This window comes from Microbacterium sp. NPDC089696, from assembly GCF_044749125.1.
Lineage (GTDB): Bacteria > Actinomycetota > Actinomycetes > Actinomycetales > Microbacteriaceae > Microbacterium.
The window spans coordinates 1,122,983-1,234,415 of the sequence record NZ_JBIVHF010000002.1 but is presented as its reverse complement, the minus strand read 5'-3'; the positions used below and the strand labels follow the sequence as shown (position 1 = coordinate 1,234,415).

At 70.8% G+C, this 111,433-nt stretch carries 105 protein-coding genes and 1 rRNA gene (1 of these 106 only partly in view); 56 read left to right on the top strand and 50 right to left on the bottom strand.

Features of this window, described 5'->3' with window-relative positions; translation table 11 throughout:
- Positions 1 to 87, top strand: a 5S ribosomal RNA gene (gene rrf / locus ACIPY8_RS16285); the annotation flags it as partial.
- A gap of 92 nt (positions 88 to 179) precedes the next feature.
- On the opposite strand, the gene ACIPY8_RS16280 is transcribed toward rrf, so the two are convergent.
- The 5 genes from ACIPY8_RS16280 to ACIPY8_RS16260 all read right to left on the bottom strand — a co-directional run bounded on the left by ACIPY8_RS16280 (position 180) and on the right by ACIPY8_RS16260 (position 4,489).
- A complete protein-coding gene (locus tag ACIPY8_RS16280; protein ID WP_400820312.1) occupies positions 180 to 1,121 on the bottom strand; it encodes a sensor histidine kinase in 942 nt (313 codons plus the stop codon).
- Complete coding sequence (locus ACIPY8_RS16275) at positions 1,118 to 1,837, bottom strand: response regulator transcription factor (RefSeq protein ID WP_400820310.1); 720 nt, start codon at positions 1,835 to 1,837, stop codon at positions 1,118 to 1,120. The genes ACIPY8_RS16280 and ACIPY8_RS16275 overlap by 4 nt, the downstream gene beginning before the upstream one ends.
- Positions 1,838 to 1,839: 2 nt before the next feature.
- On the bottom strand, positions 1,840 to 2,379 hold the full coding sequence (locus tag ACIPY8_RS16270; protein ID WP_400820308.1) for a DUF3060 domain-containing protein: 540 nt from the start codon (positions 2,377 to 2,379) through the stop codon (positions 1,840 to 1,842).
- A 45-nt stretch (positions 2,380 to 2,424) separates the two neighbouring features.
- Positions 2,425 to 3,633: an OmpA family protein gene (locus ACIPY8_RS16265; RefSeq protein ID WP_400820306.1), complete on the bottom strand. Its 1,209-nt coding sequence runs from the start codon at positions 3,631 to 3,633 to the stop codon at positions 2,425 to 2,427.
- 76 nt (positions 3,634 to 3,709) lie between these two features.
- Positions 3,710 to 4,489 carry an IclR family transcriptional regulator gene (locus tag ACIPY8_RS16260; protein ID WP_400820303.1) on the bottom strand — a complete coding sequence of 260 codons (780 nt, stop codon included), beginning with the start codon at positions 4,487 to 4,489 and terminating at the stop codon, positions 3,710 to 3,712.
- A gap of 58 nt (positions 4,490 to 4,547) precedes the next feature.
- Here ACIPY8_RS16260 and hutH point away from each other — a divergent pair, with 58 nt between their 5' ends.
- Genes hutH through hutI form a run of 3 tightly spaced genes read left to right on the top strand, consistent with a single transcriptional unit; the run spans position 4,548 to position 8,936 of the window.
- Positions 4,548 to 6,089: a histidine ammonia-lyase gene (gene hutH / locus ACIPY8_RS16255; protein WP_400820300.1), complete on the top strand. Its 1,542-nt coding sequence runs from the start codon at positions 4,548 to 4,550 to the stop codon at positions 6,087 to 6,089.
- A complete protein-coding gene (gene hutU / locus ACIPY8_RS16250; protein WP_400820298.1) occupies positions 6,082 to 7,758 on the top strand; it encodes a urocanate hydratase in 1,677 nt (558 codons plus the stop codon). The genes hutH and hutU overlap by 8 nt, the downstream gene beginning before the upstream one ends.
- 20 nt (positions 7,759 to 7,778) lie before the next feature.
- On the top strand, positions 7,779 to 8,936 hold the full coding sequence (gene hutI, locus ACIPY8_RS16245; RefSeq protein WP_400820296.1) for an imidazolonepropionase: 1,158 nt from the start codon (positions 7,779 to 7,781) through the stop codon (positions 8,934 to 8,936).
- Between the two features lie 94 nt (positions 8,937 to 9,030).
- Here hutI and ACIPY8_RS16240 read toward each other — a convergent pair whose 3' ends face one another.
- From ACIPY8_RS16240 to ACIPY8_RS16225, 4 genes are read right to left on the bottom strand one after another with little or no spacing between them, the layout of a single operon-like run.
- The gene (locus ACIPY8_RS16240) at positions 9,031 to 10,899 is read right to left on the bottom strand and encodes a glycogen debranching N-terminal domain-containing protein (RefSeq protein WP_400820294.1); all 1,869 of its coding nucleotides are present in this window, start codon (positions 10,897 to 10,899) and stop codon (positions 9,031 to 9,033) included.
- Positions 10,896 to 11,735, bottom strand: a complete 840-nt coding sequence (locus ACIPY8_RS16235; protein WP_050722103.1) for a carbohydrate ABC transporter permease — start codon at positions 11,733 to 11,735, stop codon at positions 10,896 to 10,898. The genes ACIPY8_RS16240 and ACIPY8_RS16235 overlap by 4 nt, the downstream gene beginning before the upstream one ends.
- Entirely contained in the window at positions 11,732 to 12,829 is a 1,098-nt protein-coding gene (locus ACIPY8_RS16230) for a carbohydrate ABC transporter permease (RefSeq protein WP_400820291.1), read from the bottom strand. Before ACIPY8_RS16230 ends, ACIPY8_RS16235 begins: the two co-directional genes overlap by 4 nt.
- A gap of 2 nt (positions 12,830 to 12,831) precedes the next feature.
- A complete protein-coding gene (locus ACIPY8_RS16225) occupies positions 12,832 to 14,085 on the bottom strand; it encodes an extracellular solute-binding protein (RefSeq protein ID WP_400820289.1) in 1,254 nt (417 codons plus the stop codon).
- Positions 14,086 to 14,223: 138 nt separating this feature from the next.
- Between ACIPY8_RS16225 and ACIPY8_RS16220 the strand changes: the two genes are divergently transcribed.
- Together ACIPY8_RS16220 and ACIPY8_RS16215 are read left to right on the top strand one after the other, a co-directional pair.
- On the top strand, positions 14,224 to 15,228 hold the full coding sequence (locus ACIPY8_RS16220; RefSeq protein WP_400820287.1) for a LacI family DNA-binding transcriptional regulator: 1,005 nt from the start codon (positions 14,224 to 14,226) through the stop codon (positions 15,226 to 15,228).
- A gap of 130 nt (positions 15,229 to 15,358) precedes the next feature.
- Positions 15,359 to 16,768: an FAD-dependent oxidoreductase gene (locus tag ACIPY8_RS16215; protein WP_400820284.1), complete on the top strand. Its 1,410-nt coding sequence runs from the start codon at positions 15,359 to 15,361 to the stop codon at positions 16,766 to 16,768.
- A gap of 21 nt (positions 16,769 to 16,789) precedes the next feature.
- Here the strand turns inward: ACIPY8_RS16215 and ACIPY8_RS16210 are convergent, their stop codons facing one another.
- Positions 16,790 to 17,434, bottom strand: a complete 645-nt coding sequence (locus ACIPY8_RS16210; RefSeq protein WP_400820282.1) for a Pr6Pr family membrane protein — start codon at positions 17,432 to 17,434, stop codon at positions 16,790 to 16,792.
- A 169-nt stretch (positions 17,435 to 17,603) separates the two neighbouring features.
- On the opposite strand from ACIPY8_RS16210, the gene ACIPY8_RS16205 reads away from it, so the two are divergent.
- The 11 genes from ACIPY8_RS16205 to ACIPY8_RS16155 all read left to right on the top strand — a co-directional run bounded on the left by ACIPY8_RS16205 (position 17,604) and on the right by ACIPY8_RS16155 (position 29,031).
- Entirely contained in the window at positions 17,604 to 18,266 is a 663-nt protein-coding gene (locus ACIPY8_RS16205; protein ID WP_400820280.1) for a GntR family transcriptional regulator, read from the top strand.
- 127 nt (positions 18,267 to 18,393) lie between these two features.
- Positions 18,394 to 19,362, top strand: coding sequence for a tripartite tricarboxylate transporter substrate binding protein (locus ACIPY8_RS16200; protein ID WP_400820277.1), 969 nt, complete (start codon positions 18,394 to 18,396; stop codon positions 19,360 to 19,362).
- A gap of 89 nt (positions 19,363 to 19,451) precedes the next feature.
- On the top strand, positions 19,452 to 20,015 hold the full coding sequence (locus tag ACIPY8_RS16195; protein WP_400820275.1) for a tripartite tricarboxylate transporter TctB family protein: 564 nt from the start codon (positions 19,452 to 19,454) through the stop codon (positions 20,013 to 20,015).
- Positions 20,012 to 21,667, top strand: a complete 1,656-nt coding sequence (locus ACIPY8_RS16190; RefSeq protein ID WP_400820272.1) for a tripartite tricarboxylate transporter permease — start codon at positions 20,012 to 20,014, stop codon at positions 21,665 to 21,667. The genes ACIPY8_RS16195 and ACIPY8_RS16190 overlap by 4 nt, the downstream gene beginning before the upstream one ends.
- On the top strand, positions 21,664 to 22,533 hold the full coding sequence (locus tag ACIPY8_RS16185; RefSeq protein WP_400820270.1) for a dihydrodipicolinate synthase family protein: 870 nt from the start codon (positions 21,664 to 21,666) through the stop codon (positions 22,531 to 22,533). Before ACIPY8_RS16190 ends, ACIPY8_RS16185 begins: the two co-directional genes overlap by 4 nt.
- A 205-nt stretch (positions 22,534 to 22,738) precedes the next feature.
- Positions 22,739 to 24,061, top strand: coding sequence for an ABC transporter substrate-binding protein (locus tag ACIPY8_RS16180; protein WP_400820267.1), 1,323 nt, complete (start codon positions 22,739 to 22,741; stop codon positions 24,059 to 24,061).
- Between the two features lie 79 nt (positions 24,062 to 24,140).
- The gene (locus tag ACIPY8_RS16175; RefSeq protein WP_400820264.1) at positions 24,141 to 25,031 is read left to right on the top strand and encodes a carbohydrate ABC transporter permease; all 891 of its coding nucleotides are present in this window, start codon (positions 24,141 to 24,143) and stop codon (positions 25,029 to 25,031) included.
- Complete coding sequence (locus ACIPY8_RS16170; RefSeq protein ID WP_400820261.1) at positions 25,028 to 25,909, top strand: carbohydrate ABC transporter permease; 882 nt, start codon at positions 25,028 to 25,030, stop codon at positions 25,907 to 25,909. The genes ACIPY8_RS16175 and ACIPY8_RS16170 overlap by 4 nt, the downstream gene beginning before the upstream one ends.
- Positions 25,906 to 27,411, top strand: a complete 1,506-nt coding sequence (locus ACIPY8_RS16165) for an L-fuculokinase (protein WP_400820258.1) — start codon at positions 25,906 to 25,908, stop codon at positions 27,409 to 27,411. Before ACIPY8_RS16170 ends, ACIPY8_RS16165 begins: the two co-directional genes overlap by 4 nt.
- Positions 27,408 to 28,064, top strand: coding sequence for a class II aldolase/adducin family protein (locus tag ACIPY8_RS16160; RefSeq protein WP_400820256.1), 657 nt, complete (start codon positions 27,408 to 27,410; stop codon positions 28,062 to 28,064). The genes ACIPY8_RS16165 and ACIPY8_RS16160 overlap by 4 nt, the downstream gene beginning before the upstream one ends.
- A gap of 4 nt (positions 28,065 to 28,068) precedes the next feature.
- Positions 28,069 to 29,031 (top strand): ketose-bisphosphate aldolase, encoded by a 963-nt coding sequence (locus ACIPY8_RS16155; RefSeq protein ID WP_400820254.1) that lies wholly within the window; start codon positions 28,069 to 28,071, stop codon positions 29,029 to 29,031.
- Between the two features lie 6 nt (positions 29,032 to 29,037).
- On the opposite strand, the gene ACIPY8_RS16150 is transcribed toward ACIPY8_RS16155, so the two are convergent.
- On the bottom strand, positions 29,038 to 29,835 hold the full coding sequence (locus ACIPY8_RS16150; RefSeq protein ID WP_400820252.1) for a DeoR/GlpR family DNA-binding transcription regulator: 798 nt from the start codon (positions 29,833 to 29,835) through the stop codon (positions 29,038 to 29,040).
- 127 nt (positions 29,836 to 29,962) lie between these two features.
- Here ACIPY8_RS16150 and ACIPY8_RS16145 point away from each other — a divergent pair, with 127 nt between their 5' ends.
- The 5 genes from ACIPY8_RS16145 (at position 29,963) to ACIPY8_RS16125 (ending at position 35,847) form a co-directional block, all read left to right on the top strand.
- A complete protein-coding gene (locus tag ACIPY8_RS16145; RefSeq protein WP_400820249.1) occupies positions 29,963 to 30,403 on the top strand; it encodes a DoxX family protein in 441 nt (146 codons plus the stop codon).
- 115 nt (positions 30,404 to 30,518) lie between these two features.
- Positions 30,519 to 31,505, top strand: coding sequence for a LacI family DNA-binding transcriptional regulator (locus ACIPY8_RS16140; protein WP_400820247.1), 987 nt, complete (start codon positions 30,519 to 30,521; stop codon positions 31,503 to 31,505).
- 124 nt (positions 31,506 to 31,629) lie between these two features.
- Positions 31,630 to 33,147 (top strand): FGGY-family carbohydrate kinase, encoded by a 1,518-nt coding sequence (locus ACIPY8_RS16135; protein ID WP_400820244.1) that lies wholly within the window; start codon positions 31,630 to 31,632, stop codon positions 33,145 to 33,147.
- Entirely contained in the window at positions 33,144 to 34,775 is a 1,632-nt protein-coding gene (locus ACIPY8_RS16130) for a fucose isomerase (RefSeq protein ID WP_400820242.1), read from the top strand. Before ACIPY8_RS16135 ends, ACIPY8_RS16130 begins: the two co-directional genes overlap by 4 nt.
- A 145-nt stretch (positions 34,776 to 34,920) precedes the next feature.
- Positions 34,921 to 35,847 carry an endo-beta-N-acetylglucosaminidase H gene (locus ACIPY8_RS16125; protein WP_400820240.1) on the top strand — a complete coding sequence of 309 codons (927 nt, stop codon included), beginning with the start codon at positions 34,921 to 34,923 and terminating at the stop codon, positions 35,845 to 35,847.
- Positions 35,848 to 35,892: 45 nt separating this feature from the next.
- On the opposite strand, the gene ACIPY8_RS16120 is transcribed toward ACIPY8_RS16125, so the two are convergent.
- Genes ACIPY8_RS16120 through ACIPY8_RS16105 form a run of 4 tightly spaced genes read right to left on the bottom strand, consistent with a single transcriptional unit; the run spans position 35,893 to position 42,273 of the window.
- Positions 35,893 to 39,114 (bottom strand): GH92 family glycosyl hydrolase, encoded by a 3,222-nt coding sequence (locus ACIPY8_RS16120; protein ID WP_400820238.1) that lies wholly within the window; start codon positions 39,112 to 39,114, stop codon positions 35,893 to 35,895.
- Complete coding sequence (locus ACIPY8_RS16115; RefSeq protein ID WP_400820235.1) at positions 39,111 to 40,043, bottom strand: carbohydrate ABC transporter permease; 933 nt, start codon at positions 40,041 to 40,043, stop codon at positions 39,111 to 39,113. The genes ACIPY8_RS16120 and ACIPY8_RS16115 overlap by 4 nt, the downstream gene beginning before the upstream one ends.
- Positions 40,040 to 40,966 carry a carbohydrate ABC transporter permease gene (locus tag ACIPY8_RS16110; protein ID WP_400820232.1) on the bottom strand — a complete coding sequence of 309 codons (927 nt, stop codon included), beginning with the start codon at positions 40,964 to 40,966 and terminating at the stop codon, positions 40,040 to 40,042. The genes ACIPY8_RS16115 and ACIPY8_RS16110 overlap by 4 nt, the downstream gene beginning before the upstream one ends.
- Before the next feature lie 2 nt (positions 40,967 to 40,968).
- A complete protein-coding gene (locus ACIPY8_RS16105; RefSeq protein WP_400820229.1) occupies positions 40,969 to 42,273 on the bottom strand; it encodes an ABC transporter substrate-binding protein in 1,305 nt (434 codons plus the stop codon).
- 212 nt (positions 42,274 to 42,485) lie between these two features.
- Between ACIPY8_RS16105 and ACIPY8_RS16100 the strand changes: the two genes are divergently transcribed.
- Entirely contained in the window at positions 42,486 to 43,796 is a 1,311-nt protein-coding gene (locus ACIPY8_RS16100; RefSeq protein ID WP_400820226.1) for a glycosyl hydrolase, read from the top strand.
- A gap of 29 nt (positions 43,797 to 43,825) precedes the next feature.
- On the opposite strand, the gene ACIPY8_RS16095 is transcribed toward ACIPY8_RS16100, so the two are convergent.
- Entirely contained in the window at positions 43,826 to 44,857 is a 1,032-nt protein-coding gene (locus ACIPY8_RS16095) for a LacI family DNA-binding transcriptional regulator (protein WP_400820224.1), read from the bottom strand.
- Between the two features lie 157 nt (positions 44,858 to 45,014).
- Here ACIPY8_RS16095 and ACIPY8_RS16090 point away from each other — a divergent pair, with 157 nt between their 5' ends.
- Entirely contained in the window at positions 45,015 to 48,008 is a 2,994-nt protein-coding gene (locus ACIPY8_RS16090; RefSeq protein WP_400820222.1) for an alpha-mannosidase, read from the top strand.
- Positions 48,009 to 48,046: 38 nt separating this feature from the next.
- Here the strand turns inward: ACIPY8_RS16090 and ACIPY8_RS16085 are convergent, their stop codons facing one another.
- Positions 48,047 to 49,390: a DUF2252 domain-containing protein gene (locus ACIPY8_RS16085; RefSeq protein ID WP_400820220.1), complete on the bottom strand. Its 1,344-nt coding sequence runs from the start codon at positions 49,388 to 49,390 to the stop codon at positions 48,047 to 48,049.
- Positions 49,391 to 49,455: 65 nt separating this feature from the next.
- Between ACIPY8_RS16085 and ACIPY8_RS16080 the strand changes: the two genes are divergently transcribed.
- Positions 49,456 to 49,866 carry an MmcQ/YjbR family DNA-binding protein gene (locus ACIPY8_RS16080; RefSeq protein ID WP_400820217.1) on the top strand — a complete coding sequence of 137 codons (411 nt, stop codon included), beginning with the start codon at positions 49,456 to 49,458 and terminating at the stop codon, positions 49,864 to 49,866.
- A gap of 13 nt (positions 49,867 to 49,879) precedes the next feature.
- Here ACIPY8_RS16080 and ACIPY8_RS16075 read toward each other — a convergent pair whose 3' ends face one another.
- From ACIPY8_RS16075 to ACIPY8_RS16065, 3 genes are all read right to left on the bottom strand, one after another.
- Positions 49,880 to 50,365 (bottom strand): hypothetical protein, encoded by a 486-nt coding sequence (locus ACIPY8_RS16075; RefSeq protein ID WP_400820214.1) that lies wholly within the window; start codon positions 50,363 to 50,365, stop codon positions 49,880 to 49,882.
- A 133-nt stretch (positions 50,366 to 50,498) separates the two neighbouring features.
- Positions 50,499 to 50,630, bottom strand: coding sequence for a MarR family transcriptional regulator (locus tag ACIPY8_RS16070; protein WP_400820379.1), 132 nt, complete (start codon positions 50,628 to 50,630; stop codon positions 50,499 to 50,501).
- A gap of 9 nt (positions 50,631 to 50,639) precedes the next feature.
- Positions 50,640 to 51,230 (bottom strand): hypothetical protein, encoded by a 591-nt coding sequence (locus ACIPY8_RS16065; protein WP_400820212.1) that lies wholly within the window; start codon positions 51,228 to 51,230, stop codon positions 50,640 to 50,642.
- A gap of 146 nt (positions 51,231 to 51,376) precedes the next feature.
- Between ACIPY8_RS16065 and ACIPY8_RS16060 the strand changes: the two genes are divergently transcribed.
- Positions 51,377 to 52,612: a glycosyltransferase gene (locus ACIPY8_RS16060; RefSeq protein ID WP_400820210.1), complete on the top strand. Its 1,236-nt coding sequence runs from the start codon at positions 51,377 to 51,379 to the stop codon at positions 52,610 to 52,612.
- A gap of 9 nt (positions 52,613 to 52,621) precedes the next feature.
- Positions 52,622 to 53,833 carry a glycosyltransferase gene (locus tag ACIPY8_RS16055; RefSeq protein WP_400820208.1) on the top strand — a complete coding sequence of 404 codons (1,212 nt, stop codon included), beginning with the start codon at positions 52,622 to 52,624 and terminating at the stop codon, positions 53,831 to 53,833.
- 19 nt (positions 53,834 to 53,852) lie between these two features.
- On the opposite strand, the gene ACIPY8_RS16050 is transcribed toward ACIPY8_RS16055, so the two are convergent.
- From ACIPY8_RS16050 to ACIPY8_RS16040, 3 genes are all read right to left on the bottom strand, one after another.
- Complete coding sequence (locus tag ACIPY8_RS16050) at positions 53,853 to 54,323, bottom strand: hypothetical protein (RefSeq protein ID WP_400820205.1); 471 nt, start codon at positions 54,321 to 54,323, stop codon at positions 53,853 to 53,855.
- A 14-nt stretch (positions 54,324 to 54,337) separates the two neighbouring features.
- Positions 54,338 to 54,934 carry a hypothetical protein gene (locus ACIPY8_RS16045; RefSeq protein ID WP_400820203.1) on the bottom strand — a complete coding sequence of 199 codons (597 nt, stop codon included), beginning with the start codon at positions 54,932 to 54,934 and terminating at the stop codon, positions 54,338 to 54,340.
- A 92-nt stretch (positions 54,935 to 55,026) separates the two neighbouring features.
- Positions 55,027 to 55,188: a hypothetical protein gene (locus ACIPY8_RS16040; RefSeq protein ID WP_400820201.1), complete on the bottom strand. Its 162-nt coding sequence runs from the start codon at positions 55,186 to 55,188 to the stop codon at positions 55,027 to 55,029.
- A gap of 90 nt (positions 55,189 to 55,278) precedes the next feature.
- On the opposite strand from ACIPY8_RS16040, the gene ACIPY8_RS16035 reads away from it, so the two are divergent.
- Positions 55,279 to 56,271: a GlxA family transcriptional regulator gene (locus tag ACIPY8_RS16035; protein ID WP_400820199.1), complete on the top strand. Its 993-nt coding sequence runs from the start codon at positions 55,279 to 55,281 to the stop codon at positions 56,269 to 56,271.
- Positions 56,272 to 56,290: 19 nt separating this feature from the next.
- Here ACIPY8_RS16035 and ACIPY8_RS16030 read toward each other — a convergent pair whose 3' ends face one another.
- A complete protein-coding gene (locus ACIPY8_RS16030; RefSeq protein WP_400820197.1) occupies positions 56,291 to 56,989 on the bottom strand; it encodes an NRDE family protein in 699 nt (232 codons plus the stop codon).
- A gap of 96 nt (positions 56,990 to 57,085) precedes the next feature.
- On the opposite strand from ACIPY8_RS16030, the gene coaBC reads away from it, so the two are divergent.
- Both coaBC and ACIPY8_RS16020 read left to right on the top strand, forming a co-directional pair.
- Positions 57,086 to 58,300, top strand: a complete 1,215-nt coding sequence (gene coaBC, locus ACIPY8_RS16025; protein ID WP_400820194.1) for a bifunctional phosphopantothenoylcysteine decarboxylase/phosphopantothenate--cysteine ligase CoaBC — start codon at positions 57,086 to 57,088, stop codon at positions 58,298 to 58,300.
- 72 nt (positions 58,301 to 58,372) lie between these two features.
- On the top strand, positions 58,373 to 60,550 hold the full coding sequence (locus ACIPY8_RS16020; RefSeq protein WP_400820191.1) for an ATP-dependent Clp protease ATP-binding subunit: 2,178 nt from the start codon (positions 58,373 to 58,375) through the stop codon (positions 60,548 to 60,550).
- 135 nt (positions 60,551 to 60,685) lie between these two features.
- On the opposite strand, the gene ACIPY8_RS16015 is transcribed toward ACIPY8_RS16020, so the two are convergent.
- The 3 genes from ACIPY8_RS16015 to ACIPY8_RS16005 all read right to left on the bottom strand — a co-directional run bounded on the left by ACIPY8_RS16015 (position 60,686) and on the right by ACIPY8_RS16005 (position 63,977).
- Positions 60,686 to 62,200 (bottom strand): amino acid permease, encoded by a 1,515-nt coding sequence (locus ACIPY8_RS16015; RefSeq protein ID WP_400820188.1) that lies wholly within the window; start codon positions 62,198 to 62,200, stop codon positions 60,686 to 60,688.
- Between the two features lie 158 nt (positions 62,201 to 62,358).
- Positions 62,359 to 62,946 carry a nitroreductase family protein gene (locus tag ACIPY8_RS16010; protein WP_400820185.1) on the bottom strand — a complete coding sequence of 196 codons (588 nt, stop codon included), beginning with the start codon at positions 62,944 to 62,946 and terminating at the stop codon, positions 62,359 to 62,361.
- Positions 62,947 to 63,068: 122 nt separating this feature from the next.
- A complete protein-coding gene (locus ACIPY8_RS16005) occupies positions 63,069 to 63,977 on the bottom strand; it encodes a LysR family transcriptional regulator (RefSeq protein WP_400820182.1) in 909 nt (302 codons plus the stop codon).
- A 146-nt stretch (positions 63,978 to 64,123) separates the two neighbouring features.
- Between ACIPY8_RS16005 and ACIPY8_RS16000 the strand changes: the two genes are divergently transcribed.
- On the top strand, positions 64,124 to 67,594 hold the full coding sequence (locus tag ACIPY8_RS16000) for a bifunctional proline dehydrogenase/L-glutamate gamma-semialdehyde dehydrogenase (protein ID WP_400820180.1): 3,471 nt from the start codon (positions 64,124 to 64,126) through the stop codon (positions 67,592 to 67,594).
- A gap of 112 nt (positions 67,595 to 67,706) precedes the next feature.
- On the opposite strand, the gene ACIPY8_RS15995 is transcribed toward ACIPY8_RS16000, so the two are convergent.
- From ACIPY8_RS15995 to ACIPY8_RS15970, 6 genes are all read right to left on the bottom strand, one after another.
- On the bottom strand, positions 67,707 to 68,816 hold the full coding sequence (locus tag ACIPY8_RS15995; RefSeq protein ID WP_400820178.1) for an ABC transporter permease: 1,110 nt from the start codon (positions 68,814 to 68,816) through the stop codon (positions 67,707 to 67,709).
- A complete protein-coding gene (locus ACIPY8_RS15990) occupies positions 68,813 to 69,706 on the bottom strand; it encodes an ABC transporter ATP-binding protein (protein ID WP_400820176.1) in 894 nt (297 codons plus the stop codon). Before ACIPY8_RS15990 ends, ACIPY8_RS15995 begins: the two co-directional genes overlap by 4 nt.
- 118 nt (positions 69,707 to 69,824) lie before the next feature.
- Complete coding sequence (locus ACIPY8_RS15985; protein ID WP_400820173.1) at positions 69,825 to 70,970, bottom strand: hypothetical protein; 1,146 nt, start codon at positions 70,968 to 70,970, stop codon at positions 69,825 to 69,827.
- Positions 70,967 to 72,160 (bottom strand): benzoate/H(+) symporter BenE family transporter, encoded by a 1,194-nt coding sequence (locus ACIPY8_RS15980; RefSeq protein WP_400820171.1) that lies wholly within the window; start codon positions 72,158 to 72,160, stop codon positions 70,967 to 70,969. Before ACIPY8_RS15980 ends, ACIPY8_RS15985 begins: the two co-directional genes overlap by 4 nt.
- Positions 72,161 to 72,197: 37 nt before the next feature.
- Positions 72,198 to 72,875, bottom strand: coding sequence for a response regulator (locus tag ACIPY8_RS15975; RefSeq protein ID WP_400820168.1), 678 nt, complete (start codon positions 72,873 to 72,875; stop codon positions 72,198 to 72,200).
- Positions 72,872 to 74,167, bottom strand: coding sequence for a sensor histidine kinase (locus ACIPY8_RS15970; protein ID WP_400820165.1), 1,296 nt, complete (start codon positions 74,165 to 74,167; stop codon positions 72,872 to 72,874). The genes ACIPY8_RS15975 and ACIPY8_RS15970 overlap by 4 nt, the downstream gene beginning before the upstream one ends.
- 166 nt (positions 74,168 to 74,333) lie before the next feature.
- Between ACIPY8_RS15970 and ACIPY8_RS15965 the strand changes: the two genes are divergently transcribed.
- The 4 genes from ACIPY8_RS15965 to ACIPY8_RS15950 all read left to right on the top strand — a co-directional run bounded on the left by ACIPY8_RS15965 (position 74,334) and on the right by ACIPY8_RS15950 (position 78,067).
- Positions 74,334 to 74,771, top strand: coding sequence for a VOC family protein (locus ACIPY8_RS15965; protein ID WP_400820163.1), 438 nt, complete (start codon positions 74,334 to 74,336; stop codon positions 74,769 to 74,771).
- A complete protein-coding gene (locus ACIPY8_RS15960; RefSeq protein ID WP_400820160.1) occupies positions 74,771 to 75,463 on the top strand; it encodes a winged helix-turn-helix transcriptional regulator in 693 nt (230 codons plus the stop codon). The genes ACIPY8_RS15965 and ACIPY8_RS15960 overlap by 1 nt, the downstream gene beginning before the upstream one ends.
- A gap of 30 nt (positions 75,464 to 75,493) precedes the next feature.
- A complete protein-coding gene (locus tag ACIPY8_RS15955) occupies positions 75,494 to 76,120 on the top strand; it encodes a dihydrofolate reductase family protein (protein WP_400820158.1) in 627 nt (208 codons plus the stop codon).
- 189 nt (positions 76,121 to 76,309) lie between these two features.
- Positions 76,310 to 78,067 (top strand): carboxypeptidase regulatory-like domain-containing protein, encoded by a 1,758-nt coding sequence (locus ACIPY8_RS15950; RefSeq protein ID WP_400820155.1) that lies wholly within the window; start codon positions 76,310 to 76,312, stop codon positions 78,065 to 78,067.
- Positions 78,068 to 78,137: 70 nt separating this feature from the next.
- Here ACIPY8_RS15950 and ACIPY8_RS15945 read toward each other — a convergent pair whose 3' ends face one another.
- Both ACIPY8_RS15945 and ACIPY8_RS15940 read right to left on the bottom strand, forming a co-directional pair.
- Positions 78,138 to 78,947 (bottom strand): Cof-type HAD-IIB family hydrolase, encoded by an 810-nt coding sequence (locus tag ACIPY8_RS15945; protein WP_400820153.1) that lies wholly within the window; start codon positions 78,945 to 78,947, stop codon positions 78,138 to 78,140.
- 20 nt (positions 78,948 to 78,967) lie between these two features.
- Positions 78,968 to 79,828 (bottom strand): exodeoxyribonuclease III, encoded by an 861-nt coding sequence (locus ACIPY8_RS15940; protein WP_400820150.1) that lies wholly within the window; start codon positions 79,826 to 79,828, stop codon positions 78,968 to 78,970.
- An 85-nt stretch (positions 79,829 to 79,913) separates the two neighbouring features.
- Here ACIPY8_RS15940 and pyrE point away from each other — a divergent pair, with 85 nt between their 5' ends.
- The gene (gene pyrE, locus ACIPY8_RS15935) at positions 79,914 to 80,474 is read left to right on the top strand and encodes an orotate phosphoribosyltransferase (protein ID WP_400820147.1); all 561 of its coding nucleotides are present in this window, start codon (positions 79,914 to 79,916) and stop codon (positions 80,472 to 80,474) included.
- The gene (locus ACIPY8_RS15930) at positions 80,471 to 81,373 is read left to right on the top strand and encodes an ROK family protein (protein WP_400820145.1); all 903 of its coding nucleotides are present in this window, start codon (positions 80,471 to 80,473) and stop codon (positions 81,371 to 81,373) included. The genes pyrE and ACIPY8_RS15930 overlap by 4 nt, the downstream gene beginning before the upstream one ends.
- A 44-nt stretch (positions 81,374 to 81,417) precedes the next feature.
- Here ACIPY8_RS15930 and ACIPY8_RS15925 read toward each other — a convergent pair whose 3' ends face one another.
- Positions 81,418 to 81,747 carry a hypothetical protein gene (locus ACIPY8_RS15925; RefSeq protein ID WP_400820144.1) on the bottom strand — a complete coding sequence of 110 codons (330 nt, stop codon included), beginning with the start codon at positions 81,745 to 81,747 and terminating at the stop codon, positions 81,418 to 81,420.
- A gap of 208 nt (positions 81,748 to 81,955) precedes the next feature.
- Here ACIPY8_RS15925 and ACIPY8_RS15920 point away from each other — a divergent pair, with 208 nt between their 5' ends.
- Positions 81,956 to 83,122 (top strand): anhydro-N-acetylmuramic acid kinase, encoded by a 1,167-nt coding sequence (locus ACIPY8_RS15920; RefSeq protein ID WP_400820142.1) that lies wholly within the window; start codon positions 81,956 to 81,958, stop codon positions 83,120 to 83,122.
- A 61-nt stretch (positions 83,123 to 83,183) separates the two neighbouring features.
- Here ACIPY8_RS15920 and ACIPY8_RS15915 read toward each other — a convergent pair whose 3' ends face one another.
- From ACIPY8_RS15915 to ACIPY8_RS15890, 6 genes are read right to left on the bottom strand one after another with little or no spacing between them, the layout of a single operon-like run.
- Entirely contained in the window at positions 83,184 to 83,351 is a 168-nt protein-coding gene (locus tag ACIPY8_RS15915) for a hypothetical protein (RefSeq protein ID WP_400820141.1), read from the bottom strand.
- Entirely contained in the window at positions 83,348 to 83,917 is a 570-nt protein-coding gene (locus ACIPY8_RS15910) for a YdeI family protein (RefSeq protein WP_400820138.1), read from the bottom strand. The genes ACIPY8_RS15915 and ACIPY8_RS15910 overlap by 4 nt, the downstream gene beginning before the upstream one ends.
- A gap of 14 nt (positions 83,918 to 83,931) precedes the next feature.
- Entirely contained in the window at positions 83,932 to 84,741 is an 810-nt protein-coding gene (locus tag ACIPY8_RS15905; protein WP_400820136.1) for an HAD-IIA family hydrolase, read from the bottom strand.
- A 42-nt stretch (positions 84,742 to 84,783) separates the two neighbouring features.
- Positions 84,784 to 85,416 carry a metal-dependent transcriptional regulator gene (locus tag ACIPY8_RS15900; RefSeq protein WP_400820133.1) on the bottom strand — a complete coding sequence of 211 codons (633 nt, stop codon included), beginning with the start codon at positions 85,414 to 85,416 and terminating at the stop codon, positions 84,784 to 84,786.
- 32 nt (positions 85,417 to 85,448) lie between these two features.
- Positions 85,449 to 85,748 (bottom strand): hypothetical protein, encoded by a 300-nt coding sequence (locus ACIPY8_RS15895; protein ID WP_400820131.1) that lies wholly within the window; start codon positions 85,746 to 85,748, stop codon positions 85,449 to 85,451.
- Positions 85,749 to 85,803: 55 nt separating this feature from the next.
- A complete protein-coding gene (locus ACIPY8_RS15890; RefSeq protein ID WP_400820128.1) occupies positions 85,804 to 87,084 on the bottom strand; it encodes an Nramp family divalent metal transporter in 1,281 nt (426 codons plus the stop codon).
- Between the two features lie 69 nt (positions 87,085 to 87,153).
- Between ACIPY8_RS15890 and ACIPY8_RS15885 the strand changes: the two genes are divergently transcribed.
- Positions 87,154 to 87,840, top strand: a complete 687-nt coding sequence (locus ACIPY8_RS15885) for a TrmH family RNA methyltransferase (RefSeq protein ID WP_400820126.1) — start codon at positions 87,154 to 87,156, stop codon at positions 87,838 to 87,840.
- A 20-nt stretch (positions 87,841 to 87,860) separates the two neighbouring features.
- On the opposite strand, the gene ACIPY8_RS15880 is transcribed toward ACIPY8_RS15885, so the two are convergent.
- Both ACIPY8_RS15880 and ACIPY8_RS15875 read right to left on the bottom strand, forming a co-directional pair.
- On the bottom strand, positions 87,861 to 88,160 hold the full coding sequence (locus ACIPY8_RS15880; RefSeq protein WP_400820123.1) for a hypothetical protein: 300 nt from the start codon (positions 88,158 to 88,160) through the stop codon (positions 87,861 to 87,863).
- A 142-nt stretch (positions 88,161 to 88,302) separates the two neighbouring features.
- Complete coding sequence (locus ACIPY8_RS15875; RefSeq protein ID WP_400820120.1) at positions 88,303 to 89,622, bottom strand: MATE family efflux transporter; 1,320 nt, start codon at positions 89,620 to 89,622, stop codon at positions 88,303 to 88,305.
- A gap of 94 nt (positions 89,623 to 89,716) precedes the next feature.
- Between ACIPY8_RS15875 and ACIPY8_RS15870 the strand changes: the two genes are divergently transcribed.
- From ACIPY8_RS15870 to ACIPY8_RS15855, 4 genes are all read left to right on the top strand, one after another.
- Entirely contained in the window at positions 89,717 to 90,286 is a 570-nt protein-coding gene (locus ACIPY8_RS15870; RefSeq protein ID WP_400820118.1) for a DUF1992 domain-containing protein, read from the top strand.
- 73 nt (positions 90,287 to 90,359) lie between these two features.
- Positions 90,360 to 92,324, top strand: coding sequence for a M13 family metallopeptidase (locus ACIPY8_RS15865; RefSeq protein WP_400820116.1), 1,965 nt, complete (start codon positions 90,360 to 90,362; stop codon positions 92,322 to 92,324).
- A gap of 211 nt (positions 92,325 to 92,535) precedes the next feature.
- On the top strand, positions 92,536 to 93,426 hold the full coding sequence (locus ACIPY8_RS15860; RefSeq protein WP_400820377.1) for a serine hydrolase: 891 nt from the start codon (positions 92,536 to 92,538) through the stop codon (positions 93,424 to 93,426).
- Positions 93,427 to 93,445: 19 nt separating this feature from the next.
- Positions 93,446 to 93,841 carry a hypothetical protein gene (locus ACIPY8_RS15855; RefSeq protein WP_400820114.1) on the top strand — a complete coding sequence of 132 codons (396 nt, stop codon included), beginning with the start codon at positions 93,446 to 93,448 and terminating at the stop codon, positions 93,839 to 93,841.
- Between the two features lie 10 nt (positions 93,842 to 93,851).
- Here the strand turns inward: ACIPY8_RS15855 and ACIPY8_RS15850 are convergent, their stop codons facing one another.
- A complete protein-coding gene (locus tag ACIPY8_RS15850; RefSeq protein WP_400820111.1) occupies positions 93,852 to 95,294 on the bottom strand; it encodes an MFS transporter in 1,443 nt (480 codons plus the stop codon).
- A 91-nt stretch (positions 95,295 to 95,385) separates the two neighbouring features.
- Between ACIPY8_RS15850 and ACIPY8_RS15845 the strand changes: the two genes are divergently transcribed.
- Positions 95,386 to 96,711, top strand: coding sequence for an alpha-hydroxy-acid oxidizing protein (locus ACIPY8_RS15845; protein ID WP_400820108.1), 1,326 nt, complete (start codon positions 95,386 to 95,388; stop codon positions 96,709 to 96,711).
- Between the two features lie 8 nt (positions 96,712 to 96,719).
- Here ACIPY8_RS15845 and ACIPY8_RS15840 read toward each other — a convergent pair whose 3' ends face one another.
- Entirely contained in the window at positions 96,720 to 98,189 is a 1,470-nt protein-coding gene (locus ACIPY8_RS15840; RefSeq protein ID WP_400820105.1) for a peptide MFS transporter, read from the bottom strand.
- A 124-nt stretch (positions 98,190 to 98,313) separates the two neighbouring features.
- Here ACIPY8_RS15840 and ACIPY8_RS15835 point away from each other — a divergent pair, with 124 nt between their 5' ends.
- Together ACIPY8_RS15835 and ACIPY8_RS15830 are read left to right on the top strand one after the other, a co-directional pair.
- Positions 98,314 to 99,006 (top strand): GNAT family N-acetyltransferase, encoded by a 693-nt coding sequence (locus ACIPY8_RS15835; protein ID WP_400820103.1) that lies wholly within the window; start codon positions 98,314 to 98,316, stop codon positions 99,004 to 99,006.
- A gap of 77 nt (positions 99,007 to 99,083) precedes the next feature.
- Positions 99,084 to 100,469 (top strand): glycine--tRNA ligase, encoded by a 1,386-nt coding sequence (locus ACIPY8_RS15830; RefSeq protein WP_400820100.1) that lies wholly within the window; start codon positions 99,084 to 99,086, stop codon positions 100,467 to 100,469.
- On the opposite strand, the gene ACIPY8_RS15825 is transcribed toward ACIPY8_RS15830, so the two are convergent.
- Positions 100,456 to 101,427 (bottom strand): helix-turn-helix transcriptional regulator, encoded by a 972-nt coding sequence (locus ACIPY8_RS15825; RefSeq protein ID WP_400820097.1) that lies wholly within the window; start codon positions 101,425 to 101,427, stop codon positions 100,456 to 100,458. The two genes, ACIPY8_RS15830 and ACIPY8_RS15825, sit on opposite strands and share 14 nt — an antisense overlap.
- A 68-nt stretch (positions 101,428 to 101,495) precedes the next feature.
- Between ACIPY8_RS15825 and ACIPY8_RS15820 the strand changes: the two genes are divergently transcribed.
- Complete coding sequence (locus ACIPY8_RS15820; protein ID WP_400820094.1) at positions 101,496 to 102,641, top strand: epoxide hydrolase family protein; 1,146 nt, start codon at positions 101,496 to 101,498, stop codon at positions 102,639 to 102,641.
- A 109-nt stretch (positions 102,642 to 102,750) separates the two neighbouring features.
- Entirely contained in the window at positions 102,751 to 103,233 is a 483-nt protein-coding gene (locus tag ACIPY8_RS15815; RefSeq protein ID WP_400820092.1) for a hypothetical protein, read from the top strand.
- Between the two features lie 24 nt (positions 103,234 to 103,257).
- Here the strand turns inward: ACIPY8_RS15815 and ACIPY8_RS15810 are convergent, their stop codons facing one another.
- The 3 genes from ACIPY8_RS15810 to ACIPY8_RS15800 form a co-directional block, all read right to left on the bottom strand.
- Positions 103,258 to 103,683 carry a DUF1801 domain-containing protein gene (locus tag ACIPY8_RS15810; RefSeq protein ID WP_400820089.1) on the bottom strand — a complete coding sequence of 142 codons (426 nt, stop codon included), beginning with the start codon at positions 103,681 to 103,683 and terminating at the stop codon, positions 103,258 to 103,260.
- On the bottom strand, positions 103,680 to 104,255 hold the full coding sequence (locus ACIPY8_RS15805; protein ID WP_400820086.1) for an HhH-GPD-type base excision DNA repair protein: 576 nt from the start codon (positions 104,253 to 104,255) through the stop codon (positions 103,680 to 103,682). Before ACIPY8_RS15805 ends, ACIPY8_RS15810 begins: the two co-directional genes overlap by 4 nt.
- A 76-nt stretch (positions 104,256 to 104,331) precedes the next feature.
- Positions 104,332 to 105,636, bottom strand: coding sequence for a glutamyl-tRNA reductase (locus ACIPY8_RS15800; protein WP_400820084.1), 1,305 nt, complete (start codon positions 105,634 to 105,636; stop codon positions 104,332 to 104,334).
- Between the two features lie 62 nt (positions 105,637 to 105,698).
- Here ACIPY8_RS15800 and hemE point away from each other — a divergent pair, with 62 nt between their 5' ends.
- From hemE to ACIPY8_RS15760, 8 genes are all read left to right on the top strand, one after another.
- The gene (gene hemE / locus ACIPY8_RS15795) at positions 105,699 to 106,718 is read left to right on the top strand and encodes a uroporphyrinogen decarboxylase (protein ID WP_400820082.1); all 1,020 of its coding nucleotides are present in this window, start codon (positions 105,699 to 105,701) and stop codon (positions 106,716 to 106,718) included.
- The gene (gene hemG / locus ACIPY8_RS15790; protein WP_400820080.1) at positions 106,715 to 108,262 is read left to right on the top strand and encodes a protoporphyrinogen oxidase; all 1,548 of its coding nucleotides are present in this window, start codon (positions 106,715 to 106,717) and stop codon (positions 108,260 to 108,262) included. The genes hemE and hemG overlap by 4 nt, the downstream gene beginning before the upstream one ends.
- Positions 108,263 to 108,442: 180 nt before the next feature.
- Positions 108,443 to 108,874, top strand: a complete 432-nt coding sequence (locus tag ACIPY8_RS15785) for a hypothetical protein (protein WP_400820077.1) — start codon at positions 108,443 to 108,445, stop codon at positions 108,872 to 108,874.
- A 2-nt stretch (positions 108,875 to 108,876) separates the two neighbouring features.
- A complete protein-coding gene (locus ACIPY8_RS15780; protein WP_400820074.1) occupies positions 108,877 to 109,284 on the top strand; it encodes a phage holin family protein in 408 nt (135 codons plus the stop codon).
- Entirely contained in the window at positions 109,271 to 109,618 is a 348-nt protein-coding gene (locus ACIPY8_RS15775) for a hypothetical protein (RefSeq protein ID WP_400820071.1), read from the top strand. Before ACIPY8_RS15780 ends, ACIPY8_RS15775 begins: the two co-directional genes overlap by 14 nt.
- 87 nt (positions 109,619 to 109,705) lie before the next feature.
- A complete protein-coding gene (gene hemQ, locus ACIPY8_RS15770; RefSeq protein ID WP_400820069.1) occupies positions 109,706 to 110,383 on the top strand; it encodes a hydrogen peroxide-dependent heme synthase in 678 nt (225 codons plus the stop codon).
- Positions 110,384 to 110,390: 7 nt separating this feature from the next.
- Positions 110,391 to 111,404 carry a hydroxymethylbilane synthase gene (hemC, locus tag ACIPY8_RS15765; protein WP_400820067.1) on the top strand — a complete coding sequence of 338 codons (1,014 nt, stop codon included), beginning with the start codon at positions 110,391 to 110,393 and terminating at the stop codon, positions 111,402 to 111,404.
- A protein-coding gene (locus ACIPY8_RS15760; RefSeq protein ID WP_400820065.1) for a uroporphyrinogen-III synthase crosses the window boundary here: on the top strand, positions 111,401 to 111,433 show its 5' portion. It continues 759 nt past the right edge of the window; only the first 33 of its 792 coding nucleotides appear in the window; the start codon lies at positions 111,401 to 111,403; its stop codon lies beyond the right edge, outside the window. The genes hemC and ACIPY8_RS15760 overlap by 4 nt, the downstream gene beginning before the upstream one ends.

The window sequence follows — 111,433 nt, the reverse complement described above, 5'->3', positions numbered from 1 at the left end:
GGTCACATTCCGAACCCGGAAGCTAAGCCTCACAGCGCCGATGGTACTGCAGGGGGGACCCTGTGGGAGAGTAGGACACCGCCGGACTCCTTTTAGTCAGAAGAGCCACCCAGAGCTGGGTGGCTCTTCTGCGTTAACGTGCGAGCCGCATGTCGGGCCTCCGCGCGTGCGATCCGTGCTCAGCGCCGGATGGGCAGCCGCAGCGTGACGACCGTTCCCGATCCCTCGACCGAACGGATCGACACGTCGCCGTCGTGCCGTCGCATGACGGTGGCGACGAGCGTCAGGCCGATGCCCGACCCGCTCACGTCGCGAGCGTTCTGGGCCCGGGCGAGCTCGTCGAACACCGAGGGAAGCTCGCCGGCGGGGACCCCTCGTCCGGCGTCGGCGACCTCGATCACGGCCCGTCCGTCCTGTTCGCGCAGGCGGACCTCGATCGGGCCCTGCGACGAGTACTTGGCCGCGTTGCCCAGGACGTTGTCGATCGCGAGAGACAGCAGGTCGAGATCCACGGCGAGCGGCGGCACCGGCCAGGGTATGCGCGTCACCGACAGCACGGTGCGCGCTCGCGCCTGGGGGTCCTGGTGACCGAGGGCGTCGATCGCCTCGGCGAGCACATCCTCGAGGACGACGGCCTCGGTCTCGAGCGGCCGGGTCTCGAGCTCCGCCAGCTTGCGGAGATCCCGCACGAGGGAGCTCAGCTTCGTCGCCTGCGCGTCCACCGTGCGCCACGACGCGTCCCCGCCATCGGCGGAGGCCGCTCCCTGCGCGGCCGCGGCCGTCGCGCGTATGGCGGTGATCGGATTCTTGAGCTCGTGATCCAGGCGCGCGAGGAAGCGCTGATGGGTGGCGCGTTCGTGCTGCGCGGCCCCGGCGGCGGCGGCGTCGGAGGCTGCGGCCGCTCGCCGGCGCAGAGCAGCCGTACGACCTCGCCACAGCAGCACCGCGAGGGGGATGGCCGACAGTACGACCCCGCCGATCGCGATCCCGGCCGGCAGGGCCAGCTCCACGGCGAGCAGACGCTGATCGCCGGCCAGCAGCATCCCCCCGGCGATGACCGCGCACGCGCCCACCGGGACGGCGGCCAGGATGCCGAGCGCGCGGTCTCCGCCGCGAGTCATCCCGCCACCACCGAGGCCGTGAACTGGTAGCCCATCGTCGGGGCTGTCTCGATGAACCGGGTGTCCCCGGCACCGTCGCCGAGCACGCGGCGCAGCTCCGCGATGCGATGGTCGACCGCTCGACTCGTGGTCGCGAAGTCGAATCCCCACAGCGTCGAGAGCAGTCGCTCGCGGGAGTGCACCTCGTGCGGATGCAGCATCAGGTATTCGAGGAGCATGAGCGCCTTCGGCGTCAACGCGACCTCGGTCTCTCCGCGCCACACGCGTCTGGCGCTGCGGTCCAGCACGAGATCCAGCGCGCGGAGCCGGGTGGCGGACCGCAGCGCCCCGGCGCCCTGTGCGGTCCGTCGCAGCACGGCGCGGATGCGCGAGATGAGCTCGTGCGGGTCGAAGGGCTTGTTCAGATAGTCGTCCGCGCCCTCGTCGAGCGCGGCGCTGCGCTCCCAGGACTCGCCGACCTGCGTGAGGAGGATGATCGGGAGCGACAGCTGTCGTGCTCGTACGCGCCGCACGAACTCGCGTCCGTCCACGTGCGGCATCAGCACGTCGCACACCACGATGTCCGGCACCTCGAGCTCGACTGCGGCGAGGCCCGCGCGTCCGTCCTCGGCGATTCGGACGGCGAAGCCGCTGCGCTCGAGGAAGGGACCCAGGGCGCCGGTGATGGCCTCGTCGTCGTCGACGAGCAGGATGCGGGGTCGTGGCGTGTCGTGCATCGTCACCCTCTCCGCAGCGTGTTGGCGGCACCCGTGTCGTCGACGCTCGGAGTGGCCCCGGACCAGAGGATCGCGCTCGCGCTCCCGGTCACCGTGATGGTCGCGACGTTCAGCACGTACACCGTCGTCCCGCTCCCGGACAGCGTCAGATCGCGGACGTCGTCCGCGATCACGACGGCGGCGTCGGCCTGGACGTCGAGCGTGTCGCAGGCGCCCTCGATCCGGATGATCTCCCCGTCGGCGGTCACGGCGCCGCTCGGGCACGTCGCCGTGGTCGACGCGGCAGCGGTCAGGCGGTCGCGTTCGGCCCGGCCCTCGGCGCTCAGCCCTTCCGTGCCCGGAGCGTCGGACGCGGCGGACGACGTGCTCTTCGGCGTGGGCTCGGTGCGCTCGACCTCGAACGAGGACGCCGTCGGCTCCGGGGTGGGCGGGGCCGCGGACTCAGGTGCCCCCGGGTCGACGATCGAGACCGTGCATCCGCACAGCGTCGTCGTGAGCAGCACGGCGGTCAGCAGAGCGGAGGTCGCGGTCGAGCGGCGCATGGACCCATCCTCTCGTGTCGGGGCTCTCGGGGCGGTCGCGTGACGTCACAGCGTCGCGGGGATGAAGATCTCCACGCGGCGGTTCAGCTGGCGCCCCGCGGGATTGTCGGCCCCGTCGATCTCGTTCGCGGCGACCGGGCGGCTCTCGCCGAAGCCCTCGGCGGTGAGCGCGGTCGTCACGCCGCGGTCCTCGACGCCGGCGACCACGGACTGCGCGCGGTCCTCGGACAGCGTCTGGTTCTCGGAATCCGAGCCGATCGCGTCGGTGTGGCCGCTGACCTGCGCGGAGGAGATGCCGAGGCGGGTGAACACCTGGGCCACGGCGTCGAGCGTGGTGGCGGCGTCGGGACGGATGTCGCTCTTGTCGAAGTCGAACAGGACGCCGTCCGAGAACGTGAGCGTCGTGCCGCACGAGGCGACCGGCGCGAGCGCTCCGAGCGGCGGGAAGACGCCGAGCGTGGGGACCTTCGGCAGCGGATCGGCGTCGACGGTCTCGCCGTCGACGAGCGCGGTGCCGTCGCCCCAGTTCTGGATAGTGACGTCGCCGTCGCTGTAGTCGCCGGATCCGTCGCCGAAGTTCTGGATCGTGACGGTGCCGTCGCTGTAGGTGCCGGATCCGTCGCCGAAGTTCTGGATCGTCACCGACCCGCGGGAGTAGTTGCCGGAGCCGTCGCCGAACACCTGCACGGTGGTCGTCGCGTCGCTGTAGTTGCCGGATCCGTCGCCGAAGTTCTGGATGGTCACGGTGCCGTCGGAGTAGGTGCCGGAGCCGTCGCCGAAGTTCTGGATCGCGACGCCGTTGATGGTCGAGGCGCCCGAGCCGTCGCCGAAGTTCTGCACGGTGCCGTCCGGTCCCGTGAACGACCCCGACCCGTCGCCGTACAGATAGGCGGTGCCAGCGCCCGACACGACGCTGCCGCCCGCGTCGCATTGCGCGGGAGCGGCCACGACGCCCGGGATGTCGGCCAGAGCCTCGTTCACCTCGATCGTGAACGCCGACGCCGACGTGTCGAGCAGCGACAGGTCGGGCAGCACGAAGAGCGGGACGGGCGGGAACTGCCCCACGTCGTAACCGGCGACGGTCGCGACGGACGGTTCCGCGGATGTCGAAGGCGTCGGCGACGGCGTCGACGCACTGACCGCCGGTTCCGGTGCGCAACCGGCGAGCATCGCTGCGGCCGTGCAGGCGAGCGCGGTTCCGGCGGCGAGAGTGCGGCCGAGGCGACGGGCGGACGGTGCGGAGGTCGAGGTCATGGAACGAGCGTATCCAGGCGATGTCGCCGTGGCGTCGCGGGGATGTCGCAGTCCTGAGACAACCGCCCGGGGGCGCTCACCGACGCAGTCGCGACTCGAGCACCGCGGCCGTGTCGCGCACGGCACCGGCGAGCTCCGCCTCGTCGAGGTCGTCGTCGGCCCAGGTGACCGCGACGGCGGCGACGGGCCATCCTGTGTGGTCCCGCACCGCGGCGCCGACACTGCGCAGGCCGTCGGCGACCTCGCTGTCCTCGGTCGCGTGGCCGCGGGCACGGGCGACGCGCAGCACCTCGCGCAGTTCCCTCGGTGTACGCGGTCCCACGCCCGTGCGATCGGGGAACGCCGAGGCGCTCGGGTACAGGGCACGCACCTGCTCGCGGGGGAGGGCTGCGAGCATCGCGCGGCCGGACGCCGTGAGGTGCGCCGGCAGCCGCACGCCGACGTCCGTCACGAGTGCGGGACGACGGGGCGCCCGCTCCTCGACGATGTACAGCACGTCGCCGCCGCTCATCACGGCGAGGTGCGCGCTCTCGCCCAGCCGGTCGGACAGCGCCGCGACGAGGGGTCTCCCGAGCCGGGCGAGAGGCTGCTGCCGCGCATACCCGCCTGCGAGCTCGAAGGCCGAGGTGCCGAGACCCCAGCGCCGGTCCTCGCGCAGATGCAGCACGAACCCGTGCGCGGCGAGGGTCGTGAGGAGGTGGTAGACGGTCGACCGGGGCAGGTCGAGATCACGGGCGATCGCCGAAGCCGCGACCGGGGCAGGTCGTCCGGCGAGGTAGCGGAGCATCCGGAGGGTGTTGTCCGCGGCGGGGACCTGCGCGGGGGACACCGCGGACTCCGCACTGTCTGGTATCACAGACACAGGATGCCACGATCCGGTGTCGCCCGCGAGCGTGCGGGTGTGGAATCGGAGCATGAGCACTTCGTCCCCCGTCGTCGTCGGCGCCGCGCCCCTCTCGATCGCCGACGTCGTGTCCGTCGCCCGCCACGCCGCGCCCGTCATCGTCAGCTCCGAGGCGCTCGAGCGCGTCGCCGAGACCCGCCGCGTGATCGACGGCCTCGCCGCGGACCCGAACCCGCACTATGGCGTCTCGACCGGATTCGGTGCGCTCGCCACGACGTTCATCGCCCCCGACCGGCGTCTGCAGCTGCAGGCCAGCCTGATCCGCTCGCACGCCGCCGGCACGGGAGCCGAGGTCGAGCGCGAGGTCGTCCGCGGCCTCCAGCTGCTCCGTCTGCAGACCCTCGCCTCCGGGCGCACCGGCGTGCGCCCGGTCGTGGTCGAGACCTATGCCGCCCTGCTGAACGCCGGGATCACCCCGATCGTGCGCGAGTACGGCTCGCTCGGCTGCTCCGGCGACCTCGCTCCTCTCGCGCACATCGCGCTCGCGGCCATGGGCGAGGGCGACGTCCGCTCCGCCGACGGCGAGCTCGTCCCGGCATCCGACGCCCTCACGGACGCCGGGATCGAGCCGGTCACGCTCGTCGAGAAGGAGGGTCTCGCGCTCATCAACGGCACCGACGGGATGCTCGCGACCCTCGCGCTCGCCCTCCACGACCTCGAATCGCTTCTGCTCGCGGCCGACATGGCCGCCGCGATGTCGATCGAATCGCAGATGGGGACGGATGCCGTGTTCGCGGCCGACCTCATGGCGTTGCGCCCGCAGCTCGGCCAGGGCGAGTCCGCCGGGAACCTCCGCGCGTTCCTCCGGGACTCGCCGATCGTGCACAGCCACAAGGGACCGGAGGACGGCCGGGTGCAGGACGCGTACTCGCTGCGCTGCTCGCCGCAGGTGCACGGCACCGCCCGTGACACCCTGGCGCACGCGACGCTCATCGCCGGGCGGGAGCTCGCCAGCGTGATCGACAACCCCGTCATCACGGTCGACGGACGCATCGAGTCGAACGGCAACTTCCACGGGGCACCCGTCGCCGCCGTCCTGGACTTCCTCGCGATCTCCGTCGCCGACGTCGCCTCCGTCTCGGAGCGCCGCACGGACCGCGCGCTCGACCCCGCGCGCAACCACGGTCTGCCGCCGTTCCTCGCCGATGAGGTGGGCGTCGACTCGGGACTGATGATCGCGCAGTACGCCTCGGCGGGCATCGTGTCCGAGCTCAAGCGCCTCGCCGTCCCGGCATCCGTCGACTCCATCCCCTCCTCGGCCATGCAGGAGGACCATGTGTCGATGGGGTGGGCGGCGGCCCGCAAGCTGCGCCGGGCGATCGACGGGCTCGGTCGCGTCCTCGCGATCGAGATCCTCACCGGCGCCCGCGCGCTCGACCTGCGGGCGCCCCTGCAGGCGGGCCCGGCGACCGGCGCGGTCCGCGACCTCGTCCGCACCGTCGCCGCCGGCCCCGGACCCGACCGCTACCTCTCCCCCGACATGGAGGCCGTGACCGCGCTGGTGCAGTCCGGCGCCGTCACCCGCATCGCCAAGGAGCACGCGCATGACTGAGACGACCACCACCCCTGACGCCGTGGGCCCGCGCACCGTCCGCGCCCCGCGCGGCGCTCAGCGCACCGCCAAGAGCTGGGGCGCGGAAGCCGCCAAGCGGATGCTGATGAACAACCTCGACCCCGAGGTCGCCGAGCACCCGGAGGACCTCGTCGTCTACGGAGGCACCGGCCGCGCAGCCCGCAGCTGGGCGGCGTACGACGCGATCGTCCGCACGCTCGACGAGCTCGAACCCGACGAGACGCTGCTCGTGCAGTCGGGCAAGCCGGTCGGCGTGTTCCGCACGCACGAGTGGGCGCCGCGCGTGCTGATCGCGAACTCGAACCTCGTGGGCGACTGGGCCAACTGGCCCGAGTTCCGTCGCCTCGAGGAGCTCGGCCTCATCATGTACGGCCAGATGACGGCCGGGTCGTGGATCTACATCGGCACGCAGGGCATCCTGCAGGGCACGTACGAGACCTTCGCCGCCGTGGCCCGCTCGCTCGGCCGCGAGTCTCTCGCCGGCACGCTGACCCTCACGGGCGGCGCCGGCGGCATGGGCGGCGCCCAGCCCCTCGCCGTGACCATGAACGAGGGCGCCGTGCTCATCGTCGACGTCGACGAGAGCCGCCTCGCCCGCCGCGTCGACCACGGCTACCTCGACGTGTACTACACCGATCTCGACGAGGCCGTGGCGCGCGCGATCGCCGCCAAGGAGTCCGGGGAGGCCCTGTCGGTCGGCGTCGTCGGCAATGCGGCCGAGGTGTTCCCCGAGCTGCGGCGCCGCGGCGTGCCGATCGACATCGTGACCGACCAGACGAGCGCGCACGACCCGCTCGCGTACCTGCCGATCGGCATCGCGGTCGCGGACTGGAAGGCCGAGGCGGAGCGCGACCCGGAGGAGTTCACGCGCCGATCCCGGGAGTCGATGGCCGCGCACGTCGCCGCGATGGTCGCGTTCCAGGATGCCGGTGCCGCGGTGTTCGACTACGGCAACTCGATCCGCGCCGAGGCGCAGCTGGGCGGCTTCGACCGGGCGTTCGCCTTCCCCGGCTTCGTGCCGGCGTACATCCGTCCGCAGTTCGAGGAGGGGCGCGGGCCGTTCCGCTGGGCCGCGCTCTCGGGTGACCCCGAGGACATCCGCAGGACCGACCGTGCGATCGCCGAGCTCTTCCCCGAGGACGCGGCGCTGCACCGTTGGCTCGAGAAGGCGGGGGAGAAGGTGCACTTCGAAGGCCTCCCCGCCCGCATCTGCTGGCTGGGCTACAAGGAGCGCCACCTCGCCGGACTGAAGTTCAACGAGATGGTGGCCTCGGGCGAGCTGTCGGCGCCGATCGTGATCGGACGCGACCACCTCGACTCCGGGTCCGTGGCCTCGCCGTACCGCGAGACCGAGGGCATGAAGGACGGATCCGACGCGATCGCCGACTGGCCGCTGCTGAACGCCCTGCTCAACACGGCCTCCGGCGCGTCCTGGGTGTCGCTGCACCACGGCGGGGGCGTCGGCATCGGGCGCTCGATCCACGCGGGACAGGTCACGGTCGCCGACGGCTCCGCGCTCGCCGCCGAGAAGCTCGAGCGCGTGCTGACGAACGACCCCGGCACCGGTGTCATGCGTCACGTCGACGCCGGATACGAGCACGCCCGGGACATCGCCCGCGAGCGCGGCCTGACAGTGCCGATGCTGTGACCGGTGCCGATGCTGTGCGCATGCTGCTGACGAACATCGGCGAGCTGACGACCAACGTCGCCTCGCCGCTCGACCCGTGCGGCACCCTGCACGACGCGGCCGTGCTGGTCGAGGGCGGGCGGATCGCGTGGGTCGGGCCGGCTGCGGATGCCCCGACCGCCGGCGAGGTCGTGGACGCCGGGGGCCGAGCCGTCATCCCCGGCTTCGTCGACAGCCACAGCCACCTGGTGTTCGGCGGCGATCGTGCGGCGGAGTTCGAGGCGCGCATGGCCGGGCAGAAGTACGCCGCCGGCGGCATCCGCTCGACCGTGGCCGCGACGCGAGCCGCGAGCGACGAGGAGCTCCGCGCCCGCCTGCGCGGCTTCGTCGACGAACTGCTCGCGCAGGGGACGACCACGGTCGAGATCAAGAGCGGCTACGGGCTCTCGGTCGCCGACGAGGAGCGGCTCGTGCGCCTGGCCGCCGAGGTCACGCCCGAGGTCACGTTCCTCGGCGCGCACGTCGTACCGGCCGAGTACGCCGACGACCCCGAGGCCTACGTCGACCTGGTGTGCGGGGAGATGCTCGACGCGTGCGCGCCGCACTCCCGCTGGATCGACGCGTTCTGCGAGACCGGGGCGTTCACGGTCGCGCAGTCGCGGCGGATCCTCGAGGCGGGCATCGCCGCCGGACTCGTGCCGCGCCTGCACGCGAGCCAGCTCGGACCGGGCGAGGGTGTGCGGCTCGCGGTCGAGCTCGGGGCGGCCTCGGTCGACCACGGCACGTATCTGACGGATGCCGACGTCGCGGCGCTCGCCGGCTCCGACACCGTGCTCACGCTGCTGCCCGGGGTCGAGTTCTCGACGCGGCAGCCGTACCCCGATGCGCGGCGGCTCATCGACGCCGGGGTCACGGTGGCCCTCGCGTGCGACACCAATCCGGGGTCGAGCTTCACCTCGTCGATGGCGTTCTGCATCGCGGTCGCCGTGCGCGACATGGGGATGACCCCGGCCGAGGCGCTGTGGGCGGCGACCGCGGGCGGCGCGAGGGCGCTGCGCCGTGACGACGTCGGCGTCATCGCCCCCGGTGCTCGCGCCGACCTCGTGCTGCTGACGGCACCGACGCGCATCCACCTCGCCTACCGGCCGGGTGTTCCGCTCGTCGATCGCGTGTGGAAGGACGGGGTCGCCGTCCGCTGACGACGACCCCGGCATCCGTTCCCGTCGCATTTCGTGCCGTCCGCCGAGGCGGAAAGCGACACGAACTGCGACCGGAACCCGGATGCCGGATGCGTCAGCGCAGCGCCTCGGCGGTCACGACAGCGGCCGCAGCGGACCACGCCTGCGGACGGCACGCCGCCGGATACGGCACGGGGGCGCCGCCCGGGATGCGCGGCTCGCCGGAGTGCAGCTCGGGCACGCGGTACTCGAAGCCCGCCGCGAGGTCGAGGAGCTGCTCCGCGATGTCTCGTGCCGGCTCGGTGAGGCCGGCGCGCAGCATCCCGTGCACCGCGATCGCGGTGTCGTGCGCCCAGACGCTGCCACCGTGATAGCTCAGCGGCCAGTAGCCGGCCGCGCCGGTCGACATCGTGCGGATGCCGTAGCCGCTCGACATCGTGTCGCCCGTCAGGAGCGTGGCGCAGGCCTGCTCCTCGTCGGCGTCGAGCAGGCCCGTGCCGATGAGGTGGCCGATGTTGCTCGTGAGGGTGTCGACCGGGGCGCCGTGCGCGTCCAGCGCGATCGCCGGGTAGCGGCCCTCCTCGGTCGTGACCCAGTACGCCCTGCGGAAACGCGTGCGGAGGTCGTCGGCCCACGTGCGGAGGTCGTCGCCCCCGTCCTCGCCGAGCTCGTCGAGCAGCGCTGCGCCGCGCACCGCGGCCTCGTAGGCGTAACCCTGGACCTCGCTCAGCGCGATCGGTCCGTCGGCGAGGCGTCCGTCGCGCCACTGGATCGAGTCGCCGGAGTCCTTCCAGCCCTGATTGGCGAGCCCGTGCCCGGTCTCGTCGCGGTAGTCGATGAACCCGCTGCCCGAGGCGTCGCCGTGCACGACCATCCAGTCGAGGGCGGCGCGCAGCGCGGGGAGGAGGTCGCGCAGCTCCTCGGGCGACAGCCCGGCGTCGCGAGCGTCGGCGAGCAGGCACACCCACAGCGGGGTCGCATCGACCGTGCCGTAGTACAGCGGAGGGAGCAGCACGCCCTCTCCGGGCAGGGACAGCTCGCCGCTGCGCAGCTCGTGCGCGATCTTGCCCGGAGCCTGCGCGGTGGCCGGGTCGACCACGGTTCCCTGCAGCCGAGCGAGCACGCGGAGCGTCGAGGTCGCCATCGACGGATCGGCCGCCAGGGCGAGGCGCGCGGCCCAGATCGAGTCTCGGCCGAAGAGCGTGAAGAACCACGGGGCGCCCGCGGCGTAGAACGCGTCGTCCGGGTGCTCGGGAAGGGCGAGGCGGAGGGCCGCGAGGTCGGCGGCGGCGCGGTCGAGCCAGCGCGCGGCCCGGGGGTCGTCGCCGGACTCGACGTGCTGCGTCGCCGACGAGGGCTCGGGCGAGGTCACGACGAGCGTCGGGTCGTCGAGGTCCACGGACCAGCCGAGCTCGACCGCACCGCGAGGCGGGACGGTGATCCGCCACACGAGCACGATCGCGGCACCGTCGACAGCCGTCTCCGCATCCGGCGCGGAGAGCGCGAACGAGGCGTCGCCCGCCCGGCACTCGCGCCCGTCCCACGACCACTCGACGTCGGCATCCCTCCCCGCCTTCACGAGCTGCATGGGCGCGAAGTCCGGCCGGAGGCGCACCTCGATCTCGACCGGTGTCTCGGTCTCGAGGTGCGAGGACACCCGGATGCCCTCCGCGAAGCGTCCCGCGGTGACGGTGCGCTCGCGGTCGAGGCGGATCTTCGGATCGGCACCCGCGTCGTCGATCCCCCGCAGCAGGTCGGTGAACACGACGCGCTCGGGCGTCGGCGACGAGCATCCGATCGACTCCACAGCCGTGCCGCGCACCGTCAGGTCGATCGCGGCGATGTGGCGGACGTCGCCGTGGTAGATGCCGTGGATCGGGGCGGTGCCCATGCGGCCGTCGCGCGCCGACCACACCTGGGTCGGCGCGTCGAGCACGATCACCGCCTGGTCGAGCAGGGGCTGGAGGTGGGGGCGGTCGGTCATTCCTTGACGGCTCCTTCGGTGGAATTCATGATGCGGCGCTGGAAGACGAAGAACATCACGGCGACGGGGATCGTCATGATGAGCGCGGCGGCCAGCTTGAGGGGGTACTGAGTGCCCTGGCTGAGCTGTCCGCTCGCGAGGGACGCGACGCCCTTCGTGAGGGTCGTCAGGGCGGGGTCGTTGGTCGACACGATGAAGTGGCTCAGCTCGTTCCACGACCCCTGGAACGACAGGATCACGATCGTGATGAGCGCGGGCGTCGCCATCGGCAGCACGACCGACCAGAACATCCGGAACGTGCCGGCGCCGTCGATGCGGGCCTGCTCCTCGACCGAGACGGGGATCGACTCGAAGAAGTTCTTCATGATGAAGACCCCGGCGGCGTCGACGAGCAGCGGCAGGATCATGCCCGCGTACGAGTTGAAGATGCCGAGCTGGTTGATCACGAGGAACTTGGGGATCAGCAGCACGACGGTCGGCACCGACATCACCGCGACGAGCGCCGCGAACACGACGCCGCGGCCCCGGAAGCGCAACCGCGCGAGCGCGTACCCCGCGAGCGAGTTGAAGAACACCCGGCCTGCCGTGACGAAGATCGTGACGATCGCGCTGTTGACGAACCACGACGGGAAGTCGGAGTTCGCGAACAGGCGCTCGTAGGCCGCGAACGTCCACGAGTCCGGCAGCAGACCGAGGCCGGAGGCCGCGGCATCCTCATCGGTCTTGAAGCTCGTGAACACCTGGATGAGGAACGGGTAGATGTAGATGAGCGCGAGCACGATCAGCACCGCGTACAGGACGATCTGCCAGGTGAGCTGCTTGGAGGAGAGTCTCATGAGACGCCTCCCTTCGACGTGACCTCATAGGCGCGGATGCGTCGGCGCGACACGGGCCTGTCGCGCAGCACCCAGCGCTGCAGCAGCGTGAACACGACGATGATCACGAACAGGATGAACGCGATCGCGGCACCCTGGCCCCACTCCTGATCCGTGAACGCGGTCTTGTACGACTGGTAGGCGGGCGTCAGCGTGGTCTTGCTCGGCGCGCCGCGCGTGCCCGTGTAGATCTGGTCGAACACCTGCCAGCAGCCGATGAGTCCGAGCGTGAGCACCGTGAACAGCGTCGGACGCAGCTGCGGGAGCGTGACGCGCCAGAAGCGCTGCCAGCCGTTCGCGCCGTCCATCATGGCGGCCTCGTCGACGTCGGCGCCGAGGTTCTGGAGTCCGGCGAGGAAGATCAGCATGAACGTGCCCGAGGTCGTGAACACGGCCATCAGGACGTAGGCGCTCATCGCGATCGACGGCCCCGCGAGCCACTCCCACCAGGAGATGCCGAGCATGCCGCCGCCGGTGAGGGCTGCCGGCCCCGCATCGACGCCGAACGCGCCGAGCAGCAGGTGCAGCACACCGCGAGGATCGTTGAACCAGTTCGGGCCCTCGATGCCGAACCAGGAGAGCAGGCTGTTGACGGCGCCGCTCGCCGAGAACAGGAAGAGCCACAGCACGGTGATCGCGACCGAGCTCGTGACGGAGGGGAAGTAGTAGGCCGTGCGGAAGAAGCCGCGGCCGCGCAGCACGGCCCGGTTCACGAGCACGGCGAGGAACAGTGCGAGCGCGGTCTGCAGCGGCACGACGAGCAGGACGTACCAGGCGTTGTTGCGCAGGGCCGTGCCGAAGTCCTTCGTGGCGAGGCCGCCGTCGGCGAGCACGGCGGAGTAGTTCTCCGTGCCCACGAAGGAGACGGAGGGGGAGAGGGGGCTGCCGCGCCCCGCCCAGTCGGACATGCTGACCCACAGGGCCATGAGCACGGGGACCAGGAGGAAGACGCCGAGGATGATGATCACCGGGGCGGTGAAGAGCCATCCGGCTGCGGCCTCGCCGCGGCGGAGCCCGGAGGCCCCTCCGCGGCGAGGCGTGGCCTGCGTCGTCATGGTTACTCGACGATCGCGTCGAGGTTCGACTGCACGGTGCCGAGGATCTGCGCGGGGTCACCCGTCTTCAGCGACTCCAGCTGGGCGTTGAAGTCGGCGACCACGTCGGCGGCGCCGTCCTGGTTCGGCGGGAACTGCGCGTACTCGGCTCCCGCGAGGAACGGGGCGAGCGTCGGGTTGTCGGCGGTCCACTGGTCGGCGGCCGAGGCGATCGACGGCATCGGTCCGAAGGCCTTCGAGAACGCGAGCTGGCTGTCGGCGCTCGTGAGGTGCTCGACGAGGTCGAGCGCGGCCTGCTGATTGGGGCTGTCGGCCGCCATGCCCCAGCAGTTCGTGAACTGCAGGGTGCCCGGACCGCTCGGTCCCTCGGGCAGCTCGGCGACGGTGTAGTCGACGGAGCTGAAGTCGTTCTCCATGGCGCCGGTGATCCAGTTGCCCTCGATCACCATCGCGGCCAGGCCCTTGCCGAGCGCCTCGCCGCCCCATCCGGCGCCGACGTCCTTGGCGTACGCGAAGGTGCCGTCGTTCAGATGCGTCTTGACGTAGTCCAGGGCGTCGACGTTGGCCTGGTCGTCGGCGATCGCGGCGCCGTCGTCGACGAGACCGCCGCCGGCCTGCGCCATGAACGTGCCGATGCGCTGGTACTCCGCGCCGAACGCGAGGCCGACGTGCTCGGGCGTGGTGAGCTTCTGCGCCACGGTCGCGAGGTCGTCCCAGGTGGTCGGCAGGTCGGCGTCGGTGAGTCCGGCGTCCGCCCACATCTGGCTGTTGATCACGAGCGCGAGCGTCGAGAAGTCCTTGGGTGCGCAGTAGAACGTGCCGTCGAGCGTGAAGTTCTCGACGAGGGAGGGGTAGAAGTCGTCCTTGTTCGCGAGCTCATCGCCGTAGGCCTGGAGCGAGCCGTTCTTCGCGAAGCCCGCCATCTGCTCGGGTGCGAGGTAGAAGAGGTCCGCGGGCTTGCCGGCCGCGAAGCCCTGCGAGAGCTCCTGGGCGAGGTCGCTCGCGACCTGCACGCTGACCTTCGTGCCGGACTCCTCCGACCAGGCGTCGACCGCGGACTGCACGGCGGCGGTCTCGGCGTCTCCCGAGGAGCCGATGAGGATCGTGAGTGCGTCGTCGGAGGAGGTGAGCCCCTCGGAGCCGTCGCCGCTGTCGCCGCCCGAGAAGCCGGAGCCGCCGCATCCGGTGAGCACCAGCGTGCTCGTGAGCAGTACCGCTCCGGTGCCGAGGAGGGCGCGTGTGGTGTGCCGTGTCATGGTCTCTCTCCTTTGATGAGTCATTCGCGAGTGGGTGCGATCGTCGTTCCGGGTGCAATTTGAACGATCAAACTCTGCGTGGAATAGGCTAGGTGCGGTCACGCGGGCATGTCAAGCCCGCACGGAGCGAGGAGAGCGATGGCGAAGGCGCCCACGGTCGAAGACGTCGCCGCGCACGCGGGCGTCTCCCGGCAGACGGTGTCGAACGTGCTCAACACCCCCGACATCGTCCGCCCCGAGACGCGCGAACGCGTGCTCGCCGCGATCGATGCGCTCGGGTACCGGCGGCACGCGGCCGCTCGGCGCCTGCGCCTGCGACGGAGCTCGACCATCGGCATCCGCCTCGACCCCTACCTCGGCGGTGTCTCGGGCGTCGTGCTCGACCGCTTCGTGCACGCGATCACCGAGCGGGCCAGCGAGCGGGGCATGCGGATGCTCGTCTACGCGGCGCGCTCGCCGCAGGAGGAGCTGGGCCGCCTCACCGAGCTCTGGGAGGGGTCGGAGATCGACGCCGCCATCCTCACCGCCACCGAGCGCGACGACCCCCGCGTCGGGCGGCTGGACGCCGTCGGTCTGCCGTTCATCTCCTTCGGCCGCCCGTGGGGCGACGACGACATCGCCGATCCGACGCACCTGTGGGTCGACGTCGACGGCGCCGCGGGCACACGAGCGGCGACCGCGCACGCTCTCGGCTTCGGCGAGACCGTGGCGTTCCTCGGCTGGCCGAGCGGATCGGGCACCGGAGACGACCGGGAACGCGGCTGGCGCGAGGCGGTCGCGGAGACCGGCGCGCGGGGTGCGCGACTCGTCGCCGAGGAGTCCGTGGCCGGCGCGCGCGAGGCCGTGACGCGTGCGCTCGCCGACGGCGCCCGCGTCGACGCGCTCGTCTGTGCGAGCGACTCCCTCGCGGTCGGTGCCCTGCTGGCCCTCGCCGATGCCCGACTGTCCGTGCCCGTGATCGGCTTCGACAACACGCCCACGGCCGAGGCCCTGGGGTTCTCGAGCGTCGAGCAACGCCCGGAGGACGTGGCCCAGGCGATCCTCGAACTGCTCATGGGCCCGACCGGCGACGTCGTCGCGCCGCGCCGCCTCGAGCCCGGGTCCGCGCACGCGCTCATCACCCCGGAGCTCGTGATCCGCTGACCGTCGCCCGGCCTCGGATGTTCGCGTCGCAGTTCGTGCCGTCGGTTCCGGCGAGAAGCGACACGAAGTGCGACCGGAGACGCCGGGGCATCCCCCCATCTGCGCGCGGTATCGTTGCGACACGATGAGGATGACGCGTCGCACCCTGCTGATCGGCGCCGGAGCCGGCGTCCTGGGAGTCCTGCTGGCCTCCTGCACGCCCGAGCCGGCGCCGTCGCCCACGCCCACACGGACTCCGACCCCGCGTCCCACGAGCGGTGCGATCACCCCCGCCGCGTTCGCCCGCAGCGCGTGGACGACCGACCCGTTCTCGCTCGGCGCCGCGAGCTACACGCCCGTCGGCACGCAGCAGAGCGCCCGCGACGCGCTCGCCGAGTCCGTCGAGGACCGCCTGTTCCTCGCCGGAGAGGCCACCGACGCGGAGGCGCCGGGCACGATCGACGCCGCACTGCGCTCGGGTGAACGTGCAGCGCAGGACGTGCTCAGGGTCGCCGGGTCGGGGGAGCGCATCGCCGTGATCGGCGCGGGCCTCGCCGGCGCGGCCGCGGCGTCTCGGCTCGTGGGCGCCGGTGCCGAGGTCATGGTGTTCGAGGCGCGCGACCGTGTCGGCGGTCGAGTGCAGTCCGTGGTCGATGACAAGGCCTGGCCCGTGCCGGCACAGCTCGGCGGATGGCTGCTCGCCGAGGCGGACACCGAGATGCTCGCGCAGCTGACGAGCCTCGACATCCGATCCGCCGTCGTCTCGACGCCGCTGTGGCGCTCGGCGGAGGGCGACGTCGACCCCGTCTCCGCGGACCCCGTGCAGGCGGCGATCAACGCCGGGCAGCAGAAGCCCGCGGACGAGTCGCTCGCCGACGCGCTCGCCGACGCGGGAGTCGACCTCGAGGAGCCCGGCATCGCCGCGCTGCTCGCGGCCGTGTCGTCGACGTCGGGCTCCGACACGGACGAGGCGTCGACGTGGTTCCCGCCGCTCCTGCCTGCGGCCGAGCGCATCGCTCCGCTCGGCGACCTCGGCCCGGTGTTCGACGAGCTGCTCGACGGCGCGAAGGTCAGCCTGTCGTCGCCGGTGTCGCGAGTCGCCTACGACGACGCGGGCGTGAGCCTGGGAGTCGCGACCGGCGAGTCGCTCTCCTTCGACCGTGTGATCATCACGGTGCCCCTCGGCGTGCTCCAGAGCGAGGGGCTGCAGTTCGCGCCGGCCCTGCCCTTCTCGCACCGCGGTGCGATCGCCGAGCTCGGCATGGGGCGCATCGAGACCGTGTGGATGCGGTTCGAGGAGTCGCCGTTCGCGGTGGCGGCCGACCCGTCCGGGGACGCCGCCTCGGCGACGCCGGACCCGTCGGCGACGCCGAGCATCTGGCACGTGGTCGGCGGCGACGCCCTGATCCGTACGTGGATCGACCTCTCCGCGGCGACGGGCGAGAGCATCGTCGTGGGGATCGTCGGCGGCGAGGACGCGCAGACGTTCGCCGAGCTCGACGATGACGAGGTGCTGGAGGCCGCGATCGGCTCCCTCGCGCCCTTCCTCGCGACGCCCTGATCCGGGTCCGCGCCTCCGCCGTCAGACGGGCGGGCGCTCGTGGCCGCGCCGCCGCATCCGGCTGACGAGCACGATGACCGACGCGACGGCCGCGAAGATCGCGAGCGCGATCGCGCTGGTCACGAGGAACTCCGGCGGTCCGGAGACCTGTCGGGGATCGAGGAAGTAGTACGGATACCAGCCGACGAGGGGACCGCGCCACAGCGTCACGCCTCCCCAGGCCAGCGGGAACGCGAGCGCGCTCGGCACGACCCACCACGGCACGCCGCGGTGCCCGGGGGTGAGGACCCACGCGAGGGCGGTGCACGCGGGGAGGTAGAAGTGCAGCACCTGATCCGACCACGGGACGTCGACGCGGATGCCGCGCAGCCCCGCCTGCCACACGATGAGCGCGAACGCGAGGCCGGCCGTGATGGTCCACGTGAGGACGAGCGCGAGTGCGACCGTGAACCAGCGGGGATCGGCGGCCCGCGCGAACGCCAGGACCGCCCCGATCACGAGCACGACCACGAGCGCGCAGTTGGACTGCACCGTGAGGTACGCGAAGAAGTTCTCGCCGGCGATCGTCTGGGAGCTGAGGCCCCAGAACAGGCGGTGCACGAGGGCGACGACGCACACGGTCGCCGCGGCCAGGCGCAGTGCGCCGAAGACCGCTCGCGCCCTCACCGTCGTCTCGCATCCTTCCCCGGCGCTCGGGTCGCGCCATGCCGGCGCTCGGGTCGCGCCATCCGGCGAGTCTACGGAAGGCGTCTGAGGGCGCGGGCCGGATCGCCGCTGTCGCCGCGCGTGTCGACACGCTCCTGTGTATCCTGTCAACAGTTAACAGGAGGTCATCGTGACACAGACCGTCCAGCGCGGGGAGTCCCTCGGCGCGCAGGTGGCCCGAGTGCTGCGGCAGCGCATCGTGCGGGGCGAGCTCGCCGCCGGGTCCCGCATCACGGAGGAGGCCCTCGCCGAGGAGTTCTCGGTGAGCCGCGGTCCGATCCGCGACGCGCTCGTGCAGCTCAGCTTCGAGAAGCTCGTCGAGGTCCAGCGCCCGCGCGGCGTCTCCATCGTGGGCCTCGCGCCGGACGACGTCGACCAGCTCTACAGCCTGCGCGGCGCCCTCGAGCAGCTCGCCCTGGCCCGCGCCATGCGTGTCGACGACGATGAGCGCTGGGCGCCGATGGCCGCGGCGGTCGAGCGCATGGCGACGGCGGCGGACACCGGGGATCATGCGGCGTTCGTCACGGCGGACCTCGAGTTCCACTCGCAGATCTACGTGCTCGCGGACCACGCACGTCTCGAGGGAGCCTGGCACCAGTACCTGCCGACGTTCGCGGCGCTGCTGGAGGTCACCATCAACCACGACGAGGATCTGCACGAGTCCTCCGACGATCACGTGACCCTCATGAAGGTCATGCGCGAGGGGACGCCGGAGCAGGCGGCCGAGGTGCTGGCCGCGCATCTCGACGGCGCCAGGGCGCGGATGCTCAGCGAGATCTCCGGCCGCGCGTAGCGACGCGCCGTCGTCGGCATCCCGCGATGTGATCGCACCGTGACGCGTCAAGTGTTGACTGTTAACAGTCAACACTGCTACCGTCGGGATCGTCGACAACACGGTCGACCCACGTAGAGGAGCAAAGATGCCCCGCTTGCGCATCACCCGGGCGGCCGCCGCGATCGCCGCCGTCGCCGCCACCGCTCTCGTCCTGTCCGCCTGCACCAAGGTCGAGGAAGGAGAGGACGCCGCCTCGGCGTTCCCCGAGAACGACATCCGCCTCATCATCCAGGCCAACCCGGGCGGCGGATCCGACCTGTCGTCGCGCGCCCTCGCGACCGAGCTCGAGAGCATCCTCGGCGTCAGCGTGATCCCCGAGAACATGCCCGGCGCGGCCGGCGCCCTCGCCATGGAGTACGTCGGAGCGCAGGATGCCGACGGCTACGTGATCGGGTTCGCGCCGGTCGAGATCGCGATGCTCAACACCACGCAGAGCGCGAACGTGCTGCCCGAGGACTTCGACCTGCTCGGCCAGATCATGCTCGCGCCCGGCGTCATCACGGTCGGCGCGAACAGCGGCATCGAGTCGCTCGAGGACCTCGTCGCCCAGGCGAAGTCCGCCGCGGTGACGGTCGCCAACTCCGGGGCCGGCTCGATCTGGGAGGCCGCCACGATCGGCCTCGGCGACGCGACCGACGCGACCTTCACCCCCGTGCCGTACGACGGCGGAGCCACCGCGGTCGCCGCCGCCGCGTCCGGAGAGACGGTCGCCGCGGTCTCGGGCCTCGGCGAAGCCCTCGCGCAGGGCGAGGCCGTGCGCATCCTCGCGGTCATGAACGACGAGCGTCACCCCGACGCGGAGGACGTGCCGACCGTGGAGGAAGCGATCGGCGAAGACGTGCAGTTCGGCGGCTGGGGCGGGATCTACGCCCCGAAGGGCCTCCCCGACGACGTCAAGACGACCCTCGAGGCCGCCGTCAAGGAGGCCGTCGAGTCCGACACGTACACGCAGTTCCAGAAGGATGCCGGGAACCTCGTCGTGTACCGCGACTCCGCCGCGTGGACCGAGTTCGTCGACGAGCAGTTCACGCTGTTCAAGGACCTCCTGGGCTGAGAAGACTGGCGCCGCGGGATCGGCTCGACACCGGTCCCGCGGCGCCGCCCTCTTCTCCGCTCACGTTCTCCGAGCACGGAAGGACCATCATGACGAGCTCCTCCTCGGACGCCTCCGCACCCGACGCCGTCGCCACCGCGGACGCCGCCGCCGACGAGTACCAGGGCGCGCCCGCATCCCGCACGCTCGAGATCGTCTTCGGCGTCGTCGCACTCGCGTTCTCGGCGGGGTACCTCGTCCTCACCACGCAGATCCCGCTGCGGCGCGAGGCTGCTCCCGGCCAGATCGACGCGCGCTTCTGGCCCCTCGTGATCGCCGTCACGGCGGTCGTCATCTCGCTCGCGATCCTGGCCATCGCGCTGACGCGGCCGGCTCCCGGTCGCGAGGACCTCGAGCGCATCCAGCCCGGCGGTCACGTCCGTGTCATCGCCACGCTCGCGATCTCCGGCGCGTTCATCGCCCTGTGGTCGCTCGGCTCGGTCATCCTGTTCGGCTACCGCATCGAGGTCTTCCCGGTCGCGGCCGCGCTGCTGATGGCCGCCCTCATGCTCCTCTACGGCCACCGCCGCTGGCTGAGCCTCGTCATCTACTCCGCCTCCGTCACGGCGTTCGTGTACGTCGTGTTCGGGATGCTCCTGAGGATCCCCCTGTGAACGCGCTCATGGAGGGGCTGAACTCGCTCCTCGACATCTCGATCCTGCTGTACATGCTCGTCGGGCTCGTGCTCGGCTTCATGGTCGGCGCCTTCCCCGGCATCACCGCGACCATGGCGGTCGCCCTCGCCGCGGGCTTCACCATGACCCTCGAACCCGTGCAGGGACTCGCGGTACTGCTGACGATCTACGTCGCGGCGAACTTCGGCGACCGGGTGCCGTCGATCCTCATCAACACCCCGGGCACGCCCGCCTCGATCGCCACCACGCTCGACGGCTATCCCATGGCCAAACAGGGCAGAGCGGGACTCGCGCTCACGATCTCCGCGATCGTCTCGGCCGTCGGCATCCTGGCCTCGCTCGTGCTGTTCTCGGTCGCGGCCGTGCCGATCGCGAGCTTCGCGCGGGACTACTTCAAATCGCCCGAGCTGTTCGCGCTCGTCGTGTTCGGCATCTCGATCATGATCGGCATCTCGTCGAAGTCGATGCTCAAGGGCATCCTCGCCGGGCTTTTCGGCCTCATGCTCGGCACGGTCGGCACCTATGCCGCGACCGCCGACCAGCGGTTCACGTTCGGAGTGCTCGAACTCGTCGAGGGCGTCAACTTCATCGCCGTCATCATCGGCCTGTTCGGCATCGCCGAGCTGTTCGACCAGCTCCTCACGCACCGGAAGTCGAACGTGCGCCCCATCTCGAGCCTCGGCCGCTGGTGGCCGAACCGCGCGGAGCTGCGCCAGAGCGGCCGTGCCACCGCGGTGGGCGGAGCAGTCGGACTCGGCGTCGGGCTCATCCCCGCAGCAGGCGGCGACATCGCCGGACTCATCGGATGGGAGCGGGCGCGCAAGGCGTCGAAGCATCCCGAGATGTTCGGCAAGGGATCGATCGAGGGCGTCGCCGCCTCCGACACGGCCTCCAGTGCGACGCTCGGCGGATCCCTCACCACGACCATGGCGCTCGGCATCCCGGGCGACTCGGTCATGGCCGTCATGATCGGCTCGATGATCATCTGGGGCATCACGCCCGGACCGACTCTGTTCACGAACCGCCCCGATCTCGTGGTGTCGATCGTGGGCATCATGCTCGTGGCGACCGTGCTCTCGCTCGCGCTCAGCCTCGTGCGCATGAAGGGCATGGTCAAGCTCCTCGACGTCCCGCAGCCGTACCTGTGGAGCGGCATCCTGATCTTCTGCATCATCGGCACCTATGCGACGTCGAACAGCCTGTCGACCGTCGTCACGATGCTCGTGTTCGGTGTGATCGGCGTCATGCTCAAGCGGATGCAGGTGCCCGCCGGCCCCGTGGTGCTCGGCCTTCTGCTGGGGCCGCTCGCGGAGGAGAACCTCGCCCGCACGCTCGCGATCCTCCCGACCCGGCCGTTCTTCGAGGTCGTGAGCCCGATCGCGCTCGTGCTGCTCGCCCTCGCCGTGCTGTCGATCGTGATGCCGGCGATCAGGGCGGCGCGTCGGCCGCGGGGCGAGCGCGCCTCGCTCGAGGACTCGATCCTCGACGAGGAGAGCCGCGAGCAGATCGAGCGCGCGCACGACGAGCTCGCCGCGAATCCCGACCTGCTCACCTCCACCGTTCGCAACGTCGACACATCCCCCCGTGCGCTCCGCAAGGCGCGCAAGAACTCCAAGGAGACCGAGAAGTGACCCGCTACGACATCCTCACCGCCATCCCCACCGCGTTCCACCGCGACGGCAGCCTCGACCTCGAGGCGTCTCGGGCGATCTTCCGGTTCGTGGGGGAGTCCGGCAACGAGGGGGCGTTCGTGCTCGGCACGACGGGGGAGTTCCCGGCGGTCGACGTCGAGGAGTTCACGGCGCTCGTGCGCACCGCGCTCGAGGAGCTCGCCGACCGCATGCGCGTGATCGTTCACGTCGGGCGACCGAGCACCTTCGAGGCCCTCCGCCTCGTGGAGATCGCGAAGGGTCTCGGCGCGACCGAGTTCGCCGCACTGACGCCGTACTACCTGAAGTCGTCGGACGACGCGATCTTCGAGTACTTCGAGCGGGTGTCGGATGCCGTCGGCGACGGGCGCCTGTACGTGTACATCTACCCCGCACGCAGCGGCAATCCCGTGTCGGTCGACCTCCTCGTGCGGCTCGCGCAGCTGCCGAACGTCGTGGGGGCCAAGGTCAGCGAGCTGAGCCTCGACGACATCGCGGCGTATCGTGCGGCCGTGCCCGCGGACTTCGACCTGTACACGGGCGCCGACCGCGACCTCATCGCGGCCGTGAGTGCCGGAGCGCAGGGCGTCGTCTCCGGGGTCTCCTCGGTGACACCGAAGCCGTTCCGCGCACTCGCCGACGCCGGGCGCTCGGGAGACGCCGCCGCGATCGAGGCCGCGCAGGAGGCGGTCGACGACGTCGTGTCGCTCATCGGCGGCGACATGGCGCGCATGAAGGAGGCGTACCGCGTGCTCGACGTGGCGGACGCGCACTGCCGCATGGCGATCGCCGAGCCGACGGATGCCGAGCGCTCCGCCGTCGCGCAGGTCGTGGCCATGCACCGCTGATGTCGGAAGTGCCGTGATCCCAAGGATTCGCGGATCGGTGCTCTCACCGCTTGCGAAAACGAAAGACGCGTGATGGGAAAACACAAGAACGGAAAGACATTCACCAACTTTCATTGATTTCCTGGTCCTCAATACGCAAATAAACCTAAACTGACGTCGTTCGGCGCACGCCGATAACTTCTACGACGATGTAAGGGGTTTGCGAATGAAGCTCAGAAAGAGCCTGGCCGTCGCCGTCGCCGGCGCAGCAGCCGTGGGACTGACCGCCTGTGCCGGTGGGGCCGCACCCACCCAGACCGGCGGCGGGGGATCCGCCGACACCGTGACGTTCCGCTCGTGGAGCCCGATCGAGCAGACCACGCGTCAGATGATCGAGGCCTTCGAGGCCGAGAACGAGGGGTCGTCGATCGATGCGACGATCTTCAACTACCCGGAGTACCTCGTCGACCTGCAGAGCCGCGCGAGCTCGAACACGATGCCCGACATCGTGGGCCTCCAGCCCGGTGCGCTGACGCAGCAGTACCGCGACAACCTCATGCCGCTGCAGGACTGCGCCGCCGAGACCTGGGGCGACGACTGGCAGGACAAGTTCTACCCGATCGGCATCGAGCAGTCCCGCATGGGAAACCCCGACGGCGACGAGAACTTCTACTCCCTGCCGATCCTCACGCAGACCGTGAACCTCTGGGCGAACTCGAACATCTTCGACGACGCCGGCCTCGAGGTCCCGAAGACCTGGGACGACCTCGTGAGCGTCACGAAGGACCTCTCCGGCGGCGACGCCGCGCCGTTCCTCCTCCCCGCCAAGGACTCCTGGCTGCGCAACGTCGTCTTCCTGCAGATCGCCAACAACGTCTCGCCCGGCACGGTGTACGAGGCCGAGGCCGGATCCATCCCGTGGACCGACCCGGCGATCGTCGAGGCGTTCTCGTACTGGAGCAAGCTCTTCACCGAGGGCGTCGCCCAGGACGGCGCGATCGGCCTCGACGCCTATCCTTCGGCCGTGAACCAGTTCGAAGCCGGCAACGCGGCCATGATCCCGCTCGGCGCCTGGTGGATCCAGCAGTCCGACCCGACCAAGTCCGACATCCCGCCGCTCTCGGAGGGCATGTCCGGATACGAGCCGTTCCTGTTCCCGACGATCCCCGGAGGGGCTGCCGAGTCGCAGTTCGTCGGCGGCATCGACGTGAGCCTCGGCATCTCGAAGAACACCGCGAACCCCGAGCTCGCCTGCAAGGTGCTCACCGACTTCATCGCCGGCTCCGGCGCGCAGAAGCTCGTCAACACCATGAACGACGTGCCCGCCGTGACCGGCCTCTCGCCCGAGGAGTTCACGAGCCAGAAGCAGGAGGACATCTGGAACCTCTTCGTGGACGAGTGGCTGCCGAAGGTGCAGTACTCGCGCTACTTCGAGTCGCCCAAGCTCGACCAGGCCGTGGCCGACGCCCTCGCGGCGATCGCGACGGGGGACTCCACGCCCGAAGAGGCGGCCGCATCCGTGCAGGCCGTGCAGGACTCGCTGAACTGACCGACCCCGTCGTCACGGATCCGGAGCGCCCCTCGCCCCGGATCCGTGACGGCGCCCACCCGCCTCGAGGGGAGCGCGCGTGAAGATACTGACCCGCGAGCGTCTGGTCGGCCTGGCCTTCCTGGCTCCGACCCTGATCCTGTTCGCCGTCTTCGTCGTCTATCCGATCGTCTACAACGTGCAGGCCAGCACGCTGGACTGGGACGGCGTCAACGCCGGCAGCTTCGTCGGAGCCGGAAACTACGGCGAGCTGTTCCAGGACCCGACGTTCCTGATCACGCTGCGGAACTCGGCGTTCTGGATCGTGCTGACGATCATCCCGCAGGCGCTCATCGGCTTCCTGCTCGCGGTCGCGCTGAACCAGGGCCTCCGCGGCAGCACCCTGTACCGGGCGATCTTCTTCATCCCGGCCATCCTGTCGCCGGTCGTGGTCGGCATCGTGTGGCAGCGCATCCTCGATCCCTTCAACGGCGTGCTCACGAGCCTCGGCAAGGCCACGGGCCTCGAGTTCCTCGGCGGCGACTACCTCACCGATCCGCAGACGGCGATCTTCGCGGTCATCTTCGTGAACGTGTGGATGTGGACCGGGTTCTCGATGCTGTTCTACCTCGCCGGCCTCCAGCTGATCGATCCGAGCCTCGTCGAGGCCGCCCGCATCGACGGCGCCAGCGGATTCCAGACCATGGTCCGCATCACCTTCCCGCTGCTGAAGACCACGACGCTGTCGCTCGTGCTGCTCGGGATCATCGGATCTCTCAAGACCTTCGAGCTCGTCTACGTGCTCACGCAGGGCGGGCCGAACCACGCCTCGGAGATGCTGCCGACCTTCGCGTTCCTCGAGGCGTTCCAGCTGCAGAACGTCGGGTACGCCTCGACCATCAGCGTCGTGCTCCTCGTGATCGCGGTCGTCAGCTCGCTGTCGATGGTGCGCGTGTTCGGAGCCGGATTCATCACGGGAGACGAGAAATGAGCGAGACCAGGACGCTGATCGTCCCCGAGACCCGTCGCCGCGCGGCCCGCAGCCACGGCGCCCCCGGCCGTCGCGTGGGCTGGCTGCACTTCGTGCTGGCCCCGCTCGCAGTGCTGTGGCTCATCCCGATCATCATGGTGGTCGGTCTCTCGCTGATGCCGCCCAACAACCCCACCACGCAGTTCTTCGGGATGTTCCCGCAGGAGTTCAGCATCCGCAACTACCTGACGATCTGGGAGCAGAACCCGATCCTGCTGCACCTGCTCAACAGCCTGCTGATCACCGTGCCGTCGGTCGTGCTCGTGTGCCTGCTCGGCTCGATGGCGGCGTTCGCGCTCGCCCGACTCCGGGTGCCGCTCAAGGCGCTGATCTTCGGGGTGCTGATCCTCGCCCTGATCCTGCCGATGTCGAGCATCGTGGTCGCGACGTTCCGCATCCTGCAGTCCATGCAGCTGTACAACAACATCGCCGGCCTCGTGCTCGTGTACACCGCCCTGGGTCTGCCGTTCGCGGTCATCATCATCCGCACCTCCTACCTCGCGATCCCGCTCGAGACCTACGAGGCCGCGCGACTCGACGGCGCGAACGCGTGGCAGATCTTCTGGCGAATCTACCTGCCGCTCGGCAAGCCCGCCCTCGCGGTCGTGGCGGTGTGGCAGACGATGATGAGCTGGAACGACTTCCTGCTCCCGCTCGTCACGCTGGGCGACAACGAGTTGAAGCCGCTGACCCTCGTGCCGCTCGCGTACCGCGGCATGTACCTCTCGCAGCCGGGAGCGCTGTTCGCGATCCTCGTGCTGATCTCGGTGCCCGTCGTGCTGCTGTTCGTCTTCATCCAGAAGTACCTGGTGAACGGGCTCTCGGGGGCGATCAAGTGAGCGTCCTCGGACTCGACCTCGGCACGAGCGGGGTGCGTGCCGTGGCCTTCGCGGTCGACGGTCGCGAGATCGGCAGCGCCTCCGTTCCGCTCGCCCTGCAGCGTCCGGCTCCCGATCGCGTCGAGCTCGATCCGATCGCGCTGATCGAGGCCGCCGAGTCGGTCGTGCGCGCCGCCGCCGCGTCCGCCGCGGATGCCGGGGATCCGGTGGCGGCGCTCGCGTTCAGCGTGCTCGGCGAGGCCGTCGTCCCGATCGACGCGACCGGCGCTCCGGTCGCGCCGGTCGCGGTGAGCATGGACGGCCGGGGCCACGAGGCCGCCGCGGACCTCGGCGCGCGGCTCGGTGCCGAGCGCTTCGCGGCGATCACGGGTCAGCCGCTGCACGGCATGTTCTCGGTGTTCAAGATCGCCGCGGGCGACGAGCGCTGGCAGGATGCCGCGGGCTACCGCTGCATGGGAGACCTCCTGGCCGAGCGCTGGACCGGCGTCGCGGGCATCGACCTGTCGCAGGCCGCGCGCACGGGACTGCTCGACGTCGCGACCGGACGGTGGAGTCCCGAGCTGCTCGAGGCGTTCGCCGACACGGCCCCGTGGATCGCGGAGCACCGGCTGCCCGTGCCGTTCGCCGGAGGACGCGCGATCGGCACGCTCACGGACTCCGCCGCGCAGCGCCTGGGGCTCCGTGGCGACGTGGTCGTCGTCGCCGGCGCCCACGACCAGGCCGCCGCGTTCCTCGGTGCGGGCGGTGCGGCCGGCATCCGCTCGGTCATCGCGTTCGGCTCGAGCGACTGCCTCACGGTCGGCACCGACGAGCGACCGTCGGGGCTCGAGTCGACGGGATTCGCGTCGTACCGGATCGACGACGATCGCTGGATCACGCTCGCCGGGACCGCCGCCGGCGGGTGGGCGCTGCAGTGGTTCGCGGGTGTCGTGGGCTCCTCGGTCGGCGAGGTCTTCGCGCGGCTCAGCGCGCATCCGCCGGCCCTGCTCCTGCTTCCCTACCTCGCGGGCAGCGGCACCCTCGACAACGACCCGCAGGCGCGCGGCGCGCTGCACGGACTCACGCTCGAGACCACCGTCCCCGAGATCGCCCGGGCCGTGGCGGAGTCGGCGGGGTTCGAGTTCCGCACGATCGTCGACGCCTTCGCCGAGCACGACGTCGCCACAGGCGCGCTGGTCGTGACGGGCTCCGGCTCCGAGAACGCCGCAGCCCTGCAGGCCAGGGCGGATGCCGCGGGGCTCGCCCTCACGCCCGTGACCCCGGACGCCTCGGTGCGCGGGGCCGCGATGTTCGCGGCATCCGCTCTCGGTGCCGACACGACGGCGCTGCTCGCCCCGACTGCGGCGTCCGTCGCCGAACCCGCCGTGGAGCACGCCGAGTGGTACGCGCGGCAGCGGCGGGCCTACCGCGATCTCTACCGCGCCACCCGCGACATCGCCGCCCATCTCGCCTCATCCGACCATCGGAACGCACCTGCCCATCAGAAGGAGAACACGCCATGACCGACACGCTGTCCCGCACGGGATTCGACATCGACGCCGCCCGGAAGGAGATCCTCGACTACTGCCTGCGGTCGATGGAGTACGGGCTGAACTTCAACACCCAGGGCAACATCAGCATCCGCGTTCCCGGCGTCGACGACCGGTTCCTGATCACTCCGACCGACCTCGAGTACGACCGGATGGCCCCCGAGGACATCGTGCTCGTGAACGGCGACAGCGAGGTGATCGACGGACGCCTCGGACCCTCCAGCGAGGTCACCGTGCACATGGCCGTCTACAAGCGCCGCCCCGACGTGAACGCGATCGTGCACTCCGAGCCCGTCTTCTCGAACGTGTGGGGCGTCGTGGGGTCGCCGATCCTCGGGACGCTCGTCAACATGGTGATCTACACCAAGGGCGACGTGCCGATCATGCCCTTCGAGCTCAGCAACAACACCGAGTTCGGCGAGCACATGTGCGACGCGATGGGCGACCTCAACGCGGTCGTCTGGGCCAACCACGGTCTGCTCACGGTGGGCCCGAACCTGCGCGATGCGTTCAAGACCAGCGTCGCCGTCGAGTCGGCGGCCAAGGTGCAGGCGTACGCCCGCGCCCTCACCGATACGCCGATCGTGCTCGAGTACGACAAGCTCGGCATCACCGAAGCGCTCTGACGACATGGCGCTGCAGACACTCCGAGAGGCTCTCGCTCAGGCCGAAGAGGGCGAATACGCGGTGGGTGCGTTCAACGTGTCGAGCCTCGACCAGGTGCTCGCCGTCCTCGCGGCGGCCGAGGCCGAGCGCTCGCCCGTGATCGTGCAGGCGATCGCGGGCATGTCGGCCTACGACGACGAGTCCGCGTGGTGGCATCGGCTGCGGGGGCTGGCCGAGGAGTACGCCGAGCGCATCCCGGTGGTGCTGCACCTCGACCACGGCCGCACCTACGACGACTGCGTGCGGGCGATCGACCACGGCTTCACGAGCGTCATGATCGATGCGAGCCGCGACATCGATGACGACGAGCCCTCCTCCTTCGACGAGAACGTGGCGCTGACCCGCCGGGTGGTCGAGCTCGCGCATCCCGCGGGCGTGAGCGTCGAGGGCGAGCTCGGCACGATCGGCGGGGCGGAGGCAGGGATCTCGGGCACGGTCGAGGAGATCGTGTTCGCCGACCCCGACCAGGCCGCCTCGTTCGTCGCCGCGACCGACGTCGACGCGCTCGCCGTCGCCGTGGGCACGAGCCACGGCTCGGTGAAGTTCACGGATGCCGAGGGCGGTCAGCGCCTGCGGCTCGAGCTCATCGCCGAGATCAAGCGCCGACTGCCCGACACGTTCCTCGTGCTGCACGGCTCCTCGTCGGTGCCGGCCGAGGCCGTGACGACCATCAACGCGCACGGCGGCTCGGTGCGGCCCTCCTACGGCATCTCGCCGGAGCAGAAGAGCGAGGGCGTCGCCGCCGGCATCCGCAAGATCAACCAGGGCACGGATTCGCACCTCGCGTGGACCGCGGCTCTGCGGGAGTTCCTCAGCGAGCGGCCGGCGGTCGTCGAGCCGAGCGAGCAGCTGCGGGCCGGGATCGGCGGGTTCCGGCAGATCGTCGCACGGCGGATGCGGGAGTTCGGGTCGTCCGGTCGCGCGTGATCGCGGTCAGGCGATGTCGACGGTCAGTCCGGCCTCGCGCAGCGCGTCCAGCTCGTCGTCGGGAGCCTCCGACCCCGTGACGAGCAGGTCGACCTGCGACAGCGGCGCCACCTGGATCATCTGGCTCTTGCCGATCTTCGAGCTGTCGGCGACCACGATGCGTCGGGCCGCGGTCTCGAGGTAGCGGCGCTTCATGGTCACCTCGGGGAGGCTGGAGTTGGTGAAGCCCGTGGGGGACACCCCGTTGCAGCCGATGATGCAGAGATCGCTGTGCACGGACCCGAGGAACATGTCGCCCAGCGGGTCGATGAGCGAGCGCTGCTTGTAGTTCACGGTGCCTCCCGTCACCACCACCGTGATGTGGTGGGGCTCCGCGACGCCGAGCTCCAGGGCGATCGTGAGCGAGTTCGTGAAAACGACCACGCCGCGGAGGTCCTCGCGCGTGCGCAGGGCACGCGCGACGGCGAGGGTGGTCGTGCCGGCGTCCAGCATGATCGCCATCTCGCTCTCGACCAGCGCGGCTGCGGCGTGCCCGATGCGGCGCTTCTCGGTCACGGCGCGTGTGAGCGCCCGTTCGTAGTCGGGGGAGTGGGCGGTCGACTTGATGCCGGAGATGGCGCCGCCGTGCACCCGCTGGATCACGTTCTCCTCGGCGAGGAGGTCGAGGTCGGTGCGCACCGTGACCTCGGAGACGCTGAGCGCCCGACTGAGCTCCTGCACGCGGGCGAATCCCTGACGCTCGATGATCGAGACGATCTGCTCTCGCCGCACCGCCGCCGGCACGGCCTGGGACCACTCTGGCATGGCCTCAGCGTAGCGGCCCGACGCCCCGGCACAGGGGATCGAAAGGTGGCTTTCCTAGCGTCGAAGGTGGGCATCAGCCCGCTCCGCGCCTGGCGCGCGGTGTCCTGCCACGAAGGAAGGCCTCCTCATGACGAACACCACCGCCCCCGCAGCCACGACCTCGTGGGGACTCCTCGTCCTCCGCGTCGTCGTCGGCGCCGTCTTCCTCGCCCACGGGGCGCAGAAGATCTTCGAGTTCACGCTCGCCGGCACGATCGGCAGCTTCGCGGGCATGGGCGTGCCCCTGCCCGAGATCGCCGCACCCGTGGTCGCCTTCGTCGAGCTGATCGGCGGTGCGATGCTCGTGCTCGGCCTGTTCACGCGCCTCGCGGGCGTGCTCCTCGCGGTCGACATGCTCGTGGCGCTCGTGCTCGTGCACCTGCCGGCCGGCCTGTGGGTCGGCGACGGCGGCTACGAGTTCGTCGCCGTGCTCGGCGCGGTCGCCCTCGCGCTCGCGTTCACCGGAGCAGGACGCTTCTCGGTGGATCGCGGCGTGCTCCGCGGCCGCGCGCCCGCCTGGCTCGCCTGAGCCGCCCCGCCCTCTGCGCGGCTGCTCCCGTGTCGTCGGACGCGGACCGGATCCCGCTGATCTGTGAAATCGGTTCCGGCGATAGGGTGGAGCATCCGGAGCAGAGGGCGGGGACATGACCACGATCTACGACGTCGCCGAACGCGCAGGGGTCTCGCCCGCCACCGTGTCGCGTGTGTTCAACGGCACGAACGTCTCGCCCGAGAAGGTCGAGGCGGTGCGTCGGGCCGCGGCCGAGCTGGAGTTCACGCCGAACAGGGCTGCTCGTGCCCTGCGGACGCAGAGCGCTGAGGTCATCGCGCTCGTGATCCCCGACATCGAGAACCCGTACTTCACGGAGATGGCCCGCGGCGTCGAGGACGTCGCGGCCGAGGCCGGATACTCGGTGGTGCTGTGCAACTCGGACTCGCAGACCACGAAGGAAGCGGCGTACCTGCGGATCGCCGTCGCGGAGCACATGTCGGGTGTGATCATCGCGACGGCCGACGAGAGCACGAGCCTCGATGCGCTGCGCGCCGCGGGGCGCCCGGTCGTCGCCGTCGACCGCGGCACCCGCTATGACATCGACGGCGTCGTCATGGCGAACCGTGCGGCCGGGGCCGCCGCCGCGGAGGATCTGCTCGCGGCCGGCTACCGTCGCATCGCCTACATCGGCGGTCCGGAGCACATCGACACCGCGGCCGAGCGCGCGGCCGGCTGGCGATCGGCGCTCGTCGCAGCGGCGCCGGAGTCCGATCCGGACGAACTGGCCCGGTTCGCGACGTTCCGCGTCGACGGCGGCCGTGCGGCGATGGAGGAGCTGCTCGCTCTGCCCGAGCCGCCGGATGCCGTGGTCGCGGGCAACAACCTCATCGGCGTCGGCGCGATCCAGGTGCTGACGGAGCACGGGCTCACGCCGCCGGCCGTCGGCGTCGCGGTGATCGGCTCGCTCCCCTTCACGACCCTCTCGCCGAGGGCTGTCACGGTGGTGCGTCTGCCGGCGCGGCACATGGGCGTCACGGCGGCGCGGATGCTGCTCGACCGGATCGGCGGCGACGATCAGCCCGCCCGCACCGAGGTGCTCCACGGCGAGGTGCTCTCGGCGAGCGCGGGCCGCGACTGAGGTCTGTCCTCGCCGAGCGCCAGCGACACCTGCGTCGATCGGGGATCGCGTCCGGCATTCTCCTTGCATTGTGAAATCGATTTCGCGTAGCCTTCGTGAGAGCGCCGCGATCAAGGAGGACGCCATGCGATGCACCCTCGGGGTGGACGTCGGGACATCGAGCACCAAGGGCGTGCTCGTCTCCGGAGACGGTGCGATACTCGCCACGGCGACGCGCGCGCACCACGTCGACCGCCCTCGCACGGGCTGGGTGGAGATGGACGCCCGCGTCTGGTGGGAGGAGTTCGTCGCGATCACGCGGGAGCTGCTCGCCGCGCAGCCGGAGGCCGAGATCGTCGCCGTCGGCGTGAGCGGCATGGGGCCGTGCGTGCTGCTCGCCGATGCGGACGACAGGCCTGTGCGCCCGGCGATCCTGTACGGCGTCGACACTCGGGCCGGCACCCAGATCGAGGCACTGACCGCCGAGCTCGGCATCGACGAGATCACGCGCGTCGGCGGGTCTGTCCTCACCTCGCAGGCCGGCGGCCCCAAGGTCGTCTGGGTGGCGGATGAGGAGCCTGAAGCGTGGGCGCACGCCCGGCGCCTGTTCATGCCGGCCTCCTGGCTGGCCCGTGCGCTCACCGGCGCGTACGTGCTCGACCACCAGTCCGCGAGCCAGATGTCGCCGCTGTACGACATCGAGGCCGAGCGCTGGCACGACCCCTTCTGGCAGCGGTACGCCGCGACGATCGAGCAGCCGACGCTGCTGTGGGCGGGCGACATCGCGGGTCACGTCACCGAGGACGCGTCCTCCACCACCGGCATCCCCGTGGGCGTCCCGGTCATCGCCGGCACCATCGACGCCTGGACCGAGGCCGTCAGTGTCGGCGCGCACGAGGTCGGCGACCTCATGCTCATGTACGGCACGACCATGTTCCTCGTCGCGACCGGTGCGGAGACTCTGCGCACGCCGTCGATGTGGACGACGGCGGGCGCCTTCGCGGGCACCCGCAACCTCGCCGGCGGGCTGTCGACGTCCGGCGCGCTGACCGCCTGGCTGAAGGACCTCACCGCCGCCGACTATCCGCAGCTGCTCGCGGAGGCGGAGGAGTCGGGGCCGGGTGCCCGCGGACTCGTGATGCTCCCGTACTTCGCGGGCGAGCGCACGCCCATCCAGGACCCTGACGCCCGAGGCGTGATCGCCGGTCTCACGCTCGAGCACACCCGCGGCGACCTGTACCGGGCGGCGCTCGAGGCGACCGCGCTCGGCGTGCGGCACAACGTCGAGACCATGCGCGCGGCCGGCGCGGACATCCGTCGCATCGTCGCGGTCGGCGGCGGCACGCAGGGGCGGCTCTGGCTGCAGATCGTCTCGGACGTCACGGGTCTCGTGCAGGAGGTACCGGCGACGACGATCGGCGCGAGCTACGGCGCGGCGTTCCTCGCGGCGGTGGCGATCGCGGACGGCGACGGCCCGCTCATCACGGACTGGAATCCCGTGACCGACGCCGTCACGCCGGACCCCGCCCTGCGCGCGACCTACGACACTCTCTTCGACCGCTACGTGCGTCTGTACGGGGCGACGACGGAGGTCGTCCACGAACTCGCCGCGGATCAGCGCGGCGCCGGCCACCCCACCACCCCTGCAACGGAGACATCATGAGCTACACCCTCCCGGCCCCGGCCTCCCGCCCGGCCTCCGCCCCGAAGACCGCGTACCTGATCGCCTCGGGCGACCTGCGCGAGTCCGCCAATACGGCCGGCTGGCCGACCCAGGTCGAGCTCGAGGCCGGCGTGACCGGGGTGCTGAACGACCTCGGCTGGACCGTCGTGCGCGCGAACGACGTCGACCCCGAGACCGGCCACGGCTTCATCTCCAGCCAGCGCATGGGCCTCGAGGTGTTCAGGAACATCCCGACGGATGCTCCGCTCATCGTCGCCGAGGCGGTGTGGCAGTACTCGCACCACGTGCTCGCCGGTCTCCGGACGCACGAGGGGCCGATCCTCACCGTCGCGAACTTCGCGGGCGACTGGCCCGGACTCGTCGGTCTCCTCGGTCTCAACGCGGGACTGACGAAGATGGACAAGCCGTACGCGACCATCTGGTCGGTCGACTTCACCGACGACTGGTTCCGCGACGGCATCCGCGAGTGGACCGAGACCGGCTCGATCACGCACGACGCCTCGCACGTGCGCGCCCTGCCCGCGCTGCCCGACAGCCCGGAGAAGGAGCTCGGAGAGGCGCTCGCCGCCGAGCTCCGTGCCGAGAAGGCCATCATCGGCGTGTTCGACGAGGGCTGCATGGGCATGTACAACGCGATCTTCGACGACGAGCTGCTGAACACGACCGGCATCTACAAGGAGCGCCTGTCGCAGTCGGCGCTCTACGCCGAGATGCTGAACGTCACGGAGGCCGAGGCCGACGCCGCCTACGACTGGCTCATCGATCACGGCATGACGTTCGTGTACGGCGAGGACGCCGCGACCGAGCTCACCCGCGACCAGGTGCAGTGGCAGCTGAAGATGTACATCGCCGCGCTCCGCATCGCCGACGACTTCGGGCTCGACGCAGTCGGCATCCAGTACCAGCAGGGCCTCAAGGACCTCGTGCCCGCGTCGGACCTCGCCGAGGGCATCCTGAACTCGACCGAGCGTCCGCCGGTGACCTCGCGCGACGGCTCGCGGGTGCTGCACGAGGGCCGCGCGTTCCCGCACTTCAACGAGGCCGACGAGGGCGTCGCGGTCGACGCGCTCGTCACCGACCGGGTGTGGAGGGCGATGGGCCTCGTGCCCGACAACACGCTGCACGACGTGCGCTGGGGCGAGGATCACGACGGCGAGTTCGTCTGGGTGTACGAGATCTCCGGGTCGGTGCCCGCCTCCCACCTCGGCGGATGGCAGAACGCCGAGGGCTGGCGCCAGGGCCACGTCTTCTTCCCGGCGGGCGGGGCCACGATCAACGGCGTCTCGAAGCCCGGCGAGGTCGTGCTGTCACGCGTCTTCATCGCCGAGGGCATCCTGCAGGCCGACGTGTTCCGCGCCTCGGTGGTCGAGCTCCCGGCCGCCGAGACGCAGCGCCGCAAGGACGCCACGAACCCGGAGTGGCCGATCGCGCACGTCGTGCTGCACGGGATCTCGCGCGACCAGTTCATGGCCCGCCACAAGGCCAACCACGCGCAGCTCGTGTACGCCCCCGACGCCGAGACCGCCGACAAGGCACTGATCGCGAAGGCCGCGATGTTCGACGGCATGGGCATCAAGGTCAACCTCGTCGGCGACGTGAACGTCTGACGGCGCGTCCTCGACGGACGCGGGGAGGGGCGGATGCTGCGGCATCCGCCCCTCTTTCGAGCGCTGCACTTAAGCGATATAGTCGTCCGCACGTCGCATCGGTGCGACGCGAGATCGACAATGACGCCGAAGGAGAAGCTCCACCATGAGTCAGCCGAACGCCCGTCTTTCCCTGTTCCGACGATCACTCGCCGCGGCCGCAGCCCTGGCTGTGACCGCGACCGGTGCGCTCGCCGCGTCGTCGGCCGCCGCCACCGAGGCAGCGCCGGACGACACGAAGCTCGCGGTCTACGTCGAGGTGAACTCGAACGATTTAGCGAACGTCGCCGACTATCGGCTCGCCGACTCCGGGAAGCCGGCCGTCGACCTCGCGATGATCTTCGCCGCGAACATCAACTACGACGGCGAGAAGGCGTACCTGCACTTCAACGAGCGGGTCACCGAGACGCTGCAGGATGCCGAGAACCAGATCCGCCCGCTGCAGGCACAGGGCACGAAGGTGCTGCTGTCGGTGCTCGGCAACCATCAGGGTGCCGGTTTCGCCAACTTCGAGAGCTACGCCGAAGCCGACGCGTTCGCCGCCCAGCTCGCCGACGCCGTGACGACCTACGGACTCGACGGCATCGACTTCGACGACGAGTGGAGCCAGTACGGGGCGAACGGCACGCCGCAGCCGAACGCGCAGTCCTTCGGGTGGGTGGCCTCCGCGCTGCGCGACCGTCTCGGACCCGACAAGCTCATCACGCTCTACGCGATCGGGCCGTCGTACACGACGACGGACTTCGGCGCCTTCGACGTCGACGCCACGCTCGACTACGCCTGGAACCCGTACTACCCGACCTACGACGCGCCCACCGTTCCCGGTCTCGATGACCGCTCGCGCATCGGCGCCGCGGCGATCGACCTCGCGAACACGAGCGCGGCCACCGCGGCGGACTTCGCGCAGCGCACGGCCGCCGACGGGTACGGCGTCTACGTCGCGTACAACCTCACGGCGACGGACCAGTCGTCGCTGATCTCCGGCATCACCGAGGCGATCAAGGGCGAGGCGACGGAGTACGCCCCGCAGTGAGTCGCGGTCGGGCCCAGTCCAGATCGAACTCAGTCCAGATCGGACTCAGTCCAGATCGAAGAGCTCGAGCTGACGCACCGTGACCTCGGCCTCCGCCCGCACGCGGAGCGCCGAGGCCACGGTGCGTGCGGCGAAGGTGAAGGGCGTCGTGCGGTCGGCGGGCAGGTCGGACTCGGCGGTGACGGCGATCTGCTCCCAGCCGGCGGTCGTCTCCGCCTCCCACACGAGTACGGTCGAGGATGCCGTGGACACGGTCGTCACCGAGACGTCGCTGACCCCGCGCGGCTCCGTGAACCGCCATCCCACCCAGTCCCCGGGCCGCAGGACGACCCCGGCGGCGCCGGCATGGTCGCCGTCGTCGACCAGGCGATCGGCGTCGCGGAGCCCGGGAGCGGTGATGGTCTCGCCGCCGAGAGAAGTGAGGTCGGGGCTCCATGGCACGGCATCCTTCGCCGCGAGCGCAGGGAGGGACTTCTCGGGGTCGTCGCCGAAGACCAGGTCGAGCTCGACATCGCCGGAGTCGACCAGCGCATCGACCGGGAGCTCGGCGGTGCGCAGCGCGACACCGTTCACGCGCGCCTCCTGCAGCATGTGCGCGCTCGCCGAGTTCCGATGCGAGCGGATGCGGAGCGTCGACCCGTCTCCGCGGTCGACGCGGACGTCGTCGAACAGCGGCGAGCCGATCCGCAGCACGCCCGACGCGAGCTCGAGCGGGTAGAGCCCGAGGGCGGCCCACAGCCACCACGCGCTCATCTCCCCGTTGTCCTCGTCGCCGGGGAAGCCCTGGCCGATGTGCGCGCCGGCGAAGAGGCGCGCGGCGAGCTCGTGCACGACCTCGCCCGCGCGCCATGGCTGGTCCGTGAACGCGTACATGAAGGGGATGTGGTGCGCGGGCTGATTGGAGATCCCGCACATGCCCGCGCGCAGGCCTCGCGCCTCGCGCTGCTCGTGGATGACCGTGCCGTACGCACCGCCGAATCGCTCGTCGGCGGTCTCGGGTTCGGCGAACAGCGCGTCGAGGTGCCGGCGCAGGCACGCCGGACCGCCGTAGAGCTCGGCCAGTCCGGCGCCGTCGTGCACGGCTCCGACCGACATGCCCCAGGCGTTGGTCTCGACGTTGTCGCCTCCCCAGGTGCGGGGGTCGAACGGCTCGGACGAGAACGAGCCGTGCTCGTCCCGACCGCGGAAGAACCCCGTCGCCGGGTCGTGCAGCGAGCGGTACGACAGGGCGCGGTTCGCGAAGTAGCGGGCGAAGGCGCGGTAGCGCGCGGCATCCGTGTCGGGTGTCTGCGGGTCGGCGGCGAGTTGCGCGGCGAATCGACCGAGACCCGCGTCGCTGACGGCGTTCTCGATGCTCCAGCTCATGCCCTCCGGCACCGCCGACGAGATGTACCCCGTGAAGCGGCCGCGGTCGATGCCCTTCCGGCCGCGGCGGGGGTCCGGTCCCGGCTCGCAGGCATTGCGCCAGCCGCTCTCGAACGCGACCCGGTGATCGAACTCGACGCCCCAGCGCGCGGCATCCGCGAAGATCTGGTCGCTCGACGTGCCCACCATGCTGTCGACGTATCCCGGAGCGCTCCAGCGCGCCATCCAGCCGCCGCGCCGGTACTGCGCGAGCTGCCCGTCGAGCAGCTGTCCCGCGAGCGTCGGATCGAGCAGGGCGAGGCCCGGCCACTCCGTGCGGTAGGTGTCCCAGTAGCCGTTGTTGACGACGAGCTCGCCGGTCACCGTCGGAGCGCTCGTGTGCGTCTCCCCGAACGGCTCGCGCTCGGCGAACACGTCGGCGAACGCGGATGCCGGCACGTCGGCCGACCCCGTCTCCTCGGCCGCCGTGTTCGGGTAGAGATGCATGCGATGCAGGGCAGCGGCGATCCGCGCCCTGTCCTCCTCGTCGGCGAGCGCGCGATACGGTGCCTCGTCCGCGCCGAGCGGCGGGATCGTGACGCGACCGAGCAGGCGGTTCCAGGATGCCGCGGCGTCGGCGCGCAGCTGCTCGTAGCCGACCTCGGCGGGGAGCTCGAGCGCGAGAGTGCGCTCGGCCTGCTCGATGGAGAGGAAGGACACGGCCACCCGCACCTCGAGGGTGCCGCGCCCGGAGACGTACCCGGCGACGCGCTCGCGTCCGGCGTCGTCGAGACGCCCTCGCTCGGCCGCGCCCCCGCACACCCGCCCCGCGAAATAGCAGCGCGGGGCGTTGCCCCAGTCCTCGGAGCCCTCGGGGATCCAACCGGTGAAGCCCTCGGCATCCATCTCGAGGCGTCCCACGTCGGTGAGCTGATCGATCACGACGCCGACTCGGACGCCGGCGTCGGCGCCCGTCACGCGGAACGCCGCGCCGTGCACGGTCGCGGTCATCTCGGCGCGTATCCGTTCGCCGTAGCCGTCGTCGAGCTCGACCGCGTACTCGTGCGGCCTCGCGCGCTCCGATCCCGCCACGATCCAGCGCCGTCGCGCCGTGCGATCCGCGGCCGGGGCGCCGGCGAACGGCATGAGCTGCAGCACCGAGCGGTCGCCGATCCACGGACTGGGCTGGTGCGAGAACTGCAGTGCTTCGAGGCGGCGACCCTGCGGATCGTCGTGGACGAACGGACGATACGGCCACCGCGCGTCGGTCGCGTCGGTCGCCGGTGTGACGAACGTGAAGCCGTGCGGACGCGCGACGGCCGGGATGGTGTTGCCGCGCGAGAACCGCGGTCCGGAGTGGGTGCCGCGCCGGGTGTCGACGCGCTCGACGGGCGGCGTGTCCGCCGGCGGTGACATCCGCTCCTCGACCAGCACCTGCACGAATCCGCCGACTCGCGGGGGCAGCCCGACCGCGCCGACGAGCGAGTCCGCGCCGAGCACGAGTTCGACGACGCCGCGCCGACCGGCGAACGGGGCGAGCGAGACGGTGTCGGCGTTCCACTGCTCGGGCATGCTCCAGCGCGCCGCGAACTGCGCCTCCGCCGTGAGCGCGACGTCGTAGCGGTCACGCACGCCGGGGATCCCACCGAGGCGGGTGCCGTCGTCGAGGCGCACGTCGGCCGACACCGCGAGCGCCGCGTGCGGGGCCAGGGTGGCCTCGGGCCCGTCGGCGTAGAAGGCCCAGTGCAATACGGTGTCCGCGGTGATCTCGACCGCGTCGAGTCCCGGCACGTCGACGCGCTGCATCCCGTCGACGGGATCGACCTCGAACGCGAACACCGGTGCCGCGAGGACGCCGGAGTGCGGGCGCGACGACGGCGGGTCCGCGGGGCCGTCCGTGCGGGTGAGCCGGACCGGCGTCACCCCTTGACCGCGCCTTCCTGCACGCCCTTGAAGAAGAAGCGCTGCGTGAACGAGAACATGATCACGATCGGCACGAGGGCGATCATGGTGCCGGCCGCGATCAGTCGCGGGTCGACCGAGAAGCTGCTGTTGAGGTACGCCATGCCGACGGTGAGCGTGTACTTCGACGGGTCGGAGAGCACGATGAGCGGCCACAGGTAGTCGTCCCAGGCGCCGATGAACGCGAAGATCGCGACCACAGAGACCATGCCCCGGATGTTCGGCCACACGATGTGCCGGATGCGCTGCCAGGTCGTCGCACCGTCGACGGTCGCGGCATCCAGCACGTCCTTGGGGATCATGCGGCACGCCGTCGCGACGAGCAGCACGTTCATGGCGCTGATCGCTCCGGGCAGGAACACGCCCCAGAGCGTGTCGGCGAGGCCGAGCGCGCGGATCGTGAGGAAGTTGCTCGTCACCGTCACCTCGCCGGGGAAGAGCAGGGTCGAGAGCAGGATCGCCATGACGATCCACTTGCCGCGGAAGCGCATGCAGCCGAGCGCATAGCCGGCGAACGTCGCGAGCACGACGTTGCTGACGACCGTTCCGACCGAGACCAGCAGCGAGTGCCAGGCGTACAGGTAGACCGGCACGACGTCGGCGACCGTGGCGTAGTTGCCCAGCGTGGGATCGCGGGGGATGAGGTTCGGCGGAAAGGAGTAGATGTTCTCCTGCGGACCCTTGAACGACGTCGACAGCTGCCAGATGAACGGGCCGATCACGAGGAACAGCACGAGGACCAGGAGCGCGTACCGGCCGATCAGGCCGCCGAGGGTGGGCTTGCTGAAGTCTCCGGACCCACGGCGACGGAAGATCCGCTCGCGGGAGGGCGGCGCGGCGTCATCGGTCGGGCGGGCATCGTCGGTGCGCGGGCGGTCGAGGATGCTCATGCGGGGGCCTTCGCCTTCTTCTCGCGATTCATGAAGGCGATCGCGGCGAGCGGGATGAGGGTGAGGAGGAACAGCGCGACGCTGATGGCCGAGGCGTAGCCGATGTTGCCGTTGAGGCCCGAGCCGACCTGACGGATCAGCATCACGAGGGACATGTCGTAGCCGCCGGGACCTCCGGTGCTCTTGGAGAGCACGTCGAGCTCGGCGAAGACCCGCATCGCGGACACCGCGATCAGCACGGAGATCAGCAGCATCGCGCCACGGACGGACGGGATCGTGACCGAGAGGAAGCGTCGGAAAGACCCGGCGCCGTCGAGCATCGCGGCCTCGTGCAGCTCCTTGCCGACGTTCCCGAGGGCGGCGAGGTAGACGACCATGTAGTAGCCCAGCCCCTTCCACACCGTGAGGAGGATGGCACAGCCCAGGAGCAGCCAGCGGTCGACGAGGAACGCGACGGGTCGATCGACGAGTCCCATGAACTCGAGCGTCTGGTTGATGATGCCGCGGCTGTCGAACAGCCAGGTCCAGATCAGCGCCACGACGACGACCGAGGCGATCACGGGGAAGTAGAAGGTGGTGCGGAAGAACGATATGCCCGGCAGCTTCTTCTGCACGAGCAGGGCGAGCAGCAGCGGCAGGATCGTCAGCAGCGGCACGCACACGACCACGTAGATGAGACAGGTGGTGAGGGCGTTCCAGAACATCTCGTCGCCGAACATGCGCTCGTAGTTCGCGCCGCCCACGAACTCGGGCGTGCGCAGCGGCTTGGCGTCGGTGAAGCTCAGGACGACGGTGTTGAGGAACGGCCAGAGCGCGAACACCAGCACCCAGATGACGGCTGGCGCGAGGAGCAGCCAGGGGGTGAACCACCTGTGCGAGGTGATCCCGCTCATCCGCCTCCGGATGCCGGTGTCCGCGGCCATGCTTACTGGTCCACCCGGTTCGCGTTCGCGTACTCGACGATCTTGTCGAGCTGCGTCTTCGGGTCGGCCTCGCCGTTGATCGCGAGGGCGATCTGCTGGGTCATGTAGGTCGCCATGTCGGACGTCCACTGGAACGGGAGCGCCTTGGCGTCCTGCATCGCGGTGAAGACCGTGTCGATCGCGGCCAGCTGCTTCGGGTCGGTGACCGAGGCGGAGATGTTGTCGACGACGGTGTCGCCTCCCGAGGTCGTGCCGGGGGCCGTGCCCACGGCGAGCGACGAGAACGCGACCTGGTTCTCCTCGTCGGTGACGAACTCGGCGAACGCGAGAGCCGCGGCCTTGTTGTCGGAGTCGGCCGAGACGTTGACGCCCTGCACGTACAGCGGCGGGATGCCGAGACGCTGCGTCGCGACGGTGTTCTGGAGCAGCGCGGGCGCATCCTTCTGCAGATCGGTGGTGAAGCCGGTGCCGCCGGTCGTGAAGGCCACCTTCTCCTGGATGTACGCCTCCGCGTTGCCGCCGTAGTCGCCCGTGAGCGCCTCGGCCGGCATCGCCCCCGCCGCGTAGGCGTCGGCGTACGCCTGCACGATCGCCGCGGCCTCGTCGGTGTTGAAGACGAACTCGCCCTTGTCGTCGATGACCTCGATGCCCGCGGACGTGAAGGTGTCGAGACCCGGGATCGACGACAGCAGCTGGACCTTGCCACCCGATTCCGACGCGACCGTCTCCGCCAGCGTCAGCAGCTCGTCGACCGTCGTGGGGAGGTTGTCCGCGGTGACGCCGTAGGGCGCGAGCTGCGCGAGGTTCCACCAGGATGCGTCGCTCGAGAGGTACCAGGGGAGTCCGTAGGTGCCCTCGACCCCGGGGTACTCGCTGTAGGACGCCCAGGCGCCGGTGTTGTAGACGTCCTTCAGGTCGGGGTCCGCCGCGTTCACGTCGAGCAGCTTGCCGGCCGCGACGAGCGGGTAGGCGATGTCCGGCGGGAGGTTGAGGACGTCGGGGAGGGTGTTCGCGTTGGCCTGGCTGAGGATCTTGTCCTGGTAGCCGTCGCCGGGCTGGTCGAGCCACTCGACCGAGACGTCGGGATGCTCCTTCTCGAACGCGTCGATGAGGTCTTCGAAGTAGGGCGTGAACTTCTCGTTCTTGAGCGACCACGTCTGGAACTGGATCGAGCCGCTCAGCTCGCCGGACGTGTCGATGGGGCCGCTGTCGCCGCCGGCCCCGCCCCCTCCTCCGGTGCAACTCGTCAGCGCCAGGACGCCGATGCTGAAGGCTGCCACGGTGGCAATGCGTGTCGGGATTCTCATCGTGCTTCTTCCTCGAGGCGGGCGATTCGGCGTGGGTCCGCTCGGCGGACTGCAACGCTTTAGCAGATGAAACCATCCGAACTCGCGCCTGTCAAGGCTCTTCGTGGCCGGCTCGGGCCGGCACGCAGGCGGCGGTAGGCGCATTGTCGCTCAAGCGTTATAGTGATCCGATCCGTCCTCGCCGGAGGACCCCGTCCGAAAGGTCCTGACCCATGACGCAGCGCGGCGCCCTCGACGCTCCCCTGAGATTCGGGGCGAACTACACGCCGTCGAAGGACTGGATGCACTCCTGGCTGGACTTCGAGCCCGACGACGTCCGCCGCGACTTCGCCGCGCTCGCGGAGCTCGGTCTCGACCACGTGCGGGTCTTCCCGCTGTGGACCGTGCTGCAGCCCAACCGCACGTTCATCCGCGACAAGGCGGTCGACGACGTCCGCGCGGTGATCGACATCGCGGCGGAGTTCGGGATGGATGCGAGCGTCGACGTGATCCAGGGGCACCTGTCGAGCTTCGACTTCGTGCCCTCCTGGCTCGGGACCTGGCACGACAAGAACATGTTCACCGATGCGCGGGCGCTGAGCGGACAGGTCGCGCTCGTCGATCGCCTCGGACGCGCGCTGCGCGACGCCCCGAACTTCCTCGGGCTGACGCTCGGCAACGAGGTCAATCAGTTCTCCGCGCACACGCACCCGTCGCCCTGGCCGGTCACGCAGGACGAGGCCGGCGGATGGATCTCGGCGCTGCTCGATGCGGCCGAGCAGGCGGCGCCGGGACTGCCGCACGTGCACAGCGAGTACGACGCGGTCTGGTACATGGACGACCACGGCTTCACGCCCGCGCACGCCTCGCGTCTCGGCGCGATGACGACGATCCACTCCTGGATCTTCAACGGCACGGCGCAGCGCTACGGTGGCCGGTCGGTGGCCTCGGACCGGCACGCCGAGTACCTGATCGAACTCTCTCGCGCGTTCGCGACCGACGCGGACCGGCCCGTCTGGCTGCAGGAGGTCGGCGCCCCGTCGAACTGCCTCGCGGAGGACGAGATGCCCGGGTTCCTCGAGGCGACCGTGCGCTCGGCCGCGCGCACCGCGAACCTCTGGGGCGTCACCTGGTGGTGCTCGCACGACGTGAGCCGCGAGCTCGGCGACTTCCCCGAGCTGGAGTACTCCCTCGGTCTGATCGACCAGAGCGGGGCTGCGAAGCCGCTCGGTCGTCGCCTGGCCGAGCTCATCCCCGAGCTCCGTCAGCGCACGGCGGCCCCCGAGCGCGACACGGCGATCGTGGTCGAGGTCGACGAGCGGGAGGTGCCCGTCAGTCGCGCGGCGCTGAGCCCCGGCGGCGCGGTGTTCCAGGCCTGGGTCGACGCGTGCGCGGCAGGACTCGACCCCGCGCTCGTCACTTCGCGCGACGCCCTGGATGCGACGGCGCTCGACGCCCGCGGCATCCGACACCTGGTCCGTCCCGATCTCTCGGCGAGCGGGGTGGGCCGCTACGGCTCGGTCAACACCGTCGTGCAGGCCTGATCCGAGCCCCGGCGCCGGGACGGATGCCGTCAGCCGGCGTGGGCGGGCGGCGCCGTGCTCTCGCGCACGGTCAGCGTCGGAGTGGGGCCCTCGACGCTGGGCAGGTTCGCACCCGCCTCGATCTGCTGCAGCAGCAGTGTCGCGGCGCGCTCTCCGAGCTCGAAGGTGTCGCGCGTCATCGCGGTGATCGAGGGATTGATGAGTCCGGCGATCACGGAGTCGTCGAACGAGGCGAGCGACACGTCGCGCGGCACCGCCCTGCCCATCTCCTGCGCGACGCGGAGCCCGGCGACGGCCATCACGTCGTTGTCGTAGACGATCGCGGTGGGGCACGTCCGGGCCGAGAGCAGTGTGCGGGTGACGGCCGAGGCGCGCGCAGGGGAGAAGTCCGTCGTGATGACCTCGCCGTCGACGCCGTCGGACGCCATGCGCTCCAGCACCTCGGCGCGCAGCCGCGTGTGCTCGAGCTCGGCCGGCCCGGCGACGTACGCGATGCGCGAGTGGCCCAGAGCGGCGAGATACGAGAAGAGGGCCTCCGCCACGGTGTCGTCGCCGATCCAGACGCGCGGCACCGCGCCCGCGGGCGACGGCTCGGACCCGATCATCACGGCGCGGGCGTCGAGCGCCAGGATGCGCTCGCCGCGGGGGTCGTCGTCGCGCGGGTCGATGAGGATCATGCCGTCGACCTGGTTGGAGGAGCGCCATTGCCGGTGCACCTCCATCTCCTCGGCGATGCCGCTGACGAGCCGGAGCTGCAGGCTCACCTTGCTCTCGGAGAGGCGTGACTCGATGCCGGCGATGAGGTCGGTGAAGAACGCTTCGGAGCCGAGGGAGCGGGCGGGGCGGGCGAGGGCGAAGCCGACCGTGTTGGCGCGTGCGCCCACGAGGGCCCGTGCGGCCGAGCTGGGCTGCCAGCCGTTCTCCTCGACGATCGCCAGGATGCGCTGCCGGGTCTCCTCGCTGACGCCGGGACGTCCATTGAGGGCGAACGAGACGGCGCCGGGGGAGACCCCGGCCATGCGCGCGATATCGGCGATCGTGACGCGTTTCGCCGGGCTCATAGTCCCTCACCTTACTTGATCGGTTTAGCCTGCCGACAAGAGCATCCGTATCGTTTCGACGAATGTGCTAGATCGCTTTAGTAAATCGGATAGCATCGTCGGACGACACCGCATCGCGGTGTCCGCCCCCTCACCGTCGAGCCCGGAGACCACCCCCATGCATGACGACACCTCCCTCACCGTCGGCCGCGTCAAGCGCGTCCTCGACGAACGGATCCGCCCCGCCGTCCACTCGGCCTCCGTGCCCCTCGAGATCGCGGTCCATGAGCTCCCCGGCGAGCCGATCGCCCCGGCCGACGGGCTCGCGCTCGAGTTCACCGCCGCGGCCGTCCCCGCCGCCTGGGGCCCTGCCTGGAGCACGACCTGGTTCCGCCTCACCGGCGCCGTCCCCGCGGACTGGGCCGGCCGCCGCGTCGAGGCCGTGATCGACCTCGGCTTCGACATCAACATGCCCGGGTTCCAGTGCGAAGCTCTCGTCTACCGGGCGGACGGCTCGCCCGTGAAGAGCGTCAACCCGCGCAACCAGTGGGTGCCGATCGCCGATGCCGCGCACGGCGACGAACCGGTCGAACTGTACCTCGAGGCCGCCGCCAACCCCGTGCTGCTCGACTACCACCCCTTCCTCCCGACGCAGCAGGGCGACATCCGCACCTCTTCGCCGGAGCCGCTCTATCGCACCCGTCGTATCGACCTCGCGGTCTTCGAACAGGATGTCTTCGACCTCGCACTCGACCTGGAAGTGCTCTTCGAGCTGCAGGCCGAACTGCCTCCGACCTCGCCCCGCCGCATGAGCATCCTCCAGGCGATGGACGATGCGCTCGACGTGCTCGACCTCCAGCGCATCGTCGAGACGGCACCGGAGGCACGAGCACGGCTCGCGGACGTGCTCGCGGCCCCCGCCGAGGCGAGCGCGCACCGGATCTCGGCCGTCGGCCACGCCCACATCGACTCCGCCTGGCTGTGGCCGGTGCGCGAGACCATCCGCAAGGTGGCGCGCACGACGTCGTCCATGACGAGCCTCATCGACGAGCAGCCCGACTTCCTGTACGGCATGTCGAGCGCGCAGCAGTACGCCTGGATCAAGGAGCACCGCCCCGAGGTCTGGGAACGCGTCGCGGCGGCGGTCGCCGCGGGCCGGTTCCTGCCGCTCGGCGGCATGTGGGTCGAGTCCGACACCGTCATGCCCACCGGTGAGTCGCTCGTGCGGCAGTTCTCCTTCGGGCAGCGCTTCTTCGAGCGCGAGTTCGGCATCCGCTCGAAGGGCGTCTGGCTGCCGGACAGCTTCGGATACTCGCCGGCGCTGCCGCAGCTGATGCGCCGCGCCGGCTTCGAGTGGTTCTTCACGCAGAAGATCTCGTGGAACCAGCAGAACGTCTTCCCCCACCACTCCTTCCTGTGGGAGGGCATCGACGGCTCGCAGGTGTTCACGCACTTCCCGTCGATGGACACCTACAACTCGCAGCTGAGCGGCATGGAGGTCGCGAAGGCCTCCCGCCAGTTCAAGGAGAACCGTGTGTCCTCGCGATCGATCGCCCCGGTCGGCTGGGGCGACGGCGGCGGCGGCACGACCCGCGAGATGACCGGCAAGGCCGCGCGACTGCAGAATCTCGAGGGCAGCGCGCGCGTCGAGTGGGAGCATCCCGATGCGTTCTTCGAGAAGGCGCGGGCCGAGATCGCGCACCCCGCGGTGTGGGTCGGCGAGCTCTACCTCGAGCTGCACCGGGGCACGCTCACGAGCCAGCACGCCACCAAGGCGCTGCACCGGTGGGCCGAGCATGCACTCGTCGAAGCGGAGCTGTGGGCGGCGACGGATGCCGTGCGCACCGGCGCCGCCTACCCGCAGGCCGAGTTCGACCGGCTGTGGGAGGCCGTGCTGCTGCACGAGTTCCACGACATCCTGCCCGGCACGTCGATCGCCTGGGTGCACCGCGAGGCCGTCGAGGTGCTCGGCGACGTGCTGTCGGATGCTCGCGACATCGCGGATGCCGCGCGTCGGTCCCTCGCGGGCGACGGCGACCGGGAGCTGCGGTTCACGCCGACGTCTGTGGGCACCGGTCGCGCTCTCGGGGCATCGTGGGTCGAGGACTCGTCGGCCACGCCGGTCGCGCTGACCGAGGAGTCCGGCGGCTGGCGTCTCGAGAACGATCTCGTCTCGGTGCTCGTCTCCGGAGACGGGCTGATCGTGTCGGCCGTCGACAAGGGCACGGGGCGCGAGGCCGTCGCCGGGGGGCGCGCCGCCAACCTCTTCCAGCTGCACCAGGACTTCCCGAACATGTGGGATGCGTGGGACATCGACCGTTACTACCGCAACAGCGTCACCGACCTCACGAAGGCCTCGTCGATCTCGGCCTCCATCGTCGAGGGCGTCGCCAGCCTCACGGTCGTGCGGGAGTTCTCGCAGTCGACGATCACGCAGACGATCGTGCTCGCGCCCGGCTCGCGCACCGTCGTGCTGCGCAACGACGTCGACTGGAACGAGACTGAGAAGCTGCTCAAGCTCGCGTTCCCGCTCGACGTGCAGGCCGCGCACACCGAGGCCGAGACGCAGTTCGGCTACCAGGCGCGTCCCACGCACACGAACACGAGCTGGGAGGCCGCGAAGTTCGAGACCTCGATGCACCGCTTCGTGCTCGTGCGGGAGGCGGACTTCGGCGTCGCGCTCGTGAACGACTCGATCTACGGCTACGACACGACGCGCGATGTCGACGGCGACGCGGTCACGACGATCGTGCGGCTGTCGCTGCTGCGCGCACCGCGCTTCCCCGATCCCGAGACGGACCACGGACACCACGCCATCGAGGTCGGCTTCGTGATCGGCGCGGATGCCGAGGTGGCGACGACGGAGGGCATCGTGTTCAACGCCCTTCCGAGCGTCGTGCGCGGGGCTCGCGAGGTCGAGCCGCTCGTGGCGGTCGAGGGGCGCGGCATCGTCGTCTCCGGCGTCAAGCTCGCGGACGACGGCTCCGGTGACGTGATCGTGCGCCTCTACGAGGCTCTCGGGCGACGAACCACGGGCACGCTCACGGTCGGGTTCGAGCACTCCGAGATCCGTGAGGTCTCGCTCATCGAGGACGCGATCGACGATGCGCGCCTCGGCGGGGAGCTGACGCTGCGTCCGTTCGAGGTGCGCACGCTCCGCATCGTGCGCTGAGTCCGCGCGGCCCGGATCTCCCGTCGAGTGCGGGGCTCTCAGTGCGCGGCGCGGAAGGCGACGTGGTCGGCGAGCGACACCTCGGCGTAGCCGCGTGCCCAGTCGAGGATCGCCGTCGCCACCGCCCGTCCTCCGCCGATGTACCCCGCGACCTCGGTGGCCGTCACCGACTGGCTGTGCGCTCGGGCGACGGTCGCCGCGCACGCCTGCGCGTAGGTCACGAACGGTCCGTCCTCGAGCTCCTCGACGTCGACGCTGCCCTTCATGTCGTGGAACTGGCGGGCGTAGAAATCGGCGACGGAGCTGCGCAGGTACCCGAGGAACGGGTCCGACAGGGCCTGCAGGATGCGCTGCATCGCCACGACCCGCGCTCCCTCGCCGTGCGCGTCGATCAGACCCTGCAGCGCCTCCGGCTGCGCGATGCGCCCGTACTCGACGAGCACGCTCTGCGACGCCTGCTTGGGCTGCATCAGGAGCGTGTTGCCGTCGCCGTCCTGGAAGAGCACGAGGAAGCATCGGGTGCCGACGCTGCCGACCCCGACCACACGGCGGGCGACGTCGCTCACGGTGTAGTGCTCGAAGAGCAGAGCGACGTCGGGGTTCACGGTGCGGCGGTACTGGCCGACGAGCTCGTGCACCTGGGCGCGCTGCTGCTCGTCGATCGGCGTGGTCGTCGGCTCCTCGGCGAGGAAGCGGCGCCGCCCCTCGGCGTCCATCTCGGTGAGCCGCCGCACTGCGCGATCGCCCGTGCGCTTCTGCGCCTGCGTGACCGCGCTGCGGATCGCCCGTCGTGACGCCTTGTCGAGCATGCCCTTCGTGGACTCGACGTCGAAGTGCGTGAAGTAGCGGGCGGTGGGGCTGAGCGCGCTCGCCCTCCGGATGCCGCGCACGTACGCGCCGGTCGCCGCGAGAGCGGCCTCGTCGATCACGGAGTCGGGACGTCCCGTCGCCTGTCCTCCGATCACGATGCTGGCGACCAGGCGCTTGACGTCCCACTCCCACGGCGCCCACGCCGCCTCGTCGAAGTCGTTGAGGTCGAACATGAGGCTGCGCTGCGCCGACGCGTAGAACCCGAAGTTCGAGACGTGGGCGTCACCGCACGAGGCGACGAGGATGCCGCTGTGCGGCGCGTCCGCGAGATCGGCGGCCATGAGGGCCGCGCTGCCGCGGTAGAACGCGAAGGGGCTGGCCGACATGCGCTCCGCGCGCAGGGGGACGAGATCGGGGATGCGCGAACGGTTCTGAGCCTCGAGGATGCCGAGCGGATCGCGCGGTGCCGTCGAGAGCGCGGCGAGAGCGCGTCGGGGTGTGCGCTTACGGGCGTCGGCGCCGGCGGACAGCAGCTCGGACGCGGTGCGGGGAGCGGCCCACACGGTGCTCATGAGAGGTGTGTCGCGATGCTCATGCGGCCATTGTGGCAGCAGCCGTGCAGGAGGACGATAGCGGGATGGCGACCATCGAGGACGTCCGCGCGATCGCGCTCGCTCTCCCCGGCGTGACCGAGCGCATCGGGGGGCATACCGGCGAGCCCGGCTGGCGGCTCCCGAACGGTCAGATCGCGTGGGTCCGCGGGCCGACCGCCACCGATCTGCGCCAGCTCGCGGCGCTGGGGGTCACCTGGCCGGACGGACCAGTGCTGGGAGTGCGGGTCGGCAGCCTGGAGGAGAAGGAGGCGCTGCTCGCCGCCGAGCCCGACACGCTGTTCAGCATCCCGCACTTCGACGGGTACGCGGGGCTGCTCGTCATCCTCGACGTCATCGACCGCGATCGGCTCGCCGAGATCATCGCGGACGCGTGGCTCGAACGGGCGCCGGTGCTCGTCGCGAAGAAGTGGCTGGACGAGCGCGGGCTGGCGTAGCGCGGGCAGGGGCTCACGAGCCGGCGGTCAGGAACGGCCGCGCGGCGGCGAGGAAGGCTCGCGGGTCGTCCGCCCACAGTCGCACGCGGTCGACCGTGTGCACGCCGCCCTTGGGGTGGACTCCGGGCAGTCGGATGGCGATCGGATGCTCGAGCTCGATCTCGATGTTCGTCTCGTCCTGCACGCGTTCCGCGTACTCTCCGTCCGAGATGCGGCGCTGCTTGGGCTCGTCCACGCGGCGGGAGATCGCGACGGACGCGATGTCGTCCCACCCGATCGGCACCTCCGAGTCGAGTCCGCTGCGCACCTGCACGCCCTCCGGTCCGACCGTGTGCGGACGCATGAGCATGGCGCACAGCAGTCCGATCATCCAGGTCACGCCCCAGATCCCGAGGATGAGCAGGGGGATCCGCACGGCGGGCCAGCGGTGCACGATCAGGTCGACGAGGGGGATCTCCACGGCGGACAGAGCGATGAAGACGATGAGGATCGTCAGCAACGGGCGGTGGTACGCGATCCCGGTGCCGCCGGTGGGAACGGCCGGTCGCTCGGCGCGACGGCCCCCGTCAGGGAGTCGTCGAGGTCGGCGTGCTCCTGCTGCATCCGCGTCATGGTCTCGACCGCCGACGGCGTCAGCTCCACGAGGACGGCCGGCGGTCGGTGGGATGCGGCGCGCGGCGCACGTGCCCGGTCTTCTCCAGGGCGTCGACGAGACCGGTGATGTTGCGGGGGGAGACCCCGCCGTCACGATCTCTCGTCTCGATCGACGCTCGTCACGCCGGGCCGAGACGCAGCACGTCCGGCGACTCGCCGCCCGTCAGCTCGTCCGCGACGCGGATGCTGCGGGCGAGATCGTCGAGCGCGCCGTCCAGCGTCCCGAAGCGCTCGCGGTCGCTGCACACGGCCGTGAGCGTGATGAGGTGCGTGCCGGTGTCCCAGGTGTACGTCGTGAACGGCGGGGAGGCCGGCGACGGCGGCATCGCGACCACGAGCTTCTCGCCGGCGCCGAGCCAGCGCGTCCGGAACGACTCCGTGTCGTCGTAGTCCATCGGCATGGATGCGCGGGCGATGCGCACCTCGGGGGTCAGTGTCTGCACGGTCGCCATCGCGACGACGAGCTCGGGGTCGGCCCTCCACGTCCACACGAGCACGCGTCCGTCGGCGCGCTTCATGAGGAGAGGCGCGGCCTGGCTCATCGCCCAGGCGCCGAACCGCGACCCCGGGCGCTCGGTCGCACCGAGCGCGGCGTTCGCCTGGCCCAGCAGCATCCGGATCGCGGCCTTGCGGTGACGGCGCCCCTTCCATCCCAGCGAGTCGGTCACGGGGAGCCACTGCTGCGGGTCGGCGTCGGAGGTGAGTCGCATGACCCCACGCTACGGGGGAATCCTGCGGGATGCGCGAGAACCCGGTGTGGCCGGGCTCCGGTACGCCTCGGCGGGGCGATCAGGGGGCTCGGGTAGAGTGGCCAGCGCCCAGATCGGGCTCCCTGGCCGCCGTACCGATAGGCAGAATGTCTTCCTCTCCCTCCGATCCGACGAGCGCTCCCGACGCCGCAACCGCCTCCCCGACCCCGGGTGAGCGCCCGCTGCGCATCCTCATCGGCTGCGACACGTTCGCCCCCGACATCAACGGCGCCGCCCGTTTCGCCGAGCGCCTCGCCGCCGGTCTCGTGCAGCGCGGCGACGACGTGCATGTGGTCGCTCCGAACGTGGCGTACCGCCGCACCCCGGCACGAACCGAGGTCATCGAAGGCGAGCCGATGACGATGCACCGCCTTCCGTCGGTGCGCTGGGCGCCGCACGACTGGCTCCGCTTCGTCTGGCCGTGGCGGTCCAAGCACTACGCGCGCACGGTGCTCGACGCCGTGCAGCCCGACGTCGTGCACATCCAGTCGCACATCGTGATCGGCCGCGGGCTCGCTCGCATCGCGCATCAGCGCGGCATCCCGGTGATCGCGACGAACCACGTCATGGCCGAGAACATCCTCGACCACACGACCATGCCGAAGTGGGTCGACGATCTCGTCCTGCGCTTCGCGTGGGCCGACGCCAAGCGCACCTTCGGCCTCACGCGCGCCGTCACGACGCCGACCCGTCGCGCCGCGGACTTCCTCGAGCGCACGATCGACCTGCAGGGTGTCATCCCGGTGAGCTGCGGCATCGATCGCTCCCAGTACACCCCGGTCATCGGGCCCCGCGAGAAGAACCGCATGGTGTTCGTCGGTCGCCTGACCGCCGAGAAGCAGGTCGAGGTCATCCTGCAGGCGATGACGAAGCTCGACCCCGCGCTCGACGTGACGTTCGACATCGTGGGCGGCGGCGACCAGCGCAAGCAGCTCGAGAACCTCACCGCGCAGCTCGGACTCGCGGATCGCGTCACGTTCCACGGCCGCACCACCGACGAGGAGCTGAGGTCGCTGCTGTCCCGCGCCTCGGTCTTCACGATCGCGTCGATCGCCGAGCTGCAGTCCATCGCGACCATGGAGGCGATGGCCTCGGCGCTGCCGATCGTCGCGGCGGATGCCGTCGCGCTGCCGCACCTCGTGCACGACGGCGAGAACGGCTATCTCTTCGAGCCGGGCGACGCCGACGCCCTCGCCGAGCGTCTCACCCGGGTCTTCACGGCGGACGCCGCGGAGTACGAGCGCATGCAGCAGGCGTCGCTCGACGGCGTCGCGATCCACGACATCAACCGCACGCTCGACACGTTCGAGGCGCTGTACCGCGACGAACCCCTCCCGCAGTAGTCGGTCGACATGCACATCGTCTTCTTCGGCGACCAGCACCTCGACTCGCTCGGCGGGGCCCAGGTGTCGATGCGTCTGCAGCGGGAGTTCCTCGAGCGCGCGGGCCACACCGTCACGGTCGTCGCTCCGCGCATGCACGGAGCCAGGGCCGCAGCCGTCGCCGACCCCGCGAACGTCGACCTGCCGTCGATGCCCATCACGCTCGACCGCGAGTACTCGATGAGCTGGCCCGGTCGCACGACCGACCGGCACCTCGACCGCGCGATGACGCATCGTCCGCCGGTCGATCTCGTGCATGTCCAGGCCGACTTCTGGGGTGCGTTCATCGGCCACCGGTACGCCGCGCGTCACGGCATCCCGGTCGTGCACACCATGCACAACCGCGTCGACGTGGGCATCGCGGCGGTCACGCCGTTGCACCGGCCCGTCCTCGCCGCGCTCAACCTCTGGCGCCGTGCCGCTCTGCGCGGAGCGGTCCCGCCGATCGGCGGCTCGGACGGCTGGGCGTTCCTGCGCGGCATCGCTCGCGGCGCCTCGGCGGTCACCGCGCCGTCGACGCACTTCGCCCGACGGCTGGAGGAGCACGGCGTGTTCTCCCCGGTCGACGTGGTGTGGAACGGCATCGACGACGGCATCCGCGAGCAGACGCTCGCCGCCGCGCCCGCCGAGCGGGAGTCCGGGCGTCCGCGGTTCGTGTGGCTCGGACGCATGAGCCCCGAGAAGCGACTGCTGCCGTTCCTGCGCGCGTTCGTCACCGCCGACGTCGACGCCGAGCTCGAGATCATCGGGGGCGGAGCGCAGCGCGCGGCCGCGGAGAAGATCGTCGCGGGGCGACCGCACGTGCGCTTCGTCGGCAAGCTCAGCTACCCCGAGACGCTCGCGCGCATCGCCGCGGCGGATGCTCTCGTGCAGACCTCGATCGGCTTCGAGACGCAGGGGATGACCCCGTTCGAGGCCGCCACGCTCGGCACGCCGTCCGTCATCTGCGACCCCGACATCGCGGCCGAGCTCGGTGGCGGGCTGTGGGCCGTGCCCGGTGCGGCCGGCACCGAGGAGCAGCGCGCGGCCGGGCTCGTGCAGACGCTGCGTCGTGCGGCATCCGACATCGCCTCCGGGGAGTCGCCGGTGCCGATGCGCGAGGTCTCCGAGGCGTTCCGTCAGTCGTCGCGCACGGCCGCGATGGTCGACGTCTACGAGCGGGTGCTCGCCGACCGGGGATGAGTGCGGGCCGCGGTCGCGGTCAGAACCCGAACATGTAGAACACGTTCGAGATCAGGGAGACCACGCGTCCCGCGACGGATGCTCCCGCGATGCCGACCGCGATGGCGGCGAGCAGATGCGGCGCCGGGCGGCGCAGCGCGATGATCCCGAGGACGAGGGCCGCCGCCCCGCCGAGGATCAGCAGCAGGTTCATGACGCCCGCGAGCGCATCCGCGATCTCGTACAGGCCGCCCGAGTAGAGCAGCGGCGAGACGATCGTGAACAGCAGTCCGATCCCGAACACCACGACGGCGACGATGAACGCCACGCGGCCGAGTGCGTTGCCCGCCGGCCGTGCGTTCGGCTGACCGGGGTACTGCGGGGCCGGGTTGTACTGCGGGACTGGGTTGTACTGCGGGACTGCGGCGTACTGCGGGGGCTGGCCGTAGGGCTGGCCCGCGGGGGCCTGCGGGGTGTGCGGGGTGTGCGGGTACTGCTGCGGATCGCTCATGATGGCTCCCGGGCTCAGAGGTACTGCAGTGCGAGGACGGCGTTGCTCGCCCACGAGACGAGCAGTCCGATGATCTCCGACCCGGCGATGCCGATCGCGATCCCGGCGAAGATCTGCTGCTTCGGGCGCCGCACGGCCATGAGCCCGAGCACGATCGCCGCGATCGAGATCACGAACACGAGTCCGTTGCCGATGCTCGTGACGGCGCCGATCGCGGTGGTGCTGTAGCCGACGGAGCGGACGAGCAGCGGGAAGGTGAGCGTCACGAGGAGTCCGACGGCGAGCGACGCCAGTGCCACCACGAAGGCGACCCGGCCCAGTGCGCCTCCGGATGCGGGGGCTGTCGGCGAGCCCGGTGCGGCGGGGTACCCGGGCGCGGAGGGAGGCCCTGACGCGTACTGCGGTGCCCCCTGCGCGTGCGGGGCGGGGTACTGCGCCTGCCCCTGCTGCGGTTGTCCGGCGTACGGCTGCCCGGGGTACTGCTGTCCGGGGTACTGCTGCCCGGGGTACTGCTGCCCGGGGTACTGCTGTCCGGCGTACTGCTGCCCGGGGTGGGAGGGCGGCATCGGGGGCGTTCCCTGCGGCTGTCCGGGGGGCTGCTGCTCGCTCATGCTGTCGAGCGTAGTCCGGTGTTCCGGCATCCAGGGAGAACGTCGGATGAAGCGCGGGTGCGCGGAGCCGGGGCGGCGAAGGGTGGGACGCCTCACCGGTACCCGTGGCCGCTCTCCGCGGCGTCGAGTGCCTCCCGGCCGCGGACGCGGGACCAGTCGGTCGGACGTTGCCGGTACCCGTCCCGGCGGAGTTCGACGACGGTCGCGACGGCCGCCCAGGCGGCAAGAGCGAGGAGTGCGATGACGAGGATCATGGCAGAAACGCTACGGTCGCTCTTGATCGGCCACGAGTGGCAGATTAGACTCTGAACGCACGAAAACTGCCAACCCTCCGAGGAGCCCTCATGAAGACCGTCGCCTGCGTGGTGCAAGACGGGTTCGCGCCCTTCGAGTTCGGCCTCGCCTGCGAGGCCTTCGGGCTCGATCGGTCGAACGACGGCGTCCCGAACTTCGACTTCCGCGTGATCGCACCGCATCCCGGCGTCGTCCAGTCCAAGCTGGGGTTCTCCATCAACGTCGAGCACGACCTCGCCTACGCCTACGAGGCCGACCTCGTGATCTTCTGCCCCGTGCCCCGCGAGCACTGGTCGCAGATCGACCCGCTGCTCGTCGACGCCGCACGGCAGGCCGTCGCGCGCGGTGCGTGGGTCCTCACGATCTGCAGCGGATCGTTCATCCTCGCGGCGGCGGGCGTGCTCGACGGCCGCCGCGCCACGACGCACTGGATGTACTCCGACGTCATGGCGGACATGTACCCGCAGATCGACATCGACGCCGACGTCCTGTTCGTGCAGGACGGCCGCATCATCACGAGCGCCGGCACCGCGGCGGGGATCGACGCCTGCCTGCACCTGCTGCGTCAGGAGCTCGGAGCCGAGTTGACGAATCGCATCGCGCGGCGCATGGTCGTGCCCCCGCAGCGCGACGGCGGTCAGGCGCAGTTCATCGACCGGCCGATCCCCGTCGTGCCGAACGACTCGCTCGCCGCCGTGTCCGACTGGGCGGTCGCGCACCTGCGCGACGACCTCGGCGTCGATCAGCTCGCGGCCCGCGCGCTCATGTCGCCCCGCACGTTCGCACGGCGGTTCAAGGCCGAGTACGGCGCGACTCCGGCGGCGTGGCTCGCCCGCCAGCGCGTCCTGCATGCGCAGCGCCTGCTGGAGCGCAGCGACCTCCCTCTCGACCGGATCGCCGAGGAGTGCGGCTTCGGGTCGGCGGCCGTGCTGCGTCAGAACTTCGCCCGCGTGCTCGGCACGACGCCGACCGCCTACCGCGCCCGATTCTCGTGCGCCCTCGACCTCGAGGCCCAGGGGACCCCTGCGCCGACGGCGGCCTGACCGGCCTCTCGTCCCGCGGTCAGTCCCAGTGACCCGCGTGGGCGAGCGCGCGGTAGTCGAGCACGATGCCCTTCGGCGTCACGGACGCGGTGCAGTAGAGCAGGGACTGCGTCGGGTAGCCGTGCGGGCGATTGTCGCGGATGATCGCGCGGTCGTCCTCCGGGTCGAGTCGCGACGAGGATCCGAGCAGCGCCGTCCAGTCGGCGGCCCAGTCGTCGAGGTCGGCGGCCGGGCCCAGCGTGCGGAACTCGGGGAGCCAGGTCTCGATGCGCGGGGTCGCCGCGTCGTCGAGATCGTCATGAGCGATCATGTGTATGCCGGGAGCGATCGGGGTCTCGCGCAGGTCGACGCCGTCCCAGCTCAGGACGCGGGCGCCCTCCGGTCGCACCTCCAGCAGGTTGAACCCGTGCATCGGCAACGGCGCCTCGGGCGAGCGGCCCGAGACGGACTCGAGAACGAGCGATCCGCGGGACTGGGCGTGTCCGCCCGGGATCTCCGCCACGTCGGCGCGGTTGAGCAGCACGGCGAGTCGGCGCTCGGCGGGGTTCACAGCGAGCCAGGCACCGCCCGCGCGGCGGTCACGGATCCCGGAGACGCCGGGGTAGCGGTCGGGCCACCAGTCGCCGGGGGCGTCCCACTCCCGCTGCGGATCCTCGTCGCGCACCGCGAGCAGCCGGGCGTTCGCGGCATCCGCGACATCGATCACCACCGTGCACACGATTCCAGTCTAGGTCGATGCTCGAGAGCGCGCGCCGAGACGGCGTCGACGACGGACGCTCGCCGCGGGACGCCTCCCGTGGGGCAGAATCGAATCGTGAACATCGTCGTCGGAGTCACGGGTGGAATCGCCGCATACAAGACAGTGCACCTGGTGCGGCTGCTCACGAAGAGCGGACACGAGGTGACGGTCGTGCCGACCGAGGATGCGCTGCGCTTCGTCGGCACGCCCACCTGGGAGGCGCTCAGTCGGCACCCCGTGACGACGAGCGTGCACGACGACGTCGCCCGGGTGCGGCACGTCGCTCTCGGGCAGAACGCCGACCTCGTGATCGTCGCGCCGGCGACCGCGAACACGATCGCGAAGATCACGGCGGGCATCGCCGACGACCTGCTCGGCACGACCCTGCTCGCGACCGAGGCCCCGGTGCTGCTCGCGCCCGCGATGCACGCCGAGATGTGGCGCAACGCCGCCACGCAGGCGAACATCGCCACGCTCACGGCGCGCGGCATCCACCTGGTCGGTCCTGCCGACGGCGAGCTGGCTGGCGGGGACAGCGGGCCGGGGCGCATGGTCGAGCCCGAGCAGATCGCCGAGGCCGCCCACGCTCTGCTCGCGCCTCAAGACCTCGCAGGACTGCGGGTCGTCGTGTCGGCGGGTGGGACGCGTGAACCCCTCGACCCCGTGCGCTTCCTCGGCAACAGGTCCAGCGGGCGACAGGGCGCGGCGCTCGCGGCGGAGGCCGCTGCGCGCGGAGCCGCCGTCACGCTCGTCGCCGCGCACGTCTCGGCCGACGTGACCGCCGAGTGCCGGCATCCGTCGGTCGTGGTCGAGCGCGTCAGCACCGCGGCTGAGCTGGCCACCGCCATGAAGCGGCTGTCGCCTGAGGCCGACGTGATCGTCATGGCCGCCGCCGTCGCGGACTACCGGCCGGCGACCGTGTCGGAGCAGAAGCTCACGAAGGAGTCAGGTGCGCTCACGAGCATCGACCTCGTCGAGAACGAGGACGTCGTCGCGGGGCTCGCTGCGTCGCGTGCGGCCGGCGGCGCGGCACCGGGGCAGACGATCGTGGCGTTCGCGGCCGAGACGGCGGAGAGCGCCGACGCCCGGCGCGAGCGTGCGCGGCGCAAACGGGAGCGCAAGGGCGTCGACCTGCTCGCGGTGAACCTCGTCGACGCCGAGCGCGGCTTCGAGTCCGCCGACAACGCGGTCGAGGTCGTGGGGGAGGGCGGCGAGGTCGTCGCGTCGGCCGCGGGCAGCAAGCGCGAGGTCGCCCGGGTGATTCTGGACGCCGTCGTCGCCGTACGCTAAACTTGAGTCAAGTCCACTCAACTTTGCCGGGTGGATGGAATCGACGAACAGGAGTCTCCTCAGGAGGAACAGATGCCAGGCCCACAGAGCACCGCGCAGAACGACGACCAGCAGTCCGCCCTCGAGCAGTTCGGGATCAATCTCACCGACCGCGCCCGCCAGGGCAAGCTCGACCCCGTGATCGGCCGCGACAGCGAGATCCGTCGCGTCAGCCAGGTGCTGACCCGGCGCACCAAGAACAATCCCGTGCTGATCGGCGAGCCCGGCGTCGGCAAGACCGCCGTGGTCGAGGGCCTCGCGCAGCGGATCGTCGCGGGCGACGTGGCCGAGTCGCTCAAGGACAAGGAGCTCGTGTCGCTCGACATCTCCGCCCTCGTCGCCGGCGCCATGTACCGCGGGCAGTTCGAGGAGCGGCTCAAGAGCGTGCTCAAGGAGATCACCGAGTCCGATGGCCGCATCATCACCTTCATCGACGAGCTGCACGTGCTCATGGGCGCGGGCGGCGGCGAGGGGTCCGTCGCGGCCTCGAACATGCTCAAGCCCATGCTCGCTCGCGGCGAGCTGCGCCTGATCGGCGCCACGACTCTCAACGAGTACCGCGAGTTCATCGAGAAGGATGCCGCGCTCGAGCGCCGCTTCCAGCAGGTCTACGTGGGTGAGCCGACGGTCGAGGACACGATCGCGATCCTCCGCGGCCTCAAGGGCCGGTACGAAGCGCACCACGGTGTGACGATCTCCGACAGCGCGCTCGTCGCGGCGGCCGCCCTGTCCAACCGCTACCTGCCCGCGCGGCAACTGCCCGACAAGGCGATCGACCTGATCGACGAGTCGATGTCGCGTCTCAAGATGGAGATCGACTCCTCTCCCGTCGAGATAGATCAGCTCAAGCGCCAGGTCGACCGCATGAAGCTCGAGGAGCTCGCCCTCAAGCGCGAGAAGGATGCCGCCTCGAAGGAGCGTCTCGGTGCGCTGCGCGAGCAGCTGGTCGGTTTGGAGGCGCAGCTCGCCGAGCTCGAGGCCCGGTGGGCGCGCGAGCGTCAGGGCCTCAACCGCGTGGGCGAGCTCAAGAAGCAGCTCGACGACGCCGTCACCCAGCGCGACCTCGCGATGCGCGAGGCCGACTACACGCGCGCCTCGAAGCTCGAGTACGAGATCATCAAGCGCCTCGAGCGCGACATCGCCGAAGCAGAGCAGGCCGAGGCGACGGCGTCGTCCGAGCCGCGCATGGTCAACGAGCAGGTCACGGACGAGGACATCGCGGCCGTGATCGCCGCGTGGACGGGCATCCCGGTCGGCCGCCTGCTGCAGGGCGAGAGCGAGCGGCTGCTGCACCTCGAGTCCGAGCTCGGCCGCCGGCTGATCGGGCAGAAGGATGCCGTGAAGGCGGTGTCGGACGCCGTGCGCCGGTCGCGGGCGGGCATCAGCGACCCCGGTCGTCCGACCGGCTCGTTCCTGTTCCTCGGCCCGACCGGAGTCGGCAAGACCGAGCTCGCGAAGGCCCTCGCCGACTTCCTCTTCGACGACGAGCGCGCCATGGTGCGCATCGACATGTCGGAGTACGGGGAGAAGCACTCGGTGTCACGGCTCGTCGGAGCCCCTCCCGGGTACGTCGGTTACGAGCAGGGCGGACAGCTCACCGAGGCCGTGCGCCGTCGCCCCTACAGCGTGGTGCTGCTCGACGAGGTCGAGAAGGCGCACCCCGAGGTGTTCGACGTGCTGCTGCAGGTGCTCGACGACGGTCGGCTGACCGACGGCCAGGGCCGGACGGTCGACTTCTCGAACGTCATCCTCATCCTCACCTCGAACCTGGGGTCGCCGATCCTCATCGATCCGACCCTCACGCCCGACGAGAAGCGTGAGCAGGTCATGGCGCTCGTGCGGCAGGCGTTCCGTCCCGAGTTCCTCAACCGGCTCGACGACATCGTCATGTTCCAGGCGCTCAGCGAAGACGATCTCGCGCAGATCGTCGAGCTGTCGGTCGACCAGCTGCACGAGCGGCTGCGCGATCGTCGGCTGTCGCTCGCGGTCACCCCCGACGCGCGGTCGTGGCTCGCCGAGCGCGGCTACGACCCGGTGTTCGGCGCGAGGCCGCTGCGACGCCTCATCCAGACCGAGGTGCAGAACAAGCTCGCGACCGCGCTGCTGTCGGGCGGCGTGCACGACGGCGACACGGTGCGCGTCGACGTCGCGGCCGACGGTACGGCCCTCGTGCTCACCGCCACGAGCCCCGAGGAGCCGGTCCAGGTCTAGCCGCGCCGAGGTCTAGCCGCGCCGAGGTCCAGCCGCGCCGAGCGCCGACACCCCACAGGAGCGCCGAAACCCCACCGGAATCGCGTATCTCCGGTGGGGCTTCGGCGACCAGGTGGGGTGTCGACGCGATGCGGGTCAGCGGGACATCGGTGGGCGGTGGATGCCGCCGAGGGCATCCTTTTCGAGTTCCCGTCCGATCAGCGAGTGACGTCGCGAGTACGCGAAGTAGATCACGAGGCCGAGCGCCAGCCAGATCGCGAAGCGCACCCAGGTCTCGGTGCTGAGGTTCAGCATGAGCCAGAAGCACGCGATCGCCGAGACCCACGGCAGCCACGGCGACAGCGGCACCGTGAACGGGCGCTCCAGGTCGGGGCGCGTCTTGCGCAGGATCGGCACGCCGATGCTCACGAGCACGAATGCCGACAGGGTGCCGATGTTGATCATGTCGCCGAGCACCTGCACGTCGGTGAACCCCGCGATGATCGCGATGGTGACGCCCACGATGAGCTGGATGCGGATCGGGGTGCCGCGCTTGGCGTCGGTGACGCTGAGCGAGCGGGGGAGCAGGCCGTCGCGGCTCATGGCGAACACGACGCGGGCGAGGCCCATGAGCAGCACCATGACCACGGTCGTGAGGCCGATGAGGCTGCCGATCGCGATGACCTGCGCGGCCCACGTCGCGCCGACGAGCTCGAACGCGCTCGACAGCGACGGCTCGTCGAGCTTCGCGAGCTCGGTGTACGACACCATGCCCGTGATGACGATCGCGACGAGGACGTAGAGCACCGTCACGATGATGAGGCCGAGGATGATGCCGCGCGGCACCGTGCGCTTCGGGTCCTTGGTCTCCTCGGCGCTCGTCGCGACGACGTCGAATCCGATGAACGCGAAGAACACGAGTGCGGCGCCGGAGAGGATGCCGAACACGCCGTACAGCGTCGGGTCGGCGCCCGTCATGAACGAGAACAGCGACTGCGTCCAGGCGCTCTCGGTCGCGACGCCCTCCTGCGTCGGCGGGACGAACGGGGAGTAGTTGGCGCTGTTGACGAAGAAGAAGCCGACCACGATGACGAACAGCACGATCGCGACCTTGATGATCGTGAAGACGCTGTTCACACGGCTCGACAGTCGGGTGCCGAGGGCCAGGAGGGTCGTGAAGATCGCGACGATCACGACGGGACCCCAGTCGAAGCTCAGCGGTCCGAGCTGCAGGGTCATGGGGATCTGCAGGTCGAACAGCGACACGGCATCCCCGAGGTAGACGCCCCAGTATTTCGCGATCACGGCCGAGGCCATGAGCATCTCGAGGATGAGGTCCCAGCCGATGATCCAGGCGAGGAACTCGCCCAGGGTCGAGTACGTGAACGTGTAGGCGGAGCCTGCGACAGGGATCGACGAGGCGAACTCGGCGTAGCAGAGGATCGCGAGGCCGCACACGACCGCGGCGATCACGAAGGAGAGGATCACCGCGGGGCCGGCGTGCCGGGCGGAGGCCTCGGCGCCCACCGAGAAGATGCCGGCGCCGACCGCGACCGCGACGCCCATGACGGCGAGGTCCCAGACGCCGAGCGAGCGCTTGAGTGACCGCTTCTCGTCGTGCGTCTCGGCCATCGACTGCTCGACGGACTTAATCCTTCGCAGAATTGCCATGCGGACGATTCTAGGTCGGGGTGGTCGCGCAGTGTCCCTGACAAACGTCGACGCCCCACCTGCATGACGACGCCCCACCGGACAGGCGTTCGTCAGGTGGGGCGTCGGCGACGCTAGGGGGCGTCGGGGGTCTGCGTCGGGAGTATGTGCCGGGGCGATCAGGCGCTGAGGATGACCGTCTCGGCGATCGGGCGGCGCACGCGCGGGGCGACCTCGCGCTGCTGCAGCACCTCGGGCAGGGTCTCGACGTCGCCGAACTCGCCGACCGCGAAGACGGTGGCCGGCACGAAGCGCTCCTCGAGGTCGGCGAACTCGCGCACGACCTCCGGGTCGAAGCCGCTCATCTGGTGCACGACGAGGCCGTCGTGGTGGGCCTGCACCGAGAAGTGCGCGACGGCCTGGCCGAGGTCGTAGAGGGCGTGCGTGATGGGCGTGCCGTCGGCGGTCGCGGTCTCGGCGATCGCGACGACGAGCACGGCGGCGTTCGCGGCCCAGGTCTGGTTGAAGCCGACCAGTGAGTCGACGACCTGTGCGTGCAGGGCGGTGCCGCGGCGGGCGACGATGAAGCGCCAGGGCTGCGAGTTGTTGGCGGAGGGGCTCCAGCGGGCGGCCTCGAGCGCGGTGGCGAGCTTGGCCTCGTCGATCGTGTTCTGCGCGTCGTAGGCGCGGGGGCTCCAGCGTCCGGCGAGGACCTCGAGGACGGGGTGCTCGGTGGGGGCGGTGCGGTCGATGACGGGAGTGCTCACGGTGATGCCTTTCAGAAAGGAGTCGATCGGACTCCTTCGTCCGGGTACGAGGGTCTCAACGGATCCATGTGCGTGCATATTCCCGTGACGTTCTGTGACGTCGTCACATGCCCGCGGCGACCTCAGTCGAGCAGGTTGCGGGATGCCGTCGAGGCGAGCGCCCGTCGCACGGCGCGGATCGACGGGGCGGCCGCCGACACCCGACGCGCGGACGAGAAGATCTCGCGTCGGGGCTCGTCGGGGAGCGGCGTGAGGTCGACGCTGGGCGTCTCGCCCGCCCACACGAGCTCGGGCAGCAGCCCCACCGCGAGTCCCGCGCGGATCAGTCGCACGTGCGCCGTGAGGTCGGCGACCTCGAACCGCACGTCGGGCTCGAAGCCCGCGGTGCGGCACAGCTGCTCGGCCCAGGCGCGCGAGGCGGTGCCCGCGGGCTCCAGCACCCAGGGCTCGGCGCGCGTGGACCACAGCGCGGCGCCGGCATCCTCCTCGGCGGGCGCGCCCGGATGCCGGGCCAGGGTGATCGCGTCGTGCGCGAGCACCACCCGGTCGAGGTCGGCGTGGATGGGCCGCGTGCGCCCGGGGTACTGCTCGGCGAGGATCAGGTCGAAGTCGCGGCTCGACACCCCCACGAGCCCGGTCTCGGGGTCGCTCTCGGTGACCTCGACGCGGAGGGACGGATGCTCGGCGCGGAGCGCCGCCAGCGCGCCGGGGAGGAGCGAGTGGGCGGTGGACTGGAAGACGGCCAGGTGCACGGTGCCCGTCACCTCGGTGAGCGACTCCGCGACAGCGACCTCGGCCTGTTCGAGGCGGTCGAGGATGCCGACGGCCTCCGTCACGAGGACCGTGCCCTGGGGTGTGAGCTGCACGCCCCGGCCGACTCGTCGCAGCAGCGGGACGCCGACCTCGCGCTCCAGGGCGCTGAGCTGCTGCGACACCGAGGCCTTGCTGTACGACAGCGCGTCGGCGACCGCGGAGAGCGTGCCGAGACGCGAGAACTCGACCAGCATCCGGAGGCGGTTGACGTCCAGCATCCGCGTGTCTCGACCCTTCGCGATCGTTCAGTGAAACCGAACGGAAATGCTCCGAATCGGTTGATAGACGTAGCCTACTGCGGCGTCTGAGAATGATCGAGCCGTACGCGTACCCGGCGTGCGAACTCTGGAAGGTACCCCCGCTGATGACTGTCGCCGCCGACGCCACCACCCCCACCGCCCACCCTCGCACCGAGGACGTGTCCGCCCTCGTCGAGCGCTGGCTCGCGGAAAGCGAGACGCATCCCGTCGAGCCCGCCGCGCAGCGCCTGTCCGAGGTGCTCAAGGACCCGAACGGCCTCGCCTTCACGGTGGGCTTCGTCGACGGCGTCATGCGCCCCGAAGACCTCGGCGTCGCCGGGCGCACCCTCGCCGGCCTCGCCGACATCACCCCGACGCTGCTGCCCGGCTACCTGCGCCTGGCGATCAAGGCCGGCGGCTTCTGGGCGCCGAAGCTCCCCGGCGTCGTCGTGCCGATCTCGCGCCGCGTGCTGCGTGCGATGGTCGGTCACCTCGTGCTCGACGCGACGCCCTCGAAGCTCGGACCCGCGATCGCCAAGCTCCGCAAGACCGGCAACCGCCTGAACCTCAACCTGCTCGGCGAGGCCGTGCTCGGCGAGCGCGAGGCCGGGCGACGCCTGCAGGGCACCCGCGACTTCCTCGCCCGCGACGACGTGGACTACGTGTCGATCAAGGTGTCGAGCGTCGTCAGCCAGCTGTCGATGTGGTCGTTCGACGAGGCCGTCGCCGACGTCGTCGAGAAGCTCACCCCGCTCTACCGGCTCGCCGCCGACGCCGAGTCGAAGGGCAAGGCGAAGTTCATCAACCTCGACATGGAGGAGTACCGCGACCTCGACCTGACGATCGCGGCGTTCACCAGCATCCTCGACCAGCCCGGGCTCGAGCAGCTCGAGGCCGGCATCGTCCTGCAGGCGTACCTGCCCGACGCGCTCGCCGCGATGCAGCGCCTGCAGGAATGGGCTGCGGCCCGCCGCGCGAAGGGCGGCGCCCCGATCAAGGTGCGCGTCGTCAAGGGCGCGAACCTCGCCATGGAGGAGGTCGACTCGAAGATCCACGGCTGGCCCCTCGCGACCTACGGCACCAAGCAGGACTCCGATACGAACTACAAGCGCGTGCTCGACTGGGCCATGACGCCCGAGCGCCTCGACGCCGTGCGCATCGGCGTCGCCGGGCACAACCTGTTCGACATCGCCTACACGTGGCTGCTCGCGAAGGACCGCGGCGTCACGGATGCCGTCGAGTACGAGATGCTGCTCGGCATGGCGACCGGCCAGGCCGAGGCCGTGCGCAAGGACGTCGGTCGTCTGCTGCTCTACACACCGGTCGTGAACCCCGCCGAGTTCGACGTCGCGATCGCCTACCTCGTGCGTCGCCTCGAAGAGAACGCCAGCCCCGAGAACTTCATGTCGGCCGTGTTCGAGCTCGCTTCGAACCCCACGCTGCTGACCCGGGAGCGCGAGCGGTTCGAGCGCTCGCTCGCCGCGCTCGCCGCCGACCCCGAGGTGCCGGCCCCGCACCGCGTGCAGGACCGCACGACCGAGCACACGGATGCCGTCACCACGGGCTTCCACAACCAGTCCGACTCCGACCCGGCCATCGGCGCGAACCGCACCTGGGGCCGCGCGATCCTGCAGCGCTCGGTCGGCTCGACGCTCGGACTCGACGCGATCGCCCGCGCGAAGGTGGAGACCGTCGACGAGCTCGACGGCGTCTTCGCCGACGTGACGGTCGCCGCCGCGGAGTGGGCCGCGCGTCCGGCATCCGAGCGCGCCGAGATCCTGCACCGCGCGGGAGACGAGCTCGCCGCCCGCCGAGCCCAGCTCATCGAGATCATGGCGCACGAGGCGGGCAAGACCATCGCCGAGGCCGACCCCGAGGTCAGCGAGGCCATCGACTTCGCGCACTACTACGCCGAGCGCGCGCTCGACCTCGAGAACGTCGTCGGCGCGGAGTTCGTGCCCTCGAAGGTCACGGTCGTCACCCCGCCGTGGAACTTCCCGGTCGCGATCCCCGCGGGCGGCGTGCTCGCCGGTCTCGCCTCGGGCTCCGGCGTCATCATCAAGCCCGCCAAGCTCACGCAGCGCTGCGGCGCGGTGATGGTCGAGGCGCTGTGGGCGGCCGGCGTGCCCCGCGAGCTCCTCGCCCTCGTCGACCTCGCGAACCGCGACCTCGGCACGCAGCTCGTCGCGAGCGAGACGGTGGACCGGGTCATCCTCACGGGCGCCTACGAGACCGCGCAGCTGTTCCGCTCGTTCCGCTCCGACCTGCCGCTCCTGGCCGAGACGAGCGGCAAGAACGCCATCATCGTCACGCCGTCGGCCGACCTCGACCTCGCGGCCGCCGACGTCGCCCGCAGCGCCTTCGGGCACGCGGGGCAGAAGTGCTCCGCGGCATCCCTCGCGATCCTCGTCGGATCGGTCGCCGACTCCGAGCGGTTCGAGCGGCAGCTCGTCGACGCCGTCACCTCGATGCGCGTCGGCCTGCCCGACGACCCCGCCACGCAGATGGGACCGATCATCGAGCCCGCGAACGGCAAGCTCCTCACGGCGCTCACGACCCTCGACAAGGGCGAGAAGTGGCTCGTCGAGCCGAAGAAGCTCGACGACGAGGGTCGGCAGTGGACGCCCGGCGTGAAGATCGGCGTCCGCCCCGGATCGACCACGCACCTCACCGAGTTCTTCGGACCCGTGCTCGGCATCATGCACGCGAAGGACCTCGACGAGGCGATCCGCCTGCAGAACGCCGTGGACTACGGACTCACCGCCGGCATCCACTCGCTCGACTCCGCCGAGGTCGCCACGTGGCTCGACGAGGTCGAGGCCGGCAACCTGTACGTCAACCGCGGCATCACCGGCGCGATCGTGCAGCGGCAGCCGTTCGGCGGCTGGAAGCGCTCCGCCGTCGGCGCCGGGGCCAAGGCCGGCGGACCGAACTACCTGTTCGGTCTGGGGGAGTGGGCCTCGGCCGAGCTCCCGGCCGCCGCCCTCGGAGCTGCCACGATCCCCGCGGTCGAGTCGCTGCTGACCGCGGCCGCCGCCGACCTCGACGCCGTGGAGATCGAGTGGCTGCACCGCGCGGCCGCCGCCGACGAGACCGCCTGGACCTCCGAGTTCGGCGTGACGTCCGACAAGTCCGGGCTCGGCGTGGAACGCAACGTGTTCCGCTACCGCCCGGTCGAGGTCGATGTGCGCATCGCGGAGGGTGCGGCGCTCGCCGACGGCATCCGCGTCCTCGCCGCCGCCCTGCGCAGCGGGTCGCCGTTCACGGTCTCGGCCCCGGCCCTGCCGTCGCGCGTCGAGAAGGCGCTGCGCGCCGCGGGCGTGACGGTCTCGCACGAGAAGGATGCGGCGTGGGTCAAGGGCTACGCGAAGGCGGCCGCCAAGGCCGAGCACAGCTGGCGGCGCGTGCGCCTGGTCGGCGGTGACCCTTCTGCCCTGTTCGAGGCTCTGGGTGGCACGCCGGATGTCGCGGTGTGGTCGCACGCCGTGACGGGTGCGGGCCGCGTCGAGATGCTGCCGTTCCTGCACGAGCAGGCCGTGTCGATCACGAACCACCGCTTCGGCAACCCCACGACCCTGTCCGAGGGCGTGATCTGAGGCAGCGCCTTCGCGCCGAGACCCACCAGAAGCGCCGAGACCCACCACCGCAGACGTTCGCGGTGGTGGGTCTCGACGTGCGTGGTGGGTCTCGACGCCAGCGGGCCGAACCTCAGCCGCGCAGCGCCTCCATGAGCTTGACCCGGCTGCCCATGCGCAGGAGCGAGTTCTCGTAGATCTTCGCGCCGACCATGATCGCGACCACGCAGCTCGCGAGCAGGATCACGAGGCTCAGCAGCGGCTCCCACCACTGCGCCTCGCCGACGAACAGGCGCATCGGCATGCCCACCGGAGCCGAGAACGGCACGTACGACATGATCGTCAGCACGAGCGGGTTGTCGTTGAACACGATCACGAGGATGTACGGCGCCATGATCAGCATCGTGATCGGCGTCGTGGTCGAGCCGATGTCCTCCTGGCGGGAGACCATCGACGCGGCGGCGGCGAACATCGACGCGAGCAGGATGAACCCGAACAGGAAGAACACCGCGAACCAGATGATCGGGGCGCCGAGCGTCGCGAGCACCTCGCTCTGACCCGTGGCCGAGAGTCCGATCGTGGCGATGGCCGCGAGTGCGATGATCTGGCCCATCGCGAGGATCGTGTTTCCGATCACCTTGCCCGCGAGCAGGGTGCGGGCCGAGATCGTCGACAGCAGAATCTCCACCACGCGGGTCTGCTTCTCCTCGACCACGCTCTGCGCGATCGTGCCGCCGAAGGTCGCCGCGGCCATCATGAAGACGAGACCGAAGCCGATCGCGATGAAGTACCGCAGCAGCGGGTTGGTCGTCGCGGGTTCGAGGATCTCGACCGTCGGGGTCTGCGACAGCGCCGACACGAGTCCGCTCGGAGCATCCTTCAGTGCGATCACGGTCAGTCCCGTGGCGCCCTCGCCGGGGACGACCGCGGCGTCGACCTTCTCCGAGCGCAGGAGCTCCTCGGCGGCCGCGACGTCGGCGACCTCGGTCACCTCGACGTCCGGCAGCGCGGACACGGCCGACACCGTTGCGGAGGTCGCCGCGACGGGCGTCTTGTCCGCGGCGCTGTTCGAGCTCGCGAATCCGCCGATCAGGATGCCGGCGAGGGCGATCAGCAGCAGGATGCCGGTGGAGATCAGGAACGCCTTGCTGCGCAGCTTCGAGCCGATCTCGCGCTCGGCGACGAGCCAGATCATGGAGGCCTGCGTGCCGGATCCGGCGCGGGTGCGGGTCGGGGTGCTCACTGGATGACCTCCTTGAAGATCTGCGCGAGGGACGGATGCTGGGGCGCGAAGCTCGCGACGTCGCCACGCTCCACGGCGGAACGCAGGACGCGCTGCGCGGTATCGGCGCTGTCGGCGTCGAACAGCGCGTAGCCGCCCTCGAAGTCGACGACCGTGACCCCGGGTTCGGTGCGCAGCCACCCGGCATCACCCGTCGAGACGAGCTCGTAGCGGTCGCCGGCGTGCTCCGCACGGAGCGCGTCGCGGGAGCCGGCGGCGCGGATCTGCCCGCCCGCGAGGATCACCAGGTCGTCGCACAGGCGCTCGACGACGTCGAGCTGGTGAGAGGAGAACAGTATCGACGCACCCTTCGCGGCCGAGGACTGCAGCACCGCGGCCACCACGTCGACGGCGAGGGGATCGAGGCCCGAGAACGGCTCGTCGAGGATCAGGACCTCGGGATCGTGCACGAGGGCGGCGGCGATCTGCGCACGCTGCTGGTTGCCGAGCGACAGCGACTCGATCGTGTCGTTCAGGCGCTCCTCGAGGCCCAGCTCGGTGAGCAGCGCGGTGGCCCTGGCCGCGGCATCCGTCTTCGAGAAGCCGTGCAGACGGGCGAGGTACACGATCTGCTCGAGCACCTTCATCTTGGGGTAGAGGCCGCGCTCCTCGGGCATGTACCCGAAGTGGGTGCGGTCCGCGCCGGTGAGCGGTCGGCCGTCGAGCTCGACGGACCCGGAGTCGGCGCTGAGGAGCCCGAGGACGATCCGCATGGTGGTGGTCTTTCCGGCGCCGTTGCCGCCGACGAAGCCCGTCAGGCGCCCGGGGGCGACCTCGAACGAGACGTCGTCGAGCACGCGCCGTGAGCCGTAGCTCTTGGTGATGCCTGCCAGTACGAGGTTTCCTGTCATGCCCCTCACGCTACGACCGGCCGGGCGGCCGCGGCATCCCCCGTGCGGCGGATTGGCGGGCGGCGTCAGCGGAGGCATCCGTCGTGCGGAGGATGCCGCGCGACGGTCGCCCCGCCGGTCAGTGGAGGAACAGGAAGCCGAAGACCCCGAGGGCGAGCGGGGCGAGTCCGACGAGGAGCAGTGCGCCGAACACGATGCCGAGGACGACCCAGGGGCTCCGTCGTCGCAGGCGCTGACCGGGCGGGGCGACGCCGATCGGGGGAGGGGTGAGCAGCGCGGCCGGTGCGGCGAAGGGCAGCGCGGGCATGCCGACCGCGGGCAGCGGTGACTGCGGCCGGGGCGCACTCGCCGCCAGACGGAGCCGCTCGTCCCGCCATCGCGCCCACTGGTCGAGCTTCACGAGCAGTGCGCCGACCGCACCGAACAGCCACGCCCAGGTCGCGGGGTCGAGCGTCGAGGCCTCGCGCCGCGTGTAGAGGAACAGCCAGTCGTCGACGATCTCGACGTCGAGCTCGGCCGCGTGGTCGATGAACCGGGCCATGACGTCGGGGGCGAACAGGTACAGGGCGTCGACCTCGTAGCCTTCGGGGCAGAACAGCGAGAAGTAGCGGTCGAAGTCGCCCTCGAGCGACAGGCGCTGATCGCGGCGGAACCCCGTCGCGATGCTGCCGCCGAGGCCGTTGTTGCCGAGCGCGTCCAGCACGATGTTCGGCAGCGGCACGTCGAGCTTGACGGCCACGTACCCCCAGCGATGCGTCTGTGAGTTCTTGCCGTTGCTCGTCGTGTACTGGTAGTTGCCGAACTCGACGAAGCGCGGCTCGGTGCCCCGCAGCACATCGGTCGACATCCGCCCCGAACCCGCCTGGAAGATCATGCCCGGCAGGGGCGGGGCCTCGATGCGGTCGAGATAGGTCATGGCGTTGGCGGCGGCGAACCGTGAGAGGCGGAACCGTGCCATCGCCCGTGTGCGCAGCGCGCGGCGCACGAGCGCCACGACGCCCACGATGATCCCGGCGAGCAGCAGCAGGCCCAGCACCCCCGCGATCGCGACGCCCGTGGACCGTCCGATCGCGTAGCCCAGCCCCAGGAGGAGGATGCCGAGGATCGGCACGACCATGACGAGGGCGATGATCGCGACCACCCACGCGGCGATGTGCGCGCCGGGGATGGGGTGTGCCGCGCGATGCGCCCGGGTGAACGCGTCGACCTCGGCCGCGTTCACCGGCTCGAGGAGCGCGCGGGCGTCGAAGTACCCCGCCGTCACGATGCCGACCCCCGCTTTCCGACATGCAGCACCGTGCGCACGACGAGTCCGGCCACGAGTGCCCAGAACGCGGCGCTCACACCGAGCAGTGCGATGCCGGACGCCGCGACGAGGAACGTCACGACCGCGGGGATGCGCTCGCCCGGATCGTCGATCGCCTGCTGCACCGACGAGCCGAAGGCCCCGAACAGGGCGAGTCCGGCCACGGCGGGGATCACGGCCTCCGGCGCCAGCAGCACGAGGGCGGCGAACGCGGCGGAGAATCCTCCGAGCACGAGGTAGGAGGCGCCCGTCGAGACTCCCGCGACCCAGCGGCGCCGCGGGTCGGGGTCGGCGTCGGGCGAGGCGGCGAGGGCCGCGCTGATCGCCGCGAGGTTGATCGCATGGCCGCCCGCAGGGCCGCCGAGCGCCGTGCCGAGACCCGTGACGAGCATGGCCGGCCGCCACGGCACCTCGTAGCCGAAGCTGCGCATGATCGCGACGCCGGGCACGTTCTGCGAGGCCATCGTCACGATGAACAGCGGCAGCGCGATGCCGACGAGCGCCCCGACCGTGAACACCGGGGCGGTGAGCTCGATTCGCGGCACGAGCAGGCCCGCGTCGACCGCAGCCCCCTCCTGCGCCAGCGACACGGCGACGACCACCGCCGCGGCGACGAAGGCGAGCGGCACGGCCCAGCGCGGCGCGAGGCGGGAGCACACGAGCCACGTCACCACGACGGGCACGACGCCCCACGGGTTCACGACCACCCCCGTGATCGGCGCCAGGCACAGCGGCAGCAGGACTCCCGCGAGCATGGCCTGGGCGATGGACGGCGGGATGCGGGCGATCACGGCGCCCAGTGCCGGCCAGAGCGCGGTGAGGAGGATGAGAGCCGCCGCCACGAGGAACGCCCCGACCGCGGCGGGCCATCCGCCCTCGACCGTGCCGGTGGCCGCGAGCAGGGCGGCGCCCGGCGTCGACCACGCCGCCGTGATCGGCATCCGGTACCGCCAGGCGAGCACGATGCACGCCAGCCCCATCGTGAGACTCAGCGCGAGGAGCCCGCTGGCCGCCTGCGCCGACGAGGCGCCGACCGCATGCAACCCGGTGAGGACCACGGCGAACGAGCTCGTGAACCCGACCAGCGCCGTGACGACGCCGGCCAGCACCGGACGGGCCAGGGCGGAGCGGGGTGGCGGAGCGGACACCTTCCGAGAGTAGCGGGAGGCCGTCACCCCGCCGGCCTCAGGCGAGACCCATCCGGTGCGCGAGCACGACCGCCTGCACGCGGTCGCGGGCGCCGAGCTTCTGCAGGATGCGCGACACGTGGGTCTTCACCGTCGCCTCGCCGATGAACAGTGCCGCGGCGATCTCGCCGTTGCTGCGGGCGTCCGCGAGGAGGGCGAGCACCTCGGCCTCGCGCTCGGTGAGGGGCTCCGGCAGCACGACGGCCGCCGCGGCCCGAGCCGGTGACGCCGTCGGCGCCGGGCTCGCGGCGAAGCGGGACAGCACGCGCCGCGTGACCTCGGGCGCCAGTATCCCGTCGCCCGCCGCCAGCGCCCGCACGGCCGCGATGAGGTCCTCCGCGGCGGCGTTCTTCAGCAGGAACCCGCTGGCCCCGGCATCCAGCGCCCGGTAGAGGTAGTCGTCGCGGTCGAAGGTGGTGATGATCGCGATCTGCGCCGTGATCGCCGGATCGGCGACGAGCAGTCGTGTGGCCTCGATGCCGTCCATGTCGGGCATCTGCACATCCATGGTGATCACGTCGGGCTGCAGCGCGGATGCCGCGGTCACCGCCTCCGCGCCGGTCGCGGCCTCGCCGACCACCTCGATGTCGGGCTGCGTGTCGAGGATCGTCCGGAACCCGGCTCGCAGCATCGCGTGGTCGTCGACGAGGAGGACGCGGATGGTGGTGGCGGTCATGACGGATCTCCCGACGTGGCGGCGGCGGTGGGCGTGAGGGGCGCCGTGGTCGCGGCGGGCAGCGGCACGCGCACCCGCACGCGGAGTCCGCCGCTCGTGCGGGGCGCGATGTCGAGCGTGCCCCCGGACGCCGCCGCCCGCTCGCGCATGCCGAGCTGCCCCAGCCCCGGTCGGAGCGCGGCCACCGTGCGTCCCGTGTTCACGACCTCGACCTCGACGGCCTCGTCGTCGTAGCGCACGCGCACGTCGGCCCTGGCCCCGACCCCCGCGTGACGGCGGGCGTTCGTGAGCGACTCCTGCGCGATGCGGTACAGGTTCACGGCCACGACCGACGGCACGGGCGCGGGGTCGCCGATCACGGCGTAGTCGGTGGGCAGGCCGGCCTCGGCGGAGGCGGCGACGAGGTCGGCGATGTCGTCGAGCGACACCGTCGAGGAGGTGTCCGTCGTCTCCCCGCCGGGCGCACGCAGCGTCTCGAGCAGCTGACGGAGCTCGTGGATCGCGTCGCGCGCGGACCCCTCGATGCCGGCGAGGATCCCACGCGCCTTGTCGGGGTCCTGGTCGATCACGAGCCGTGCGGCTCCGGCCTGCACGCCCATGACCGAGACGTGGTGCGCGACCACGTCGTGCAGCTCGCGGGCGATGCGCACGCGGTCGAGGGCGACGGCCTGCGCCGCGGTGACCTCGCGCTCGCGCTCCAGTTCGACCGTGCGCTGCTCGAGGACCTCGCGGGACTGCGCCGCGTTCCAGGACCGGTCGCCGAAGTAGAAGGCGCCGCCGAAGTACAGCGCGTTCAGCAGCACCTGCAGCAGCATGTAGGCGACGTACGGAGAGAGCAGCCCGGCGGCGATCTCGGCCTTGTCGGCCTCATCGAGTGCGGTGCGGTACATCGTGAGGAGGAGCCACGCGAACATGCCGACGATGATCGCGACGCGCACGATCGTCGCCGCGCGGCGGTTGTTCATCCATGCGCCCACCGTGTACAGCGCCACGAACATCGCGATGTTGCCGACGTAGATCTCGGGGACCTTGAGCGACACGGCGGCGAAGTAGGCGACGCACACGATCACGGCCACCGGCGCGGGGAAGCAGCGGCGGAACGCCAGCGGCGCCGTGATGACGGCGGCATACACGATCGCGGTCCACGGCTCGGCGGTCGCGTCGCCGTAGATATGCGAGATCGTCGAGAGCGCGGCGCTGAGGATCGCGCCGACGAACATGATCGCCGCGAGGACGAGATCGCTGCGACGGTCGCGGACGCTCGGGGTGCGGGTGAACGGCACGGCGGGCATGACGTCCACCGTACGGGCGGAGGCGATGCCGCGGCATCCCCCGCGCGGCGGATCCGGTCGCTCGGAACTTGCTCTTGACAAGCGTGCTTGTTTTTAACAAGCTTGCGGTATCGGGGTCGCACCAGCGGCTCCCGACATCGACAGCACCACCGACAAGGGAGTCATCGTGACCAGTGTCTTCGTCAACCTGCCCACCACCGATCTCGAGCGCGCCAAGGCGTTCTACACGGCCCTCGGCTGCGAGATCAACCCGAACTTCACCGATGAGAACGCCGCATGCGTCGTGTGGTCGGAGACCATCTACTTCATGGTCCTGAAGCGCGAGTTCTTCCAGACCTTCACCGACAAACCGATCGCCGACCCGACGCAGGTCGCCCAGGTGTCGGTGACGTTCAGCCGCGAGTCGCGCGAGGAGGTCGACGCGATCGCCGAGAAGGCCCTCGCCGCCGGCGGCACCGAGCCGAAGCCCGCGCAGGACTACGGCTTCATGTACTCGCGCGACATCGACGACCCCGACGGCAACTCCCTCGGCTTCCTGTACATGACCCCGGAGGCCGTCGAGAACGGCCCGGAGCACGTCGCGGAGCAGAGCACCGGCTCCTGATGGCGACGCGCAGTTATGGCCAGTACTGCGGGGTCACGACCGCCGTCGAGCTGATCGGGGAACGGTGGGCGCTGCTCATCGTCCGCGATCTGCTCGTCGGACCGCGTCGGTACACCGACCTCAAGCAGGGTCTGCCGCGCATCCCCACCAACATCCTCTCCACCCGCCTCAAGGAGCTGCAGGAGGGCGGCGTGATCCGCCGCATCCCGCTGCTCCGCGGGCTCGCCTACGAGCTCACGCCGTACGGTCGGGCGCTCGAACCCGTGGTGCTCGCCCTCGGCCGCTGGGGCTTCCAGGCCATGGGCGATCCCGAAGAGGGCGACGTCGTCACGGCCGACTCGCTCACGATGGCGCTGCGGACGGCGTTCCAGGCGGATGCCGCGGACGACGCGGAGTACGAGTTGCACGTCGGCGAGGTCGCGCTGCACGCCTCCGTGCACGACCGCGAGCTCACGGTGACGCAGGTCGCCCCACCCCCACCACCCGTCGGAGGGCGGGAGTCGCCCGCGGAGCCGGATGCCGTGATCGTCGCCGGCCCCGGCATCCGTCGTCTCATCGGCGGCGACCTCACACCGCTCGAGGCGATCGAGCAGGACGTCCTCGCCGTCGTCCGCGGCGACGTCTCGCACCTCGATTCGTTCGCCCGCACGTTCCACATCGCGCCGCTCGGCGCACCCCTCACCGTGCAGTAACCGCTGTTCCCCGTGCAAAGGAGCACTGACATGACCGGACGTATCCTCATCGACCTGTTCGCGACGCTCGACGGCGTGGCGCAAGGCCCGGGCGGTGTGGGGGAGGACACCTCGGGCGGCTTCACCTTCAGCGGATGGCAGGCCGGATACCCGTCGTCCGGGGTCGGACCGGAGATCGCGAAGGGGATGGAGGGCCTCGACGCCCTGCTGCTCGGCCGTCGCACCTACGACATCTTCGCCTCGTACTGGCCCGAGCACACCGACGGCCCCTCCGGCGACATCGGGCAGCTCTTCGACCGCGTGCCGAAGTACGTCGCGACCCGGGACGCGGACCTCCCGCTCGCCTGGCAGGGCAGTTCCCGCGTGGGCGCCGACCTCGCGGCCGAGATCGACGAGCTGCGCGCGCGGCACCGTGAGGTGCACGTGATCGGCAGCATCGACTTCGTGCACACGCTGCTCGCGGAAGGGCTGTTCGATCAGCTCAACCTCTGGGTCTACCCGATCCTGCTCGGTGCGGGCAAGAAGGTCTTCCGTGACGACGCGCTGCCCTCTGTGCTCGAGCTGCTCGAGAAGCCGGTGACGGATGCCGAGGGTGTGACCCTCCTCCGCTACGGTCGCACGGACCGCGCCCCGCAGGTCGACACCTTCGAGGACTGACCGACGTCGAGTCGTCGTCGATATATCGGATTCATCACGAATGCGTCCGAATTCATCCAGACGCTGGAGGGACCCGCTCGGGCTCCCCTAGATTCGGAGCACGTTGCCGCGCGCGCGGCACGGATGTTCCAGAGGTCGCGCGTGACAGGCTCTCCTGCGCGTCGGACCTCCGCGGGGGAAGGGGCGACGATGTCGCGACGTGGAAGGAGCCGCCTGCTCCAGGCGATGCTCGCAGCAGTGGCGGTAGCCGCGACGACGATGACGGGAACGCTGGCGGCCGCCGCCGACGACGGAGCCGACGGGACGCGCGCCATGACGATTGCCGCGGTCGACGCGGGGTCGATCTCGGGCACGGTGACGCGGGAGTCCGATGATCAGCCGGTTGAGGGGATCGCCGTGTTCCGGCAGTCGGTCGTGACGTCGCCGCCGCGCATGACGTTCACCGATCAGAACGGCGAGTACCGCTTCGACGACGTCGCCGCGGGCGACCACATCATCTGGTTCTCCGCGCCCGACTCTCACGGGCTCGCGATGGAGTACTGGGACGGCGTGGCCACCCGTGCGGAAGCGACGGCGATCACCGTCGTCGCAGGTGAGGAGCGGTCGGGCATCGACGCATCGATGCAGGGCCTGGCGACGATCTCGGGCACGGTGACGAGGGAGACCGATGGGTCGCCCGTGACCGGTGCCGTCGAGGTGTTCTCGGATGCCGGCTCCTGGAGCGGAGCGATCGAGCCGGACGGCACGTACAGCGTTGCGGTCGCTGCGGGCACGCACCTCGTGCGCTTCCAGAGCAGCGACGATACCGCTGCCGCCGAATACTGGGAGGATGCCGCGACGGAGGAGGCTGCCACTCCGATCACGGTGACCCCCGGCGAGGTACGGACCGGCATCGACGCCGAGCTCGCATCCGTGGCCGCGATCACCGGCACCATCTTCGTCGGCGGTGCGCCTCTGGCGGAGAGCGTGATCGTCGAGGCATGGTCGGGTGGTGAGTTCGCCGGAATCGCCTACTCCCGGAACGACGGCACCTATCGACTCGCGCTTCCGGCCGGTGACTACACGCTCCGCGCCGGCCTGAGTGAATTCGGCATCGATTGGGGACTCATGTACTACCGCGACGCGAAGACCGCGTCGGAGGCCACTTCGGTGACGCTCGGGTCGACCGACGACGTCACGGGCATCGACTTCACGCTCGAACCCGGCGCTGACATCCAGGGTGTCGTCACCACGTCCGGCGCCACCCTGCCCTCCGAGGGTGCCGCCGTCACGGCGCTGTTGTGGAGCAACGGGGAGTGGCGCGAGGTAGCGACGATCAACACCCTCGACGTGTACCGCTTCGGCAGCGACGACCCCTTCATCGCACAGGAGAGCGGCCCGCTCCCGGCCGGCGAGTACCGGATCCGCGTCGCCGCGGAGGGATTCTGCACCCGGTACTCGGGTGGCGCCACCTCGCTCGAGAAAGCGACGAGCATCTGGGCCGGTGCCGGGGGTACGTTCCCGAACATCGACGTGACGCTCACCCCTTCGTGCGACGCGCCCGCCCCCGCGCTGACTCTCTCGGCGGGGACGATCCGCGCCGGCGGATCGCTCACGGTCACGGGCTCCGGGTTCGGCGCGGGGGAGTCCGTCGCGTTCGAGCTCCACTCCGATCCGATCGCCCTCGGCTCCCTCACGGCGGATCAGAACGGACGGATCAGCGGCGTCCTGCGGATCCCCGCATCGGCGCCCGTCGGCGCTCACACGCTCGTCGCACTCCGCGCGGGGGGCACGATCCAGGCCAGCGCCGCGCTGCAGGTGACCGCGGCGGCGAGCACGGGCTCGGCGACCGCACCCGACCGCCTGGCGGCGACGGGTGCGGAGGTCCCGACGGGAGTTCTCCTCATGGGGCTCTTCCTCACTCTGATCGGCGCGGTGCTCGTGCGACGTCGGCGCGCGCAGAGCTGACCCGACACCGCGTCACCGACCCGGTCGCCCCGTGCGGGTGGCCGGGTCCACCGTTCCGGATCGAGTCGCGTCAGCCCAGCATCCGCTCGATCACCAGCGCCACCCCGTCGTCGTCGTTCGACGCCGTAGTCTCGTCGGCGGCATCCTTCACGGCGTCCTCGGCGTTCGCCATCGCGACGCCGTGGCCGGCCCAGTGCAGCATCTCGACGTCGTTGAGCGCATCGCCGAAGGCGACGACGTCCGTGCGATCGATGTCGAGGTGCTCGCACAGGCGTGCGAGCCCCGTGGCCTTCGTGACGCCCTCGGCCATGACCTCGACGAACGGGGCGCCCGAGAGCGTCGCCTCGAACCCGGTCAGGCCGAGCGCTCGCAGGGCGTCGAACACGACGGCGGGCGCGAGCTCGGGATGCCGGATCACGAGCTTGAGGCTGGGAGCGGCGAGCACGTGCTCGAGGTCGACGCCGCCCATCGTGCGCGGGTCGCGCTTGTGGTCGGTCAGGTCGGCGATCGAGGCATAGCCGTGCTGCGCGACGAAGCCCTCGCCCTCGTCGCGCACGCTCGCGAACAGCAGGTCGGGGATGCTCTCGCGCAGCGCCGCGGCCAGCGTGCGGATCGTGTCGGAGGGGAGTTCCTCGGCGAACAGCATCCGTCCGTCGGTGAGGTGGGTGGCGAACGCGCCGTTGCTGCAGAGGGCCCAGCCGTCGAAGCCGGCCCCTCCCGCGATCGCGCGCAGGCCGATCGGCTGACGGGCCGTGACCGGCACGACGTGGACGCCGCGCGCCCGCGCCGCGTCGAGCGCGGCCCGCGTGCGCCCGCTGACCTCGACCTTGGAGGTGAGGAGAGTGCCGTCGAGGTCGGTCGCGATCAGGCGGAGGTGCACAGCGTTTCGTCTCGCGGCGCTCAGGAGAAGATCATCGGGAGGTCGTCGTCGTCCTCGGCGGCGCTCGTGCCGAGGCGGCTGTCGTCGAGGTCGACGAGCACCGGGACGTGGTCGCTGGGTTGCTCGCCCTTGCGCTCGTCGCGGTGGATCGACGCCGCGGTCACGGCATCCGCGAGCGTCTGGGAGCCGAGGATGAAGTCGATGCGCACGCCCTCGTTGCGGGGGAACTTGAGGCGCTGGTAGTCCCAGTACGTGAAGCCCTCGGGGATCAGCGGCCGGACGACGTCGGTGAGTCCCGCGTCGGCGAGCGTGAAGAACGCCTGGCGCTCCTCGGGGGAGACGTGCGTGGAGACGCCCTCGACGATATCGGGGTCTCCGTTGTCCTTATCGAACGGGATGATGTTGAAGTCGCCGACCAGGGCGAGCGCCTGGGAGGGGTTCGCGGCGAGCTCGGCGGCCGTCGCCGTCTTGAGCGCCTCGAGCCAGTGCAGCTTGTACGCGAGGTGCGGGTCGCCCAGCGCGCGGCCGTTCGGCACGTACAGGCTCCACACGCGCACACCGTCGACGAGCACGCCCAGCGCGCGCGCCTCGAGCGGTGCGTTTGGGCCCTCGTGGCCCTTCGCGAAGCCGGGCATGCCGGCGAACGAGGTCTGCACGTCGGTGATCGGGAGACGGCTCGCGATCGCGACGCCGTTCCACTGGTTCAGGCCGTGCACCTCGACGTGGTAGCCGGCCTCCTCGAACGGCCCGTACGGGAACTGCTCCGGCTTGCACTTGATCTCCTGCATCGCCAGCACGTCGACGTCTTCACGGACGGCGAACTCGACGGTGCGGGTGACGCGGGTGCGGATGGAGTTGACGTTCCAGGTGGCCAAGCGCATGCGTCCAGCCTAGTTGCGGCTGCCGACACCGGATATCGCGTGACATCTGCGGAGGATGCGCGCCGCGCCTCCTACACTGGAAGCCGTGACCGCACTCGACGCAGACCGCCAGACACTCCTCGACCTCATCACAGACGAGGCCGTGTTCCACGGGGACTTCACCCTGTCCAGCGGCAAGCAGGCGACGTACTACGTCGACATGCGCAAGCTCACGCTCGACCATCGCGCGGCCCCCGCGATCGGCCGCATCATGCTCGACCTGATCTCCGACCTCGACGTCGTGGCGGTCGGAGGCCTCACGCTCGGCGCCGACCCGATCGCGAACTCGGTGCTCCACGCCTCGGTCGCGACCGACCGTCCGCTCGACGCCTTCGTCGTGCGCAAGGAGCCCAAGGACCACGGTCGCGGCCGTCAGATCGAGGGCGCGGACGTCTCCGGTAAGCGCGTCGTCGTGCTCGAGGACACCTCGACCACCGGGCAGTCCGCACTCAAGGCCGTCGAGGCCCTCCGCAAGGAAGGTGCAGAAGTCGTGGCCGTCGCCGTGATCGTCGACCGCAAGACCGGAGCGCAGGCTGCGATCGAGGCCGAGGGCCTGGAATGGCGAGCCGCGTTCGACCTCGACGACCTCGGACTCGACCCGCAGTGACCCGCTACGCACTGGCCGTCGACGTCGGCGGCACGAAGATGGAGGCCGCGCTCGTGAGCGAGCACGGCGTGCTCGTCACGGGCAGTCGCTCGCGGCAGGCCACCGGCCGCGAGGCGACGTTCGAGTCGCTCGACCGCGGTGTCTCGGCGGTCGTCGCGCACGCCCTGGCTGCTCTCCCCGCGGATGCCGAGCTCGTGGGCGCCGGCGCGGGCAGCGCCGGTCCGATCGAGCGCTCCGCCGGGGCGATCGTCCCCGTCAACATGCCCCTCGCGCGCGGCTTCGGTCTCGCGGAATCCGTGCGGGCGAGCGCGTCGGCCGCTCTCGGGCGCGAGGTGCCCACGGTGCTCGGCCACGACGGCGGCGCTCTCGCGCTCGCGGAATCGTGGCTCGGTGCGACCCAGGGCGCCGGAGCATCGCTGTCGATCGTCGTGTCGACGGGAGTCGGCGGCGGTTTCGTCGTGAACGGCGCGTACATCCCCGGGGCGACGGGCAATGCCGGACACCTCGGGCAGGTGCGCCGCGAGGGCGGACTGACCCTGGAGGAGATCGCCTCGGGGCCGGCGAGCGCCGCGTGGGCGCAGCAGCAGGGATGGGGCGGTGCGACCGGCGAAGACCTCGCACGGGACGCCGCGGCGGGCGGCGAGATCGCGCGCGCCGCGATCATCCGTTCGGCGACGGCCGTCGGCGAGGCGCTCGCGGATGCCGCGACCCTTGTCGACCTCGACATGGTCGCGATCGGCGGAGGGTTCTCCCGGGTCTCCGAGGACTACATCGACCTCGTGCAGAGCGCGCTCACGACGAGCGCCGCGCACGAGTACTCCCGCCGCACCCGCGTCGTCCGGTCGGGACTGGGCGACGAGGGGCCGCTGATCGGCGCCGCCGCCCTCGTGCTGCGCTGATCCTGTTCCGCGGATCTCGCCCTCCGTCGCAGGCCGGGTCGAGGTCAGCGTGAGCGTGTGAGCAGGTGCGGCACGGGACCTTCGAGCCGCGCCACCGCGATCTTGAGTTCGGTCATCTCGTGCGCCAGGTTGTCGATGCGTGAGCCGAGGCTTTTCTCCGATCCATCGATCCGGGCGCCAAGTCGGTGGTCCAGTTCGTCGATCCGGGCGCCGAGTCGGTGGTCCAGTTCGTCGATCCGGGCCCCGAGTCTCGCCTCGACGGCATCCGTCCTCCGCACGCACCACGCGAAGCCGAGGAACATGCTCGTGCCGAGCGTCACCACGATGCCGACGGCGCTGAGCACGACGGCGATGATCTCTGCGGACACGAACATGCTCCCATTCTGACGTCGCGAGGGTGGGTTTCGCAGAATGCTAGCTGCGCTCGTCCAGCCGTCGCCGCGGCCGTGAGTGAGAGGCCGAGCGTGGTGGAGATCGACACAGGACGGTGAGATGTGGAGGGCGAGTGCGCGAGTTCCGCCAGCATCCCTAACAAATCCCCGTAGGCTCGATACCGACATCCGCCGCGGGAAGGACTGCAACATGCGCGTACTCGGACTCCTCTCGGGAACCTCTCACGACGGGATCGACGTCACGGTCGTCGACTTCCGCGAGCACGACGGCGCTCTCCACGGCTCGGTCCTGCACGAGGACAGCGTCCCCTACGACCCCGCGCTCCGCGCCCGACTCATCGCCGCGCTCCCACCCGCTCAGACCACTTTCGCCGAGATGTGCGAGCTCGACACCCTGATCGGCCAGGCCTTCGCCGAGGTCGCCCGTGACGCGGCGGAGGCCGTCGGGGGAGTGGATGCCGTGTGCACGCACGGCCAGACCGTCTTCCACTGGGTCGACGGCGGGCACGCCCGCGGCACACTGCAGATCGGGCAGCCCGCGTGGATCGCCGAGCGCGTGGGGGCGCCGGTCGTCTCCGACGTCCGCATCCGCGACATCACCGCGGGTGGACACGGCGCCCCGCTCGTGTCGTACCTCGACGAATTACTGCTCCGCGGCCGTGCGGGCGTGTCGGCGGCCGTGAACCTCGGCGGCATCGCGAACATGACCGTGGTCGCGCCCGGCGGGCTCGTCGCCTACGACATCGGTCCGGCGAACGCGCTCGTCGACGCGGTCGTCGGCTCCGAGGGCCTGAACGAGCACGGGTACGACGCGGACGCAGCGATCGCGCGCACCGGAGCCGTGGACGACGTGCTTCTCGAAACGCTCCTGTCCGATCCGTACTACGCGCTCCCCGCGCCGAAGAGCACCGGCAAGGAGCACTTCCACCTCGACTACGTGCGCGGCCACGTCGACGACGCCCGCCGCCAGGGGCGCGAGGTCAGCGCTCCCGATCTCGTGCGCACCCTCACCGAGCTCACGGTGCGCACGGTCGCACAGGACGTCGCGGCCGCCGGCATCCGCTTCCTCGCGCTGTCGGGTGGAGGATGCCACAACCCGCTGATCCTCCAGGGGCTGCGCGAGGCGCTCCCCGATGTCGAGATCGTGCTCGCGGACGAACTGGGCGCTCCGGTCGACAGCAAGGAGGCCATTCTCTTCGCCCTGATCGGCTGGTGCACGATGCACGGCGTGCCTGCCGTGACCGCGGGCGGCACGGGGGCGCGCGAACCGCGCATCCTCGGAACGATCACCCCGGGTGACGGACCGCTGCGGATGCCGGCGCCCGTCGCCGGCGTGCGGAGCCTGACCCTGAGCTGAGCTGAGCTGAGCTGAGCTGAGCTGAGCTGAGCTGAGCTGATTCTTGGGGGCCTGACCCCGCTCAGCGCTTGCGGTCGTCGTCCTCCCAGGGGCCTTCCCACCAGCCGGCGCGGCCGTCGCCGTCATCGGATCCGCGTCCGCGGGAGCGCACCACCTGGACGATGATCAGCGTCAGCGAGCTCACCCCGATGAGGATCAGGACGAGGAACAGCAGGTCCTGCTGAGTCATGGGCGCTTCCCTTCTGCGGCATCCGCGACGATCTTCGCGATCCGAGCCGCTGTCGTCTCCGGTCGCTTCGCCATGGCGATGTGCGTGAGCCCGAACTTCTTGACGGACTTCGGGAACGAATCCCAGTGCGCGCGCGCCTCCGGCACGGCGTCCAGCGCGGCGGTCAGGTCCGGCGGCTCGATGCCCGCTTCCGGCCCGTCGAGCACGGTCCATGAGCCGTTGGACTTCGCGAGCTCGAGCACGCGGATGCCGGCGGGTGCGAGGAGTCCGGCGGCCTCGAGCTCGGCGATGCGCGCCTTGTTCGTCGCCGCCCAGCCGCTGCCCGGTCGACGCGGCGAGAACCACTGTCCGACCGTGGTGTCGTCGAAGGTCCGCACGGGGCCGTCGATCCAGCCGAAGCAGAGCGCCTGACGCACGGCGTCGTCGTAGCCGACACCTCCCGCGTCCTTGCCGCGCACGCTCAGCAGCCAGACGCCCGCCGCGCGGTCATGGTTCTCCGTGAGCCAGGCGCGCCAGGCCGCGGCATCCGCCGCACTGACCCTCTCGCCCTCATCGAGTGCGCCCATCGGCCGGTTCTCGGTCAGTCCTCGTCGAGCGTCGGGATCGACTCCGTGACCGTGGGGAGCAGATCGGCGACCGAGTCGACGATCTCGTCGGGACGGAACGGGTACTTCTCGATCTCGGCCTGATCGCTGATGCCGGTCATCACGAGCACGGTGTGCAGGCCCGCCTCGATACCGGCGACGATGTCGGTGTCCATGCGGTCGCCGATCATGCCGGTCTTCTTGGAGTGCGCGCCGATCTTGTTGAGCGCCGAGCGGAACATCATCGGGTTCGGCTTGCCGACCACGTACGGCTCCTTGCCCGTGGCTTTCGTGATGAGCGCCGCGATGGCGCCGGTGGCGGGGAGCACGCCGTCGGCCGACGGTCCCGTCGCATCGGGGTTCGTGACGATGAAGCGCGAGCCGTTGATGATGTGGCGGATCGCCTTGGTGATGGCCTCGAACGAGTAGTTGCGGGTCTCGCCGACGACGACGAAGTCGGGGGCCGTCTCGGTCATGATGAACCCGGCCTCGTGCAGGGCGGTCAGGATGCCGGCCTCGCCGATCACGAACGCCGAGCCGCCGGGCAGCTGCTGCTTGAGGAAGTCCGCGGTGGCGAGCGCCGAGGTCCAGATGCGCTCCTCCGGCACGATCAGGCCGCTCGCGCGGAGCCGCGCCGACAGGTCGCGAGCCGTGAAGATCGAGTTGTTCGTGAGCACGAGGTAGGGGATCTCGTTCTGTTCCCAGCCGGCGAGCAGCTCAGAGGCTCCGGGGATGGCGGTGTTCTCGTGCACGAGAACACCGTCCATGTCGGTCAGCCAGCACTCGATGTCGTCGCGGTGTCCCATGTGCACAGCGTACTGGGCGCGTGTTGCCGTCAGGTGACAGGTCTAGGCGCTCAACCAGACGACCTCGGCGGCGCCGGCGGGGAGATCGGCGGGGTCATCGCCGATCGTGATCCCGGACGTCGTCGTGGTCACGACTGCCGCGACGACGAGACCCAGCGCGTCCAGGGAGCGGAGCAGTTCCGGGTCGCGGTCGTCCACGCGGAGGACCCTGCCGGTGTGGCCGGTCGGGGCGTCCGCGAGCAGCACGAACGGCTCCCGGTCCACCCGGCCGTCGGCGTCGGGGATCGCGTCGCCATGCGGGTCGAAACGCGGGCGCCCCAGACGTGCGTCGATGCCCTCGAGCAGCCGGTCGCTGATCGTGTGCTCGAGCACCTCGGCCTCGTCGTGCACCTCGTCCCAGCCGTAGCCGAACTCCTGCACGAGCCACGTCTCGATAAGCCGATGACGACGAACCATCGCGAGAGCGCGCTGCGTCCCGGCATCCGTCAGCCGCACGGCGCCGTAGGGCACGTGCGAGACGAGCCCGGCGGCCGCGAGCTTCTTCACCATCTCGGTGACCGACGACGGCGCGATGCCCAGCTTGCCCGCGAGCACGGACGGGGTGATCGGCGCATCCTGCCACTCGGTGTGCGCGTAGACGGTCTTGAGGTAGTCGTCAGCTGCGGGGGAGGCCACGTTCCCAGCTTAGGCGAGGCCGCGCGGCGTGCTCAGTTCGCGACGTCGACGAGGATGCCGAAGGCGACCTGTCCGGCGAAGAACACCACGAGGAATCCGAGCAGCGCCGCGAAGAGCGAGAGACGTCCGTCGAAGCCCTCGACCTCGTCGATGCCGCGCTTGCGGGCGCGGAAAGCGAGCACGAGCGTCGCGACGCCGAGGGCGAGCTGCACCCAGGGGCCGCCCACCGGTAGGACCGTCGGGAACGCGACGAGCAGACCGCCGATCACTCCGGTCGCGACCCCGATCCACGTGAGGATGCGGACGGTGCGGCGCGCGGATTCTGCAGACATGCTCCGAGCCTAATCGCGCTTCCCGGCCGCGCCGTGCCCGCCGTCTGACTCGTGCTCACGCTCCGGTGAGCACGAGCCACAGCAGCGCGCCGTTCAGGGCGATCAGCAGCACGGAGGCCACGATGCCCGCGGCCGTGGTCCACGCCCGGTTCGTCCAGGGCCCGAGGGTGCGCCGCTGCGCGGTGAGCGCGACGAGCGGGATCAGCGCGAAGGGGATGCCGAACGACAGCACGACCTGGCTGAGCACGAGCGCGAGCGTGGGGTCGACCCCGAGTCCGAGGATCAGGAGCGCGGGCACGAGGGTCACCAGACGGCGCGCGAGCAGCGGGATGCGGACGTGGAGGAGTCCGTGCATGATCTCCGCTCCCGCGTAGGCGCCGACCGAGGTCGAGGCGAGGCCGGAGGCGAGCAGGCCCACCGCGAAGAACGTCGCGACGACGGGACCGAGTCCGGCCGCGAGTGCGGCGTGTGCTCCCTCCAGCGAGTCCGTGCCGTCGACGCCGGCGAGGTTGGCGGCGGCCAGCAGCAGGATGCTGAGGTTCACCGAACCGGCGATGAGCATGGCGATCGACACGTCCCAGCGGGTCGCGGTGAGCAGTCGGCGGATGCGGGAGGTCTCGATGCGGGCGGCCTCCGCGGGGGAGTCGGACGCCGCACCGAACCGATCGCGGGCCAGCGACGAGTGCGCGTAGATCGCGTGCGGCATGATCGTCGCGCCGAGGATGGATGCGGCGAGCAGGACCGACCCGGTGTCCTGGAAGCGCGGGACGAGTCCGTCGACGACGCCGGCGGGGTCGGGTGGCGCGATGAAGAGGCCGGCGACGAAGCCGATCGTGATGATCGCCATGAGCCCGATGATCACGAACTCGAACGGACGCGGTCCGCGGCGGCTCTGGACCAGGAGGAGCCCCATCGACACGGCTCCCGTGATGAGCCCACCGAGCAGCAGGGGGATGTCGAACAGGAGATGCAGGGCCACGGCGCCGCCGATCACCTCGGCGAGATCCGTGGCCATCGCCACGAGCTCCGCCTGCAGCCAGTAGGCGCGACGCGCCCACGGCCGTCGCAGGCGCTGTCCGAGGACCTCGGGGAGGCTCTGCCCGGTGACGACGCCGAGCTTGGCGGACAGGTACTGGATGAGCCAGGCCATGACGTTGCCCGCCACGACGATCCACACGAGCAGGTATCCGTACTGCGCGCCCGCGGTCATGTTGCTCGCGACGTTGCCCGGGTCGAGGTAGGCGACGCCGGCGACGAGGGCGGGTCCGAGCAGCCACAGGCTGCGGGGCGGGGTCGTCCGGGCGGCGCGGACCTCGATCACGGAATTTTTAGGCACACCGAAACCCTAGCGGATTTTTCGGCGAACCTAAATATCGGGATGCCGCGGTCGGGATAGCCTGACGGGATGGACCCGCAGACTCCGGAGGACCCGTCATCCGCGTCCGGCGCGGGGTCGCGGGAGCAGCCGGAGACCTCGCCCGCGCAACCCGGCTACGGGGTGGGGCCGTGGCCCGGCGGCGAGACCGCCTGGCCGACCGATGAGCACTACGACACTGAGCTGCTCGCTGCCGGAGACACGCGCAACGTCATCGACCGCTACCGGTACTGGCGGATGGACGCGATCGTGACCGACCTCGACACGCGACGGCATCCGTTCCACGTCGCCATCGAGAACTGGCAGCACGACATGAACATCGGCTCGATCGTGCGCAGCGCCAACGCCTTCCTCGCCGACACCGTGCACATCATCGGGCGTCGGCGGTGGAACAGGCGCGGAGCGATGGTCACCGACCGGTATCAGCACGTCGTGCACCACGAGGACGTCGCCGCCTTCACGGCGTGGGCGGCCGGCGAGCACATCCCGGTGATCGCGGTCGACAACGTCGATGGCGCCGTACCCGTCGACCGCGCCGATCTGCCCGAGCGCTGCGTGCTGCTGTTCGGTCAGGAAGGGCCGGGGTTGTCGGAGGAGGCGCTCGCCGCAGCCACCGCGCACATCGAGATCACGCAGTACGGCTCGACGCGCTCGATCAATGCGAGTGCCGCCGCTGCGGTCATCATGTACGAGTGGTGCCGGAGGCACGCCGACTGAGGATGCCGCTGCGCCGACGGTCAGCCGCGGTCGATGCCGAACAGGTGCCGGTAGATCGCGTTGACGTCGCGGTCCAGATGGTCGATGCGTCCGTGCACGGCGCGGATCTCGGTGCGCACACTCCCGAACTCGCTGGCCATCTCCTTCCGCACACTCCCGATCTCGATCTGCAGGTCGGATCGCACGCTCCCGATCTCCTTGTGCACGCTTTCGAACTCGGTCTTCATGATGCGAGTGAACATCGTCAGGATCACCGTGATCGTTCCGTACATGCCCGCGGCGAACACGCCGATCAGTGTCCACACCTGTGGTTCGGTCATCCCCAGCATCCCTTCAGTGTCCGCCGATCATCGCTGAGCGCGCCAGGGGTCCGCAGCGCTGTATTCCGGGAGACTTCCGGGGCGGTGGACAGCCCGCGAGCGGGCGACCTCTGTGGAGGACGAATCCCCCCGGGACCTCGCGTCAGGCGCCCGCCGTCACCCAGCGTCCCGAGCGGACGCGCCAGCCGAGCGTCGCGAGGCGGGCGAGCAGGTAGACGCCGAAGAACGCCACGGCCAGCCAGATCAGACCGGGTGCCGCGTCCACGCCGCTCACCCCGATGACCCACAGGACGGGCAGGAACGGCACGAGGTTCAGGCCCCCGGCGATCGCGAGGTAGCGCGCGTCGTCCGCGCCCATCAGCACGCCGTCGAGCACGAAGACGACCCCGGCGATCGGCTGGGCGATCGCCAGGACCAGCAGAGCCGGCTGGACGAGGGACGCGATGACGGGATCGCCGGTGAAGACGATGCCCAGCACTCCGGAGAGCGCCGCGATGATCGCGCCGACGATGACACCGAACCACACGCCCCACGCCACCGTCCGGCGCAGCACGCGGTGCACCTGAAGCTCGTCCTGGGCGCCGAGCGCCTTGCCGATCAGGGCCTGCGCGGCGATCGCGAGCGCATCCAGGGCGAAGGCCGCGGCCGAGAAGATCGTGAACACGATCTGCCACCCCGCGAGCTCGGACGTCCCGATGCCGGTCGCCACCGCCACCGTCGCCAGCAGGGCCACGCGCAGGCTCACGGTGCGCAGGAAGAGCCATCCGCCGGAGCGTGCCGTCCGGCCGAGGCCCTCGCGCTGCACCCGCAGAGACGCCTGATGACGCGCGGCGAGTCGACGCACGACGAGCACGTACGCCCCGACCATGCCCCATTGCGCGACGACCGTGCCCGCCGCGGACCCCGCGATGCCCCAGCCGAACCCGTAGATGAACAGCACGTTCAGAAGCGCGTTGGCGCCGAAGCCGAGCCCGGCGATCCACAGGGGCGTCACGGTGTCCTGCATCCCGCGCAGCAGTCCGGTCGCGGCGAACACGATGAGCATCGCCGGAAGGCCCCACATCGAGACGACGAGGTAGGCGTTGGCCTCGACCGACACGGCCTCGCTGGCCCCGAACAACGACACGAGCCAGGGCGAGGACGCGGCGCCCGCGGCGGCGAGCACGGCTCCGAGCGAGAGCGCGAGCCACATGCCGTTGACGCCGACCGAGACGGCGTCGCCGGGACGGCCGGCCCCGAAGCGCCTCGCGACGGCGGGCGTCGTCGAGTACGCGAGGAACACCATCAACCCGACGATCGTCTGCAGCACAGCGCCCGCGATGCCGAGGCCGGCGAGCGGCGTCGTGCCGAGGTGTCCGACGAGGGCGGCGTCGACGATCAGGAACGCCGGCTCGGCGATCAGCGCTCCGAGAGCCGGCACCGCGAGCCGGAGGATCTCGCGGTTGAGGGGGCGCTCGGTCATCCTCCGAGCCTATGGGCAGTCGCCGACGCCGGGCGTCCGATCGCGGCGTAGGGTGGGATCACGGGCGATGTCGACGATGCCGCGGAGGTGTGCCATGACGGATCCCCGGGAGGCTGCGGCGCGATATCGCGCCCGACAGTCGAGCGAGGGCGCGGGTGAGTCCGACGCGCGGGAGGCGGAGACGGACGGTGCTCCCGGCGCCGCGGCGGCGATCGATCGGGCGGCGTACATCGAGACGGCGATCCAGCTCGCGATCCGTCGCGGGGAGTTCGACGACCTGCCCGGAGCCGGCAAGCCCCTCGAAGGCCTCGGCACGCATCACGATCCGGACTGGTGGATCCGCCGAAAGATCGAGACGGAGAACCTCACCGGCCTCGGGCCGCCCGCGATCATGCTGCGCGCGGAGGATCGCGACATGGACGCCCGGCTCGACCTCCTCGGGCGGGAGAGCGACGTGCGTGAGGTGCTCGACGACTTCAACCGTCGGGTGGTCGAGGCGCGGCGGCAGCTGCAGGGCGGCCCGCCGGTGGTCACCGCCACCCGGGACATGGAGGCGGAGGTCGCCGCCTGGCGGGAGCGGCGCACCGCGCACGCGGCGACGGAGTCGCCCGACGACCGGCCCGCACCGCGCCGCCGTCGCTTCGGCCGGCGCCGTCGACCCTGAGTCCCACCGAGACCTCGTCCTCCTCTTCTTCCGCTTCCTCCGCGAATGTCGGACCGCCGCCTAGGCTGGTCGCATGACCGACGTGCTTCCCTCCGGCCTCGAGACCACCGAGTTCAGCTCCGACATCCGTCCGCAGGACGACCTCTACCGCCACGTCAACGGCGCGTGGCTCGCCCGCACCGAGATCCCGGGGGACAAGGCCCGCTGGGGCTCGTTCCACCTCCTGGCCGAGCAGGCGGAGAAGGATGTGCGTGCGATCATCGAGGAGTCGCAGGACGCGGAGCCCGGGACCCTCGCCCGCAAGATCGGCGACCTGTTCGGCAGCTTCATGGACACCGAGCGCATCGCGGCGGCCGGTGCGTCTCCGCTCGCCGAGACCCTCGCCGAGATCGACGCGATCGACGACGTCGCGGCCTTCCTCCGCACGGTCGGGGCCTACGACCGTGACGGCCGCGCGCACCTCATCGGCCTGTACATCGAACCGGATCCGGGCGAGCCCGAGCGCTACGTGCCGTTCCTCGTGCAGGCCGGGCTGTCGCTCCCCGACGAGAGCTACTACCGTCTCGACACGTTCGAGGGCACGCGTGCCGCCTACCGGGCGCACCTGGAGCGTCTGCTCGCGCTCGCCGGGGTCGCGGACGCCGCGGATCAGGCCGCGCGCTCGATCGCGATCGAGGGCGAGATCGCCGCGCACCACTGGGACAACGTGCGCAGCAGGGACGCCGTCGCGACCTACAACCTGAAGACCTGGGACGAGATCCAGCAGCTCGCAGGCGTCGACCTGACGCCGTGGCGCGAGGCCGTCGCGCCGAGCGCCCCCGACGCGTTCGCCGAGGCCGTCGTCTATCAGCCGAGCTTCGTCGAGGGCCTCGGATCGCTGCTCGTCGCCGATCGTCTCGACGACTGGAAGGCGTGGCTGCGCGCACAGGTCGTGCACGCCGCCGCTCCCTATCTCACCGACGACATCGTGCAGGAGAACTTCTCGTTCTACGGCACCGAGCTCACGGGCGTCCCGTCGATCCGCGAACGCTGGAAGCGCGGCGTCTCCGTCACCGAGGGCGCGCTCGGCGAGGCGATCGGCAAGGTCTACGTCGAGCGCCATTACCCGCCGACGGCCAAGGCGGCGATGGACGAGCTCGTCGCGAACCTCATCGAGGCGTACCGCCAGAGCATCACGACTCTCGAGTGGATGACCGCCGAGACCCGGGAGCGTGCGCTGGCGAAGCTCGACGCGTTCACCCCGAAGATCGGTCACCCCGAGGTGTGGCGCGACTACTCGTCGCTGCAGATCGACCGCGACGACCTCTTCGGCAACATCCGCCGCGCGGCCGTGTTCGAGCACGATCGCAACGTCGACAAGGTCGGGAAGCCGATCGATCGCACCGAGTGGTACATGCCCCCGCAGACGGTCAACGCGTACTACAACCCGCTCATGAACGAGATCGTGTTCCCCGCGGCGATCCTGCAGTACCCGTTCTTCGACGTCGCCCGCGACGCGGCCGCGAACTACGGCGGCATCGGCGCCGTGATCGGTCATGAGATCGGCCACGGCTTCGACGACCAGGGCAGCCGCTACGGCGGCGACGGCAAACTCGAGGACTGGTGGACGGATGCCGACCGCGCCGCGTTCGAGGAGCGCACCGCGGCTCTCATCGCCCAGTACGACGCACTCGTGCCCGAGGGGCTCGACGCCGAGCATCACGTGAACGGCGCGCTCACGATCGGCGAGAACATCGGCGACCTCGGCGGTCTCGGCATCGCGCTCAAGGCGTACGAGCTCTCTCTCGACGGGGCGGAGGCCCCGGTGATCGACGGCTACACGGGGGTGCAGCGCCTGCTGCTGTCGTGGGGCCAGGTGTGGCAGCAGAAGAGCCGAGAGGCCGAGACGCTGCGGCTGCTGACGATCGACCCCCACTCGCCCAACGAGTTCCGCTGCAACCAGATCGTCCGCAACATCGACGCGTTCTACGACGCCTTCGACGTCGCGGAGACCGATGCCCTCTGGCTCCCGAGGGAGTCCCGCGTCACGATCTGGTGAGACGTCGGGCACGTGCGGGCCGCCACCCGCACGTGCTCCGTTTCGCCCGCATGACGTTCTGGTGACCAATCGTCGGAGTCTGTGGGGCATCCCCATACGACGGGGTTACGATATCCGTGCCGCGGGGGACGAACCCTGCGGTTACCCGCCAATCCACACCCCCCTGTAAGGATCACGCGTGGGCGCTCCCGAGCCTGTCGATGGGCCTCCTCTGGCCTCGCTGCGCCGCTCTCAGCGAGCCAGCCGGCGCTTGCCGCGCCGTGCCGCCGCCGGACGTCGTTCCTTCACCTCGACGCTCCGGGCGCTCGAGCAGCTCGCGGATGCCGGGGCACAGGTCTCGGTGCACGTCGTCGACCTCGACAGCCACGTCCACGTCCTGGCGGGCGACGACCACGTCACGATGCCGGTCGCGGGACTCGGTGTCGTCCCCCTGCTGATCGAGGTCGCCGCGGCGTTCGAGGCGGGGACGCTCGACCCCCTCGAGATCGTGGAGCGCAGCGCCGTCGACTCCGTGTCGACGTCCGGCGTGTGGCGTCACCTCCACGCCCCGGCGCTCCCTCTCGAGGACCTCGCCGTCCTCGCCGCGACCGCCGGCGATCCGATCGCCGTGAACGCCCTGCTGCACCGGGTGGGGCACGACCGCGTCCGCCGACGCATCGAGGACCTGGGTCTGCGCCGCACGGCCCTGCTCGACCGGTTCCGTGACGAGCGGGGGCCCGACGACGCCCCGCAGGTCGCAGTGGGGTCGGCGCGCGAGTTCGCCGGACTGTTCTCGGCGCTGGTGAACTCGCAGGTGGTCGACGCCCCGGTGAGCGCGCAGGTGGCGGAGTGGCTCAGCCTCAATCAGGACCTCAGCCTCGTCGCGGCTTCGACAGGACTCGACCCCTTCGCGCACGACCACGACGCGCACGGACTGCTCTTCATCAACAAGACCGGCCGTGATCGCGGAGTGCGGGCCGAGGCCGGTGTCCTCGCCGGACCCCGCGCGGGCGTCGCCTACTCGCTGATCGTCTGCTTCGACGACCTCTCGATCACCCACCGCCTCCGGGCGCACGACGTCTTCCGGGTCCTGGGTGTCGAGCTCATGGAGTACACGCACTGATCGGCGTGCCCCTCTCGACATGACGCCAACCGACTGGACCCCGCACCGTCGCGATGACGGCGAGCTGCTCGGCTGGATCCGCCCGGCGGGTGATGACTGGATCGCCGTCGACGTCCTCGGCCGCCCGGTCTCGGCTCCGATCGACTGGCTGGATGCCGAGGTCGCGCTCGAGGGGCACGGAATCGCCTGGCTCGCGGAGCCGTGGATGCTCGAGGGCGAGGCCGACCGTCCGCTGAGGGTGCGGATCCTCGAGGTCACGCCCGACGAGGACGGCGTCCCCGGCCGCATCGTGGTGAAGATCGACGACTTCGGCGACGTGAACCGTCCGCCCACGCAGCGGTTCGTCCTGCCGTGGCCGGCGCCGGATCGTCTGCGCCCGCCGCGCGTCGACGATCCCGACCCTCGGGTTCTCTGAGAGGCCCTGCTCAGTTCGGCAGGGAGGGGCGGCGCTCGCTCGCGCGCTGCCGCGGGATGAACAGCGACAGCACCACCGCGATGATTCCCGCGATGATCGCGAGCCAGAAGCACAGGTCGAAGGCGGCGCGCGTGGGGACGGCGACGCCGTCCACCTCGACGCTCATGGAAGCGAGCACGCCTCCCATGACGGCGGAGGCGCTCGACGTGCCGACCGAGCGGAACAGGGCGTTGAGCCCGTTCGACGCCCCCGTCTCGTTCGCGGGCACCGAGCGCATGATGATCATCGGCATCGCGGCGAACGTGAATCCGATGCCCACGCCGATCAGAATGTTGCCGACGAGGATGTGCCACACCTCGCTCGACCACAGCAGCACGAACAGATAGGCGAGCACGATCGCCGACGCGCCCACGGTGAACAGCGGACGCGGTCCGACCGTGCGCTCGAGCCAGCCCGAGAGCGGCGAGATCACCATCATGACGAGGCCGGCGGGCATAACCACGAGCGCCGCCGACACCATGTCGAGCCCGAACCCCGAGCCCGTCGCGACCGGCATCTCCAGCAGCTGGGGGAAGGTCACGTTCGAGGCGAAGAGCGCGAACCCCATGCCGATCGCGGCGATGTTGGTGAACAGCACCGCGGGGCGGGCCGCGACGCGCAGGTCGAGCAGGGGGTCGGCGGCCCGTAGCTGATACCAGCCCCACAGGAGCAGCACGGCGAGGCCGCCGACGATGCAGGTGAGGGTGAGGGGTGCGGTCCAACCCCACTCCGCGCCGCGCGACACGAACAGCAGGATGCCGGTGAGGCCGATGGCGAGCCCGATCGCGCCGAGCACGTCGAGCCGTCCGGGTGTGCGCAGCACGTCCTCCGGGACGGCGACGAGCACCAGCGCCAGGCCGATCACGCCGAGCGCCGCGGCGAGCCAGAACAGCCAGTGCCAGTCGGCGTTCTCGGCGAGGAGGGCGGCGACCGGCATCCCGACCGCTCCGCCGACGCCCATGGTCGCGCTCATCAGGGCCACCGCGGTGCCGAGACGCTCGGGCGGGAGGACGTCGCGCATGATGGCGATGCCGAGCGGGACGACGCCGGTGACGGCGCCCTGGAGCGCCCGTCCGATGATCACGCCGACGATCGAGCCGGAGACGGCGGCGATGAGCGAGCCGACGATGAGAAGGGCGAGCAGCACGATCACGACACGGCGCTTGCCGTACATGTCGCCGAGGCGCCCCGAGATCGGCGTGGCGACGGCGGCGACCAGCAGCGTGATCGTGACGACCCAGGTCGTGTCCTCGCGCGACGCGTTCAGCAGACGGGGGAGCTCGGCCTGCAGTGGCACGACGAGCGTGAACATGAACGACGCGCACAGTCCGGCGAAGGCGAGCACGGCGACCGTGGCCCAGCGCGGTACCTGTCGGGAGAGCCGTCTGCGCGCGCGGTCGTCGTTCTCTCCCATCCCCTCAGGCTATCGGCGCTCGGACGGGTGAGGGCCGCAGCGCGGGTCCGGGATCCGGAGCCCGCGTCGTGCAGGTGACTAGCATGGCGTCATGGTCACGAGCAGCGTCGCTCCGGACGATCCCGCCGCCGGTCGCGGCATCTCCCGGCGCACCCAGTCCGAGGTCTACCGTGCCGGGATCAGCGGCACTCGGCCCGCCGTGCCGGTCGATCAGCGCGCTCTCGAGGATGCCGCGCGTCGGGCGCTCAGCGCCGAGGCGTTCGCGTACATCGCCGGCGGTGCCGGTGCGGAGTCCACCATGGCGGCGAACCGCGCCGCGTTCGACCGCTGGCAGGTCTGGCCGCGACCCCTTCGGGACGTCGCAAAGCGAGACCTCTCGATCGACTTCCTCGGGCGACGTCGACCCACTCCGTTGCTGCTCGCCCCTCTCGGCGTCATGGAGATGGCGCACCGCGAGGCGGACCTCGCGGTCGCGCGGGCCGCGGCATCGCTCGGTGTGCCCTACACGCTGTCGAATCAGGCGTCGTTCCCGACGGAGCGGGTCCGGGATGCCGCGCCCGGCGGCGCTCGCCTGTTCCAGCTCTACTGGTCGGCCTCCGACGAGCTCAACGCCTCGCTCCTCGCGCGGGCGGAGGACTCGGGATGCGAGGCGATCGTGGTGACGCTCGACACGCACCTGCTCGGCTGGCGCACCCGTGACCTGGATCTCGCGTACCTGCCGTTCACGCGGGGCCTCGGGATCGCGCAGTACACGAGCGACCCGGTGTTCCAGCGTCTGGTGCGGGAGCGGGCCGCGCGACCGACCACCGGCCGGTCGCCGACGGTGAAGGTCACACCGAAGGCGGTGGCCGCGGCGGTCACGATCGCGCGGAAGGGCGCGGCGCTGACCGGGACGGGACTGCGCGACAGCATCCGCTCTCCTCTCCCGCGGACAGCGGTCGAGACGTTCCTCGACGTGTTCTCGACGCCGGCGCTCACCTGGGACGACCTGGCGAAGGCGCGGGAGTGGACGAGGCTGCCGATCATCCTCAAGGGGATCGTGCATCCCGACGACGCCGATCGGGCGATGGATGCCGGAGTCGACGGCATCTGGATCTCGAACCACGGCGGTCGTCAGATCGACCGTTCGGTGCCGACGCTCGACGTACTGCCCGACATCGCGCAGCGCGTGGCCGGCCGGGTGCCGATCGTGTTCGACTCCGGCGTGCGCGGCGGTGCCGACGCGGCGATCGCCCTCGCGCTCGGGGCGACCGCGGTCGCGCTCGGACGTCCGTACGCCTATGGTCTCGGCATCGCGGGCGAGGCGGGTGTCCGCGAGGTCGTGCGCAACGTGCTCGCCGAGCTCGACATCACCCTCGGCCTCGCGGGACTCACCGCGATCGCGGAGCTCGACCGCGACGCACTGCGGTCGGTCTGACCCGGGTCCTAGCTCACGCCCTTCATCAGCCGCAGCACCGGCTTGACCGAGAGCAGCAGGCCGGCGCCCACGAGGATCGCGATGCCGCCGAGGATCGCGAAGTACGGCACCTCGTTCTTCGGGTCGTAGAAGCGAACGAGCCATCCCGAGATCGCCGTTCCGAGCGCGATCGACAGGAAGAACAGCGCGACCATCTGCGTGTGGAAGACCGTCGGGGCGAGCTTGGTCGTGACGGACAGGCCGACCGGCGAGATGAGCAGCTCGGCGATCGTGAACACGAGGAGGATGCCGACGATCGCGAGCAGCGGCGTCGAGTTGGCTGCGCCGTTCGCGAAGATCAGGAAGAGCAGGAACGCGGATCCCATGATCATCGCCCCGAGCGCGAACTTCACGGGCGTGGACGGCTGGCGCGAGCCGAGGCGCGTCCAGATCGCGGCGAAGACGCCGGACAGGATGATGATGAACACGGGGTTGATCGACTGCACCCACGACACCGGCATCTCGAAGCCGAAGATGTTGCGGTCGAGGCGCTCGTCGGAGTAGACCGTGAGCACCGTGAACTGCTGCTGGTAGAGGGACCAGAACGCGACGCTCGTGACGAACAGCGGCAGGAAGCCCCAGACGCGCGAACGCTCGGTCGCGTCGATCCGACGGCTGCTCAGGATGACGGCGAAGTAGGCGATCGCGGCGACGACCGTGCCGATGATCACAATCGTGGAGAGGTTGTCGGGCTTGATCACCCCGAGCAGCACCAGCGCCACGATGAGGAGAACGGCGGCGACGGCGATGATCGCGACGAGCGGGTAGCGCTTCGCGGGGAGCGGGTTGGGCACGCGGCGGGCCTCGTCGGGCAGCCCGCGGCGGCCGAACGCGTACTGCACGAGCCCGAGCGTCATCCCGATAGCCGCGAGGCCGAAGCCGAAGTGGAAGCCGAGGGTCGACTGCAGGATGCCGGTGAGGATCGGTCCGAGGAAGGCGCCGAGGTTGATGCCGAGGTAGAACAGCGAGAACCCGGCGTCGCGGCGCGTGTCGTCGGCGCTGTACAGCGTGCCGACCACGGAGGTGGCGTTGGCCTTGAGCCCGCCGGAGCCGAGGGCGACGAGGACGAGGCCCACGCCGACACCGAGGAAGCCCGGGAGCAGAGCGAGCGCGACGTGGCCGGCGACGATCACGATCGCGCTGAGGAACAAAACCCGCTCGGAGCCCAGCATCCGGTCCGCGATCCACGCGCCGAGAATGGTGGAGAGGTACACGGAGCCGCCGTACGCTCCGACGATGCCACCGGCGACCGCCTGCGGGAGTCCGAGTCCGCCCTCCGTGACGGAGAAGTACAAGTAGATCAGCAGGATGCCCTGCATGCCGTAGAAGCTGAAGCGCTCCCACATCTCGACGCCGAAGACGTGGACGAGCGCCCACGGCTGCCCGAAGAAACGGGTGTCCTGGCGGTCGCTCGCGCTGGTCTGCTCTGCGGTGCTCATCCCTCGACGGTACTCCGCAGAAGCCCCTCGGGGTGATTCGATCAGCGCGGGAGAGGCCTACCCCAACCGCTGACACCCCGGTCGCGGGTTTCGCGCCTGAGGCGATGAGGGACAGACTGTGAGGGTGCGAACCATCCGTGATCTCGACACCGTTGAACTCATCATCGACGCGCAGGGCGTGCTGGACTCGATCCGCGGCCCGGAACGCGTGATCGACGCCGGCACGCTGCGCGCGCTGCAGCAGTCGGGAAACTACGTCGTCGGCCTGTTCGACGGCGAGGGCGGGGAGGAGCGGATGGTCGGCGCGTCGATCGCGTTCTTCGGCGCACCGGCCCGGCGCGCGATGCACTCCCACATCACGGCGCTGCTGCCCGAGTACCGCGGTCGCGGATGGGGTCGCGAGCTCAAGGAGCACCAGCGCCAGTGGGCGTTCTCCCGGGACGTCGGACGCATCACCTGGACGTACGACCCGCTCGTCGCGCGCAACGCGCACTTCTTCCTCACCGTGCTCGGCGCGCGCGTGACGGGATATTCGATCAACCGCTACGGCATCTTCGGCGGAGGGGATGCCGGCGACGAGAGCGACCGACTCGACGTCGAGTGGGCGCTCGCGGACATCGCGAAGACACCGGACTCCGATCTCGTGGTCGAGACGCTCGAGATCCCGTCCGACATCGAGGCGCTGCGGGAGTCCGACCCCGCCGCCGCCCACGAGTGGCGCACCCGCCTCCGCGCGCAGATGGAGGGCCTGCTCGGCAGCGGGCTGCAGATCGCGGGCTTCGACGTCGAGCGGGGATACCTGTTCACGCGCGCATAATCCAGCGCGGATAGAATTGTCGTGCCCGGATTCCCGGGTTTCTCCGCATCCCTCCGCATCCGACCATTGGAGCCACCGTGGCCGAACAGTCCCGTCTCGACAAGGTCATCGCCCTTGCCCGCCATCGCGGGTTCGTCTTCCAGGCGGGTGAGATCTACGGCGGTTCCCGGTCCGCGTGGGACTACGGACCCCTCGGCACGGAGCTCAAGGAGAACATCCGCCGTCAGTGGTGGCAGACGTTCGTCCGCGGCCGCGGCGACATGGTCGGGCTCGACTCGAGCATCATCCTGCCGAAGCGCGTGTGGGAGGCCTCGGGCCACGTCGCGACGTTCACGGACCCGCTGGTCGAGTGCCTGAGCTGCCACAAGCGCTTCCGCGCCGACAACCTCATCGAGGACTTCGAGGCGCGCAAGGGGCGCAAGGCCGAGAACGGTCTGGCCGACATCCCCTGCCCGAACTGCGGCACCAAGGGCCAGTACACCGAGCCGAAGTCGTTCTCGGGCCTCGTCAAGACCTATCTCGGCGTCGTCGACGACGAGTCGGGCCTGCATTTCCTGCGTCCGGAGACCGCCCAGGGCATCTTCGTGAACTTCTCGAACGTGCTCACCGCGAGCCGCAAGAAGCCGCCGTTCGGCATCGGCCAGGTCGGCAAGGCGTTCCGCAACGAGATCACCCCCGGCAACTTCATCTTCCGCACGCGCGAGTTCGAGCAGATGGAGATCGAGTACTTCACGCCGCCGGCCGATGCGCCGCAGTGGTTCGAGCACTGGGTCGAGGCGTGCTGGAACTGGTTCATCGACCTGGGCATCGACCCGGAGAACATGCGCCAGTTCGACGTGCCCGAGGAGGACCGCGCGCACTACTCCGCCGGGACGATCGACGTCGAGTACCGGTTCGGCTTCCAGGGCAAGGAGTGGGGCGAGCTCATGGGTGTCGCCAACCGCACCGACTACGACCTGTCGAGCCACAGCGAGGCCTCGGGTCAGAGCCTCACGTACTTCGACCAGGCGTCGGGCGAGCGGTACACGCCGTACGTGATCGAGCCCTCGTTCGGTCTGACCCGCGCGATGATGGCGTTCCTCGTCGACGCGTACGTGGAGGAGGAGGTGCCGAACGCGAAGGGCGGCACCGACGTCCGCACGGTGCTCAAGCTCGACCCGCGTCTCGCGCCGGTGAAGGCCGCCGTGCTCCCGCTCTCGCGCAACGAGCGTCTCTCGCCGCTCGCCCGTGAGGTCGCCGACACGCTCCGCAGCTCGTGGGCGGTGGACTTCGACGACGCCGGTGCCATCGGCCGCCGCTACCGCCGACAGGACGAGATCGGCACGCCGTTCTGCGTCACGGTCGACTTCGACTCCCTCGACGACAACGCCGTGACGGTGCGCGATCGCGACACCATGGCGCAGGAGCGCGTGGCGATCGACCAGCTGCACGCGTACCTCGCGGATCGCCTCAAGGGGGCGTGAGTCCGGACCCGGCGACCGCGCGCGCGTACCTCTCCGACAGCACCTGCAGTCGCGGGATCAGCTCGGGAGGGGACTCGACCGTGAAGTCCATCATCAGCATCCCGATGTACGCCGCGACCGTGTCGAGACTGTCGGCTCCCGTCACCAGGATGCAGTGGGAGTCGTCGACCGGTTCGACGACTCCCACGGCGGCGTGGATGCGGTCGAGCACCGCCTCGGCGGGGGCGTCGATGCGCAGTCGGGCGTGGACGACCCATCCGCTCACGGCGATCGTGCGCATCGCGAACGCCGTGTAGTCCCCGCCGGGGAGCGGATGCGGTGCGAATCGTCGTCGCGTCGGCATCCGCACGGCCATCCAGTCCACGCGGTACGTCGACCACTCACCGGTGTGCGGTTCGCGACCGACGAGGTACCAGCGGCGATGCCAGGTGAGGAGTCGGTACGGCTCGGCCAGCACGGGGACGCCGTCGTACTCGAAGCGCAGCCACTCCTCGTTCCGGATCGCGGTGGCGATCGCCTGCAGCGCGGCGGCGTCGACCTCGGGGTCGGGGGCATCGGTGTCGTTGTTCTCCGGTGCCCGGTCGACGCTCGATCGCAGCGCGTCGACCGTGGGGCGCAGGTGCGACGGCAGGACCTGCTCGAGCTTGGCGAGGGCGCGAGCGCCGGAGTCCGCGATCCCGGCCACCCCTGCGGCGGCACGGAGCCCGACCGCGACGGCGACGGCCTCCTCGTCGTCGAGCAGCAGCGGCGGGAGCTTGCCTCCGACGCCGAGTCGGTAGCCGCCCGCGGAGCCGCGTGCGGCGTCGACCGGATAGCCGAGGCCACGGAGTCGATCGATGTCGTGGCGGACCGTGCGCGCGGAGACGCCCAACCGTGCGGAGAGCTCACTGCCCGAGCGTCCGGGAGCGGTCTGCAGCAGCGCCAGGAGCGCGAGGAGACGTGCGGTCGGATCGGCCATCGGATCTCCCGGGAGCAGTTTCACGTATTAGGAACGTATTCAACCTAATGGCTTCCTACCGTGGAGACATGGACAACACGAACCTCACCTTCCGCCCCTTCACCGTCTCGGTCTCCGCCGCCGAGGTCGCCGATCTCCACGATCGCCTCGCCCGCACGCGCCTGCCTCAGCCGTCGCCCACGGACGACTGGGATGCCGGTACGCCGAACTCCTACCTCCGCGAGGCGATCGCCGCGTGGCAGGAGTTCGACTGGCCGGCCGCTCAGGAGCGGCTCAACGCCGTGCCGCGGTTCACGACGGAGATCGACGGACAGACGATCCACTTCCTCCACGTCCGCTCCCGGCACGACGGCGCCACGCCCCTCCTGCTCGCCCACACGTATCCGGGGTCGTCCGTCGACTATCTCGACCTCATCGACGAGCTCGTCGACCCCGTCGCGCACGGCGGCCGCGCCGAGGACGCGTTCGACGTCGTGATCCCCGACGCCCCCGGTTTCGGGTTCTCGCAGCCCCTGGCCTCACCCGGATGGACCACGGCCCGCGTCGCCGAGGCGTACGACCGCCTGATGCGCGGACTCGGCTATGACCGCTACGGCATCCACGGCTCCGATAACGGGGCCATGGTCGCCCGCGAACTGGGGGTGCGGGATCCGGAGGGGTTCCTCGGGCTGCACGTGCTGCAGCTGTTCTCGTTCCCGTCGGGGGACCCCGCGGAGTTCGAGCGCCTCGAGCCCCAGGACTACGCCGGGCTCGAGCACATGCAGTGGTTCCAGTCGGTCGGCGGCTACAACGCGATGAACTCCTCGCGACCGCAGACCGTGTCCGTCGGGATCAGCGACTCCCCGGTGGGTCTCCTCGCCTACAGCGAGCTGTTCAACTCCTTCGGCAACGGCACCTCCCTCGTGCCGCTCGAGAAGATCCTGCTCGAGGTCAGCGTGAACTGGTTCGCGAACGCGGCGTCCGGAATGAGCCGCAGCTACCTCGAGAACTCGCGGGCGGATGCGGCCGAGGGCGACGAGCCCCGGATCAACGCCGCGCCCACCGGCGTCGCGGTCTTCGCCGACGACTTCCAGACGATCCGGGTGTTCGCCGAGCGGGACAACTCGAACATCGTGCACTGGAGCCGCTTCGACGACGGAGGGCACTTCGCGGCGCTGGAGCGCCCGGCGGTTCTGGCGGGTGACATCCGCGCGTTCTTCGCCGGTCGTCGCTGATCGTCACTGAGCCGCCACGACACCGCCGAGCCCCTCCTGTCCGCGGACAGGAGGGGCTCGGACGTTCGGGGTTCGGGGCCTACCATGTCCTCATGATCCAGGACCTGTCGTGATCGAGGAGTGGAGCGAGTTCCACGTCGCCATGGCGGGCGCGACCGCCGCCCTCGCCGGCCTCGTGATCGTCGCGGCGAGTGTGAACATCGCCGAGATCGTGAAATCGCGGACGCTCACCGCCCGTCTGCTCGCGGGCATCGCCGCGCTCCTGCTCGCGCTCACGGTCTCGGCTCTGGGTCTCGTGCCGCGGATCGATCCCCTCTGGTTCGGCGTGCTCACCCTGATCGCCACCGTGCTCGCCGCCGCACTGCAGGCGAATGCGACGTGGTTGATCGCGCGGGACCCGGATCCGAGCGACCGGGCGAAACCGCTGAAGTACCTCGTCGGGTTCCTCCCGATCGCCGCGTATCTCGGTGCCGGGGCGCTCGTGGCGGCCGGGCACCCCGCAGGCATGTACCTCGCGGCGGCCGGGTGCGTGCTCGCGGTCGTGTCGGCGATCGTCGTCTCGTGGGTGGCTCTGGTCGAGGTCCTGCGCTGACCCTCACGTGCGCGGCCGGTTCCCTCAGCCCGTGACCGTGATCTCCACCTCGGGGGAGCCGCCGGCCTCCATCCAGGCGAGCGATCGCTCGAGGATGCCGCGGAGAACGCCCAGGTCGACGTCCTCGAGGTCCTTGATGTAGAGGCAGCTCGCACCGGTGGTGTGCGGCCCGAGCGCGGTCAGCGCCTCGGCGTGCGCGTCGGCGCCCTCGAAGAGGTAGATCGTCGTCGCAGCCGCGCGCGGCGCGAACCCGAGCAGACCGCTGTCTCCCTCGGTCCCGGTGGGGTAGCGGTAGTGGCAGGAGCCGAATCCGATGATCGTGCCCCAGGTCTTCGGCTCACGGCCCGAGACCTCCTGCATGAGTGCGGCGACCGTCTCGGCATCCCGCCGTCGGATCGCCGGCTTGGCGCGAGCGATCAGTCCGGCGACATCGTCGCCCGTGGGCTTCATCCCTTCGCCGCCTTCGCCGCGGCCTTCATGGCCTTCTTGTGCTCGCGCACCTTGGTGAGGGACTCGGGCGACACGATGTCGGCGACGCTGCGGAACGACCCGTCCTCCCCGTACGCGCCGGCGGCCTCGCGCCACCCCTCGCCGGTGAACCCGTACTGCTTGCCGAGCAGGGCCAGGAAGATCCTCGCCTTCTGCTCGCCGAACCCGGGAAGGGCCTTCAGGCGCTTCAGCACTTCGGGGCCGTCCGGGTCGCCGCGGGTCCACAGCGCGGCGGCGTCTCCGCCCCAGTGATCGACGAGGTCCTGGCACAGCGTCTGCACGCGGGTCGCCATGGACCCCGGGAAGCGGTGCACGGCCGGAGTGGTCCTGAACGCCTCGAGGAACTGCTCGGGATCCATGCCGGCGATGGACGCGGCGTCCGCGGCACCCGTGCGCTGCTCGATCTTGAGCGGGCCCGCGAACGCGGTCTCCATCGGCACCTGCTGGTCGAGCAGCATGCCGACCAGCAGCGCGAGAGGGTTGTCGGTCAGGAGCGCGTCGGCGGCGGTGTCTCCGGTGATGTGAAGGGCCATGACTCCAGTGTGGCAGTCCGCGTCCCCAGCCGCCGCCGTCTCTCCGCGGACGGCGTCCTCGTCGGGGCGCCGCGGATCAGGCGGATGCGGCGTCGTCCACGGCGGAGTGCGCGGGCTCGACCGGCTCCAGGCCGTAGAGCGTCGAGAGCGCGGCCGCGAACTCGTCGGCGCGCCCGGCGTCGGCGAGCTCGTGCGCGCGCGTCGTCGGCGCGTGCAGCAGCACCCCGGCGAGGTGGCGCAGCGCCTGCTCGACCTTGCCGTCCTGATCGCCGCGCGCGCGAGCGCGATCGATCTCCGAGTCCAGCAGGGAGAAGATGTGCGAGCGCAGCGCGACGACCGACGGCGTGACGCTCTGGCGACTTCCGACGACGTGGAACGTGTCCGCGGCCTCGCGGACGACGGTGCGCGCGGCATCCGTCGCCTGCAGCTCCTCGAGCGGGGCGTGCAGGCTGATGGTCTCGAGGTCGAGGAGGGCGACGCCCTCGAGCGCGGCGATCGCCGGGTCGACGTTGCGCGGCATGCCGAGATCGATCACGAGCTGGCTGTGCGAGGCGACCGGGCAGCCGACCGCGGCAGAACCGGCGGGAGCCGCGAGATGCGCGGGCGTGAGGACAGGCTCGGTCGCGGTCGTGCAGGTGATCAGGAGGCTCGATCGCGAGGCGACGTGCGCGTAGTCCGCGGCCGGCACCGCGCGGAGGCCGTGCTTCGCGGCGAACTTCTCCGCGCGACCGGAGGGCGAGTACACCGAGATGTCGAGCGCGCCGCGCTCGCGCAGTGTCGCGAGAGTGACCGCGGCATAGGCGCCGGTGCCGACGAGCAGCACGCGCTCGGCGGACCAGTCGGCGATGCGGCTGTCGGCGAGCTCGAGCGCGAGACGGACGAGCGAGCGTCCGGCGCGGCCCAGGGCCGTGACGTTCTTGACCTTGCGCTGCGCCTGGCTCGCGCGCTGGAACAGGCGCTCGAGCTCGGGGGAGGTCGTGCCGTCCTTGCGGGCGCTCTTGAGTGCGCGGCGCACCTGGCCGGCGATCTCGCCCTCACCGGACACGACGGACTCGAGACCGGACGCGACGGAGAAGAGGTGCTCGGCGACGTGACGACCGGAGTGGACCTCGTACGCGCCGTCCAGTTCGCCGACGGTGATGCCGGTCGCGGACTCGACCGCCTCGAGCACGGCTTCGACGCCGATCGCCCCCGCCGCGGTGACGGGCTCGTCCATCTCGACGTACGCCTCGAAGCGGTTGCACGTCGCGAGAACGACAGCACCCTGCACGCACGACGCGGCGTCCACCACGGTGGAGGCGACGTCGTCGGGGGTGCGGCTCAGGCGTTCGAGCAGTTCGAAGGAGGCGGTCTTGTGACTCGCCGTGACACACAGCAGCACCCCACGAGTCTACCCCTCCTCGCACACAGGTCGGTCTGGGGGCGGAGTGGGAGGATGGAGTCATGCCCCTCTCCGACGCTCCGCTGCTGCGAGCCCTCACCGGTCCCCGTCCCGAGCGCACGCCCGTCTGGTTCATGCGTCAGGCCGGTCGCTCGCTGCCCGAGTACCGCGAGCTGCGCGTGGGAACGCGGATGCTGGACGCCTGCCTCACCCCGGACCTCGCCGCCGAGATCACGCTCCAGCCCGTGCGTCGTCACGGCGTGGACGCCGCCGTGTTCTTCAGCGACATCGTGATCCCGCTGCGCCTCGCGGGCGTCGACGTCGAGATCGAGCCGGGCCGCGGTCCGGTGTTCGCGAACCCGGTGCGCACCGCTGCGGACGTCGAGCGCATCACGTCGATCGACCCCGAGTCGCTCGACGGCGCCGCGGTCGCCGAGGCCGTGCGCATCGTGACCGCCGAGCTCGGGGAGACCCCGCTCATCGGCTTCGCGGGCGCGCCGTTCACGCTCGCCGCCTATCTGGTCGAGGGCGGTCCGTCGAAGGAGCATCTGCGTGCGCGCGCCATGATGCACGCGGACCCGGACTCCTGGGAGCGTCTCGCCGGATGGCTCGCCCGCGTCTCACGGCGGTTCCTCGAGATCCAGCGCGATGCGGGGGCCTCGGTCGTGCAGCTGTTCGACTCGTGGGCAGGCTCGCTGAGCCCCGCCGACTACCGGCGCTTCGTCGCCCCCCACTCGCACGCCGCCCTCGACGGCATCGGCGTCCCCACCATCCACTTCGGGGTCGGCACCGGGCCGTTCCTCTCCGACATGCGTCTCGACGGTGTCGCCGACGGCGTGGGGGTCGACTGGCGTCTGCCGCTCGACGAGGCTGCGGCGATCGTCGGTCCGGACACCGCGCTGCAGGGCAACATCGACCCCGCGCTGCTGTCGGCGCCGTGGCCGGTGCTCGAGGCGCACGTCCGCGATGTGCTCGAGCGCGGGCGGTCCGCCAGGGGCCACATCCTCAACCTCGGGCACGGCGTCCCTCCCGAGACCGACCCCGATCAGCTCACGCGCATCGTCGAGCTCGTCCACTCATGACCGGCGTTCGGGAGGGCGGTGTCGATCCCGCCGCGACGTCGCGCGCGGAGCTCGAGGCCCGTGCCGCGCATGCTGCGGAGCGCCACGTCGTCGTGATCGGCGGAGGGATCGGCGGGCTCATCGCCGCGCGCGAGTGCGCCAAGGTGGGCATGCGCGTCACCGTGCTCGAGGCGGAGCGGGCCGTCGGCGGTGCGATCCGCCGGGCGGACCTCGACGGGGTCGTGCTCGACGCCGGTGCCGAGAGCTACGCGACCCGCGGCGGCCACGTGCGCGCACTCCTCGCCGACCTCGGGCTGGTCGACCGCATCGTCGCTCCCGCCGCGGGCGGGGCGTGGCTCGCGGGCATCCCCGGCGTCGGCGCGGCTCCGCTCCCGGTCGGCGGCATCCTCGGCATCCCGAGCAACCCGTTCCAGGAGGACGTGCGCCGGATCATCGGCTGGTCGGGCGTGTGGCGCGCCTACCTCGACCGTCTCCGCCCACCGCTCACCATCGGACACGATCACAGCCTCGGCCGGCTCGTCCGCACCCGCATGGGCGCGAAGGTCCGGGACCGGCTCGTCGCTCCCGTCACGACCGGCGTGTACTCGGCGTCGCCCGAGGACGTCGACGTCGAGATCGCGGCGCCCGGTCTGAACGCGGCCCTCACGAGCGTCGGATCGCTGTCCGGCGCGGTGCAGGCCCTGCGCGACGAGGGCGCGGCCCGTGCGGCTCGGGCGACCTCGCCCGGCGCAGCGGTGGAGGGACTGCGCGGGGGCATGAGCACGCTCGTGGACGCGCTCGTCGCCGACATCGAGAAGCTCGGCGGCGTGGTGCGCACCGGCGTGCGGGTGACCGGGGTGACGCGAACGGGCGAGCGGTGGATCGTCGTCGCGGAGCAGCAGGACTCGCCGGAGCCCGCGGATGCGGACGCGGCGGCCCCGGAGCCAGAACCCGTCGAGCTCGAGGCCGACGGCGTCGTCGTCGCGACGTCCGAGACGGCGGCACGCTCGCTCCTCGCCGGAGTGGTCCCCGCGTGGTCGGATGCCGGTGCGGCGGAGTCCCCGGAGATCGAGATCGTCACCCTGCTCCTCGCGCCCCGCGCCCTGCAGGGTGCTCCGCGCGGAACCGGGGTCCTCACGGTGCCCGGGAGTCACACGGCGAAGGCGCTCACGCACTCGAGCGCGAAATGGAGCTGGGTGCGGGAGGCCGCCGGGGATCGGCACGTCGTCCGTGTGTCCTTCGGCGCGCAGGGCGAGCCGGCGGCGACCGCCGGGCTCGACGACGAGGCTGCGGCCCGACTCGCGCTGCAGGAGGCGGGGGCACTCCTCGGAGCGTCGTTCGCCGAGACGGATCTCCTCGCCTCTCACCGCTCGCGGTTCGTGCAGGCGCAGCCGGCGTCCATCATCGGCTCGGCGGCGCGACGGGAAGCCGCGCGCGCCGCCGTGCAGGCCGTATCCGGTCTCGCCGTGGTCGGAGCATGGCTCGCCGGCACCGGTCTCGCGCAGGTCGTCCCCGATGCGCACGACGAGGCCGACCGTCTCCGCCGTGCACTGCTCTGGGACTGAGTCGAGCGCTCCCGCGGCCGCGGACGGGCCGGGATCGAAGGCGATCGTCGTCGATCTGTCAACCCTCTGTGCGATAGATGCCGGATTCGGCATACGGCGTTACGCTGGACACCTGGCAGGCGGCGCCGAGCCGCCGGGTCGCCCTCGGGCGGTCGCACCGGAACAACGTGAGGAGACCCCATGAAGGGGAAGATCGGACTCGTCGTAGGACTCGGCGTGGGATACGTCCTCGGGACGCGCGCCGGCCGTGAGCGCTACGAGCAGATCAAGACGCAGTGGCTCAAGGTGTGGCACCTCGATCCCGTGCAGGAGCAGGTCGAGAAGGTCAAGGGCTACGTCGGCGACAAGGCCGCAGCCGTCCCCGGAGCCATCTGGTCGGGCGTGCAGAAGGTCGTGAACTCCGCGAACGGCCGGGGCACGGCCGGGCAGCGCCTCGACGCCGCCGTCGCCGCCGGTCGCAAGGCCGCCGAGGACGTCGTCGACGCGACCGAGGACGCCGTCGACGAGGCCAAGGCCGCCGCCAAGAAGCCGGCGCCGAAGAAGCCCGCCGCGAAGAAGCCGGCATCCACGCGATCGACGTCGTCGCGCTCCACGACGAAGTCCGGTGACTGACCATGCCCCGGGGATACCGCGATCGCGCGGATGACAGTCTGCTGTCGCTGATCGGCGACCTGCCCGAACTGATCGGAAACCTCGTCAAGGCCGAGATCGACGCCGGGAAGAAGTGGGTCGCGAAGACGGCGAAGGGCGCCGGGATCGGCGCCATCTGGTTCGTCGTCGCATTGTTCTTCCTGTTCTGGGCCGTACCCGTGATCCTCGTGTTCGCGATCGCGGGGATCTCGTCATGGTGGCCGGTCTGGCTGTCGGCGCTCGCCGTGTTCGGCATCCTCCTCCTCGCCGTGCTGTTCTTCGCGCTGCTCGGCATCCTGAAGTTCCGCAAGGTGCTCCGCCGCGAGAACCCCGCCCAGGCGATCGGCGAAGACCTCCGACTCGTGAAGGAAGCCGGCGATGACGAACTCTGACAACTCGGTCCGCGGTCCCCGCCAGGTGCGGTCGGGGGCACGCGATCCTCGACGCGGCTCGCAGGCGTCGTTCACCTCGCTGCCGAAGACGGCGGTGCCCGCCGGCATCGTCGACCCGGTCGAGTCGGCGCGCGCCGAGCTGAAGGCCGCGCTGGCCGCGATCGAGGTCAAGGGCAACTTCCCTCGGCGCATCGACAAGGCGTCGAAGCGCGCCGCCGTGAAGGCCCGCGCGTTCGCGAACCGCAACCCGGCCGGAGCGATCGCCGCTGCCGTCGGCGTCGCCGCCGTGGTCGGCGGCGCGGTGTGGGTCATCGCGCGCGCACTCTCCCGCTGAGCCGAGCGGATCCGTCGACGCGGTCTCCCGCGGCGCACGTCCTCTCCCGCGTTCGCTACTCCTCCGCAAAGGGGGCAGACTGGTCCCATGTCCGATGAGCGCGAAGACAACCCGTCCGGCTTCACCCTGTGGGCCGTGTGGCGGCGCAATCCCGACGTCCCGGTGACCGAGTCCGACTCCACGGAGCTCGAGACCATCGTGGGCTACGTCGAGGATTCCGGTGTCACCGTCCGCGGGTTCTACGACGTGTCCGGGCTGAAGGCCGACGCCGACCTCATGGTGTGGCTGCACGGCGACACCGCGGAGGAGCTGCAGCGTGCTCTGCGCCGCCTGCGTCGCACCGAGCTGCTGCGCTCGCTGCTCCCGGTGTGGAACGTCATGGGAGTGCACCGTGACGCCGAGTTCAACCGCGCTCACGTGCCGGGATTCCTCCGCGGCGTCGAGCCCAAGGACTGGCTGTGCCTGTACCCGTTCGTCCGCACTCCCGAGTGGTACCTCGCTCCGGAGGAGGAGCGTCGGAAGATGCTCGCCGACCATGGGCGCAAGGGCGCCGCGTTCACGGGCGTGATCGCGAACACGGTCGCGGCCTTCGCGCTCGGCGACTACGAGTGGATCCTGCCGATGGAGGCCGACGACGTCACCGACCTCGTCGACATGATGCGCGACCTGCGCTACACCGATGCGCGCCTCTACGTGAAGGAGGAGGTGCCCTTCTACACGGGGCGCCGACTCCGGTTCGACGAGATCGCGGACGTCCTGCAGTAGGTCGTCCATGAGCATCTCGATCAACCGGTCCGCACCCATCCGGCTGGGCACCCGGCGCAGCGCGCTCGCGCAGGCGCAGTCCGGCCACGTCGCCACGGCCCTCGAGAAGGTGTCCGGGCGCCCGGTCGAGCTCGTCCCGATCACGAGCGAGGGCGACACGAACCGCGCCTCGCTGTCGGAGATCGGCGGTCAGGGCATCTTCGCCACGCGGCTGCGCGAGGCACTGCTCGCGGGGGAGTGCGATTTCCTCGTCCATTCGCTCAAGGACCTCCCGACAGCGATCCCCGACGGCCTCGTGATCGCCGCCACTCCGGTGCGGGCGGACGCCCGCGACGTCGCGATCACCCGCGGTGGCACTCCGCTGCATGAACTGCGCTCCGGCAGCACGGTCGGCACGGGGTCTCCCCGCCGCATCGCTCAGGTGCGGCGTCGGTCTCCGCACGCGAGAGTCGTCGACCTGCGCGGCAACGTCGACTCGCGTCTGCAGCGCGTCGCCTCGGGGGAGCTGGATGCCGTGATCCTCGCCGCCGCGGGCCTGTCGCGTCTCGGCACGGACTCGCCCCTGCGCCGTGAGGAGCTCGGACTCGCCGAGTGGCCGACCGCTCCGGGGCAGGGTGCTCTGGCGATCGAGACGCGTACGGATGCGCCTCAGGAGCTCCTCGACGCGCTCTCCGCACTGGACGATCACGACACTCGCGTGGCCATCACGGTCGAGCGCGCGGTGCTTGAGGGGCTGGATGCCGGTTGTCAAGCCCCCATGGCCGCGCATGCGGTCCTCCAGGGCGACGAGATCCGCGTCAGGACGGTCGTGTACGCCCCTGAGGGGGAGCGTCGGATCGGTCTCGACGTCACCGAGGTGCTGAACGGGGAGTATATTCGTCGGAACGGCAGTGGCAATGGGGCGGATGCTGCCGATGGTGCAGACCCGATGCACGCAGCGCGCGAGCTCGGGTTGACTGTTGCCCGTCGGCTGCTCGAACAAGGGGCGGCCGACCTTGTTTCCCGAGAGCATTCTTCATGACTGAACCGAAGCAGGACCGACCGCTGAGC

Coding starts and splice junctions, on each gene's coding strand:
- ACIPY8_RS16280 (WP_400820312.1), bottom strand. CDS start 1,121: ATGACTCGCGGCGGAGACCGCGCGCTCGGCATCCTGGCCGCCGTCCCG.
- ACIPY8_RS16275 (WP_400820310.1), bottom strand. CDS start 1,837: ATGCACGACACGCCACGACCCCGCATCCTGCTCGTCGACGACGACGAG.
- ACIPY8_RS16270 (WP_400820308.1), bottom strand. CDS start 2,379: ATGCGCCGCTCGACCGCGACCTCCGCTCTGCTGACCGCCGTGCTGCTC.
- ACIPY8_RS16265 (WP_400820306.1), bottom strand. CDS start 3,633: ATGACCTCGACCTCCGCACCGTCCGCCCGTCGCCTCGGCCGCACTCTC.
- hutH (WP_400820300.1), top strand. CDS start 4,548: ATGAGCACTTCGTCCCCCGTCGTCGTCGGCGCCGCGCCCCTCTCGATC.
- hutU (WP_400820298.1), top strand. CDS start 6,082: ATGACTGAGACGACCACCACCCCTGACGCCGTGGGCCCGCGCACCGTC.
- hutI (WP_400820296.1), top strand. CDS start 7,779: ATGCTGCTGACGAACATCGGCGAGCTGACGACCAACGTCGCCTCGCCG.
- ACIPY8_RS16240 (WP_400820294.1), bottom strand. CDS start 10,899: ATGACCGACCGCCCCCACCTCCAGCCCCTGCTCGACCAGGCGGTGATC.
- ACIPY8_RS16235 (WP_050722103.1), bottom strand. CDS start 11,735: ATGAGACTCTCCTCCAAGCAGCTCACCTGGCAGATCGTCCTGTACGCG.
- ACIPY8_RS16230 (WP_400820291.1), bottom strand. CDS start 12,829: ATGACGACGCAGGCCACGCCTCGCCGCGGAGGGGCCTCCGGGCTCCGC.
- ACIPY8_RS16225 (WP_400820289.1), bottom strand. CDS start 14,085: ATGACACGGCACACCACACGCGCCCTCCTCGGCACCGGAGCGGTACTG.
- ACIPY8_RS16220 (WP_400820287.1), top strand. CDS start 14,224: ATGGCGAAGGCGCCCACGGTCGAAGACGTCGCCGCGCACGCGGGCGTC.
- ACIPY8_RS16215 (WP_400820284.1), top strand. CDS start 15,359: ATGACGCGTCGCACCCTGCTGATCGGCGCCGGAGCCGGCGTCCTGGGA.
- ACIPY8_RS16200 (WP_400820277.1), top strand. CDS start 18,394: ATGCCCCGCTTGCGCATCACCCGGGCGGCCGCCGCGATCGCCGCCGTC.
- ACIPY8_RS16195 (WP_400820275.1), top strand. CDS start 19,452: ATGACGAGCTCCTCCTCGGACGCCTCCGCACCCGACGCCGTCGCCACC.
- ACIPY8_RS16180 (WP_400820267.1), top strand. CDS start 22,739: ATGAAGCTCAGAAAGAGCCTGGCCGTCGCCGTCGCCGGCGCAGCAGCC.
- ACIPY8_RS16170 (WP_400820261.1), top strand. CDS start 25,028: ATGAGCGAGACCAGGACGCTGATCGTCCCCGAGACCCGTCGCCGCGCG.
- ACIPY8_RS16160 (WP_400820256.1), top strand. CDS start 27,408: ATGACCGACACGCTGTCCCGCACGGGATTCGACATCGACGCCGCCCGG.
- ACIPY8_RS16155 (WP_400820254.1), top strand. CDS start 28,069: ATGGCGCTGCAGACACTCCGAGAGGCTCTCGCTCAGGCCGAAGAGGGC.
- ACIPY8_RS16150 (WP_400820252.1), bottom strand. CDS start 29,835: ATGCCAGAGTGGTCCCAGGCCGTGCCGGCGGCGGTGCGGCGAGAGCAG.
- ACIPY8_RS16145 (WP_400820249.1), top strand. CDS start 29,963: ATGACGAACACCACCGCCCCCGCAGCCACGACCTCGTGGGGACTCCTC.
- ACIPY8_RS16140 (WP_400820247.1), top strand. CDS start 30,519: ATGACCACGATCTACGACGTCGCCGAACGCGCAGGGGTCTCGCCCGCC.
- ACIPY8_RS16135 (WP_400820244.1), top strand. CDS start 31,630: ATGCGATGCACCCTCGGGGTGGACGTCGGGACATCGAGCACCAAGGGC.
- ACIPY8_RS16130 (WP_400820242.1), top strand. CDS start 33,144: ATGAGCTACACCCTCCCGGCCCCGGCCTCCCGCCCGGCCTCCGCCCCG.
- ACIPY8_RS16125 (WP_400820240.1), top strand. CDS start 34,921: ATGAGTCAGCCGAACGCCCGTCTTTCCCTGTTCCGACGATCACTCGCC.
- ACIPY8_RS16115 (WP_400820235.1), bottom strand. CDS start 40,043: ATGAGCATCCTCGACCGCCCGCGCACCGACGATGCCCGCCCGACCGAT.
- ACIPY8_RS16110 (WP_400820232.1), bottom strand. CDS start 40,966: ATGGCCGCGGACACCGGCATCCGGAGGCGGATGAGCGGGATCACCTCG.
- ACIPY8_RS16105 (WP_400820229.1), bottom strand. CDS start 42,273: ATGAGAATCCCGACACGCATTGCCACCGTGGCAGCCTTCAGCATCGGC.
- ACIPY8_RS16100 (WP_400820226.1), top strand. CDS start 42,486: ATGACGCAGCGCGGCGCCCTCGACGCTCCCCTGAGATTCGGGGCGAAC.
- ACIPY8_RS16095 (WP_400820224.1), bottom strand. CDS start 44,857: ATGAGCCCGGCGAAACGCGTCACGATCGCCGATATCGCGCGCATGGCC.
- ACIPY8_RS16090 (WP_400820222.1), top strand. CDS start 45,015: ATGCATGACGACACCTCCCTCACCGTCGGCCGCGTCAAGCGCGTCCTC.
- ACIPY8_RS16085 (WP_400820220.1), bottom strand. CDS start 49,390: ATGAGCACCGTGTGGGCCGCTCCCCGCACCGCGTCCGAGCTGCTGTCC.
- ACIPY8_RS16080 (WP_400820217.1), top strand. CDS start 49,456: ATGGCGACCATCGAGGACGTCCGCGCGATCGCGCTCGCTCTCCCCGGC.
- ACIPY8_RS16065 (WP_400820212.1), bottom strand. CDS start 51,230: ATGCGACTCACCTCCGACGCCGACCCGCAGCAGTGGCTCCCCGTGACC.
- ACIPY8_RS16060 (WP_400820210.1), top strand. CDS start 51,377: ATGTCTTCCTCTCCCTCCGATCCGACGAGCGCTCCCGACGCCGCAACC.
- ACIPY8_RS16055 (WP_400820208.1), top strand. CDS start 52,622: ATGCACATCGTCTTCTTCGGCGACCAGCACCTCGACTCGCTCGGCGGG.
- ACIPY8_RS16050 (WP_400820205.1), bottom strand. CDS start 54,323: ATGAGCGATCCGCAGCAGTACCCGCACACCCCGCACACCCCGCAGGCC.
- ACIPY8_RS16045 (WP_400820203.1), bottom strand. CDS start 54,934: ATGAGCGAGCAGCAGCCCCCCGGACAGCCGCAGGGAACGCCCCCGATG.
- ACIPY8_RS16040 (WP_400820201.1), bottom strand. CDS start 55,188: ATGATCCTCGTCATCGCACTCCTCGCTCTTGCCGCCTGGGCGGCCGTC.
- ACIPY8_RS16035 (WP_400820199.1), top strand. CDS start 55,279: ATGAAGACCGTCGCCTGCGTGGTGCAAGACGGGTTCGCGCCCTTCGAG.
- ACIPY8_RS16020 (WP_400820191.1), top strand. CDS start 58,373: ATGCCAGGCCCACAGAGCACCGCGCAGAACGACGACCAGCAGTCCGCC.
- ACIPY8_RS16015 (WP_400820188.1), bottom strand. CDS start 62,200: ATGGCAATTCTGCGAAGGATTAAGTCCGTCGAGCAGTCGATGGCCGAG.
- ACIPY8_RS16005 (WP_400820182.1), bottom strand. CDS start 63,977: ATGCTGGACGTCAACCGCCTCCGGATGCTGGTCGAGTTCTCGCGTCTC.
- ACIPY8_RS16000 (WP_400820180.1), top strand. CDS start 64,124: ATGACTGTCGCCGCCGACGCCACCACCCCCACCGCCCACCCTCGCACC.
- ACIPY8_RS15990 (WP_400820176.1), bottom strand. CDS start 69,706: ATGACAGGAAACCTCGTACTGGCAGGCATCACCAAGAGCTACGGCTCA.
- ACIPY8_RS15975 (WP_400820168.1), bottom strand. CDS start 72,875: ATGACCGCCACCACCATCCGCGTCCTCCTCGTCGACGACCACGCGATG.
- ACIPY8_RS15970 (WP_400820165.1), bottom strand. CDS start 74,167: ATGCCCGCCGTGCCGTTCACCCGCACCCCGAGCGTCCGCGACCGTCGC.
- ACIPY8_RS15960 (WP_400820160.1), top strand. CDS start 74,771: ATGGCGACGCGCAGTTATGGCCAGTACTGCGGGGTCACGACCGCCGTC.
- ACIPY8_RS15955 (WP_400820158.1), top strand. CDS start 75,494: ATGACCGGACGTATCCTCATCGACCTGTTCGCGACGCTCGACGGCGTG.
- ACIPY8_RS15950 (WP_400820155.1), top strand. CDS start 76,310: ATGTCGCGACGTGGAAGGAGCCGCCTGCTCCAGGCGATGCTCGCAGCA.
- ACIPY8_RS15940 (WP_400820150.1), bottom strand. CDS start 79,828: ATGCGCTTGGCCACCTGGAACGTCAACTCCATCCGCACCCGCGTCACC.
- ACIPY8_RS15925 (WP_400820144.1), bottom strand. CDS start 81,747: ATGTTCGTGTCCGCAGAGATCATCGCCGTCGTGCTCAGCGCCGTCGGC.
- ACIPY8_RS15920 (WP_400820142.1), top strand. CDS start 81,956: ATGCGCGTACTCGGACTCCTCTCGGGAACCTCTCACGACGGGATCGAC.
- ACIPY8_RS15915 (WP_400820141.1), bottom strand. CDS start 83,351: ATGACTCAGCAGGACCTGCTGTTCCTCGTCCTGATCCTCATCGGGGTG.
- ACIPY8_RS15910 (WP_400820138.1), bottom strand. CDS start 83,917: ATGGGCGCACTCGATGAGGGCGAGAGGGTCAGTGCGGCGGATGCCGCG.
- ACIPY8_RS15905 (WP_400820136.1), bottom strand. CDS start 84,741: ATGGGACACCGCGACGACATCGAGTGCTGGCTGACCGACATGGACGGT.
- ACIPY8_RS15895 (WP_400820131.1), bottom strand. CDS start 85,748: ATGTCTGCAGAATCCGCGCGCCGCACCGTCCGCATCCTCACGTGGATC.
- ACIPY8_RS15885 (WP_400820126.1), top strand. CDS start 87,154: ATGGACCCGCAGACTCCGGAGGACCCGTCATCCGCGTCCGGCGCGGGG.
- ACIPY8_RS15880 (WP_400820123.1), bottom strand. CDS start 88,160: ATGACCGAACCACAGGTGTGGACACTGATCGGCGTGTTCGCCGCGGGC.
- ACIPY8_RS15875 (WP_400820120.1), bottom strand. CDS start 89,622: ATGACCGAGCGCCCCCTCAACCGCGAGATCCTCCGGCTCGCGGTGCCG.
- ACIPY8_RS15870 (WP_400820118.1), top strand. CDS start 89,717: ATGACGGATCCCCGGGAGGCTGCGGCGCGATATCGCGCCCGACAGTCG.
- ACIPY8_RS15865 (WP_400820116.1), top strand. CDS start 90,360: ATGACCGACGTGCTTCCCTCCGGCCTCGAGACCACCGAGTTCAGCTCC.
- ACIPY8_RS15855 (WP_400820114.1), top strand. CDS start 93,446: ATGACGCCAACCGACTGGACCCCGCACCGTCGCGATGACGGCGAGCTG.
- ACIPY8_RS15850 (WP_400820111.1), bottom strand. CDS start 95,294: ATGGGAGAGAACGACGACCGCGCGCGCAGACGGCTCTCCCGACAGGTA.
- ACIPY8_RS15845 (WP_400820108.1), top strand. CDS start 95,386: ATGGTCACGAGCAGCGTCGCTCCGGACGATCCCGCCGCCGGTCGCGGC.
- ACIPY8_RS15840 (WP_400820105.1), bottom strand. CDS start 98,189: ATGAGCACCGCAGAGCAGACCAGCGCGAGCGACCGCCAGGACACCCGT.
- ACIPY8_RS15825 (WP_400820097.1), bottom strand. CDS start 101,427: ATGGCCGATCCGACCGCACGTCTCCTCGCGCTCCTGGCGCTGCTGCAG.
- ACIPY8_RS15820 (WP_400820094.1), top strand. CDS start 101,496: ATGGACAACACGAACCTCACCTTCCGCCCCTTCACCGTCTCGGTCTCC.
- ACIPY8_RS15810 (WP_400820089.1), bottom strand. CDS start 103,683: ATGAAGCCCACGGGCGACGATGTCGCCGGACTGATCGCTCGCGCCAAG.
- ACIPY8_RS15805 (WP_400820086.1), bottom strand. CDS start 104,255: ATGGCCCTTCACATCACCGGAGACACCGCCGCCGACGCGCTCCTGACC.
- hemE (WP_400820082.1), top strand. CDS start 105,699: ATGCCCCTCTCCGACGCTCCGCTGCTGCGAGCCCTCACCGGTCCCCGT.
- hemG (WP_400820080.1), top strand. CDS start 106,715: ATGACCGGCGTTCGGGAGGGCGGTGTCGATCCCGCCGCGACGTCGCGC.
- ACIPY8_RS15785 (WP_400820077.1), top strand. CDS start 108,443: ATGAAGGGGAAGATCGGACTCGTCGTAGGACTCGGCGTGGGATACGTC.
- ACIPY8_RS15780 (WP_400820074.1), top strand. CDS start 108,877: ATGCCCCGGGGATACCGCGATCGCGCGGATGACAGTCTGCTGTCGCTG.
- ACIPY8_RS15775 (WP_400820071.1), top strand. CDS start 109,271: ATGACGAACTCTGACAACTCGGTCCGCGGTCCCCGCCAGGTGCGGTCG.
- hemQ (WP_400820069.1), top strand. CDS start 109,706: ATGTCCGATGAGCGCGAAGACAACCCGTCCGGCTTCACCCTGTGGGCC.
- hemC (WP_400820067.1), top strand. CDS start 110,391: ATGAGCATCTCGATCAACCGGTCCGCACCCATCCGGCTGGGCACCCGG.